Genomic DNA, 110492 nt, shown 5'->3' with positions numbered 1-110492 from the left:
CGGGCGCGATCTGCAGGGCGGCCGAGACGACATAGACAGTCTTCGGCGACATGCCGCGCTGTGTCATCGCGCTCATCAGCGCGCCGGGTTGCGTGGTGAGGAGAAGCAGGAAGAATCCCCCCATGAGCGCCAGGAGACGCAGTGCGGTCTGCGTGGCAAAAACCAGGCCCTCATATTTCAATTCCAGGGGGCCGATTTCAGCCACCACTCGGTGAGTGTCCGGATAAAAAAAGCCCTGAATCAGGTAAACCGTGAGCGCGACGGGCACCCACAGGGCAAGAAGCATGGGCACGAATTTACGAAGGGTTCCTGAAATTATCACCATGGGAAGTACCGTGGCGCAGAAGAGCAGCAGCGGCCACCAGGTCATGGTGAGGGCGAATGCGGATACGGTGACGGTGACCGCGAAGGTCAGCTTGGTGAGCGGATTCAGCCGGTGCACGGGGGAGTCGTCGGTTGCGTGCGGGGATATGTCCATGCGGGTCACGTCCTTCTCGGCATCAGGCGGTGAACCGCCAGTACCCGATGCTGCTGCACAAAGGGGAAACGGTGCACATAGCCGGAGGGCAGGCCTGCCAACAGGGTCAGGGCCAGTGCGACGGTCAGCGCTTTGTCCAGGGGGTCCGCGACCAGCCCTTGCAGGCTGGCGGCCTTCAGCATGCTGTTTCCGTAGGCCTGGAACGTCGCGATGACGGCAGACTGCCCCACCGTGCCGCCGGCGTTGCCGAAGACGAAGGCGGTGATGGGGGCGGAGACGATGCCGGCGGCCACGCCGATCACGCCCCCCGCGAGCAGGGCGGTCGGCAGGCGCCGGAACCAGCCGGCCCGCGCCAGGGTTCCCGCGATGAAGCCGATCAGGGCGGCGGTCACCGCGTAGGGCAGAGCCCCGGGAGTGATGGTCATCCCGACGACGATGCTGGCCAGAGCCCCGGTGGCGGCGCCCGCTGCCGGTCCGGCCAGGACGCCGACGAGCACGGTGCCGATCGAGTCGAGCTGGAGCGGCAGGCCGCTGAAGTAGACGATCTTTCCCATCACGATGTTGATGGTGATCGCCACCGGCAGCAGGGCCACGGTCGTCGTCGGCAGCCCTGCCACCGCGCCGGAGACGATCAGCATCGCCCCGAGGGTGTAACCGCACAGGGCGAGGAGGGCGGCCGGACCGCCCACGCCGCCGTGCACGGAATCGGGTTTGGCTGAAATCAACTCCCCGTAAGTGATGGCGACGATTACCGCGCCGATCCCGATGCGCCAGCGTGGAGAGAGGCGCCAAGGGTTTAACGAAATCCGGCCTGTCACTTGATCTGCCACCCCCGTGTGTGGGCAGGCCCCATTGGCCGCCGGTCATCATGCAGAGATCGAGTCGTCGGTGTCAACACCGACTCGCCGCCGCCCGACTGGGATGTATTTCCCTTCGTCAGGGAATTGAAAACGTCATTGACAAACGAAGATCTCCAACGTTCTACTCGATTGAAACCCAGCTCGCCACGGATGTCGCTTTGTCCGGTTTGAAGGCAGGTGGCGAGTTTTTCGTCTATCACCAGAAACGGGGAAGATGTCATGGCCAACTACCAGTCGTTTGCGGATTCCTACACGGCCGGGCTGCGCGACGTACTTGCGGACGGCAATGACGTGGACTCGGTGCGCGATCCGCTCTCCAAAGCCTCGGGTTTCGGCCAGAACGACCGCCCGTACCGCGAACTCCTGGCCTATCAGACCCGTATCGCCGACCCGACTTCCTGTCTCGCGGTCACCCCGCACCTTCCGGTCAATCTCTCCTACTGCTTCGGTCTGCTCGCCTGGTCCCTGGACGGCCGCAACGACGTCGACACCCCGGCGTACTACCGCCGCGGCGCCCATGAGTACTCGGACGACCAGCACACGCTGAGTGGTGCTTTCGGCCATCGGCTGCTGACCTCCAGGGGGAACCAGTTGGAGGAAGTGGTCGGCCGAATCGAGCGCGACCCCGCCCACCGGCGTGCCTTCGCCCTGGTGTTGCAGCCCGAGGACAATTTCCGCCAGTCGCGGGAGTACCCGTGCGCCGTGGGCGTCCACCTCTTCCTCCGGGACGGCGCGCTCACCTGGATCACCGTCATGCGAGCCCAGCAGGCGCTGACGGTCCTGCCGTACGACGCCTTCCTCTTCATGGGGATGCAGCAGTACGCGGCTTCGCTGCTGAACGTCCCGAGCGGCCCGTACATACACCAGTCGGGCACCTTCCACTTCTACGAGAACGAGGTGGAGCTGGCCCGGAAGGTCACCGAAGCGCCGGTGGAGGCCGTGGCGCTGCCCGCGTTCCCGGGCACCCCGGACGGCGGCCGGGAGGCCGCGCGCGAACTCATCGACTTCGAGCGGCGGCTTCGGCTCGCGGCACAGTCGGGAGATGTCTCCCTCGTGGACGAGATCGCCACGCACAAGGCGAACACCGAGTTCGCCGACGTGGCCCGGGCCTGCCTGGCCACCCACGCCTACCGCAAGCTGGGCGACACCACCTCGCTCGTGACCAGCCCGGCGTCGAACGGCGGCGTCGCGAACCTCATCGCCGCGATCTGATCGCGCCGGGGAATCACACGTGAGGACAACGATTCGTACCCCGCTGAAGCCCCACCGTCCGGACGCGGCGGCATCAGACGGGAAAGTGACGGAACTCGTCGTCCGGCGGCGCCGGTTGTTCACGGCGCACCCGGGCGAGGCCCGGTTCACCTATCCGGTCATGGCGGCACTGGTCCCGGTGGCGACCAGCAGGGGCGGGGAGGTCGCCTATCCAGGCGATCCGATGTGCCTGTACTCGGCACTGACCCTCACCATCCAACGCTCGGTCGCCCGCCTGAGTGCGGGGCTGCCCGAGGAGCCGTCCCTCGACGACGTCTGCCCCGACTGGGGGCACCGCCCGGACGACGACTACCGTCGCACGGCGAACGGGCCGCGGACCACGCTGATCGCCGACAGCCGGACCACCGACGGCCACGTCTTCGACCCCCGCATCTGGGACGAGGTGGCCCAGGAGCGGTTCATCGCCGAGCTCCGCGCGCTCCAGCCCAAGGTCCTCCTGCTCAGCGCGGTGTCGGCGGCGCACCGGTACGCCCTGGAGATGGCCGAGCTGGCCAAGGTCCACGCGCCCCACTGCGTCGTCGTCCTCGGCGGCCGGCACGCCGACGAAACGATGAAGTACCGCGACGCCGACGGCACGGCGGACTTCTCCTGGAGCAGCACCGTGGAGGTCGTCCGCGACGGCCGCGCGGCTCAGGTCGTCGACTTCGTGGTCGCCGGTGACGGCGCACCCCTGCTCGACCTGCTGCTGCGCGCCCTCTCGCTGACGGTCACGCCCGGCTTCGGTCCGACCGACAACGCGGCGGTGCTCGACGCCCTTGCGCTGGTCGCCGACGCGGAGCAGACGCTCCGCGGTTCGGGCACGATCGTGGGCTTATGCCCCGGTGAGGCGGTCGTGGTGCCGGTGCGGGGCGAGCGACTCGGCTCGGCCGAACTCCCGTCGCCGTACGAGGCGTTCTCCATCCGCGCGCGCTTCGGCGTCTTCACCGAGGCGGGCAGCCACCCCCTCGGCAGCCGTACGGCGCACATGATGACGCTGGACTCCTGCCCGTTCAAATGCACCTTCTGCTCGGAGAGCATCCAGGTCTCCCAGCGGCCCACCCGCTTCGCGGTGAGCGAGACCGAGCACGTGGCACAGCGCGTCCGCCGGCTCATGGACTGGGGCGCGGAAGCCGTGTTCTTCGACGACCCGGTGTTCTGGGGCGGGAACTGGAAGGCGATCACCGAGTTCTGCCAGGACCTGCTGCGCCAGGGCACGGACCTGCCCGGGGGCACCCGCCTGGAGTGGGGCGGACAGCTCACCGTCGACGTGGTGCTCAACCGTGCCAAGGCCGACGAGGTGCACGCCGCGCTCGAACTGATGCGCCGCAGTGGCTGCACCTACATCTACATCGGCATCGAGAGCATGGCCGAGAGCGTGATGGCCCACGTGGGCAAGAACCTGCTGCGCCGCAACCCCGAGGCCTGGGTGGGCAAGGTGCGCGAGGCACTCGCGATCATCCGGGGCCACGGCATCCGGGTCGGCAGCTCGGTCCTCTTCGGTCTGGACGGCGAGAGCCGGGAGACCATCGAGGAGACGATCGAGCAGATCGGCCGGCTGATCGACGACGAACTGCTCGTCATGGCCAGCCCCAACATCCTCACCTACCATCCGGGTACGGCGATCACCGCCGCACACGGCCAGGACCGACTGGACTATCACTCGCGCAAGGACAACAGGCCCCCGTACACGTACTTCGAGGAGGCCTATCCGGAAGTCGTCTCCCAACTGCTCACCGAGGACGACATCTGGTACATCCACAAGTCCGCGGCCGAGCGCTGGGGCACCGTCCGCAACAGCGCGGCCGAGCCACTGACCGAGGCGGCCAGATGACCACCAGCACCGACAACAGCCTTGGGAGGGCGCGTGCTTGACGTCGATCGCAAGAGTTACTGGGGCGACTACTACTCCTACTTCCCCGCCCTGGCCCGCTACATCCCGCTCGGCGAATACGCCCGGCGCGTCCAGCCGCGCGCCTGCGTCCTGGGCGTCTCCGACGGCAAGTTCGCCCTGCCGCTGCTGCGTGCGGGCTGGCAGGTCGTCGGCGTGGAGAGCGACGACCTCTTCCTCAACGGCGGTGAACTGGACCTCGTCGACGGCCACCACGACGTCGTGGGCCTGCGCCAACGGCTTGCCGCCGAGGGCCTGGAGGACCGGTGCACCGTGGTGGAGCAGGACTACATGACCCTGCCTGCCGAGGGCGACTTCCAACTGGTGCTGGGCAGCGGCCTGTGGTCGATGCCGCCCAACCGGGCCCACACGATGGAAGCCCTCGTCCACCACGCGATGGACATGGTCGCTCCGAGCGGACTCTTCTTCGGCGAGTACCTGATCGGGCTCAACGACGACGAGCGGAGTTGCGGCTACTACCCGACCGCCACGGAGATGGAGCGGATCGTCACCCGGCCCGGCTGGGAGCTGTTCGAGAACGCCGACCTGGGCATCCGCGGCGAGAGCCACCTGGGCTACGAACAGTGGCACTACCACCGGTACGCGGCCGCCATCGCCCACCGCATGCCGCCGCCCCGTGAGCCCGCTCGGGAGAAGTGACCTTCGTGACCGGAACACATCTCAGCGGCTGTCCCCGCATCCGGGGGGACAGCCGCCCGGCTGTCGTGGTCACCGATCTCGACGGCACACTGCTGCTGTCCGACGGCCGTGTGAGCGAGCGCGCGGTGGCGGCGCTGCGCGCGGTCGCCGCACACGGGACCCGCGTCGTCTTCGCGACGGCCCGCCCGGCCTGGTCCGCCCGCGGGCTGCTGTCCGCCGCGTCCGGTCTGGGCGCCTTCCTGGTGTCGTCGAACGGCGCCGTCGTCAGCGACCTGGACGGCGGGGGCGTACGACGGATCCGGGCGATGACACCCGCCACCGTCCGCGCCGAGATCGCGACGCTGGGGGAGCGCCCCTGGGCCGTGGACCGGGAGCACGACCGACTGCTCGGCCCCGGCTGGCCCGACATCCTGGCGAGCGGTGCCGGGACGGCCCTGCGCGTCGGTGACGTCCCGGACGGCTCGCCGGTGCTGTGCCTGATGGTGCACATCGATTCCGCCGCCCCGCCTGCGGCACTCGGGGTGCGGGGGGCGGTGCGGTGGACCTCCTCGGGGCCGGGCCTGCTGGAGGTGTCGGCCCCGGAGGCGGACAAGGTGTCCGCGGTCGCCTCGGTCCTCGCCGGCCTCGGCATCGGCTGGGAGCGGGTCGTCGCCTTCGGTGACGCGCCCAACGACGCGGGGCTGCTCGCCGCCGCGGGCCTCGGCGTGGCCGTCGCGAACGCGAGCGCGGACGTGCGCGAGGCCGCCGACGCCCTCACCGCGCGCAATGACGACGACGGCGTGGCCGCCTGGTTGGAGGGAATGTGTCTGTGCCACGTGTGAAGACCCTTGCGGAGGCCCGCCGGGTGTGGATCGTGGGAGGTCCCGGCTGCGGCAAGTCGACCCTCGCCCGCGCCCTCGCCGAACGGCGTGGCATCCCGCCCGTCACACTCGACGCCCTCTTCTGGGGACCGGCCTGGACACCGGTGCCCACGGAGGTCTTCCTCGCCGGTGTCGAACGGGAACTGACGGCCGACACCTGGGTCGTCGACGGTCAGTTCGCCGCGAGCGTCGAGGCGTTCGCCCACCGCGCCGACTGCGTGGTGTGGACGGATCCGCCGCTGCGTGTCACCTGGCCGCGCCTGCTGCGCCGTACCGTACGGCGCTGGATTCGCCGTGAGGAACTCTGGGGCGGTGTCCGGGAAACGTTCTGGACCGTCGTCGGTCCCCGGTCCATCCTCTGGTACGCCGTGCAGGTCCGTAACTCCCAACGGCTCGCCAACCAGAGGCTGTTCGACGAGCTCGGCGACACCGGCATCCTGCTCCTGCACACGCGCGACAGCGATGTGCGATCTCTGCTGGAATGAACCCCGGCACCGTTTCCCCCTACACTCATCCGATCCACCTTTTCTGGAGTTTCCCCCATGCACGTCTCCTCGTACGACTCCGTTGACCAGCTGCCGGCGGCGGAATGGGATGCTCTGGAGATCGGCGGAACGATCTACTCCAGCAGCGGCTTCGCCGGCGTACGCGCGGAGGAGTTGCCGCCCGGCGCCGCCGCCCGCTATCTGCTGGCGCGCGACGCGCAGGGAACGCCGGTCGCGGCAGCCGAGGCGTACGCGTTCACCCGTCCGCCGCACCTGCTCTACACCCCCGCCGATCTGCTCGCCGGTCTGATCGACGACGAGCGGCATGCCCAACTCGCCGCCCGGCCCATGGTGTTCGGTGCGGGATGGTCGGAGTTCCGCGGCCAACTGCCGGGCCGCGAGGGAGTGACGGCACAGGAGCGCGCGCAGGCGGTGCGGGCGCTCACCGAGCGGACCCTCGACTTCGCCCGAACCACCGAAGCGGACGTCCTCGGGTACTACTACCTGCCCCGGGCGGAGGCGCTGGAGGTCGCCGAGGCCCATGCCGAGGACGGGGCGGTGGTCCTCTACCACGACGTGGAGACGGTCCTTCCCGTCGGCCTGTGGCAGACCCTGGACGACTACTTCGCCTGGCTGCCCTCCGGCCGACGGCCCCGGGCCCGGCGGGAGAGAAGGGACTTCGGCCGCAGCGGGCGGACCATCCGCGAGGTCTCCCTCCCCGAGGTCGTCAAGGAGATCGCCCCGCTCAACAGCGCGCTGATGCGCAAGCACGGACACGCATACGGCGAGGAGCGCGCGGCAGCGGTGTACGACCGCCAGGGCCGCCACCTCGGCGACCGCAGCACGCTCCTCCTGGACGAGGACGCCGGGCAGCCCATCGGATTCGCGCTGCGATACCGGCACGGCGACACGCTGTACGCGCGCGTGGCTGGTTTCGACTACTCGGTGCCCAACGTGGCCGACTATTTCAACCTGGTCTTCTACCACCCCATCGAGTCGGGCGCCGGTCGCACCGTGCGGGCGATCCACCTCGGTCTTGGCACCTTCCAGGCAAAGCTGGCGCGCGGCGCCCAGCCGCATCCCCTGTACAGCGTGTTCGTGGGAGTGGACCGGCCGTTGGCGGCGGACCGGACGAAGGTCCGTGAACGCAACCGGGCCGAGGCGGAGGCGTTCGGCGCCGAGTACGGCCAGTACGTGGTGGGTGGGTTGAACACCGACGACTGGCTGCTGTGAGCAAGGGGAGGAAGACACATGCCTGATGTGAGGCACTTCGAGACGATCGACGACATCGACCGGGAGGCCTGGGACGCGCTCGCGCCGGGCAGTTGCTTCTACCAGAGCCATGCCTGGCTGCGGGGGCAGGAGCGGCCCGAGTTCGCCACCCCGGGTTACCTCACGGTCGAGGCCGACGGCCAACTCCTCGCCGGGACGCCGTACTACGACTTCCCGGCAGAGAACGCACCGCCCCTGCCGGACGTGTCCGAAGGCCACGCCGTGCTCAGACTCGGTACCCGTACCGGCTACCACAACGAGTTTCTGCTGCCGAAGGACCCCGGAGCGGCAGGGGAGGCACTTGACGCCCTGGTCGCCGGTGCCGCCGAGAGGGCCGCGGCGCTCGGCTGCGACGCGCTGCTCTTCGACTTCCTCACCACCGACAGTCTGCGGCTGCTCGCGGGCCGGTTCGGGGTGCGGGCGCAGCTGCGCGCCGCCGAGGCCGTGGTGCACAACGACGGCGGCACCTTCGAGTCCTACCGTGAGCTGCTCGGCCGCAACGTCCGCAAGCGCGAGTACGAGATCCGGCGCTTCACGGACTCCGGGCTGCACGTGGAGACGGCCCCGCTGTCCGCGTGCGTCGACGAGTTCGCGCCACTGGTCGGCCAGACCATGGACCGGTACAACGCCTCCCTCGACCTGGCGGAGATCCACACGTTCCTCACCGTCCAGGCACACTGCCTGGACGACCTGAGCACCGTGTTCCGCTGCGTCGACGAGAAGGGGGAACTGGTCGGCGCCAGCCTGTGCTTCGCCTGGCGGGACACCTTCTACGCCCGGGTGGCCGGCTTCGACTACGAGCAGACGCGCAACGCCTACGAATACTTCAATGCCGTGTACTACGAACCGCTCCGCCACATGGAACGCAACGCGATGACCACGCTCCACCTCGGGCCCTCCGCCCTGAAGGCGAAGGTTCACCGGGGAGCCTCGCTGCACCCCCTGTGGGCGGCCGTCGTTCCCCTGCCGGCCACCGCGCCCGCCGGACTGCGACGGGACACGGTGGCGGACCAGGCTCTCGCCGACGCGGTCCGTGCGGAGGCGGGCGCCGGCATGAGCGAGCAGGAGTGGGACCTGACCCGGGTCACTTCCCTGTGAGGGAGGCCTCCGGGCCGTCGGGCTCGCGGACGGGCCACAGCACCGGGCAGAACTCCGGGTCGGAGTAGTCCGGTTGACCGGCGGGCGTCCTGCGGACCAGGAAGTCGTGTTTGTAGGGCTCCTGCCGGCCGTCGGACAGGGTGTGATCGCGGTAGGCGTTCGTCCCGTCCTGGAGATGGAACGAGATGGCCCGGCGTGGCCGCGGACTGCGGTTGGCGCCGCTGCCGTGGTAGAGAAGGCAGTGATGGAAGGTCATGTGTCCCTTGGGAATGTGCACCGGAACCTTCTCGACCACGGCGCCGTTTCGCTCCGCGTCTCCGTTCAGGAGATAGTCGCGCCCCACGTCCCGCGGATCACCGACCGGCCGGGCGGCGCCGTGCCGCTGCCGCCAGCGGTGGCTTCCGTTCACCATGGTGATCGTGCCCGACTCCTCGGTGCAGTCGTGGAACGGAATGAAGGCGGTGAGCATTTCGTCCGACGAGCAGGTGGGCCAGAAATACTTGTCGAAGTGCCAGGAGACAATGTTCGACTTCTCCTCGGCGATGGGCGGCTTGTAGATCAGCGTGGCCTGGAAGACGCGTATTCCAGGCGTCTGCGCCAAGCGGGCGGCCACCGCCCCGACGATGGGTTTCCTCAGGATTTTCCTCATCGTTTCGTCTTGGTAGTGGATGTAGTCGTTGTTGCGTTGGACATCTCCGTCGGCGGGGGTCCAGTCGGCCAGCCGGTCCGGCCGTGTCGGAAGTTCACGATCGCGCTGACCAGCGTAGTAGCGCTCGCTCGCGTCGGTCAGGGTGTCCACTTCGGCGTCGGTGAGCAGCTTCTCGGACAAATACCAGCCACGCTCCGAATAAAGCCGGACATCTTCCTCGGACGGGAGCAGTTCGACTTCCTCGGCGGTAAGTCCTGAATGGTCGTACATTCCGCGACTCCTGTTACCGTGAATGGGGTGCAACAGCGACATCCACTCGCACGCTAGCGGACCACGGTGCGCCATGCTAGCGTTGCCGTGATTTTTTTCATGAAGACTTGACCGGGGGTTGCGGTGGCCATATTCGACAAGGATATTCGAATCCTGATCGCGGACAACAAAGACTTCCGCAACATCTGGCTCGGAGAAACCTCGGCGCATTTCGGCGGACAGCTGACCAGTTTTCTCCTACCCTTGATCGCGGTCACCTACCTCCATGCCGACGGCACGGGCGTGGGACTCGTCTCGGCGGTGCAGTTCGTCCCCGTCGTGGTGCTCTCGCTGATCGCCGGTGTCATGGTCGACCGGTATCCGCCGCGCCGCACCCTCGTCACCGCGAGTGTCGCCCAGGGCGCCGCGCTTGCGGTGCTCGCCGCGTTCCAGGCGGCCGACGGGCTGAACTTCGGCCAACTTGTTGTCGCCGCCGCCGTGATCGGTGTCGCCACCGTCTTCTATGAAGTCGCCTACCAGTCCACGCTGCCCAGGCTCCTGCCGCTGAACTCCATCGCCGCGGCCAACGGCCTGCACCAGGCGACGTATTCGGTCAGCACCCTCGCCGGTCCCGCCGCGGCTGGCTTCCTCGTCGGCCAGTTGGGGGTGTCACCGACCCTGACGGTGGCCGCCGCGTGCGCCGCCGGTGCCGCCGTGAGCGGTCTGCTGCTGCGGGGTGTCAAGGCCCCCGAACAGCCACGTGAGTCGGCGCTGAAGGCGATCGGCTCCGGGCTCCGCTACACGTGGTCCCTGCGGCCGATCAGGGACCTGTGTGTTCAGGCCGGCCTGTCGAACCTGCACGAGAAGGCCTTCCTGACCGTCTTCCTGGTGTTCGCCGTCCGTGATCTCGACATGAGCGGCACCGTCGTGGGCGTGATCACCGGCATCGGCAGTGTGGGGGCCCTGATCGGCTCGCTCTGCGCCACCCGGCTCACCAGGCGGTGGGCCGTCGGCGGTGTGCTGGCCCTGGGTGCGGTGCTGGCCGCGGTCGGTCTGCTGCTCGTACCCGCCGTCAGCCGGGCCGGCGGGTACGTCGCCGTGCTCGCGTCGGTCGCCATGATGGTGAACGGCTTCGGTGTCGCACTGTTCAACGTGTTCGCCGTCAGCCTGCGACAGGCCATTCCGCCGGAGCACCAGATCGGCGCGGTGACCGCGAGCTACCGCCTTGTCGCCCTGGGAACGCTGCCCCTGGGAGCCCTCGTCGGGGGTGCCCTGGCCGACGCCCTGTCACCCGGCACGGCCCTGTGGGCCGTCGGGATCTCCTACCTCGTCGTCTCCTTCTGGCTCACGTTCTCCCCTCTCCGCGGGGCTCGCACGCTGGAGGAGGCACAGAAGCTCGGTCGTACGACGGACACGCCCGAGTCCCAGGACGCGGACCGGTCCCCTTCGGTCTGAGAGCGGGGCCGGGGAGCGAACTCACCTGGGTTCCGCCCCCGCTGACCCGCTGTTCACTCGGGATCGGCCACCTGGTGCGAGAGGAAGATCACGCCAGGTGGCGCGGTCTTGGCCCCGCACCCGACACGCGGTACGGTCGGTGCGATATCGATGACGGCAAGACGGAAGCCGGTGGGAAACCGGCACGGTCGCGCCACTGTGAACGAGAGGCTCCAGCCCGCTGGGACCCCTCGTGAGTCAGACCCGTAGCCGTCGTCCAGTGCACCACCGAGATGGGACGCGAACTCCCGAGGAGGTCCTGCCATGGCGCAGACCGTCGCCCAGCCGACAACCACCACCCCCGTCGTTCCCGCGAAGCTGCCGCTCAAGGTGATTGCTCCGTGGGCGGTCTTCTTCGGCATCCTGATGCTCGTCCTGCTGTACTTCGTCGGTGCCGAACAGGGCGCCACCTCCGTCGTCTCCGGCTCGGACGTCCACGAGTGGGTGCACGACGCCCGCCACCTTCTCGGCTTCCCCTGCCACTGACCGAGGGGACCCGCAGCACTGCCATGAACTCCGCAACGGTAAGAAATCTGCTCGTGCGGGGCATGCTGGCCGGCCTCGGTGCCGGCCTGCTCGCCCTGATTGCCGCCTACTTCCTCGGTGAGCCGAACGTCGACAGCGCGATCAGCTTCGAGGAAGCCCACTCCCACGAGCACGAGATGGAGATCGTCTCCCGCTCCCTGCAGTCCACCGCCGGTCTCGCCACCGGCGTCCTGGTCTACGGCGTCGCCTTCGGCGGTATCGCCGCGCTCGCCTTCGCCTTCGCGCTCGGCCGCGTCGGCCGCTTCAGCCCGCGGGCGACCGCACTGCTGCTGTCCGGCTGCGCGTTGCTGGCCGTGTACGTCGTGCCGTTCCTGAAGTATCCGGCCAACCCGCCGTCGGTCGGCAACCCCGACACCATCGGCAAGCGGACCACCCTGTACTTCCTGATGATGGTGCTCAGCGTGCTCCTCGCGATCGCCGCCACCATCCTGGGCAAGCGGCTGGCACCCAGGATCGGCACCTGGTACGCCACCGTTGGCGCGGTGGCCGCTTTCGCCGTCGTGATCGGTCTGGCGTACGCGTTCCTGCCGGTCATCAACGAGGTGCCGAAGGACTTCCCGGCCACCCTGCTGTGGCGGTTCCGTCTCTCCGCACTGGCCATCCAGACCGTCCTGTGGGGCGGATTCGGCCTGGTCTTCGGCGAGTTGGCCGAGCGGTTGCTGAATCCCGAGCCGGTGAAGGCCGCCGCGAGCGGACGGGTCGTTGTTCCCAGCTGACACGACCCACCACACGAGTGAGGCCCCCGGAACCATCCGGGGGCCTCTCGCGTTTTCCGGGGTCTCGTAAGTCCCCTGCCGTCGGGGTGTGTTCCGTGGAGGAAGTGGTCAACCAGTGGAGAATTGACGGGAGTTGTTAAAGGTTGGAAGAATCCAGCTCGCTTCGCCGCGTCTGCAGTAGGCGAAGCGACACGAGTGGCTTGGGCGGCATGCCTGCCGCCGGTTCTTGCGTCGGATCATCCGGTTCCGCCGTCCGCGTCGGTCACTCGCGCGTCATCACCTCCCACACTTTCGATTTCACCGAGGCTCATCTTGTCGCGTTCGCAACACTCCAGAACTCTGGCTGTGCTCGCCGCAACCGCATTCGCCACCTCCGCCGTGCCCCTGCTCGGCGCGGGGGTGGCCAGTGCCACGACCGCCGGGGCGTGCGAGTCCGCCACGGTCCAGTACCGCATCGTCGGCGCCGACGGAAACGTCGTGGGCGCCGACTGGACCTCGCAGGGCGGCTTCCACCAATGGGACACCGTTCCCGGGAGCGTCCAGGTCCGGCTGGCTCCCGGCCAGACCGTCGGGGAGGGCTGCAAGTACCCCGTGTCCCTCGCCGAATACACCACCGAGGGGCCGAACTGGTACGTCTCCGGACACCAGAGCCTCGTCGACAAGGCCACGGTCTACCTCACCGCCGACGACGTCGCGGGTACGAACGACGCGAAGCGGACCTGGCAGAAGCTCACCGTGAAGACGCCGGACTGCTACGGCCAGATCGACCTGTACGGCGATGACATCACCTACGACGGGAAGACGGGGGAGGGACACGGCCCCGTGCCCTACGAGCCCGACAACGTCGTCACCCCCTACCACCTCATAGCGGCGTGGAACGGGGGCGAACAGCCGTGCACCCCGGGCCCGTCGGGCTCGCCCACCCCGACGCCGTCGGAGTCGACCCCGGCCACTCCCGCCACCCCGGCCACCCCCACGACCCCCGCGGGCGGACAGCCTCCCGCCGAGGAGACGACCCCGCCTCCGACCAGCCCCAAGCCCTCCACCACGCCTCCCACGACGCCGGACGTGCCCCCGCTGGCGTCGACGCCGCCCGCCACCCCCGAGCCGTCGCCCAGCGACAGCGGGCCGCCGCTGGCGGAGACGGGTGCGAGCGTGCCGGTCGGCACCCTCGCTGGCGGCGCGGCCCTGGTGGTCGCCCTCGGTGCCGGGGCGGTGTACGCGTCTCGCCGCGCACGCCGCTCATGACCACGGCGCGAGGGGTCACCTGCGTGGCGTAACCCAGCCCGACAGCCCCGCCTCGGCGCCGTCAGGAAGCGAACTTCCTGACGGCGTCAGGGCTGACCGGGGTGAAGAAGTTGACGAGGTTGCCGTCGGGGTCGCGGAACAGCAGCGAACGGTTGCCCCAAGGCATGGTGGTGGGCTTGTTGACGAAGTCCTCCACGAAGCCGGTCAGGTTCTCGTACACGCCGTCCACGTCGTCGACGAGGAACTCGATGATCACGGAACGGTTGTCGGACGGACGGGCGGCGTCAGGCGCGAACAGCGGCACGGTGCGGATGCCGGCGATCGCGAGAGTGGCCGACGCCGTCCTGAGCTCGGCGAAGTCCTGGTGGGACCAGCTCGCCCGGGTGCCGGTCGCGCGCTCGTAGAAGTCGACGAGGCGTGCGACATCGCCCGTGATGACGCGGATCGAGACGAGGTTCACGATGATCTCCCGGTGGGTTCGGTGGGATGCGTAGGCACGTAGGCTAGGAGGGATAGCGGACACATTCCGCCCGGTATTGCTGGGACACTTCTGAACATGCCCAGGCCCACAGCTCGCGTGCTGACCCTGCTGGAGCTCCTGCAGTCGGGCGGCACCAGGACAGCCGCCGAACTCGCCGAGCGGCTGGACGTCGACGAACGCACCGTGCGCCGGTATGTGGACCACCTGGTCGACCTCGACGTGCCCGTCGAATCGGTGCGTGGCCGCTACGGCGGGTACCGGCTCGCCCCCGGCCACCGCATGCCTCCGCTCATGCTCGGCGACGACGAAGCGCTGGCCGTGCTGCTCGGCCTGATCGCCGGTCGCCGAGCCGGGCTGCCGACGAGCACGGGCACCGCCCAGGAGACGGCCACGGCCAAGATCCGGCGGGTCCTGCCCAAGCGCCTCGCCCGAAGACTCGACGCCGTGCTCGACTCCCTCGCCTTCACCGCTTCGCCCGACGAGACAGCCGCACCGCAGAGCGCGGTCCTGCTCTCGATCGCCGACGCGATCCGCCATCGCCGGCCGATCTCGATCCGGTACACCGCCGGAGACGGCCGGCACAGCGCCCGCACGGTGCACCCGTACGGGCTCGTCGTCCACTCGGGCCGGTGGTACGTAACCGGTGCGGAGCCCGAGAGCGGCGAGGACCGCACGTTCCGGCTCGACCGCATCGCCGACGCGAGGTCGCTGCCCGGCTCCTTCGAGCCGCCCGCGGGACTCGATCCGGCGCGGCGCGTTCTGTCGGGGTTCGCCGAGGCCCCGTACCGGCACGAAGTGATCCTGAGGATCCGGGGGACGGCCGAGCAGATCCGCGTCCGGCTTCCGGCGAGCGTCGCGATCGTCGAGGAGCAGCGGGCAGCGGGCCGTGCGGACGGTGATGGCGAGCTCTGGTCGCGTGTCCGGTTGCGTGTGGAACGGCTCGACTGGTTGCCTCCGGTGCTCGCGTCGCTCGATCTGCCCTTCGTCATCGAGCGACCTGACGAGCTCCGCGGTCTCGTCGTCGCGCTCGCCGACCGGCTGGTGAACTCCGCCCGGCGGCGCCCGCCCGACGTACGACCGGTGCCGTGAGCCCACCACCACGGCCGGCGCCGGTGGCGGTGCGGGGTCGTGCTGGTGTCACGCGGGCAGTGGCTGTTCGGCCCAGATGGTCTTGCCGGTGGGGGTCTGGCGACTGCCCCAGCGCTCGGCGACCTGGGCAACCAGCAGCAGCCCGCGCCCGCCCTCGTCGAAGATCCGGGCTCGGCGCAGGTGCGGGGCGGTGCTGCTGCCGTCGGAGACCTCGCAGATGAGCGTGGCGTCGCGGATGAGGCGTAGCCGGATCGGCGCCTCGCCGTAGCGGATGGCGTTGGTGACCAGTTCGCTGACGATCAGTTCGGTGGCGAACGCCGTTTCGTCCAGCCCCCACGCGGCCACCTGTTCGACCGCCACCTTGCGGGCCCCGGCGACGGCCGCGGGATCCCGCGGCAGGTGCCAGGTCCGCATCTGCCGGGCGTCGAGCGCGGAGGTACGGGCCAGGAACAGGACGATGTCGTCGGCGGGACGGCGGGTCAGCACGGTGCTCAGCACCTGGTCACAGGTCTCCTCCAGCGTGTCGGCCGGACTGCTGAGCGCCCGGCGCAGCAGTTCGAGCCCGACGCCGATGTCCCGGTCGGCGGCCTCGACCAGGCCGTCGGTGTAGAGAGCGAGCAGGCTTCCCTCGCCGAGCTCCACCTCGGTGGACTCGTACGGCAGGCCGCCGAGGCCGAGCGGCGGCCCGGCGGGCAGGTCCAGAAACCGCACGGTGCCGTCCGCGGTGACCAGGGCGGGCGGCGGGTGCCCGGCGCGGGCCAGGGTGCAGCGGCGGGACGCCGGGTCGTACACGGCGTACAGACAGGTGGCCCCGACCTCACCCGAGGTCTCCTCCACCCGTCCGCGCGCCTCCGGACCCTCTTCCCGGTCGAGCCTGATGACGAGGTCGTCGAGTTGGGTGAGCAACTCGTCGGGGGCGAGATCGATGTCCGCGAGAGTCCGTACGGCGGTCCGCAGGCGGCCCATCGTGGCCGAGGCCTGAATGCCATGGCCCACCACGTCGCCCACGACCAGGGCGACCCGCGCGCCGGACAGCTGGATCACGTCGAGCCAGTCCCCTCCGATGTCGGCCCCGGAACCTGCCGGGAGGTAACGGTAGGCGACCTCCACCGCCGTGAGAGCCGGTGGCCGCTCGGGCAGCAGACTGCGTTGGAGTGCCAGCGCCGTGCGGCGTTCATGGGTGTAGCGGCGAGCGTTGTCCACGCTCACCGCCGCCCTGGCGACGATCTCCTCCGCGAGCAGTAGGTCGTCCTCGCCGAAGGACTCCGGCGTCCGGTGCCGCAGGAAGTGCACCAGGCCCAGGGTCACGCCCCGGGCCCGCAGCGGGACCATCATCACCGAGTGGATCATGTACTTGCCCACGGTCTCGGCACGGGCCGGGGATGATTCGACCCACGCCCGCAGCGCCGGATCGTCCGACCGGTGCAGGGTGCCCCGGCCGCTGACCAGCGCCAGCACCGGCAGCGAATCCGCCGGGTAGAGACTCGTGCCGCCCGAGGCGACCACCGACTCCGGGCATCCCCTCAGCACCGATCGCTGCGCGGTGCGGCGGACCGTGACCGACTCGCCGGGCGGCACCGACCGCGGCTCCTCGCCCTGTGCCACGGATTCCAGCAGGTCCACGGTGACGAAGTCCGCGAACCCGGTCACAGCCACCTCGGCCAGCTCTTCGGCCGTTCGGGTCACATCCAGGGTGCTGCCGATGCGCAGGCTCGCGTCGTTGAGCACGGCCAGGCGCTGTCGGGCCCAGTACTGCTCGGTGGTGTCGAACACCGCCGCCGACAGCCCGTGCACCGTGCCGTTCTCGTCCTTCAACGGCGACAAGAACATCGACCACGCATGCTCCCGCGTCTCGCCGGGAGCCTGGCCGTGCTGCTCATGGAAGATCATCTCACCGGTGCGCAGCACCTCCCGCTGGAGGCGGTCGTACTCGTCGAAGGGCCAGCTCGGCTCGATCTCCCACAGCGTCAGGCCCCGCATCTCCTCCTCGGTCCTGCCCATCACCCGCGTCATGACCTCGTTGGCGGCCACGAGCCGCGCATCGAGGTCGTAGACCGCCACCGGCAGCGGGAGCTGCGCCAGCGTGCGGCCCCACATCGCGGCCGCGTTCGGGTCGGACGGTCCGGCAGGGTTCGTCAGCGCCGCGCCGGTCACGAGCCAGAGCCTGTGGCGCGCCGCGTCCACCAGCGGCGCTCCCCGCAGCCGCACCACGACACGACCACCCTCCCGGTGCCGAAGCGCCACCTCGGTGGCCCACTGGCGCCCGTCGGCGATGTGACGCCGCGCGGAGGCGGGCAGGTCGGCGGCGAGCAGGTCGGTGGCATGGCGGCCCACGATCTCTTCGGGTTCGTAGCCGAGCAGCTGCGTGGCTCCGGCACTCCACACCATGACCGACCCCCGGGCGTCGACCACGACCGCGGAGTCCTCCGGTACGGGCGTCGGCACCGTGCCTCCGGACGCGCCGTGCTCGCTATCCATGGGTCCTTACCCTCGTCCTCGCCTCGGCGGAGCCCTGAGGAGCGCCCGGGGGAAACCGGGCGCACATCGCGGGCGTCGTCTCCAGCCTCCCGCGGCGCCGTTCCGCCCTCAAGCCAGGGCATCGGCCGTACGTCGGATCCGTGCGCGGGGTCGGCGGGGCGGTGCCGCCTTGCTCGTGTGGCGTGTCCGGCGCAGGCTGGTCGTATGGGTGTTCGTGACGGCCCCACGCTGATCACGTCCGTGCAGCGGGCGTTTCGTCTGCTGGAGGCGGTGGGCGCGCACGAGAACGGTGTGCCGGCGAAGCAGCTCGCGCGGGAGACGGGGCTGCCCCTGGCCACGGCGTATCACCTGCTCCGGACGATGGTGCACGACGGCTATGTGCGCAAGCTGGACGACGGCGGGTTCGTGCTGGGGGACAAGGTGCAGTCGCTGCACAGCTCGGGGCGTGGGCAGGCGTTGCTGGGGCGGGTGCGTCCCGCACTGGCCGCGTTGCGTGACGAGATCGCGGCTGCCGCGTATCTCACGTTCTACGAGGAGGGTGAGATCCGGGTCGCGGAGATCGTCGACGGTCCCCGGACACCGCGGGTGGATCTGTGGGTGGGGATGGAGGACGCGGGGCACGCGACCGCGCTGGGCAAGTGTGTGCTGCGGGAACTGGACGACGAGTCGCGCGAGGACTACCTCTCGCGGCATTCCCTGGCGGATCTCACGCCGCGGACGATCACGAGTCCGTCGGAGTTGTTGCGGCGGCTGGATTCCTCGCCGATGGCTCCGGCCGTCACGGATCTGGAGGAGTACGCGCTCGGGACGGTGTGTGTCGCGGTGCCGGTGTACAGCGGGGAGACGCTCGGTTCGCTCGGCGTCTCGCTGCCGGTGAACCGGCTCTCCCGGCTCGAGGAGGTTCTGGAGCGGTTGACGCCGACCGCGAACCGCGTGACCAGGAGCCTCTCGCTCACTATCTGAAATCCCTGTCCTTGTCGCGTCCGACCCGAAGTCGTTTCCTGGATGAAACAGACATTTCCGGAGTGCGGGTGGCGCACGGTGAGGACTGCGGACGAAACATGAGTCAGGCCCGAGACCGTGGTGGTGCCCCCTGGCCCATGGGGCTGTTCAGGAACCGCGTGGCCGGTCCCGGGGCGTCGGCCCGGACACGCGCCGCCGCACACCTGGCTTCGGGTACGCCGGTCCTGCCCGTGCTGATCGTTCTCGGTGTCGTGCTCGTCGGCTTCGTCGGCGGAGCAGGCGTGATCTGGCTTTCCCTGCTCGTGGCCGGGCCCGCGCTGGCCGCCACCACCAGTGGGCCGCGCGGGGTCTTGTGTGTCGGTCTCCTCGCCGCGGTGCTGGGTGCCGCGCTCGGGATCCGGGACGGTGTGCCGGGCCGCGAACTGGTGGCCGTGCTGTCCGCGCTGGCGGCCGTCACTCTCGCGAGTGGCCTGTCCGGCGCGCTGCGGGGGCGTCGTGAGCGGGTGCTCGCGGCCGTGCGCTCGGTCGCGGAGGCCGCCCAGCACGCGCTGCTCAAGCCGGTACCGGCGACGGTCGGGCCGTTTCAGGTGGCGGTCCGCTACAGCGCGGCGGCGGCGGAGGCCCGTATCGGCGGCGATCTCTACGCGCTGCTGCCCACTCCGTACGGCGTCAGGCTGATCGTCGGGGATGTGCGCGGCAAGGGGCTGCCGGCCGTGAGCACCGCCGCACTCGTCCTGGGTGTCTTCCAGGAGGCCGCCTACGACGAGCCCGACCTCCTCGCCGTCGTCGCCAGGATCGAGCGGAGCCTGGCGCGCAACCTCGGTACCGACGACTTCGTCACCGCCGTCGTGGCCGGATACCCGCAGACAGGGCATCTGGAGGTGGTGAACTGCGGACACGCGCCGCCGCTGCTGGTGCGTGCGTCCGGAGACGTTGCGCCGGTGGATCCCACCCATCCCGCCCCGCCGCTGGGGCTGAGCGCTCTCACGGGCGAGACTCCCAGCCTCCAGGTGCTGCCCTTCGCCGACGGGGATCAGCTGCTGCTCTACACCGACGGGGTCACCGAGGCCCGCAACCACCACCGTGAGTTCTACCCGCTGGCCGAGGGACTGGCGCGCCACCTGTGCGACGAGCCGGCGCGCACGCTCACCGCGCTGCATGACGAACTGCTGGCGCATGTGGGCGGCCGACTGCACGACGATGCGGCGCTGCTCCTGCTCCACAAGCCGACGGTTGCCGTCCCGACGGTTGCCGTCCCGGCGGTGCAGGACCCGACGGTTGCCGTTCCGGCGGTGCAGGACCCGACGGTTGCCGTTCCGGCGGTGCAGGACCCGACGGTTGCCGTTCCGGCGGTGCAGGACCCGTCAGTTGCCGTTCCGGCGGTGCAGGACCCGTCAGTTGCCGACTTGGCGGAGCGCGACCCGTCAGTTGCCGACTTGGCGGATGATGACCCGGCGGTCCAAGAGCTGGCAGTTCGCGACCCGGCGGTTGCCGACCCGGCCCTTCCTTGCCCGGGCGTTCCCTACTCGGCCGTTCGCGAACCGGTGGCGGAGGTCGGTCGCGACGGCTGCCCCGGCTCCGTCCCGCCCCGAGGCAGCCGGGTCCGGTTCGCCGAGCGGGCCGGCGGACCGGTGGACCCGGGTGCTGCGCTCGGCTCCTTCACGCCGTGCGGCCGCAACGGAGGAGGCTGACGAAGGCCGCCGCGAGGCGTAGGTCAACGGGCCGTGCCGAAGTCCTGCGTCCAGTAGCTGCCGGGCTGTGAGAGACCTACGCCGATCTCCTTGAAGCCGCAGTCCAGGATGTTGCGCTTGTGGCCGGGACTGGACATCCAGCCCGCCATGACCTCCTCGGGCGTGGAGTATCCGAACGCGACGTTCTCGCCGTACGCACTCCAGGTGTAGCCGGCGGTCGTGATGCGTTGACCGGGATCCGAACCGTCGGAGCCCGTGTGCGACATGTTCTGGTGGCTCGCCATGTCCGCGCTGTGATCCTGGGCGGCCTTCGAGAGCTTCGCGTTGAGGGTCAGCGGGGAGCAGCCGACCTTGCCGCGCTCACTGTTGACCAGGGCCACCACACGAGTCACGGCGGCGGACGCCGGGGCCGTCGTGCCCGCGGTGCTCGGGGACGCGCTGGCCGTGGCCTCGGGCGCGGAGGGTGCCGTGGAGGCGGGCGCCTCGGGTGTGGCGGGCGCCGTGGAGGCGGGTGCCTCCGGTGCCGCGGGAGTCGTGGAGGCGGGTGCCTCGGGCGCGGCGGGCTGCGTCGTCGCGACCGGCGCTTCAGGCGCGGCAGGCGCGGCGGGCGCGGAGGGCGCGGTGGTGGCGTGTGAGGTCGGCTTCTGGGTCCGCGCGGTCCACCCGCCGCCCTTCCGCCGCTCCTGCTGGGACGCGTTCTGCCAGTTCTGCCAGTGCTTCGAGCCCTGCCACTGACGGGAGGACCCGGCGTCCGGGGCGCTCTGGTCGTTCATGCACGCCATGGCGGCGGTCGGTACTGCCAGCGCGCTCAGCACGACGGCAGCGATGGTGATCTGCCGGTGGCGCGTCTTCCTGCGGTGCTTGCTCATGCGGGCCTCGCTCGGTCGTCGCGGGGGCGCCACCGGTGGGCCGGCTCCGCACGGACACTGTGCCTGAGCTGTGGTGACGCCGTTTTGGGCCGCCATTGTTAAAACCTGCGTGAGTAAGCGGCAACGAGCGCCACTACTACCCGGCCTCGTAGACCCCGAACGGCCTTGAATCGGGCGTATCGGTGTGCAGACCCGGCTGACCGGAGCGCGGCATGGTCTGACGATCCGTCAGAAGGCTTCACGCGCCCGACGGGCGGCATGACACGACCGCGCTTGGCGTATGCCGGAGGAGCATACGTACGTATGTCGGATTGCGGGTGGCAAGTCTGGCCATATCGCCCAGGCGCCATGTACTACCGCACCACGTTGATACGGGAACTCGGCGTGACGGATGTCACGCCGAGTTGCCGCAACCATTCCCGACGATGGTGATGGCGATGGTCGTGGACGACCGCGTCAGCTGTCGTAGTCGACGGCGAGCGTCTCCGTGACCGGGAACGACTGGCAGGTAAGGACATACCCCGCGTCGACCTCGGCGGGTTCGAGGGCGAAGTTGCGGCGCATGTCGGCCTTGCCGTCGGTGACCAGGGCCCGGCAGGTGCCGCACACGCCGCCCTTGCAGGCGAAGGGCAGGTCGGGGCGGGTCTTCTGGGCGCCGTCGAGGATGCTGCGACCGCGGGGCAGGGCGGCGGTCGTGGAGCGGCCGTCGAGCGTGATGGTGACCTCGCTGACCGGGCCCACGGTGGCCGTGTCCTGGTGGTGCACCTCCCGCACGGGCTCGTCGTCGGCGTAGAACAGCTCCTGGTGGATCCGGGCGGCCGGCACGTCGAGCCCGGCCAGCACCCGCTGGGCGTCGCGGACCATGCCGTGCGGGCCGCACAGCCACCAGTGGTCCGCGCCCGCCACGTCGACCAGCGAGCCGACGAGTGCCGACAGCCGCTCGGCGTCCAGCCGGCCGGAGAGCACCTCGGCCTCGCGGGGCTCGCGGGACAGGACGTGGGCGAGCTGGAACCGGGCCGGGTAGAGGTCCTTCAGGTCGGCCAGCTCGTCGGCGAACATCACGGTGTCGGTGCGCCGGTTGCCGTAGAAGAGGGTGACCGTCGAGCGGGAGTCCGCGGCCAGCACCGACTCGGCGATGGACAGCATGGGGGTGATGCCGGAGCCCGCGGCGATCAGCACATGATGGCCGGGGGTGGCGAGGTCGGGCGTGAAGGCGCCGGTCGGGGCCATGACCTCGACCATGTCTCCGGGGCGCACCTCCCGCACCAGCCATGCGGAGAACAGGCCACCCGGCACCACCCGCACCCCGATGCGCGGCACCGATCCGGCCGGCGAGCAGATGGAGTACGAGCGGCGCTCGTCACGGCCGTCGACCTCGCGCCGCAGGGTGAGTGACTGCCCGGGGGCGAAGGCGAACTCCTCGGCCAGCTCCGCCGGGATGTCGAAGCTGACCGCGGCCGCGTCCTCGCACAGGGGCTGCACGGCGGCGACCCGCAGGGAGTGGAAGGCCGGCCGACGGCGGTTACGCGGGCGTACCGCCGGGGCGGAGGCGGCCGACTCCATCAGGTCGTCCATCAGATCTCCTTGACGTACTCGAACGGTTCCAGGCAGGCGCGGCAGCGCCAGAGCGCCTTGCAGGACGTGGCGGCGAAGCGAGAGGTCTCCTCCGTGTCCGCCGAGCCGCAGCGCGGGCAGGGCACGGCGGCCCGCCGAGTGGTGGTCAGCACGAGCGGCACCGGACCGGCCGGGCGCCGAGGCGCGGCGCCGGGCGGGGCGATCCCGTGTTCGGTGAGCTTGCGGCGGCCCGCCGGGGTGATCCAGTCGCTGGTCCACGGCGGGTCGAGGACGGTACGGATCTCGACGCGCTCGTACCCGGCGGCGGCCAGCCGCGCGGCCACGTCGGCGCGCATCTCCGCCATCGCCGGGCAGCCCGAGTAGGTCGGCGTGAGGCTCGCGACGACCGTGCCGTCGGGGGCGAGCGACACCTCGCGCAGTACGCCCAGGTCGGCGAGGGTGAGCATGGGCAGCTCGGGGTCGGGCACCTGTTCGGCGATGTGCCGGGCCCGTCGCACCTCGGTCAGTACGCTCACCATGTCGCCTCCGGGTGGGCGCGGGCCACGCTCTGCAACTCGGCCAGCAGCGGCGCCAGATGCTCGGTGTGCTCGCCCGCGCGTCCGGAGCCGGGCAGCGGCCGGTACACGGGCATGGGCAGTCCACCCGCCTCGGTCACCTGGCGGAGCACGGCGACGACCTCGTCCCGTACGTCGTAGGCCGTGAACAACTCGCCCAGGTACGGGGCGACCCGCTCCAGCGCCGTACGCATCCTGCGGTGGGACTCCGCCGTACCGTCGCCCAGGCGCACGGCCCACTCGGCCGCGTACTGGCGGTGGTAGGCCAGTTCCTTGACGCCCTTCGCGGCGATGGCGGAGAGCACCGGGTCGGGGTGCGCGGCGAGGCGCTCGAAGTGTGCGAGCCGCCAGCTGGACAGTGCCAGGAGCCGCACGACGGAGAACGCGAAGTCCCCGTTGGGGAGTTCGGCCAGGCGTACGTTGCGGAAGTCGTCGGCGTCGCGGAAGTAGGCGTAGGCGTCCTCGTCGCGGCCCGTGCCGTCCACCTGGCCGGCGCGCGCGTAGAGCAGGCGGGCCTGGCCGAGCAGGTCGAGGCCGATGTTGGCGAGCGCCACCTCCTCCTCCAGCTCGGGGGCACGGGTGGTCCACTCGGCCAGTCGCTGGGCGCACACGAGCGCGTCGTCGGCGAGCGCGACGCAGGAGGCCGCCAGCTCCGCGGCGTCCAAGCCGTCCGGCACGGTGGTGTCGACCCCGTGCAGGGGGTCCTCGAAGCCGGTGCCGTACGCCCAGCGGGTGTCGTCCTCGTGTCCCTCGGCGAGGGTCAGGTAGACGTGGTCGTCACTCATGCCCTGCTCCTCAGATGTGCGGGACGTCGTCGGGGATGTCGTAGAAGGTCGGATGGCGGTAGACCTTGTCGGCGCTCGGCGCGAAGAAAGGGTCCTTCTCGTCGCGGGTGGAGGCGGCGATGTACTCCGAGCGCACCACCCAGATGCTGACGCCCTCGTTGCGACGTGTGTACAGGTCACGGGCGTGGGTGAGGGCCATCGTGTCGTCGGCGGCGTGCAGCGAGCCGACGTGTACGTGGTTCAGTCCGCGCTTGCCACGTACGAACACCTCGTACAGCGGCCAGCCGTCCTTCTTGCCGTCGATGTCGTTCATGCCGCCGCTTCCTTCCGGGCTCGCTCGCTCTGCTTGGCCGCGTGGGCGGTGGCCGCCTCACGGACCCAGGTGCCCTCCTCGTGGGCCGTTTGCCGCCGGGAGATCCGCTCGGCGTTGCACGGTCCGTCGCCCTTGATGACCCGCATCAGCTCGTCCCAGTCCGGGGTGCCGAAGTCATGGCGTCCGCGCTCCTCGTTCCAGCGCAGCTCGGGGTCGGGCAGGACGACGCCCAGCTTCTCGGCCTGCGGCACGGTCATGTCCACGAAGCGTTGGCGCAGTTCGTCGTTGCTGTGGCGCTTGATCTTCCAGGCCATGGACTGGGCCGAGTTGGGGGAGTTGTCGTCGGGCGGCCCGAACATCATCAGCGACGGCCACCACCAGCGGTCCACCGCGTCCTGCACCATCGCCCGCTGGGCGTCGGTGCCGCGCATCATGGTCAGCAGCAACTCGTACCCCTGGCGCTGGTGGAACGACTCCTCCTTGCAGATCCGCACCATGGCGCGCGCGTAGGGGCCGTAGGAACTCCTGCACAGCGGCACCTGGTTGCAGATCGCGGCGCCGTCGACGAACCAGCCGATCACGCCGACGTCGGCGAAGCTCAGGGTGGGGTAGTTGAAGATCGACGAGTACTTCTGGCGGCCCTCGATGAGTCGCTCGGTGAGGTCGGCGCGGTCCGCGCCCAGGGTCTCGGCCGCCGAGTACAGATACAGCCCGTGCCCGGCCTCGTCCTGGACCTTCGCGAACAGGATGGCCTTGCGGCGCAGCGAGGGCGCGCGGGTGATCCACTCGCCCTCCGGCTGCATGCCGATGATCTCCGAGTGCGCGTGCTGCGCGATCTGCCGGATCAGCGTCTTGCGGTAGCCGTCGGGCATCCAGTCGCGCGGCTCGACCCGCTGGTCACGCGCGACGGTCGCGTCGAAGTGCTCCTGGAGCCGCTCGTCGGCCGCCGGCCCGACGCCGTCGGCGCCGGTGGCGGCGGAGTGTGTCGTGGTCATCGATACCAGCTTCCCTACCGACCATTCGTTCGGTTCCAGTGTGACGGGTTTCTTCCGGCCGGGCAAGACTTTCGTGCGGCCGGGCAGGACCTTCGTCCGACCAGGCACGGCGTGCGGTTCGCGGATCATCGGCCCGCTGATGGTGTCGCGGGCCTCGGGGCGAACAGCGGGGGACTCGTCCGCGGCGCTCAGACGCGCTCCACGAGCATCGCGACGCCCTGGCCGACACCCACGCACAGGGTGGCCAGGCCCCGGCGGGCGTCCGCGCGCTCCAGTCGGCCGATCAGCGTGAGCAGGATGCGGGCGCCGGAGCAGCCGAGGGGATGGCCGAGCGCGATGGCACCGCCGTCGGCGTTGACCTTCTCCTCGCCGAGCTTCAACCGCCGCATCACCGCGAGTGCCTGCGCGGCGAAGGCCTCGTTCAGCTCGACCGCGTCCAGGTCGCCGCTCTCCAGACCGGCCCGGGCAAGGGCCTTCTCGGTGGCGGGGACGGGGCCGAGTCCCATCAGGTTGGGCTGTACGCCGGCCGAGGCGGCGGTGATGATCCGGGCGCGCGGGGTGAGCCCGTACCGCTCGACGGCCGCCGCGCTCGCCAGCCTCAGCGCGGCGGCGCCGTCGGACAGCGGCGAGGAGGAACCGGCCGTGACGATGCCGTCCGGCCGGAAGATGGTCCGCAGGGTGCCGAGCTTCTCCAGGGTCGTGCCGGGGCGCGGGCCCTCGTCGCGTGTGACCTCGCCGTCCTTCACCCGCACCGGCACGATCTCGCGGTCGAAGCGGCCGGCCTCCTGCGCGGCCACCGCCCGCTGGTGGCTGCGCAGCGCGAAGGCGTCGGAGTCGGCGCGGGTGATGCCGTCGAGCGCGGCGACCTCTTCGGCGGTCTCCCCCATCGACAGGGTCACCTTGGCCGACTCCGGCCCCGCGCCCGCCGGCACGGCCCGGTCGGCGGCCGTGAAGCGCGGGTTGGTGAAGCGCCAGCCCAGCGAGGTGTCGTGCACCTCGCCCGGCTTGGCCCACGGGGTGCCGGGCTTGGCCATCACCCAGGGCGCGCGGGTCATCGACTCCACGCCGCCGGCGACGACGAGGTCGGCCTCCCCGGACCGGATCGCCTGGGCCGCGTTCGCGACCGCCGTCAGCCCGGACGCGCACAGCCGGTTGACGGTGTAACCGGGCACGGTGTGCGGGAGGCCGGCGAGCAGCACGGCCATGCGGGCCACGTCCCGGTTGTCCTCACCGGCCTGGTTGGCCGCGCCGAGGATCACCTCGTCCACGGCCTCGCCGGGGATCCCACTGCGCCGCACCGCCTCGCCGACGACCAGGGCCGCCAGGTCGTCCGGCCGTACGGAGGCCAGCGCGCCCCCGTACCGGCCCTGCGGGGTGCGGGCGCCGTCGATCAGAAAGACCTCGTCAGGCATCTGCGGACTCCTCGGTGTGTTGCTCGGCGGTGGCGGGCCGACGCGACTGGAGCGTGGCGAAGCGGCCGGTGACGATGGCGGGGTCGGAGAGGGGGGCGCCGCCCGCCGGGTTGGCGGCGCTGCCGTGGAAGTCGCTGAAGGCGGCGGACTGGTTCACGAAGACGCCGCCGGTGAGGTTCTCCGACAGGTGCACTCCCGCGTCGAGCGTCCGCCCGCCTGGAACGCCCTCACGAGGCCTGGCCGGTGGTGTGCTGCACGGCGTGCACGATCGAAACTCGCGGCGTTCGGCCGGGCCAGGATCTCCGCCGCCGCACCGGCCCGGGCGTCGGGGCCCGCGGCGCGCCGGGGGCCGCTCGCCGGGTGGCCGGGCAGCTCGAAGGGAGCGCCCAGCCGCTCATGGAAGGCCGCCTCCCCCGCCTTCGCCGCGTCCTCCCCGTACGCCGACGTGCTGGGCGACTCCGGATACGGGGTCCAGTGGCCGCGGCTCGCGGTGGCGGCGACCGCCTGCTCCAGCAGGGCGCGGTGACGGGCGAAGAAGTCCGGACGCTCGGAGAGGTTCTGGGGCATGCGTTCCACCTCTTGACAGGCAGTGGTGATGCTGGATTACTAAGCCGTGCCGCACGCTAACCGAATGTTCGGTCGGGATACAAGGTGGTGAAAAAAGTGACGCAGGCCACAGGAGTGACACCGGCCGGAGCGACGCCCGCCGAGGCGATGTTCGCCGCGGACGAGGCGTCCCGGGCACTGGGCATCGAGCTTCTCGAGCAAGGTGAAGGGACCGCCGTGCTCCGGATGACCCTGACGCCGGGGATGGTGAACGGACACGGGATCGCCCATGGCGGCTATCTGTTCCTGCTCGCCGACACCGCCTTCGCCTGCGCCTGCAACAGCCACGGACCCGTGACCGTCGCGGCCGGGGCCGACATCGACTTCGTCGCCCCGGCGTACGAGGGTGATGTCCTGGTGGCCACGGCACGGGAGCGCACCCGGTTCGGCCGCAGCGGCATCTACGACGTGAGCGTGCTGCGCGGCGACGAGGTGATCGCGGAGTTCCGCGGACGCAGCCGCAGTATCAGAGGCACGACGACGAAGGAGTCGCGATGAACACCGCAGCGACTGCCGGCGCGGCCACGGGACCCCGCCCGGCCCGCCGGGGAGAGCCGCTTCCCCAGGATCTGCTGGACGAGGGCGAGCGCCTCACCCGCGAGCAGCTGAGGGAGCTCCAACTCGACCGGCTGCGGGCGACGTTGCGGCACGCGTACGACAACGTGGCGCTGTACCGGAGGAAGTTCGACGAGGCCGGGATCAAGCCCGACGACTGCCGCTCCCTGGAGGACCTGTCGCGGTTCCCCTTCACCACCAAGGCGGATCTGCGGGAGACGTACCCCTTCGGCATGTTCGCCGTCCCGATGGCGGACGTGCGGCGCATCCACGCCTCCAGCGGCACCACGGGCCGCCCCACGGTCGTCGGATACACCGAGAACGACCTCTCCATGTGGGCCGACATGATCGCCCGCTCCATCCGTGCGGCCGGCGGCCGGCGCGGACACAAGGTGCACATCTCCTACGGCTACGGCCTGTTCACCGGCGGCCTGGGCGCGCACTACGGCGCCGAGCGCGCCGGCTGTACGGTGATCCCCGCCTCCGGCGGCATGACGGCCCGTCAGGTGCAGATCATCCAGGACTTCGAACCCGAGATCATCATGGTCACCCCGTCCTACATGCTCACCCTGCTCGACGAGTTCGAGAGGCAGGGTGTCGACCCGCGCACGACCTCCCTCCAGGTGGGCATCTTCGGGGCCGAGCCGTGGACGGAGGCGATGCGCCGTGAGATCGAGGAGCGCATGGACATCCACGCGGTCGACATCTACGGCCTGTCCGAGGTGATCGGTCCGGGGGTGGCGCAGGAGTGCGTCGAGACCAAGGACGGGCTGCACGTGTGGGAGGACCACTTCTACCCCGAGGTGGTCGATCCGTTCACCGGTGCCGTGCTGCCCGAGGGCGAGGAGGGCGAGGTGGTCTTCACCTCCCTCACCAAGGAGGCCCTGCCGATCATCCGTTACCGGACCCGCGACCTGTCCCGGCTGCTGCCCGGCACCGCCCGCCCCGCCTTCCGCCGCATCGAGAAGATCACCGGCCGCTCCGACGACATGATCATCCTGCGCGGTGTGAACGTCTTCCCCAGCCAGATCGAGGAGATCGTGCTGCGCACACCCGGAGTCGCCCCGCACTTCCAGGTGCAGCTGACCCGGCGCGGCCGGATGGATCACATGACCGTTCGCGTCGAGGCGCGTCCCGGGGCCGGGGCCGAGCAGCGGGAGGCGGCCGCGAAGACGATCGCCCAGGGTGTCAAGGACGGCGTGGGGGTCACCGTCGAGGTGGCGATCGTCGACCCGGAGACCCTGGAGCGCTCACTGGGCAAGCTTCGCCGGGTGAAGGATCTCCGTCAGCAGTGACCTGCGGGTGACCGCGGGAGCGTTTCTCCCCGACCGCGGGCCGAGCGGGGAACGCTCGGCCCGCGGCGCGCGGCCTGTGGCGGTCAGGCGGTGACGAGGGTGAGTCCGTACGTACTGAGGATCTCGTTCACGGGCTGGAACCAGGTCTGGCCGCCGCTCGTGCAGTTGCCCCAGCCGCCTGAGGTCACGCCCTGGGCCTGGTCGCCGGTGATGAACGAGCCGCCGGAGTCGCCGGGTTCGGCGCAGACGCTGGTGCCGGTCAGGCCGTAGACGGATCCCTGGCTGTAGTTGACGGTCTCGTTCTGGGTCAGCACGGTGCCGCAGTGCCAGTGGGTGGTGGAGCCGGAGCGGCAGATGGACGAGCCGACGGGGGCCACGGCCGAGCCGCGGACCAGCACGTCGCTGACGGTGCCCCAGCCGAGCACCACCGGTACGGTCCACCAGCCGTTGCCGATCCGGATGTACGAGTAGTCGTTGCCCGGGAACGACGATCCGGCGAAGGTGCCCATCGCCGAGCCGTCCCAGCCGGCCACCGAGCTCCCGGCCGAGCCGCAGTGTCCGGCGCTCACGAAGCCGCCCACCACGGAGAAGCCTATGGAGCAGCGGGTGTTGCCGTTGATGTAGTACGGGTCGCCGCCGACGGTGCCCGCGGAGAACGTGCGCGGCGTCTGCGCGGTCGCGGAGGTGTGGACCGTGAGCAGACCTGCCTCGCGCGCGGGCGCCAGGAACGCCGTCACCGCGGCGCTGTGTTCCGCGCCCTTGCGGACCTCGGCCACCAGGCTGCTGGTCCGGGGGTCGACATGCCAACTGCGGACGGCTGTGGGGGCGCCGTCCGACGTGGCGGTGTCGTCGAGGGCGGCCTTGGCCGCGTCCAGCGTCCGGGCGCTGTGCGTGACCCGTACGACCGTGGCGCCGGTGGCTCGTACGGCGTCGGCCGCCGCGGTGCCCGTGTCGGTGACTCCGACGACGAGGGTGCCGCGCGCCGGGTCGTACCAGGAACCGCCGAACGTCCGCCCCGCCGCCCGTTCGGCCCGCGGCGCGAGCTCGGCGGCGGCGGTTTCACGCTCGTCCCTGATGCGGGCCTGCGACGCGGTGAGGCCGAGGTCCCGCTGCATGGCGGTGACCAGGCCGGGGGAGAGGGGGCGGGGCCTGGACGGTTGTGCCGTCGCCGTGTCGACGGGCAACAGCCCCAGAGTGCACGTGCCGAGGGCTAACAGGACGGACAGGCCCCAGCGAAGACGCGTAACACGTCGCATGGGTGAACCCCTTCCATTCACAACTGCGGAGAAGGTATGGACCTTTGGGGTTAAGTGTTGGAAGCATGTTGCGTGCATGTCAATAGATGTCGGTGAGGAGCGGCCCGTCGCATCTCTCGTGCTCGCATCGCTCGGAAGTTAAAGTGTCAATATCGCCTTATTGCGATGTTCGTCCACTTTGGTGCGGGGGTGAGGGGCAGGGCGCCTGCACCGGTGCCCCGGACGCGATCCAGGTCGCCGACCGTTTCCACCTCTGGCAGAACTTCGGCACCGCCGCCGAACGCAACGTGCGCCGCCACAGCAACTGCCTGAAGGCGGCTGCCATCAGTGCTGAGGGCCTTGTGAACGACACCGTTGCCGACCATGCGGACGCCGGGAAGGAAATGTCGCCCATCGAGACCCGTATCCGCGAACGCCATGCGACCGTCCACGCCCTGTTGGCCCAGGGACACGGCATCCGCGAGATCGCCCGGGAACTGCACATGGGCGGCAACACCGTGCGTCGCACCGCCCGCGCCGAGACTCCCGAAGAATTACTGACCGGACGGCATCAGCCCCGGCCCAGCCAACTCGACCCCTACAAAGCTCACCTGGACAAACGCTGGGCAGAAGGATCAACCAACGCAATCGATCTGCACACCGAGCTTCAGGACCTCGGCTACTGCGGCAGCTACCAGACGATCAGCGACTATCTGCGACCGCGGCGACGTCCACGCATCCGCGTTGTCGCCCCAGCGCCTCCGGGCGTCCGTCAGGTCACCGGCTGGATAATGCGGCACCCCGAGCACCTGGGCGACGAAGAACGCCGACAGTTCACCGCCGTTCTCGCCCAGTGCCCGGAACTGATCGCCCTCCATGGCCACGTCCGCACCTTCGCCGAGATCCTCACCACACGCTCCGGCCAGCACCTCAACGACTGGACCGCCGCCACCCGCACCGAGGATCTACCTGGCCTGCACACGTTCACCCATGGTCTGGAGAAGGACTGGGACGCTGTCGTTCAGGGCCTGACCACCTGCTGGAACTCCGGTCCGGTGGAAGGCCGTGTCAATCACATCAAGATGATCAAGCGCCAGATGTTCGGACGAGCCAAGCTCCCTTTGCTCCGCAAGCGAGTTCTCCTGACGGCAGCAGGAAACAGCGGGACACGGCAGCCGTAGCGTCAGACCGGTGCGTCATGCTCACCGGCATGAACGAAGACGCCTTCTGGCAGCTCATCGAAGAGTGCAGGCCCACGGAACCGGACCCTGACGCCGAACGGCTTGCAGCTGAATTGACCGACCGCCTTGCCGCGTCACCGCTGTTCGTGGTCACCGGCTTCGCCGAACAGCTGTCATGGACGCTCTACCGTCTGGACCGCAAGGAACACGGACAGGGCCTGTCCGGCGACGCCTTCCTCTCTACACGCTGCGCGGTCGTCGCCGCCGGCCGCACCGCGTTCGAAGGCGTCATCCGAGACCCGGCGGGCTTTGTCCCGTACGTCACCGAACACATCTGGGCCGAGAGCCTGCTCTACACACGGGACCATGCATACGAACGCATCACCGGCGAGAAATGGAACCGCAGCACCCGCTACTCCTATGAGTCGCACTCGAACACCGCGGGCTGGGCTGACTGACCGCCGTCGCTCACCTCAGGTGACGAAGTCGAACCATCTTGATCGTCCTCACGAAATATGTGCCTGATCCGAGAGAGGGCTCTGGTCCACTTTCTGTGGAGGGCTCACCGACAGTGATGTCAGAGGCATGTGGTGAGATGGTCGCTCTCTATCGGCTGTCTGTGGGAGATCGTTCCGATGCCTGTGTACCCGTCGCTGACCCGCGCTCTGGCGGAGGCTTTGGTCGATGTCCTCTGGTTCGTTGAGGGGTGCACGGACGAGCAGATGGATCCGGATGACGCGGTGAAGGTCCTGGAGGGTGTCGCCCATCTGGTGACACAGCTGTCGAGTGATCAGCGAAGCGAGTTCATCGACCTACTCGGTTCTATGGCTGCAGAGGAGTCCGATCCTTCGCGCCGCGAGTTCTTGGAGGGCTTCCCTAATGGTTTTGGACTCGTTGAGGACGACTCCTGACCTGGGATCTATGCGTAGAGCAGGACGCGCTTGCGGAGGAGTTCGAATCCTGCGCGGCCAAACATCTGACGCTTGAGCATCTTGATCCTGTTGACATGGCCCTCCACCACGCCGGAGTTCCAGGGCAAGGTGAGGCCGGCGGTGACAGCGTCGAGATCGCGCAGGAGGTGCTGAGCGAAGTGGCGGAGGCTGGGCAGTTCGGTGGTGGCGCTGGCCGCTTCGATCCATTCGGGGAGCTGGTCGCCGTGCAGGTGCGTGAGCATGTGGGCGAAGGAGCGCACGTGTTCGGCGAGTGCCGTCAGTTCGGGGCAGTTGGCCAGGGCGGCTTTGAGCTGGATCCGGTCGCTTTCAGGTAGGGCGTCGGGATGGGTGAGGATCCAGCGGGTGACGGCGCGGGCGGATGGTGGCCGGGGGCCGACCGGTTGGGGCTTGCCGCGAAGGGTCCTGCTGACGTAGTCGCGGACGCTTGCGTATCCGCGTGGATAGCCCTGTTCCTTGATCTCCTCCCACAGTTTCCAGGCGTTGGTGCAGCCTTCCTGCCAGCGCTGATCGAGGTAAGGCTTGTAGTCGTCGAGCCTGGTCGCACGGCTTTGCCACTGACCGGTGAACATCTCCTCCGGAGTCGTGGCGCGGGAGAAGCGCAAGATCGTGTTGAGGGTCATGCCGAGCTGCCGGGCGACGGACCGCTTGCTGTGACCGGCGGCGAGGAGAGCGTGGATGGTGGCGTGCTTGGCGCGGGTGCGTTCGGCGAACCGGTGCCCTGTCGGCCAGGGCGACGACGCGGTCGGCTCCGCCTCTTCCTGCGGTTGCTCCGGCTGAGCCGGCGTGGGGCGCAAGCAGCCGCGGTGCCGGTAGACACACTTCTCGGCGGCTTCTCCCAGGTTGTGCCAGAGATGCCATCGGTCGGCGACCTGGAGGGCCTGTGGGGCGCCGCGGGTGGCTCCTTCGGCGAAGAATGTGGCCCGGTCACGGCAGATGATCTCGATGCCAGGCCGCTCGGCGAGCCAGGCCGCGAGCGTGTCCGCCTCGCGGTCGGGAAGGAGGTCGACCGGCCGACGTGTCTCGACGTCGACGAGCACGGTTCCGTAGATACGGCCCTTGCGCTGGGCGTACTCGTCCACGCCGACCACGCGGGGTGCTGCGACGGCGGGGTCCGGGAGCGAGGCGATCAGCCTCAACAGGGTGTTCCGACTGACCGGAACCTTGAAGGCGCCCGTCATCCGGGCACCGGCCCGGCCCGCGAGCGCAAGACCGACCGCCACCAGCGTCGACCGCAGCCGCTCGGTTCGTCGCCCGAACCTGCGGGTGAGTCCGGGTACTTGCTCGGCGAAAGTCTTGCGCGGGCAGCAGTCGTCCGCGCAGACGAACCGCCGCACACGTAACGACACCACGACGAGCTTGCCCGCTGTCGGCAGGTCATGCGGAAATCGCAGGTAAGAGCCATGTATTCGGCCCGACCAGCACCCGCACCCCGGGCAGGCCGCCCGCCCTGCGGTCGTACGAGCCTCGATCCGGACGACCGTGTCGGTCACCTCGACCGAATCCACCAACACGCCCTCGACCGAGGAGAACAACAGCTCATCCAGCTGTGGCAGCACTTCGTTCACGGCGAAGGACTGTCGACCACACCACCGTCCAGCCGGGCGATTTTCGGGCGAACTCAACCGGCATCACGCGAAGATCAACGGTCACCCTGCGTACGCGCCCACAAGAAGTGGACCAGAGCCCGAAGTCACGTACATCAACTCTTCGCGTGAGCGTGCGACTCCCCATCTCACGTCGAAACGACGTCACTACTCAGGTTCTGGCACAGCTTTTGTGAGGCGTCAGCAGTGGCAGTGCACTCGTACCAGGATCGTGTCGTGGGGCAGCTGCGACAGGTATGCCTCGCTGCCCGGCCAGACGCTGGGCCCGGGGGGTTCGTGAGGACACGAATCTGGGTCGCAGTATGCGTGAAGGGCGCTTCCGTCGCTCTCTCGCCACCAGCCATCCACGGTGAGCACGTCCGTGTCCTGCGGAACCCAGGAGAACTCACGGATGTAGTCGGCACGGCTGCCGCGGAAGCCGATGACGGGATGCTCCGCATAGACCGGGGGGCCTGGATAGCCCAGGCCCAGGCTCCAGGGGTGATCGATGTAGGCCTTGATCAGCGGCTGGGCCTGGTAGGCGGCCACCATGCCGTCGGACCAGGGGCCGCCAGGGAACGCGTGCGGATCATTTTCCCAACGGTCCACGAAAACCGAGAGGGGCAGTGCCGGCGGGTGTACGGCGGACACACGCTGCCACAGGTCCCAGGACGCGGCTGTCACTCGTTCGGAAGCGGCTTGCGGCCGTGAGAAGTCGAGCAGGGCACGCGGTCCTCCAGCACAGACTCCTGGAGCGTTGGGAGCGGGGATGCCGTCATATCGGGGCTCGTCGTGAACCAGCCTGGGATCGTCCTCGTATCCGCGGACGACCGCGAACCCCCGACCGTTGCTTCCACCATGGATGCGGCGTGAATCCCACATGCCGCGGTCCACGGGGTTGTCACTGTCCTGGTCGAACGGCGCGAGGGCCGCAGTGAGGGCCCCGTCAATGTCGTCCGCGGCTCCGGGCGGCAGACACACCGTCACTGTCAGGCCGGCCATACGCTCTCCCCGCTCTGTCGGCGGACAGCATGATCGCATCAAGTGGCTACGTTCGGCATGCCGAATGGGCACCGAGCAGGCGCCCGATCCGTTCTGAGTCACAGCCCCGGCCCCAGCAGCCACCCGCTTGACGTCCGCGATGAGGCCGTCGACCGGCTTTCCCCCCCGGCCCGTCACAGAAGTTGAGCCAGACCCACTACTCACGTACATAGCCGGCATCTGCACAGCCACCGGCCACATCCTGACCATGCCTCGACACACCATCAGACACCCACACATCCAACAACGCGACAGCGCCCGACTAACCCGTCCAAGGGTGCTCATCGGTCGCTGTGGTGAGCAGGGAAGCGGTCGTGCTGCTCGCGGCGGTGCTGGTCGCGGTGGTCATGGCTGGCCCGTGGGTGGCGGGGTATCGGGACGGGGGAGGGATCGTGGCAGGTGCAGTGGCCCCAGCATGTGGTCCGCCAGATGAGGCGATCGACCCGATGATGCTGCACAGGCCCCCTGCACGTGCCCGGAACTGTGGCTTCCACCACGGCGAATGTGATCTTGTCGTGGTGAGATCGTCGGATGCTCGGTTTCCTCCTCCGCCTCCTGCCGTTCTGGGTCCGCGAGCCCCTGCTCATTGTGGTCGGGGCCGTTCTCGGCGTACGCATCATGTATCTCGCCGTCCGCGATCACGATCGGGTCGCGGCCGGTCTCGGCGCGGTGTTCCTCGTGTTCACCGCAATACGCGTCTACGCGGTGGTCCGGGCCCTGCGCGCACGCCGGAGCCCGAGTCCGGCGGCCTCCGCAGACGGGGCGGCGGTCGATGCCGCCGCCCAGGCCGGAGTTGAGCCGCGTCCCCAGGCCGGAGCTGAGCCGCGTCGTGGCCCGGACACTCCGAAGAAGGAGCACAACGCGTGGGGTCAGGCCGTCGCGGCCGTGGCCGTGTTCGGGGCACTCGCGGCCGCGCTGTGGGTGGCCCCACGCGTGATGCCGTCCGACGACAGCACCCCGCAGCCCGCCTCGTGTTCGGGCGCAGAACACGAGGAGCTGCCGAAGGCCTACAAGGAGACGCCCCAGCCTGTCACCGGTGAAGAGCTGTGCAAGGCGCTCAACCGGCCAGATCTGGCCAAGCTCCTTGGAACGCCTGGAGAGACCGCGACCACTGTTTCCGGCACCAGCAACACCGCTCCCCTGACTGAGGGGAAGGTCGCCCAGCCGGAGGCCGAGGTCAGGTTCGACACGTACACCGTGAATGTCTCGGCCACTTACAACGAGCTGTCGACTGACCAGTACGTGAAGCTGATGAAGTTCGGGGATGAGAAGGACATCAAGACCCTTACGGTTCTCGGTCGGCCCGCGGTCTTCTCCTCGGATCACACCATGGCGTTCCAGATCAGTGTCGGGAGCGGTGGATCCGGCGGACCGGTCGAACAAGGCCCCCTGGCCAGGACGCTGTCCGTGGCCCTCGACCGTAATGACCGGGGCGGCTACTACGAGATCACGGTGTGGAGCACGTCCGGAGCCCTCCCGGACGACAGCGTTCTCCTCGGCATCGCTGAGAAGGTTCTTCCGACGATCCGGGAACGGGCTGTTCGATGAGATGCCCAGAACATTTCGGCCGCGCACAGAGGGGTCCGGGTCCACGGCCGGCGTGGTGCGGTCATCGGCGGCCGCCGTCAACGACGCGACCCTGGACGGGCCTTCGGTCCTTTTGCCAGGCGAGGCTGCGGCAGGGGCGTGGGGCTGGAGGCCAGGGGGAGCGTGGGAGGACCTGTGCCGGCACCCATTCCAGGCACTGCAGATCGTGATCGAACAGGTCCATCTACTCAGCCAAGGCGGCCTTCGAGTAGGCCACGGCTCGGCATCCGTCAGCTTCAGCTTGGACGGGAAGGGAGCCGGGAGGGTGCAAGGCCTGCCCGGCGCTCCGTGTAGACCCTGTCCCGCGTGGTGAGGAACGGGGCCTTGTGCTGTCCGGAGCAGGAGCCACCGGTCGGGGCGCGGGGAATTGACCCCATCGTTGGCCTGCCCTTTCTGGTTGCCACCAGTCAGCAGGCGAGCAGTGGGGGAGCTGGGTGGGGCGGGCCGGCTGTCGGCGGGCCAGCCTCACCGTCCTGCCCACCCTCCCGCGCCCCGTAGCGCACGCCAGGCGCGCGCCGCCCACGGCCCAGATCGTGGCTCACCCCAGCTGCCGTGGCAGCGGCGTGTACACGCTTTCGGCGCCGTTTCCCTCTTCCTGGTAACTGCACTACCGAGTCCCCAGGAGGCCAACACCGTGACAGCGCTGTGGGGTTGGTTGATGGCGAGCACAACGGCGGGTGCAGCCGCGGGAGTTCTGGTGCGGACTTCCGGGTATCTGCTCAGGGAGCACATCCGATCCCGGGCGATGGCTGCCATGGTGCGTGAACTCTCCGTGCGAGGGGGTCAAGCCGAGGTGAGTGACCAGGACGGCACCACCTGGACTGTGCGCCTGGATGTCCAGGAGTCTCAATGACGTCGCCGCCTGACGAGGCAGACTTCGACGCCCTGTTCCGGCATTGGTACCGGCCGCTGCTGGCACAGGCCATGTTCATCTCAGGAGGGCGCCGCGCCGTGGCCGACGACGCCGTCCAGGAAGCCTTCCTCCAGTGCTGGCAGCGCTGGCACGCCACGCATCTCGAGCCGGTGCGGGCCTGGCCAGGTTGGCTGCGCACCACCGTCGTCCGTGAAGCGCTGCGCCTTCAGAAGGAAGCCGGCTCGGTCGGCTTCGACACCGATGCCCACGATCACGCCGGTCCGGAGATCGATTTAGCGTCCTTGATGGATGCCCGCGGCGCCTACCGCCTGGTCTTGGAACGCATCGTCCTGCTCAGCGACAAACAGCGTGAAGTAGTGGGCCGTTGCGCGATTGCCGGACAGTCGCTGGGGGATGCCGCCAAAGAGATGCACATCCAAGTAGCTACGGCGCGCGTACACCTCTACCGCGCACGACAGGCGCTCGAAGAGGTACGCGAGCAACTGCAGGAACTGGGCGTTATCGACCCGAGCGAGGGGAGGCAGTGATGGACCGTCGAGAGGACGGCAGCGCTGCCGCACGCAACGAGATCGCGACAGCAGCAATGCCAAATGGCCGCCCGGACGAAGAGCATGCTGCCGCACTGGCCGAGACCCTGATCGCGACCGAGCAAGAACTGGGTTCGGCGCTGGCCACGGCCCAGGACGTCGAATCCGCGCTCGCCAGGCTCAAGCAACGCGTCAAGGCGCAGCCTGCCATCCGGCACGGGCTGAGCACTCAGTGGAGCCGGCGCGTTCAGCACGACCGGCAGGACCGCAGCGGCGCGCGGGCGATGTTCATCGAGCTGCGCAAGCTGCAGGACGGCAGCGCGGAGTACGCGGAGTTGCGCAATCAGCTGGTCCGCATGCACCTCCCGCTCGTCGAGCACCTGGCGCGCCGCTTCCGCAACCGCGGTGAGCCGCTGGACGACCTCACCCAGGTCGCGACCATCGGCCTGATCAAGTCGGTCGACCGCTTCGACCCGGAGCGCGGCGTCGAGTTCTCGACGTACGCGACCCCGACGGTCGTCGGCGAGATCAAGCGGCACTTCCGCGACAAGGGCTGGGCGGTGCGGGTGCCGCGCCGCCTGCAGGAACTGCGCCTGGCCCTGACCACGGCGACGGCCGAGCTGTCGCAACAGCACGGCCGCTCCCCCACGGTGCATGAGCTGGCCGAGAAGCTGGCCATCTCGGAGGAGGAGGTCCTGGAGGGCCTGGAGTCCGCCAACGCGTACTCCATGGTGTCCCTGGACGTTCCCGACACGGACGACGAGCCGCCGGCGGTCGCGGACACCCTGGGCGCCGAGGACGAGGCGCTGGAGGGCGTCGAGTACCGGGAGTCGCTGAAGCCGCTGCTCGAGGATCTGCCGCCGCGGGAGAAGCGGATCGTGCTCCTTCGCTTCTTCGGCAACATGACCCAGTCGCAGATCGCACAGGAGGTCGGCATCTCCCAGATGCATGTCTCGCGACTGTTGGCCCGCACCATGGCCCGGCTGCGAGAGGAACTCCGCGTCGAGGAGTAGGCCACCCGAGACTGGCTACGCCGTGCGGACACGTGCCGGATCGAATCCGGCTTCCTTGAGGATCTCCCAGACGGTGGAGGCTGCCACCCTGAGTGCCAGAACGACGGGGGTTCGCTGTGGATGCGGCGATATCCCCAGTTGGAGTTCTCGCGGGCGAGCCGCAGCACCAGCAGCCGGACGGAGCGTACGGTCCGGGGCCTGCCCGGGCGCTTGGGCCGGGAGCGCGCGGCGTGGCGGCGCGCGACCAGATCGCGGTGCCGGCGCAGCACCGTGTCCGGACGCACCACCAGCCGAATCCTGTGCAGCACCTCGGCGGGCAGGCGGTGCGGCAACGCTGCCAGGAACGCGCGATCGCTTGGAGAGAACCGAATCCCCTCGCCACCGAGGTGGCGCTCCAGCACCGTGACCTGATGGCGCAGGGCGAGGATCTCTGTGTGCTTGTCCCGATCGCTCATGGGCAGCAGGCGCAGCACGGCGAACGCGGTCGCCACGGTCAGGTAGGCCAGTCGCAGCAGCACGACCGGTCATCATGCCGGGGGTGATCGCCGGCCGCGCGGGAGTACCGATCCGGGCATCCGCGCTCGAGACCCCGCGCATCCCGCACACCGACTTCCACCGGGGCGGATGAGGTTTTCGGCAAGGGCAGGTCCCCCGGATGCAGGAGCCCTGGTTGTTACAGATGCGGATGGGCCAGTCGGGGGAGTTGGGGCGTTGAGCGGGTCATGGGTGTGGGTGTGCCGTGGGCTGTTTGTGTGCTGGTCAGTGCGGTGCGGAGCCGGGGGTGGGCCTGTGGCCGGGGCTTCTCCCGGCTTCGATGGACTCTACAAGTGAGAGTTACGGATATGTCAGTGTTTTGTAACGCGAATTGGATTGTTGATCTCGTGGTGGCGAGGGGGGCCACAGTGTCGGGTCTCGGCATCGAGCCGGGAATTTCGGATGGCACGCCGGCCCCGGCCCGGGGTGGGTGTGCACGAACGTGAGGGGACAGCCTTGATGTCTGTTTCTCGTACCGCCTTCCGCCTGATCGCCCCGTGTGTGGTGTCGGGCGCTCTCGTCGGGGCGGCCGCGATGCCGGCCCTCGCCGATGGGGGCGGCCACGATCGCGACCGCGCAGGAAGCTATTCCCGCAGCTACCGATCAGACGCCGTCCGGGGCGACCACGACCATGGCGGGGAGCGGCATGGGGACCACGGCTGGTACGGCGACCGGCACCACGACCGTGATCGCTTCGGCGACTGGGACCGTGACCGGGGTCGGCACCACGACCGTGATCGCTTCGGCGACTGGGACCGTGACCGGGGTCGGCACCACGACCGTGACCGCTTCGGCGACTGGGACCGTGACCGGGGCCAGCGCCACGACCGTGACCGGCACCACGACCACTACCTCGGCCGCCGCTAGCCGGCCAGGACGGGCCGTGCCGGTGATGCGGCGGCCCGCCCGCACTCTGTGTCACCCGTCGTCATAGCCGGCACGGTCGTCGGTCGTGACATCCCGCCGGGGGGGGGGGGGGCGGGGGGGGGGGGGGGGGGCCCCCCCCCCCCCGGGGGGGGGGGGGGGGGGGGCGGGCCCCCCCCGCCTTGTTTTCGCCCCCCCGCCCCCCCCCCCGGGCGGGGGGGGGGGGGGCCCCCCCCGGGGGGGGGCCCGCGGGGGGGGGGGGGGCGCCGCCCCCCCCCGGCCACTGGTGGGTCGCCTCGGGTCTACGGCGCCAGCTCGACGAGTGGAGTCCGTTGTTCCTATTGAGTGATTTCTTGTGCTCGAGCTGAGCTTCAGGGGATGAGGCCGGCTGTGCTGCCCGGGGCCTGAAGAGTGGGCTGGCGAGCACGTGTGGGGGAGCTGCCAGGGGACTTCGGTGTCTGGACGGAGGAGCCCACCCAGCAGCCAGTCGGGCGCTGCCTCCAAGCCCGGTCCTTCAGGGCCCCCGCACCCGCACCCGCAGTCACCGCGGGCCGGGTCACGCGCCCACCGCACACACGGTCAATGCCCCGAGCTTCTGGGCGGCGAGGCGGATACTGCTCCGGTCGTGGCCGGACCAGCGCCCGCGGCGGCGGTGCGGGCGGCGAGGAGGGCGGCGGTGGGGTCGGCCGTGGCGGGGGCGCAGGGCCACCATGCGGTGCCGGCGCCGCGGCCTTCGCGGAGGTAGGGGTGCCAGCGGTTGTCGGGGCCGAGGCGGATCTGGACGCCTTCGGCGTCGGCGGTGAGGCGGTTGCGCCAGGCACGCAGCCGCGGAGAGCCGCCGCTGTCGTCCGGGTTGTCCGTTTCACTCGTGTTGTCGGGCTCGGTGAGGGCAGTGCGGGCGGCGGCCATGGCGGCTGGGTCGGGGGTGAGGGGGGTGCGGGCGGTGGTGATGCCGGCGGGGCCGCCGTGGCGCAGGGCGCGGACCAGGTGGGCGAAGTCGAGCGGGGGCAAGCCGGTGGCCCGCACGAGCCGGTGGAACCAGTCCTCGCTGATGCCGCTCGCGGCGAGGCGTACGGCGTCGTCGAGCGGGGTGGCAGTGAGTGTGGCGGTGTGCCCGGCGGCGAGGCGGCGGGCCCGCTGAGCGGTGTCGCGGGTGAGCGCTTCGAGGTCGTCGAGGGTGAAGGGGGCGCCGGGCGGAGGCATGGTGGTGAGCGGGGCGGGGGCCGTGTCGCCTTCGCCGGGCACGCTCTCGGCCGTGTGGGGGGCAGGTGGAGTGAAAGCCCCGTTCCACGAGGTGAACGCGTCGTGGGCGGGCACGCCCTGATCGCGCGGCGCGTCGTCGTCGGTGCTGGACGTGGTGTGGGTGTGGGCCTGGCGGCGTGTGCGCAGCGCGGTGAGGAGGGCGTCCTTGGTGCGGCCGCGGAGGGTGAAGAGCCAGAAGGGGTCGTCGTCGAGATGGACGGCGGTGGCGTAGCACAGGGCGGCGGCGTGCTTGCAGGGGTAGCCCCAGTCGGGGCAGGAGCACTCGGGATCGAGTTCGGCCGACTCGGGCAGCAGGGGCACGCCGGCGGCCCGGGCGTCGTCGACGAGGTCGGCGGGCATCTCGCCGTCGAGGAGCGCGGCGGTGCGGCCGGCCCGGGCGGCGATGGCGTCGAGGAGGGTGTCCCACTGGGCGTCGGTGAGGAGCCGCAGGTGCACCGCGGCGTCGTACGGCCAGGGGTTGCTGCCCTCGACCTCGGCGCGCAGCACGCCGGGGGCGGCGGTGACCGGGCCGACCATGCCCTTGCGGGCGTAGGTGCGGCCGCGGGAGAGGCGGCCGGCGTCGAGGGTGGAGGCCTCCAGGGCGTCCACCCAGGCCTGCCCCCACCAGGTGGCGGCGAAGGCGCGGCTGCCGGTGCGGGGTGCCTTGCGGGAGGGAGCCCTGCGTGCGGGGGTCATGACTCGAACTCCTTGGAGAGTGCGACGAGTTCGGCGAGGTCGGCGTCGGAGAGCTCGGTCAGGGCGGCCTCGCCGGAGACGATGACCTGGTCGGCGAGGGCGCGCTTGGCGCCGAGCAGGCGGGCGACCTTGTCCTCGACGGTGCCCTGGGTGGTGAGCCGGTGGACCTGGACGGGCCGGTCCTGGCCGATGCGGTAGGCGCGGTCGGTGGCCTGGTCCTCGACGGCGGGGTTCCACCACCGGTCGTAGTGGATGACATGGGTGGCCCGGGTGAGGTTGAGGCCGGTGCCGGCGGCCTTCAGGGAGAGCAGGAAGACGGGGAACTCGCCCCGCTGGAAAGCGGCGACCATCTCCTCGCGCCGCGGCACGGGCGTGGCGCCGTGCAGGTAGCGGGCGCGGACGCCGCGAGCGGCGAAGTGCCGCTCCAGCAGCCGGCCCATCTGCGTGTACTGGGTGAAGACCAGGGCGCCCTCGTCTTCGGCGATTACCGTGTCGAGCAGTTCGTCGAGGAGTTCCAGCTTGCCGGAGCGGCCGGGCAATGGGCCGGTCTCGCGCAGGTAGTGCGCGGGGTGGTTGCAGACCTGCTTGAGCGCGGTGAGGAGTTTGAGGACCAGTCCGCGGCGCGCGATGCCGTCCGCTTTCTCGATGCGGGCCATGGTCTCGCGTACCTGCGCCTGGTAGAGGGCGGCCTGCTCGGGAGTGAGGGCGACCGGGTGATCGGTCTCGGTCTTGGCCGGCAGTTCGGGGGCGATGCCGGGGTCGGACTTGCGGCGGCGCAGCAGGAACGGGCGGGTGAGACGGGCGAGTTGCCCGGCGGCCTGCCGCGCCCGGTCGGCGGCCTCCTCGTCGCCGTCGGCGCCGAGGGCACCGCGCTCGATGGGTTTCGCGAAGCGGTCGCGGAAGACGGACAGCGGTCCGAGCAGGCCGGGGGTGGTCCAGTCGAGCAGCGCCCACAGCTCGGAGAGGTTGTTCTCCACCGGGGTGCCGGTGAGGGCGACGCGGGCACGGGCGGGCAGGGCGCGCAGCTCGCGGGCGGTCGTGCCGTAGGGGTTCTTGACGTGCTGGGCCTCGTCGGCGGCCACCAGCGACCACTTGACGCCGGCGAGCTGCTCCCGGTCGCGGCGCAACACCCCGTAGGTGACCAGGACGAGTTCGTGTCCGGCGAGATGGCTGAGGGTGCGCTCGCCGCCGTGGTAGCGGCGCACCGGTACGGCCGGGGTGAAGCGGGCCGCCTCGCGCTGCCAGTTGCCGAGCAGCGAGGCCGGGCACACCACGAGGGTGGGTCCCGCGGTGTCGGGCTGTTCCTGGCGGTGCAGGTGGAGGGCGAGCAGGGTGATCGTCTTGCCGAGGCCCATGTCGTCGGCGAGGATCCCGCCGAGCGTGAGGCGGGTCATGTCCGCCAGCCAGGCCAGGCCGCGCTGCTGGTAGCCGCGCAGGGTCGCCGTCAGTCCCTCCGGTACGCCTACGGGGGCGCGGCCTTCGGGGTCGCGCAGCCGGGCGACAAGGTCGCCGAAGGCGCCGGCCGCGTCCACGGCGACGCGCTCGCCGGCCTCCGCCCCTTCCATCTCGCCGGTCAGCACCGCCTGGAGCGCCTCCAACGGGGCGAGCGCGCCGGTGCGCCGCCGCCTGAGGCGGGCCACCAGCTTCGGGTCGGCGACGACCCACTGCTCGCGCAGCCGGACCAACGGGCGGCGGGACTCGGCGAGCAGATCGAGTTCGGCCTCGGTGAGCTTCTCGCCGCCGAGCGCGACATGCCAGGAGAAGTCCAGCAGGGCGTCGCGGCCCAGCAGGGTGTCCACGGTCGCGCCGGGCGCGGTGGCCGCCCCGACCTCCGCCCGCGCCTGAAGGTCCTTGACCAGCTCCCGCGGCCAGTGCACGCGCACACCTGCCGTGCGCAGCGCGTCGGTGGCGTCCCCCAGCAGCTCCATGGCCTCCTCGTCGTCGAGCCCGAGCGCGCTGGGGGCGGCCTCGGCGAGCAGCCGGGTCAGCGGCTGCCAGGCGCGGGCGGCGCGGCGCAGCGCGAGCAGCGCCTCGGCCTCGGCGTGCGGGCCGAGCAGGCGCTGCGCGCGAACCGGGTCGGCCCACAACTCGGCCGCGTCCAGGACCAGCGACGGATCGGCCGCGGTACGCAGCTGCAGCACGGCCCGGAAGTCGCGGCGCCGCCCGGCCGGGGACTCCACCCTCAGTTCCACGCTCACCTGCGCGGCCCGCTCGGCGGCGGCCTCGGCCGCCCACTGGGCGAGCTTCGGGTGCAGGGCGCTGGCGCGGTCGGCGTACGGGTTGCCGGGCACCGTATGCCCGGCCGCCGGGGTGCGCGGCAGGGTGTCGGCGAGCGCGTCGCAGAACTCCCCCACCAGGGCGGCCGGTTCGACGATGCGCGGTGTCCTGTCACCGCTCGGGGGCGCGGGCAGGTTGTGGGCGTACGGCGGCAGGGCGGCGGCCAGCGCGTCCAGGTCCCGCTTGCCGCGCGCGCCGGGCGGCCCGAACCGCCAGGTGGTGTACGTGTCGGAGGTCAGCGCCGGATACAGGCGCCCCTCACCGAGCAGTTCCAGCACGCGGCGGGCGACGGCAGCCCACGCGGCGAGCGACGGATGGACGCCCGAGGCGGGCAGATCGAGCAGGAGGGCGAGCGCGCTGCCGGGGCTGAGTGCCCACCCCTCCACGGTGCGGGTGCGCACCCCGCGGCCGTGCGGCAGGACCAGCGCGAGCCGGACCCGTTCCACCGCCCCAGGCGCGGCGGCCTGTGCGGGCACGCGGCCGACGGTCGCGGAGGGCCGGTAGAGCACCAGGCGGCCGAGCCGGGCCGGCTGCCCCGGCTCGGCCGGGGCGAACACGGCGGCCCAGCCGCCGTCGGCGAGGTGCTCGCGCGCCCAGGCGGCGCCAGCGGGATCCGCGAGCGGCGCGGCCTCGTCGGTGATCTCCCTCACGAGCAGGCTCACTTGGCGCTCCCCGCCTTGAACGCGGCCTTCCGCAGCCGCTTGGCCAGGGCCTTGTCGACCGGCTTGACGGCGTCGGCCAGCGCGCCGAGCACCTCGCCGGCGTGCGGGTGGCCGGCCCGCCACAGGTCGTCGGCCCGCTCCGTCACCTGGCCGAGTGGGCGCGGCCCGTCCTCGGGGCCCGTCAACAACCTTTCACGCAACGCCTGTTCGCCCCGACGGGCGAACGGCAGCGCGCCGTCCACCAGCATCCACTCCAGGCCCCACGCCGCCTCGCCCTCAGCGGGCTCCCCGATCCGGCGCAGCATCGAGGCCGCCGCGTGCGAGCAACCGGCGACCGTGGAGACGGCCGCCTTGTGCAGTACCTGCTTCGCCCGCCCGGCAGTGTCCGTCTCCAGTACGGCGGCCAGCACCCGCGGCGCCTCCAGGCGGCGCAGCGCGTCGGCCGGCTCCGTACCGGCGCAGGCGTCCACCACCTGCACGGCGGCGTCCGCCGCGGAGCGTGCCGCGAGCCAGTCCACCACCTCCTGAGCGGCGTCCGCCTCGGAGCCGTAGGAGGGGAGCGAGGCCAGCAGCTCGCGCGCGTCGGCCTCGGCGAGCGAGCCGATCACGGGCGCCGGGATGCCCACGCGCACCAGCAGCGTGTGCAGGCCGGAGCGGCCCAGTGGGGTGAGCCGGAAGCGGCCGGCCGGCAGCGGGTCAGGCCCGCCGCCGTCGGGGAGCAGGGTGAGGGCGCTGCCCTCCCCGGTCTCGCCGCCTTCCCGCTCGGCGGCGCCGAACAGCTCCAGTACCCCCGCGGTCTCTTCGTACTGCTCGGCCAAGAGCGCCGACACGAGCACGCGGGCCGGACCCTCGGGCAGCCCCTCCAGGCCGTCGGTGAGGTAGCCGGCGACGTCCAGCCACTCTCCCTCCGGCAGCCCGTACGCCGTGAGCAGCATCAGCAACACCAGCGGCGGCGCCTCGTCGGCCAGTGCCCGCAGCTGCGGCAGCCCGTCCAGCGGCCCGGCCGGCAGGGAGAGAGCGACGGAGAGTTCGGCCGCCGCGCCCGCCACGGCGCCCTGCCACGCGGTCAGCAGCGCCGCGTCGTCGTCCTCGTCGGGCAGGTCGGCGCCGGCGTGTGCGCGAGCACCGTCCACCTCGACGAAGCCGCAGTTCAATGCCCATTCCCAGGGCAGGTCCAACACCTCCATGTCGCCCGCGCTGCGGATCTTCGCCAGCCGCGCGGCCCGCGCCTCGGCATCGCCCCACTCCTCGGGGCCGATGCGCCACAGCTCGGCCTCCTCCACGGCCTGCCGGGCGAGCTTCGGCCGCAGCAGCCCCTTCGGGGTCAGCTCCCGCCCGCCCGTCTCCCGCGACCGCCCTTCCGCGAAAGCCGTCCGGGCCACTCTCCCCCCGCCGCACCAGTACCCGAGCCGCACCGCCGCCATGAAGGCGGGCACCTCGCGCACCGCGCGGGCCAGCTCCGCCTCGCCGGGCAGCCGGACGGCGGGCAACCGGACGTCCGCGACGCCGAGGAGGCCGGACAGCGCCCCCTCCTCATCCTCCCGGCCGACCTCGTCCCCCCGTCCGGCGTCGGCGAGCGGACCCGCGCCGCCGGGCAGAGGATGCAGCTCGCCGCACTCGCAGCGGTACATGCCCGCTGGCACGCCGCGCCGGCCGCGCCGCGTGCCCGCCACCCGCCGCAGCCGGACCCCGGCCAGCGCCCGGGTGACCTCGGCGGGGTCGAAGGCGGCCGGGTCGAAGCCCTCCTCGTACAGGCCGGCCAGCACCTCGTCGTGCAGGCCGTCGTACTCGACCCACTCCTCGCCCCCGTCCCGGACGACCACGGGGCGCGGGCGCTTTCCGTCCTCATAACGCTGGAGCAGCTCGGCCAGTCCCCACACGCCGCCGAGATCCTCGGCGGCGGGCATGGCCCGGCGCCCACCCGTGCACACCGCGCGCTTCCCCTCGCCCTCCTGGACGGGGCGCACCTCCTCCACCGCGATCCGGTGCAGCCAGTCGTCGCCGAAGTCGTAGGTGTAGTCCATGCGGTCGCCGGCGTGCGGCAGGATGTCCGCGAGGGCGGCCTCGTCCTCGTCGAAGGCCGGGACGCCGAAGTCTCCCGGCGGGGCGTACCGGCCGCCCGAACGGTCCTCGAAGGCGTGCAGGTGCGCGTCGTCCCAGCCGAACGTCACCTGGATCACGTCGTGCAGGGAGCCCAGCGCGATGTCCGAGGGCACCACGAGCCGCCGCCACACCGACGGCTTCATCCCCTCCAGCTGTACCTTGAGCAGGTGGACGGAAGGCGCGCTCCGGGCGGAGCTGTGCTGGGCGGTCATGAGCAGGGGGCTTCCCACACGTCGGATGCGTATGCGACGGAATGCCCTGAGCGCCCCCGCCGTACGCCGAACGGCTGACCCGACCATTCTTGCAGCGGCACACCGCCGTTCCGGCCGCCTGACGGAAACTCACTCGGCCCGGCCGTGGTCGTTCGGCAGACACGAGTTCGACGTTCCCCTCCCTGAAGGGAGGGGCTTCTTACGACTCGCGCCGTGAGACTTCCACTTCCGACCCCGCCGCCATCTCATGACCGCACCTGACTACCGAGCCGGGATGACCGGCCGCTTCACCATCTGGGACCAGATCACCGGCGCCACCGGCCGGCCCGTCGCGGCCTGAGCACCGGTCCGCAACCCGCCCCACCACGCCCCGACACACCGTCAGACACCCACGCACCCAGCAACGTGACAACGCCTGCGTGGAGGCTCCCCGCCCAGGTAGTGTGACGGCCGTAGGTGAAGTTCGGCACCGACTCCGGATCGAGCTTGAGTACCAAGGCGGCCACGACTGGGACTTCGCGCCCGTCGGCGAGACTGACCAAACCCTCGCCCACGTATCGGATCTGCCCGTCTTCCCACGGCATCGCGACCCCCTCCTTTGGCTATGCGGTGGATGCGGACTCAGATCGTTGCGCACCACAACTGCTGGAGTATGAGGCGGTCACCAAGTCTTTGAGGTTGCGGCGCGGGCTGAGGCCCGGTGTGCGTTCGGGGTGGCCGATGCGGAAGGACACCAGGCCGGTCGAGGCGGTGCGGCCGAGCAGGGCGGCCCACCGTGCGGAGAAGACGTCCGGGTTACCGGCCGCGCGGTCGCGGTCGATGCGCTCGGTTATCTGGTTCATGTGGTGCAGGGCGAGACCGAGGGAGGTCGCGGTGAGGTGCGTTCGGGCCAGCAGCCGCCCGCCGGCGACCTGGGCGGTCCGGTTCGTGACGTCGTCGACGATGATGACGCCGTATGCGGCGGCGGTCGCGGTGTGCACGTCACGGGTGGCCTTGGTCCAGAAGTCGTCGCCATCGGTGCGTGATTGCGCCGGCAGGAGTTTCGCGGCGAACCGGGTCAGGCGGCCGAGGCCCTGACCGTCGAGGCTGAGCCCGTCGCAGTGCTTGTCGATGTCGCAGCGTGCGCTGCGGAACCAGGTGAAGGCTTCGGTCGATTGGGCGGTGTCCGCGGTGATGGCCTCGGTGGCCTCGACGTAGAGCCTGCCCAACTGCTCGCGTGCCGCCTTGTCGGCTATCCACAGCACGCTCGCTCCGTCGACGCGGGAACCTTGGTCGGTGAAGCCGCTGAGGTCGACGGGCGTGGCGTTGTACGGGCCGCGGTTGGTGTGCCGGTGCGGGATCGCGGCGGCGAGTTTGCGGTCCTGCCCGGTGCCGCCCTTGCCCAACACGATGCGCGCGACGTGGTCCGACTCGGTGCCCTCCGGAAACAGGACGACCTTCGCGGTGAAGCCGTCCGACCTGGCGGCGATCACCATGTTCTCGACGGCGCAGCCGAGCCCGGCGAAGTGCTCGCGGCCGCTCGCGTCGTTGAGCGGCATCCGCCGCCTGGGGTCCGAGTGGACGTTGATGACCTCGTCGTTGACGGTGAACCGCCACGCTTGGGTGTTGTGCGGGTTACAGGCCAGGACGCCGGCGGCGACCACCCGGTCGATCCCCGGCATCGTGGCCCACTCGTGCCAGAGGTCGTACGGATCGCCGGATCCCGCGTTGAATACGCCGTTGGTGGCGGCCCGCACGCCGCCGACACCTAGGCCCGCGGCGGCTACGGAACCGATGCCGATGCCGGCGAACTTCAGTGCCGACCGGCGGCTCACGCCTGCCCCTTCGGGAGCCTTGGTGGCTTCGGGCATGCCGAGTGATGGCCGGGTGGTGGTCATGGCAGGTTGCCTTTCACAGTGGTGAAGTGCGTGGATTCACCGGTAGTTGAGCTCGGCGAGCTCCGTGGCGAGCTTCTTGGGCATGGCCGTGTGGCCGAGCAGGGGGAGCACGATGTTGCGGACGCCGCGGGCCATGGGGTTGCGGGTGGTGGCCATGCGGGTCATGCGGTCGGTGAAGGCGACCACCCGCTGGGCGACGGGGCGGCGCTGAGCCTCGTATCCGTCGAGCCGGCCGGTGGCGAACGCCTGGCCGAGGGCGTAGCCGTCCTGGATGCCGGTGTTCATGCCCTGACCGCCGGCGGGGCTGTGCACGTGTGCGGCGTCGCCGGCCAGGAACAGGCGGTCGGCCCGGTAGTGGTCGGCGACCCGGTGGTGCACCCGGAACCGTGAGGACCAGGCACGACCGGTGACCTTGGCCTGGCCGGGGGCGCGCTCGTCCAGCAGTCGCTGGATGAAGGCGAGGTCGGGAGTGGCCGGAGCGTCGTCCACGGTGGCGACGACCCGGTAGTGGCCGCCGGGGAGCGGGGCGACGACGGTGAGGCCGGCGGTGGCGAAGGTGAGCGACACCTCCCTGGGACCCGGAGTCCAGTCCATGACGACGTCGGCGAGTACGAAGGACTCGCCGTAGGCGCTGCCGGAGAACCCGATGCCCGCCGCTTCGCGCACGGTGCTGTGCATACCGTCGGCACCGACGGCATAGGCGGCGCGCAGGGTCTGTCCGGTGCTCATGGTGAGTGTCACGCCGTCCTCGTCCTGGACGACGGAAGCAACCTCGTAGGGGCGGTGCACGTCCCCGCCGAGCGTCCGCAGCCGGTCTAGCAACACGCCCTCGGTCTCGTACTGGGGAACCATCAGCGTGTACGGGTAGGCCGTGGGCAGCTTGTCGAATGGCACGGTCAGCAGTCGGCGGGAGCCGTCGCGAGCCGCGAACCGGGTGAGCTGGATGCCACGCGAGATCAGCTCCTCGGAGGCGCCCAGCTCCTCCAGGACCTCCAGCGTGCGGGCGTGCACGACGGCGGCACGTGAGGTGTTCGCGCCCTCCGCCAGCTTGTCCAGGACGACGAAGTCGATGCCGGCGGAGGCGAGCGTGACGGCGAGCGCGAGACCGGTCGGGCCGCCGCCGACGACGGCGACTTGGGTGCGGTCGGGAAGCGGGGTGGTGTTCATGACGGAGTCTTCCGTTCTGGCTTGAGAGGCAGATCAACAAGTGTTTGCCAACAAATGTTGGCCAACGCGTGTTGGCATTGTGCGCAGATCCACACCGAGAAGTCAACGCGTGTTGGCCTACGCTCGTTGGCGTGAGACAGGAAACTGAGATCCCCAACGCGGACAAACGTTCGGAACGAACCAAGGCCGCCATCCTGCGCGCAGCGCGTGAGCGATTCGGGGCTCACGGCTACGAACGCACCACGATTCGCGCAGTGGCGTCCGACGCCGGCATCGACCCGTCGATGGTCATGCGCTACTTCGGCAACAAGGCACAGCTATTCGACGCGGCACTGGCCATCGACCTGCTGCTGCCGGACCTCACCTCCGTCCCGGCCGACGAAATCGCGCGGACGCTGGTGCGCCACTTCCTCGAGCGTTGGGAGGGCGACCTGGCCGGCGACGCACTGCTGGTCCTGCTGCGCTCGGCGGTCACCAATGAACACGCAGGGGCGCGGATGCACGAGATCTTCGCGGCCCAGGTCGCGCCGGCACTGGCCGCCGTCCTGGGCCCGGAGCTCGCCGCACGCCGGGCCGGCCTGGTCTCTGCCCAGCTCCTCGGCTTGGGGTTGACTCGCTACCTGCTGCGTCTTCCGGCGGTGACCGCCTTGACGCCAGACGAGATCGAAGACGGCCTCGCCCCGGCCATCAGGGCTGTTCTCGAGCCGAAGTAGAGGCGGCGGCCTCCCTGCCGGACAGCGGACGCCGCGCATGCCGCCGTTGGGTGCGATGAGCCGCAGTGCCGCCCGGCTGTCACTTACCTATCCAAGGGCTTGCAGATGGGGCGAGCTCAAGCGGTCAGTGCATCACCGCTGTTCAGGAGGTCAGCGTAGACCTCTGCCGGAGTGCGGTAGCCGTGGGTCTTGCGTGGACGGTAGCTGCGCTCGTGGGCAATGGCGTCCAGGTCGCCCTGGCTGAACGTCCGAAGATCCGTACCCTTGGGAAGGTCCCAGGTGAGCGTCCGCCGCAGCTGGGGCGGGATGCCGAGGAGGCTTCGGGTGAGGTGCGGGGCGACCTGCTCAGCCTTGGTGCGGTCGGGCAGCGTGATGATGGTGGTGTAGCGGCTGGTTCGCTCGACAAGCGTCGCGACTGTTGAGGGCCGTGTGCCCATCACGCGGTCGCCCTCCCAATGGCCGGGACCTTACGGTCCTCGACCTCGACAGGACGGGCGGTGATGGAAACCATGCCGCGGATGGTGCCCCGACCGCTGGGCCGACGGGCGAGCTTCGGCCGGCGCATGGGCCGCGCAGACCGCAGCTTCTGGGTGAGGCTGCGGTCGATTGCCTGGCGGCGGCGCGGGTCGTAGAGCGAGAGGTAGATCGCCTCGTGCGAGATCTGCATCGAGGCGTCGCCGGGGAACTGACGGCGAAGCCAGCCCGCGATCTGCTCGGGCGACCAGTACAGGGCCGGCTCCGCCTTTACCAGCGCGCGAAGCGCGGGTCGTTGGGCAAGCTTGGATTGCTTGGGCCGACGCCCGCGCGTAAGGGCGGCCTCGTCTGCGGACGTGGCACGGTAGCGGTCCCGACCTCCATTGCGGGCAATCTCGCGGGAGACGGTCGACGCCGATCTGCCCAGCCGCCGGGCCAGTTGCCGGGCGGACTCACCGCCGCGATACCGCGGGATATCTCCTCGCGTTCACCGCCGGCCAGATGCCGCGCTGACCGCTGCTGTGGGGCCTGGCGGACGCCACCGCTGTGGTACAGAAATCGGCGGACGTGGTGCATCGGTGCCCCGAGCGCTCGCCCCATCAAGCTGAACGACTGTCCCTCACGCCAGCATCTCCAGATCTCATCCTGCTGAGTCGGCGAAAACCCGTAGTCACGCACCTGTGCCTCCACGACAACATGATCATTCGTGGGTGGCGCGTTGATCACTCGAGGGCGCCGATCTGGCGGTTTCTGCCGGCGAACCACCCGGCTACGAGCTGAGGCAACATGAGCAGGGTCATCAGGACCAGCGGTGCCCGCCAGCTCCCGCTGTGTTGGTAGAGCACTCCGACCAGAATGGGGCCAGGGACCGACAGCAGGTATCCGGCACTCTGGGCGAAGGCTGACAGGCGAACCACTGTAGTGCTGTCGCGTCCGCGCATCCCGATCACTGTGAGTGCCAGCGGGAAGGAGCAGTTGGCGACACCGAGGAGAACAGCCCACAGCAACGGCGCGGCAGCCGGTGCGGCCCACAGACTGGCGTAGCCAGCGATCCCGACCAGTCCGATCCCGACTGCGACCCCACTTTGGCTGTGCAGACGCCCAGCGACGACAGCCAGCACGAACGACAGCGGAACGCCGAGCACCGAGGTCACGGCGAACAGCAGCCCTGCGGTCTCGGCGGACAGACCGGCGTCGCGGAAGATTTGTGGCAGCCAGCCGATGACGACGTACGCGGCGGTGGCCTGGAGGCCGAAGTAGACGGCGAGTGCCCAGGCGGTCGGGCTGCGGGTGATGCGTATGTCGGGACCAGGTGCCAACCCCGGCGTGGCGGAGTCCGTGTCCGACCTGCGCGCGGCGGGATGGCGAGCGAGGGCCAGCCAAGGAGGTATGGCCACCACGGCGACGGCGGCCCATGCCCCCAGGCCGCCCCGCCAATTACCGCCGAAAGTCTTGGCCAGCGGGACAGTGACGGCGGCAGCGCTCGACGCACCCAGGTTGAGAGCCATGGAGTACAGGCCCGTCATCATGCCGACCCGGTCCGCGAAGCGTTGCTTGACGACGACGGGCAGGAGGACGTTGGCCACCGCGATCCCGGCGAGCGCGAGGGCGCTCAGGGTGACGAACAGGGCGGTGCCTTTGACGAGCGGACGCACAGCGAGTCCGGCCGCAATCGCGGCCATGCCGGCGACGATGACACGGTCGGGCCCGTACCGACGGGCGAGACGGGGCGCGGCGGAGCCGACCAGCGCGAAGCACACGGCCGGCACGGAGGTGAGCACACCCGCTGCGGTGGCGCTCATCCCGAGGCTTGCACGGACTTCTTCCAGAACCGGACCGAGGCTGGTGACCGCGGGCCGGAGGTTGACTGCGGCGATCAGCAAGGCAACGACGGCGACGCGCCGCGCCCGGAGCGTGGACCGGGCTGTGTCCGGCTGCGCCCTCGCACACCGGGGAGCCGCCGGTTCCTCGTTCGACATGATCAGATCCTGTGATCAGCGGCAATGGCGGGAGATCGCCGTCTAGCCTTGGCATTCATGTGTCAACGCTGTCTCCTGCGTCGGCACATCGAAATGTGACCGCGCGTCGATGGTGCGGTCCCCGCACGTCGAGTGCCGCCCTGACCGCGGCGCCTGCTACGCGGACATTCACCACCGCGGACGGATTACCTCCGCCACTCCGCCGCTTTATGAGGGCGCTCGACAATAGGTCTCTCCATGGCCTTAGTCCCGCATCACCCTCCACCGCCGCCCGGGTCCATGTTCCGACCGAGACTGAAAAAATGCGCGGTGAGCAGGGATTTGCCCCCGGCGTCAGGATCTATGTCTCTGCTGAGGCGCGACTTCGCCGCCTCAGCAGAGCTGCGGTGCGCGTCCGTCGTAGTGCCCAAGGGGTCGGCCTGCGCCAGAGAGGGCACAGCCACCGCGGCACCTACCAGCGCCGCCACGGCGATGGCTCCTTTTCTTCGATTCATTTCCACCGTTCCTGGGAGATGCCGAGAGGCACGGCATGTCGAGCGGGTGAGACGGGTGCGCCTCGTGATCTCATCCTGCAGGCCACAGCAAGAGGGCACTTGAGTAATCGGTGCTTACCCGTGGCGGGAACGCCCTAGAGATCTGTAACGGTTGGGGTTACGAAGGCGGCAGGCTGTGTGACCATTGCCCACGACGTCTACGATGTGGTGGCCGCACCGAGTGGCTCCAGACGGTCGTCCACGCGGGCGCCAGCCTGACGAGCAGCCTCGCCGGCGCGGGCTACCGAGCCGGGATCGCCGCGAAGGTCGGCACGTACGCCGCGCCAGTCGGGACCGTGAGCGCCATCGTCGTGGGCAGTGTCGTCGGTGAGGGGATCGAGGTCTGTTGCAGATGAGGATCTGGCCTGGATGAGGAGAGGACTGAAGGGACTGTTCAAAAGGAAACAACCTCACACCGCGAATGCGTCCACACCGGGTGCTCCGGTGTGGGCCGAGCCGGAGATCCCCGATGACGAACGGGCTGTCCTGCTTGTCGGCATCCTTGACGACCCCGCGGCGCGCGAGGACGAAAAGTACGACGCGGCGAGCGATCTGGAGTTCCTCTCCAATCCGTTCGTCGAATCGAGTCTGGCCCGGATCATTCGCGCTGAGGACTTCCGGAGCGTGCTGGCCCAACTGTGTGCGGAGTCCCTCGGCGGGATCTGGGCCAGGGCCGGCCGGGTGGACCCCGCCTTCATGGCGGAGCTGCGGGGTCCGGCGAAGGACGAGGTCTTCGGCATCCTCGGCAACCGCGCCCCGCACCTGTTGCCCCCTGGCGCCCTCTAGATCAGAAGATCTTCGATGGCTGAGGTTACGGCGGTCGGAAGTCGAGGCCGGTCTTGGCGATGAGGCCGTCGATGAGGCTGGGGCGGTACTGCATTCGTTTGAGCCGGGTCTTCACGAGCGCGGTGAGCTGGTCGAGGCTGTGTTTGGTGAGGTTGGCCAGCGACCGTTTCAGATGCGACCAGACGCCCTCGACCGGGTTGAACTCGGGTGCGTACGGCGGCAGTTGGTAGACGGTCAGCCATAATCGCGCCTCGATCAGCTGCCGCATTCTGCGGCTGACGTGCGTGTTCAAGTTGTCCCAGACCAGGATGATCGGTCCGCCGAGCTGCTGGTGTGCGGCATCCAGCAGGCGGGCGTAGTCGGTCTCGGTGAAGCCCTTGCTCCGGCCCTGGCCCGGCCGCGGTCGAGGTGGATGCGGTAGATCAGCCGGGACCGATGGCCGGACTTGATGCAGATCAGCGCCGCCATGGAGACGCGTTTGGTGCCCGCGGCGGTGACTCGCACGACAGGCGTGTGGCCTCGTCGGCCCCAGGTGCGGCCTTTGGGCGGCCTCAGCCCCTGGCCGGCTTCGTCCTCGAAGCAGAGCCAGGCGCCCAGGTCCGCCGCTGTCTTTTTATGACGGGCCACCGCTCGTCCTTCCAAGCGACGATCTTCTCCTCGTCGCGCTCGGCCGCCTTGCGGGAGGGAACCTGCACGCTCCAGCCGATGCGGTGCAGCAGCAGGTCCATCCCTGCCAGGGTGTACGCGACGCCGAAGCGGCGGCGTACGACCTCGGCGATCCTCGCCGGAGTCCAGCACTGGTCGCTCCAGCCCGCAGCAGCAGGGCCGGCATCCAACACCGCCTCCAGCAATCGCAGTTGACCCGCCTCGAGCTTGCAGCGGGCACCGCCGGGCCCCTTGGAGACCAGGGCCTGCCGACCGCCCGCAGCCAACGCCCGGCGCCAACGGTTCGCCGACATCCGGGTCACTCTGAAGCGCCGGGCCACCTCCCGGTCACTGACTCCCGCCTCGATCAGATCGGCGGCGGCCAGCCGCACCCGCTCACGCCGATCCCGCTCCTCAGCCGTCAGCCCTCCGCCATCGGGATACCTCATCCCTCCGGCATAGCGCGGCTCACGACAGTCGTCACGACCCCACGTAACCCGCACCCTTAAAGATCTCTAGTTGTCACATAGGCAGGCTTGTTGTCACCGGAGATGCTGATCGCTTGGGCGGTTGGCTGAGCCCGGACACGGTAGTTGGAACCTGGTCGTGCATATTGGAACTGGGGTGGTTCGTGACGCTCCTGGCCGGGCCTGACTGTCACGGGTATCGGCTTGGATGAGCACGTGACTGTCTATGACGTAGCCCGCCAGCTTCCTGCCATCGCCGACCTGCGAGACCTGTGCCGTTCACTGGCGATGCTCGATGCGATCCTCAGCCCGGACTGGGAGGATCGGTACTACTCCATGAACGCCGGTTGGGCAGACGGCGAGGAGATGGCCTCGATGCGCAACGGGTCGGGAGACGAGTACTCCATCCTGTTCTCGACTGCCGGGGTTTATGTGCGTGGATTCGACCACGAGTCGCCGATGAGCCCGTATGGCAACGACGGCGAGCCTTGGCCGGGAGTGATCGACGAGGTCCCCGATCTCTTCAAGCCCTTCGCCGAGGAGCCGGCGTTCACCGACGAGGACGGCGTCCCTGTCGTGACGGCCTGCTTGTGGCGGGGAGCGACGGACGATCGGTGGCACCACGGGACGATCGATTTCCCCGATCGCGCTGTCGATCCTGACGGAGCGACGGGCCTGTTCGAGCTCCTGGTCGACCGTTCGCCGGAAGCGTTCCAGCGCTTCGCCGAGGACTATTACGAGGTCCCCGTGGACCTGGAGGCCGTGAGCCAGGTGTATGCCCTGCGGCCGCTGAGTCAGGAGCTCGTGTCGTTGCTGAACCCTGAGGTCAGCTTGGCCGACCTGGCCCAGGACTTCTCCGAGGTCGGCTATCCGCACCTGGAGCAGGAGTCGACCTGAACGCCGGCTTGCGGGAAGTGAGACGAGGGCCGGTGAACTGCCATGATGCCGGCGTGGCTGCCGATATAGCGTTCTTCCTCGCCCCTGATGACCAGACTGCTGCTGTGACGCGTCTGAGAGGCCCTGGCCGAGCCTTTGAGTCTGTGACCTGCCACTTCATCGAGCCTGACAGTGCTGTCGTCGAGTGGGACATGTACTTCGAGGCGCCGTCTGCTGAGCTCCCACCGCTCGAACAGCTTCATACGTGGGAGTGGCCGAGCTGGGTCACGCCCGCCTTGAACGATGGCATCGAGGTGTTCGTTCTGCCGGGACGGTTGACCCGGGCGTTGGCCAACGCCAGCTCCAGCGAGCTGCTTGAGCTTGCCGCTCGCTGGACCACGAGGCTCAAGCGCGCCGATGGAGACGACATGACCGGCGACGATCCGCTGGCGATCCTGCAGGGGGTTGCCCGACTCGCGGCGTCCGCCGTGAGCTCAGGCAGCGGCCTGTACTGCTGGAGCTATTGACACGCTTGTAGTGCGGGCGTCGCGAGCTCGGGATGTACGGAACTGGGTCCGACATAAGTGACCATTCACCGCAGGTTGCAGGAAGCGTGACCCAACGGTTCCAACAAGCGTGTCCCGCAGGGGCAAGGACGCCAGGTCACGACGCTGTGCTGGTTCCAACTACCGTGGCCAGGCTCATGGGTCTTTCGGCGTCCTACGCCCTCGAGCGGCAGGTTGCCTCGCATGACACGCCGTAGCCGTCTGCCGGCCTGGCGGGCAGACTGCGGCCATGCAGCTCCCCGCACAAGCCGTTGCAGCCACCGTGCTGATCGAAGTCGTAAGGATCTCCGCTCTCCCGGCCGAGCGGGGCGCCCCATACCCCGGCGAGGTGGTCACCCACTGGGCCGGGAGCGAGGCCGCCGACGCCCTGACCTTGATCGAGACCCTGCCCGGCAGCGAACAGCACCGCTGCGGCTTCTCGCCCGGCTGGAGTATCCGGGCATTCGAGGACACCCTCAACCTGGTGCTGTTCGAGGCGGCGTTCTGCTTCAGGTGCCATGAGGTCCGCATGCATGGAACGGCTGTGCCGTCCGCGCTGGCCACGCAGTTCTTCGACGCGGACGCCCTGCCGGCCCAGACCCTCCTGGCTCTCTTCCGCGAGGCGGCCCGGTAGCCAGCAGCTTCCGGATTTAGCGCGCCAGCTGGCCAGGCGGGCCAACTGCTGTGCTCAGTCGCATGCTTCCCCCTCGGCTATCCGTTCCCAGTGGAAGTGTTGAGTCCCAATCAATGGATGGAGAACTGAGCAGGGTCCACTGTCTCTCTGGTCGGTCGCCGTGACGCGTCCTCCCTGGGGCAGCGGAGGAGACAGCATCAGCCCCACTTACAGGGGGAGGAGTCCGGTGAGTAGCTGGGCGAGTGCGGCAGTCGGGGTCGCGGCGGGGCTGCGGACGGCGACGAAGGGCTCCTCTCACTTCCTAAGGCACTGGCTGGAGTGCGGTTCTGGAGGGAGGCACGGCCCGGCCGGCCGGGGAGTCCACGTCTGCGGCAGGAGGTGTTCAACTCTGATCACAACTGGCTGGCTCTTCGCTGCGGGCATCGCGGCAGCCGTGCTCGTGGCCATGATCAGCCTCTTGCTGACAGCCCTGCGTAACGCTTCCGTATCCCCGTCCCACGGGGACGGAGCCATGACCCAGGAGGTGGCTGCCGCCAGGGCCAGCTGGCGGCAAGCGCTTCGCGGGCGGGGCCTCGAACCGTTCCTGCGCGACGTACGCAAGGCCGTGGACGGGGGCCTTGACCATGACCGGGCTCCGTAGCGCACCGGGCAGGCCACGGACGCCTCCGTCCTGAAGACGGAGCGACTGACGGCGTCGGAGGCGCCATCGTGGTACTCCAGGCATGAGCCGAAACGGCAGAGAGGTACTGGCGGCAGAGCACGTATCTTGTCGTGCTCCCCTCTTCGGGTCTCGCGCCTGTGATGCGGAAAGCCCTCAGGTTGATTTCTGGGCCACGGCATGCTCCCGGCTGCCGGCTTTCGTCCATGGGACCGGATGATGCAGTGTGCCCTCCCGCCAGGCACAGATGCTTGGCGGGAGGGCACACAGATGGTGAATGACCTGCCCAGCCCCCGAGGCGGTGCAGATCCAGCTCTACGGGCGGGCCCCCGTGCCGTCCGTACAGCTGCATGCGGTGTTGCTGAACGTGCCCGGCAGCCGTGCAGAGGTGAACAGCACCGTGAGCGAGGTGCTGGCTGTTCGGCTTGGCTGTGGGCTGACGCGTGTGCCGGGAAGCCTCATCGACGGCCGCCCGTCACCAGACGATCGAGCCGGTGCGCAGTCCGGTCTCGTTCCGTGTCGCCGATTCGTCCCCGCTGACGCCTGCTTCGGCCTGGTCTGCGGCATCCGACAGCGCGCGATAGACCACGTCCCAGCCGGGTGCCCCGTGTGGAGCGTCCTCGACGAGCCGCTCTCCCTCCCGCAAGTAGGCCAGCATCCTCTCGTGAGGAGAGGAGCGCTTCTCGTGCTCCATTTGCATCCCCTTTTCCGTGTCCCGTTTCTTCGTCTGTGGGAAGCAGCTCGCTCCCTTCGTGTCGGGAGCGGTAGGTCCCGAGTCGGGACCACGGGTTTCGCCTCTCGCGACCACCGTGGCCCCGAGAGGCGAGCTACTGCTCTGCGTGCGGTTCGGATATGCGCTTGGCCTTGGTTTCTGCCTTGTCCAAATCCCTGGACACGGTCGCGGATGAGACCTTCAGCAACGCTGCGATCTCGATGCCCTTCAGGCCCCAGACGTGGGTCAGTTCCCAGACTGTCGCCTGCCGCTCGTCACGGATCGCGGCCTTCACCGCAGCCAGCAGTTCGAGGTATTCCAAGCCCGCGGTGATGTCGTACGGGGCTGTGGTGTCCGGCCACGGCCTGCCGCCCTCCGGGAGCTCGTCCGAGGGCCGTTCCAGCTGTGCCCGCATCCGTCCCAGTTCCGAGAGGAACTTGTTGCGGGCCACCACGGTGGCGTACACGATGACCGGCTTCCTGAACACGGTGCCGCTGCGGAATTCCTGGATCACCGCGAGGCAGGCTTCCTGGGTGACGTCGTGGGCCAGGTGGTAGTCACGCGTCATCCGCATCACCACCGTCAGAAGCCGCGGATGGACCTCTTTCAGTACCTCGCTCAGCTTCGCCTCCTGTTCACGGGACAGCCGGTCTCGTGGCCGCGCGGGACCCGCTCCTCCTGAGTTGGTTGCCATGGGCCGTCCTTCCACCGGACTCAGGCGGGGATGGACCCCGCAGAGGTTGGTTGGTAGTAGGACGCGCAAGGGGCCAACTTCTTTCATCCGCCGCGACGTTGGCGGCGCAAATTTTCTGCAGCACGGCCGTCCTGACGGGCATGGACACTCGAACCGCGCTTGCGCTGGCGCTCGGCGCGCTGGCCGTCTACGCCGCATACCGCAATCCTGAACTCGGCACGGCAATCGGCATCGGCGTCATCGTCGCGACCCTGCTCCTGGCGTTCTTGAAGTAGTACGACGGGCCCGCCCAAGGCCCGCTTTGCTGAGATGGCGTGGACGGCCGTTGCTGATGCCAGATGGGAGCAGGCGGTGCGGCGAGCGCGCCCACTACATCGTGATCGTCAAGGGCAACCAGAGGAAGCTGCGCAGACAGCTCAAGTCCCTTCCGTGGCAGGACATCCCGCTTCAGGGCCGGACCAAGGGCCTCGGCCACGGCCGCTCGGGGATCCGCCGGATCAAGGTCGCCACCGTGAACAACCTCCTCTTCCCCGGAGCCCGCCAGGCCGTCCAGATGAAGCGTCGCCGCACCGACCGAAAGTCCGGATTGACCACCATCAAGACCGTCTACGCCGTCACCAGCCTTATCGCCGAGCAGGCCGCCATGGCCAGGCCTCGGCTCTGCCAGTCGTTGCGGACCATGTACGGGATCTTGAGGCCACGAGCAGCCCATGGCAGGCTCATGCCGCATGATCGATGAATTCGCGAAAGACAACCTGCACGGGAGACTGCGGCGGGACCGCAAGGCGCTGCTCTGGAAACTCGACGGCTTGTCCGAATACGACGCCCGCCGACCGTTGACAGCGACCGGGACCAACCTCCTCGGCCTGGTCAAACACGTGGCCACTGTCGAGGCCAGGTACTTCGGTGAGGTCTTCGACCGCCCTTCCCCGGAACCGCTGCCCCGGTGGCAGGACTCCAACGGCAGCGATCTGTGGGCGACCGAGGACGAGACCCGCGATCAGATCATCGGGTTCTACCGGCGCACGTGGGAACACTCGGACGCGACGATCAACGGGCTTCCCCTCGACGCCCCCGGCCACGTGCCGTGGTGGCCGCAGCCTTATGCCGACACGAACCTGTTCGCCGTCATGGTCCATGTCCTCGGCGAGTCCATCCGGCATGCCGGGCACGCCGATATCCTGCGCGAGGGCCTCGACGGCCGGACCGGGCTGCGCGCCGAACACGAGAAGCAGATCGACGAGGAAGCCCGTGCAGCCTACTGCGCGAAGATCGAGCAGGCCGCCAGGACGGCCGCACCAATCAAGGCTTAGAGGTTGTCTCACGTGACCTGATGTTCGTGCGGCATGATGCCGGTCGTGGGTGCTGATCTATCGAAGCGTCTGGTTCCTGATGAACTCTGGGAGCTGGCCGCCCCGTTGCTGCCGTCGTTCGCTGCGCCTCCGCAAGGTGGTGGGACCGCTCCGTGTGACGAGCGGGCCGTGTTCACGGCAGTGGTGTACGTGCTGACCAGCGGCTGTGCCGGGCGGCATCTGCCCGCTCGCCGTCGCCGTGTCCGGCGCGAACATGCCCGACAGCCTCGCCCTCAAGCCGCTCATCCGCGGCATACCCGCCGCCCGGTCCCGCTGGGGACCACGGCGGCGCCGACCCGTCAAACTCCGCGCGGACAAGGCGTACTTCTCACGTGCATCTTCTTGCGCACGTGACCGAGTTCGGTGCGCCGAGCGCTTTTGCGATTCGGTCCGCGGCCACGCTGCCCCCGATCGGCTCGCGGGGGTTGAGACCCGGATGACGTCCGCGTTCATCACGTCCACCGGCTCTTCCGACCCAATGTCGAGTTCGACGGACCAAGTCGGGCGGCTCCAGCGCGGATGAACACCGGTGTGCCGTGCCTACGCTCAGTTGCGTTGTTACCGAATGCGGACAGATCCGGGTGAACGACGCCCGCTCGGACGTCATCTCATGGGGTGCAACGAAATAGCCGATGCGGCCGGTCGCTCTGCGGGAGCAGGGGGAGGTGCCGCGTCCTGACAGACCATGGGGGAGCTTTCATCATGACCACGCACCGTGCCCGCCGTAGCGCCCGTTCCGCCGCCCTGGCCGCCGTCACCGCCGCGCTGGCGCTGGGCCTGACCGCCTGCGGCGGCGCCGACGGCTCGAAGGCGGCGGGCGGCGACCACGCCGCTGGTACCGCGCAGAGCCGGTCCGCGTCCAACGGGGACGGCAAGGGCAGCGCGGAGCAGGCCAACAGCGGTGGTGACGCCAAGGAGAGGGCGCGCCCGACGACCCTCTCGGGCGGCACCGACAAGGTCGCGAGCAAGGGCACAACGGCCGGCGCCCAGCAGTGCCGCGGAGACGAGATGCTGGTCACCGCGGTGCACCGGTTTGCCGGTCAGCAGGGCGACCACCTGCTGGTCACCGCGTCGAACGAGGGCACCAAGCCATGCTGGGTCACCTCGTACCCGGCCGTGAAGCTCGGCGGGGACGTCGACGGCGCCGCACTGCCGCACTCGAAGAAGGACAACCCGGGCGGCGACAAGCACATCACGCTGCGGCCCGGAGGCAAGGCATACAGCGCGGTGAACCTCTTCGACTACGGCTCGAAGAACCACACGGCGCAGTCGTTCGCCATCGCGCTGCGCGGCGCGGACGGTCACAACGGCCCCTTCTACTCCGTCGACACCAAGGGCCAGAAGCCGCAGTTCAGCTGGAACGAGGCCGACGTGCTGAACTGGAGCACCAAGAAGCCGTACGACTTCTGACGGCCCATCGGCCAGGTCGTCGCCCGCCTGCAGAAGAGCGGCAGGGAGCCGATCCTGGTCCGCACCAGCGGACTGCCCGAGATCGACGGCGCTCCCGGCGGCCTGTTCACTGTGCCGCTCCGGGACGGTGACCCCGGCAGCTTCGGTCTGGCGGGCCTCCTCATGCGTTTTCTCCGCAACACCGTGGACGAGGGCGTCATCCGCACGTCCTGCCGGACACCGGCGAACTCGACGCCTTCCTGTGCGCCGGCCGCAACGAAGACACACCACCATGACCGAAGAACTCGGCGCGTGGATCGTGAACGAGACTGTCGCCACCGGGTGATGACCTCCCCACGGGGGTGGGCGGGCCGAACCAACGCGAGCCCGCCCGCCCGGGGCCCCGCAAGGGTTCGCGGTCAGTTGCGACCGAGCATTCCTAGTGCCGCATCAGGCAAGGTTTGCCCTCTGTGAAACCTGAGTCGCCCGCATCCGGGCGGATGAGCGGACCTACGTGGCTCAACCCACGTAGGGTGCTCAGGTGTTCAATCGGCTTGAGGTCAGCGTGTTGCCGCCGGGACTCCGATGGGCTGCCCGGCTGCAGTTCTGGGTCGACGGCGAGGAAGTGGTCGCGGGGGCGGTCGGTGAGGAAGGCCGCGGCCCGCTTGCGGAGGAGGCGTTGCCTGCCGACGGTCACAGTCCCTTCTTGGCGACCGACGAGGGGCGACGGGTAGTGCTGGGGGAGCCTGAGTGCACGGGCGGATGCTGCGGCTACCTGTCGGTGTTCGTGCAGCGGCACGGTGGCGTTGTCGAGTGGTCCGATTGGCAGGTGCCCGTTGATCAGGTGCGCCCGCCGACGTTTCACTTCGATGCCGATCAGTACGACGGGGAAGTGACCCGAGCACTGGCAGATCGGTGGTGGCAGGTTCAGGCGATGTGACGCGCCGCTCGGGTCCTGTCCCGGGCGGTGTGTGGCCGTCAGGCTGTGCTAGTGGCAGATCGAGTACGCGTCCGTGAGATCGATGACGACGAGGGCACCAGCTCCGGCGACCACTCCGAAGGAGAGTTTCACCAAGTCGAAGAGGGTCTTCGCGTCGAGCTTCGCGGTGGTGTCGATCTCCTGGAAGTCCAGCAGGATGACCAAGCCGTAGAAGACGCCGCTGGCGGCCAGGACCGCAGCGACGAAGGTGACCGTTAAGGCACGGCCGACCTTCCACAGTCGCAGCTCCCGATCCTTCGGGGTTGATCGCGGTCGTTGGTTGGCTGTCATGAGGGGGCCGGAGAGACCGTTTAGCCCCCCGAGAGGATCGGATAGCGTCACTGGCAGGCGTCACACGGTGACGCCTGCTGAACGCGAACGCTTGCGCCAGGCCCTCGTGCGGCAGGGTGGCGAGCAGTACGGGGTGTGCACGGCGCTGAGGGCGCCCCCTGTGGCAGGGGGCGCCCTCAGCGTGTCATCCGCGTCAGCCGACGCTGCCGTGCTCCACGGGGAAGTCCGGGGGACAGGGCTGGGCGAAGTCGAACAGGGACGGGTCCTCGAACTTGCGGTCCGCCTCGCGCCACGAGGGTTTGGCGGAGACGACGAAGCTGTCCCCGTTCGGTTCGAGCATCCAGGTGAAGTCCGCATCCCCCGCGGGGAGGTCATGACGCTCTTTCAGCACCGCGAACTCCGCCTCCGACGCCGGGCGGACGTGGATCCCCTTCTGGTAGATGGGTTTGAGCAGCATGAGCTCCACATGCCCGAAGTACACCTCGACGCGGGTGTCCGTTCCGTCGACGGCGGTGGCGTCGCTGCGCAGCAGCAGCTGCCGGTGCGACGCCGCGAAGCTGACCACCCGGAACAGACGTCCCTCTCGTACGAAATCCGCCATTCGCTGTGTTCTTCCTGTCCTTGGGGTCTTCGGGTCACTGGGCCCAGTCCGGCTTCGGCATGTCTTTGACGAGGCTCGGCACCTTGTCGCCCGGCTTGGTGAAGTACCAGTCGACGGCGTCGAAGTTCCGGTGTCCAAGGATCACCTTGAGACGCAGCGTCGCGACTTCCCATGCGGTGCCGTTGTTGCTTCCTACTTTGGCCACCGTCTGCCAGTTGCCGCCCACCAACGGCTTCCCGCGTTCGATGAGCTTGTTCAGGGCTTCTGCCGCGGTCTTCGCGTCCGGAACACCGTCCAGTGAAATGCTCAACTTCACCGACTTATTGTCCAGCGCCTTCTCGACGCCGGCCATCCAGATCGGACGCCCGTCATCGCCAGGGGCCGGTTCGCCGAGAAGCTTGTGGTTGAACGTCCGTGCCCCGGCGCCGCTCAGGCCGCGGGTACCGCCCAGGGTTTCTCTGGCCAGCGTATCGGAGTACGGGTTGATCCCCAGAACGATGTGGTCGCCGTCCTTGACGAGCTCGTCGAGGATCCCCTGCGGACACCGAATGGACCCAGCACCGCGCGTACCGACTGCTCCGCAACAGCAACAACCGCGTGGTGCTGCTGCTGAGCCAGTTGGTGAAGGGAGACGGCTGGCTGGATGCCCACGCCTACCGGGAGAAGTGGGGGGACAACGCGCTCCGTGGCCCGTCGGCCGCCTTGACGAAGGGGATCACACGCGGCGCGAAGGCCGGTTGGTGGTCGCCGGACATCCCGAGCCCGCTGCGCCCGACGACCCCGGATCCGTCCAAGGGCTGGTCGAAGACAGGTGGCTACTACCTTGACGATGAGCGCCTGCCAGCGTTTCGGGCCGCGATGGAACGCTACGGGCAGGAGAACCGCGGCGGTTTCCCTGACATCGAGTAGCCACCGGGCTGTGTCTGAAGCGGTGCGACGGGCAGATGAGTAGCGCGGACACCCAAGGCCGGTTTTGCTGAAGGATCTGCCGCTGACGGACCGCGCTCAGCATGAACCCGCGACGTGGAGCAGCCGCATCTGCGGCGCGCGGGCACCTGGGGGCTGTTCGTGTCAGCGACGGGCACCGGCAAGGTGTCATGGGCTTTGAGGGCCCCTCGCTGTCGGCGTACGGCTCAATATGCACGGCCAGTTACAGATGAACGTGCGCAGCTACCCAAGGCCACCAAGCCGGGTGCGGGGCTGTTTCAGCGCTGTCAGTGGGACAGGGCATGATCCGGTGGATGCGCTGCACAACGTGGACTTCAGATCGCATGTTCGTCTCCTATCGGCAGTACTACCTGCAAGGCGACGACTTCCTCAGCAAGTACGACGACACCGACACGGTCGAGCGGATCTTCGCGGGAAACAGCCTGGCAGCCGGGGGCCCAGAACACCTCACGGTGCTCGCGGGCACGCACACCGGCTGGATACGCCTGACCACCCAGCACTGCGCGGATGAACCACTCCTGCCAGGACAGGAGTGGGAGACCGTGGTGGACGTGAGCATCTGCAGCACGAGCGGCATCCTGCGGCTATTCCGGTGGGGCGGGGATGTCGAGGAGGATGCCGGGAACTTCGCCACGGCCGGGGCGGGCTGGTATCGCGTCCGCGTCCAAGCACGCGGACGCGATGAAGGCGATGCGCATGAAGGCGACACCCCTGTGGAGGAGCACTTTCTGAGCATCTGGTCGGCACCGCCCCAACCTGACACAGTCCACCGCGCAAACGACGCATTCGCCCGCACGCACTACGACCCCACCCGGCCTCCCGGCCAACCCATTCACCCCTGAGCACGTTCACCTGTACTCCATGGAGCAACCCAAGGGGCGTTGTCACGTTAGTGCGATGTTGATCGATTGAGGGCGCGTCAGGGCGTGTAGGGGTCGGGCGGGGCCTGGGTCACGCTGCGACAGGCAGGCCGGCGGCGGTGGTGACCTGATCCCAGATGGCGAAGCGGATGGTTATCTCGGTGCGGTATTCAGTGGCGGTCATCAGGTGGCGGCGGGGCCTGAAGTGGGGTGAGATACCGCTGAACGCGGACAGGAACTGCTGGGCTCCGCCGACGCTGCGGAAGCCTTTCATGGCGTGTTCACGGTGCCGGGTGGGCTGGTGGGAGTTTTCGGCCCGGTTGTTGAGGCCCTTGTGGGAGCGGTGTTCCACGGAGGGCATGACCTCGCGGTGGGCCGCGCCGTAGGAGCGGAGCTTGTCGGTGACCATCACCCGCGGCACCGGGCAGGTCTTCTTCGGCAGCCTGCGGAAGAACCGCCTGGCCGCACGGTGTCCCACCGGTTCTGTACGAGGATGTCCAGGACGGTGCCGACGGCGTCCACAGCCGGCCACAGGTACTTCTGCTCTCCGTTGATCTTGATGAAGGCCTCGTCCAGGTGCCGCTTGTCCCCGGGCCGGGGTTGCCGACGGCGCAGCGCACCGGCGTAGACCTGCCCGAACTTGGCGCACCAGCGGCGGACCGTCTCATAGGAGACGACGACACCGCGCTCGAGCATCAGTTCCTCGACTTCACGGAACGGCAGCGGGAAGCGGTGGTACAGCCACACGCGGTGGGCAATGACGTCGACCGGGTACCGGTGTCCCTTGTATGACGGCGGCGCGCTGCCCACGGACGACCCCTCCCAGCACGACCTACCAGAAGATCATTAAACCCGGTCAGTCAACGTGACAGTGCCCGTATTCCTCCCGGCGCAACCGCCGCTACCTGCGACGTCGCCAGATCAAGCACACCATTCCCGAGCCCCGAGATCAGCGGGCCCACCGCAAAAGACGCGGCAGCAGGGGCGGACGGCCCGCCGGCTTCGACAAGACGATCTACAAACGCAGGAACGAAGTGGAGCGGACGATCAACGCGTTGAAGAACTTCCGGGCCGTGGCCACACGCTTCGACAAACGCGCCTACGTCTTCCACGGGACCGTCACCCTCGCCTCGATCCGGCTCTGGCTCCGCCCATGATCAGCCGGACAGGCCCTAGGCCTGCCCGGCGAGGGGATGTCTTCACGTCTCGGCGCGGCGGAACTTACGGTTTGTGGGTTACCCAGAGCAGTTCCGCCGGCCAGCGGTGTGCCCAGTCGGGTGGGTCGGTTTCGTTGTAGCCGTTGGGTGTTCCGAGTTCGGGCCGCGGCTCGATGAGGTCGTCGATGATGAGACCCGCGCCGCGCAGGACCTTGACCCAGTCGCCGTAGGTGAGCTGATAGCTGGTCGCGCCGTCGTCTTCGGCGATGGTGTTCAGCCCGAAGTAGTCCTGCTGCAGCGTCGTGGTCACGCGGCTGGCGGCTTCGTCGTAGCAAGCTTCGAACCATGGGCTGGCGACGTTGAACACCAGGCGCCCGCCTCGGCCCAAGACGCGTGCGGCCTGCGGGACGGCCAGGTGCGGGGGCGCCCAGCTGAGCCCACCGAAGTCGCAGAACACCAGGTCGAAGCTGTCGGCGGCGAAGGGGAGTTGTTCGGCGGCGCCTTGCACCAGCGGGTAGCGGGCCGCTCCCATCGCGCGGGCCGCTGCGGCGAGTTGGGCTTCGGACAGGTCGAGCCCGACCACGGTGGCGCCCTCGGCGGCGAGCGCCCTGGACCACTGGCCGGCGCCGCAGCCGAGTTCGAGGACGCGCTTGCCGGTGACGTCGCCCAGGGCGTGCAGGTGCGCGTCGGGGATGGAGTACATGCCCCACAGCCGGGGTGTGGCACCGATTTGCGGGTCGTGCTCGTGCTGGTAGGCGCTGCTGATCTGGTTCCAGAGCCGCCGGTTGGCGGGGATGCTGTCCACGTGCCGACTTCAGCACTGCCTGCCGGGGGCGGTCAACACGATTAGGGCACTGGCCGGCCCTCGCCTCGGTTCGGCCCTGGCTCGGCCCATGATCCGCCGGACGAGCCCTAGCGGACCGGGGGCTTGGCGGGCTTGTCGGTGGGGTTAAGGATGCGTTTGTCCTCGTCGGTAACGACCTTGGGGGCAATTGCGGTCGGGGCGTGGTGGCCTGGCGGTTCGGCTGGTGGGCGATCAGCAGGCTGTCGTGCGGACGAGAACGAGTTCGGCACTCGTTGTGCGGCGGGTCGCCCGGCGGGCGGATCGGTCGGAGACCAGGCCGGCGATGGCCCGGTGGGTCTCGTCGTAGTCCTCGCGCCGACCGGTGTAGCGCTGGAGCGGGTGCCATTGCTTGTACTCGGCATTGGTGTGTTCCACGACGATCCGTTGCGAGGACTGCCGTCGGCGCGTCTCGCGCCAGGCCCGCTTGTCGCCCTCGCACGCATCGTCCGCCGGCTTCTTTGGTGGGGCGCTGACCTGGTCGGGGAACTCCTTGGCCAGGCCCTGGTAGGCCGAGTCGACCTTCGCCTTCACCCTGGGGTGCAGGCGGAACTGCTCGGCGATGCCCTCGGTGCGCACGGCAGTCTGGTCGTGCATCCGTCCCGGCCGGGTCACGCCCGAGAACAGGGTGCGGCCCTGATGGTCGCTGAACGTGGTCGTCTTGATGGTGTTCTGTTTCTTCTTGCCGGAGACGAACGCCTTGCGTCCGGGGCGCCCTGTCTGGGGGGCGTCTGACCTGGACTTCTGTGCCGTCCATGCGGATCTCGACGCCCTCGGCCCCGGCGTAGGCGAACAAGTCCTCCAGGGTGCGGATCCGCAGGCCCGGACGGTCGGGGACGGCGAAGCCGCGGGCCGCGAGCAGGGTCCTGACCTCGCGGATCGCGGTGGAGATGGTCGAGCGGTCGACTTCGAACAGCTCGGCCACGGCGGCATGCGGCAGCCCGAGGCGCAGGCGGACCAGGGTGGCCAGCAGCCTGTCGGCGAAGACCAGCTGCTGCTTGCGCTCCGCGCCCACGGTGCGCCGCCGGGCGCCACCACGTCGCTCACGCAGCGCGGACTCGCGGGCCGCTTCCCATCGGGGTGCGAGTTCTTCGAGCAACTCGCCGAAGTGTGCGCGAGAGACCCCGGACAAGGCAGGATGGGAGCAAGCCGTGCGGGCCCAGGTCAGCTTCACAACTCACCCAACCCGTACGGCCTTTCTCATGTCACGGACCAAGCCGACCCGCATTGCTCCGAGGGCGTAACAACCTCGGGAGCGATCGCCTCCCGGTGCGGCTTCTGTCAGACCGTTGTGGGAGTCTCCGTCGATGGAATCTTCAAAGGTGATTGAGACACTGTGGGACCGGATCCAGGCTCGGGACTGGGCAGGCGTCGCCGAGTTGATCGCGGAGGATGTCGTTGTCGAGTGGCCGATCAGCCTCGAACGCATCATCGGCCGGGAAAACTTCGTCGCGGTGAACCGCGAGTATCCGGAGGGCTGGTCGATTCGGGTGCTCAAGCTGGTGGCCGAGGGCGACGAAGTCGTCTCCGAGGTCGAAGTGCCACACGACACTCTTGGCGTCTTCCGCGCGGCGTCGTTCTGGACTGTCCATGACGGGCAGGTCGTTCGTGGGACGGAGTACTGGACGAGCCTGGGAGCGGACCCGCGGCCTGAATGGCGGGCCGCCCTCGTCGAACCGATGTAGCGCGGCGGGCCCCTCTGAGCCCGGACCTCTATTGCTTCCAAGGTCGTAAGGATGTCGGCCCATTCGGGGGCGGCGAGCATGTCCTGGATCATGAGGGTGCTCACGAGGCCGAGGGCATATCGGCGTGAACGTACACTCACCCTCGGCGACGTCGTCGACCTCCTCGGCCTGCACGACGGAGAAGCCGGCCAGCCGCAGTATCCCGATCAATGCCGTCTGCATGAGTAGAACGACCTCGGCGTAGCGCTTCCATTCCGGCGCGGCCCGGGTCCTGCCGTTCTGCCACTGCCCGCATACCGGCCTCTCCCAGTTCTGGGGCGTTCCAGCGGACGTAGAGGCCTCCGGCGGGCGTTGTCACGTTGTCAGGAGTGTGGATGTCTGACGGTGCGTCGAGGCGTGGTGCAGCCAGGTTCCGACCCGTTACTCAGGCCGTGGTGGTCTGGCCGCGGCGCCGGTTATGTGCTCCCGGATCGTGAAGCGGACGGTCATTTCGGCGCGATGATCGGGGGCGGTCATCAGGTGGCGGCGGGGCCTGAAGTGGGGTGAGATACCGCTGAACGCGGACAGGAACCGCTGGGCCCCGCCGGTACTGCGGAAGCCCTTCATCGCGTGTTCACGCTGCCGCGTGGGCTGATGACTGTTCTCGGCCCGGTTGTTCAGTCCCTTGTGGGAGCGGTGCTCCACCGAGGGCATGACCTCTCGGTGGGCCGCGCCGTAGGAGCGCAGCTTGTCGGTGACGACCACCCGGGGCACCGTGCCGGTCTTCTTCATCAGCCTGCGGAAGAAGCGCCTGGCCGCGGCCTTGTCCCGCCGGTTCTGCACGAGGATGTCCAGGACGTTGCCGTCGGCGTCCACGGCCCGCCACAGGTACTTCCGCTCGCCGTTGATCTTGACGAAGACCTCGTCCAGGTGCCACTTGTCCCCGGGCCGGGACTGCCTGCGGCGTAGTGCGTTGGCGTAGGCCTGACCGAACTTGGCGCACCACCGCCGGACCGTCTCGTAAGAGACGATCACACCGCGCTCGAGCATCAGTTCCTCGACCTCGCGGTACGACAGCGGGAAGCGGTGGTACAGCCACACCCGGTGGGCAATGACGTCGACCGGGTACCGGTGTCCCTTGTACGACGGCGGCGCGCTGCACACGGACGACCCCTCCCAGCACGACCAACCAGAAGATCATCCCACCCGGTCAGTCAACGTGACAGTGCCCCCTGCTGGGAAGACGATCTCAGTGACGCGGTTGCCTCCTTCCTGCGCCGCGACATCGGCTGCCACCGCGTCGTCGTCAACCGAGAAGTCCAGATACGACGCGACGGCCTGCCCGGCCTGCGCACCGACATACAGATCGAAGCCTTGGCTGCCCCCGACACCGGACAGCACACCCTCAGAGTCATCATCGAAGCCAAAGGATGCTGGAACCCCGAACTGCCCACCACCGCCCGAACCCAACTCCGCGCCTACCTCAGCGAACCCGACACCGCGGGCCTCCTCCTGGTCGGCTACTTCGACTGCACCCACTGGAACACCAAGAAACGCAACTGCCCCGCGACCAGCCACGACATCGACGACGTCCGCCGTCAGCAACACGAACAGGTACGTCAACTGACCCGTGAGGACACGCTGCTGGCCGCAGCGCACATACTGGACTGCCGGCTGCCGAGTGAGGACAGCGACTGGCGCAAGACCGCCGACGAGCTGGCGTAAGGAGCCGCTGGCCGGCGGCGTCCGCCGTCTGTCTGCAACGACCGGACCTGCCCAACTGCCGCGTGGCGCGCGGTGGCCTTCACTCTCGGCCAGATCCGCACCGCGGAGGCATTGACTGCGCGGCAACCCACCGGCCCCCTTGATGCGGCCCAGCCCCTTCCCCTTATCGGCGCGGTAGTCCTGCTGGCAGTCACCAGAGGACGCTCTGAAGAAGATCAGCCGCAAGGTACGGTCCTGGCACCTGCGAACTCGGCGTCCGCGAACAACTCGCCCAGTTCGTCACGGACCCGCATCGCCAACGGGTACGGGCCACGTGCCGCCACCGCCCGCGCCACCTGCGCGGTCAGCTCAGGCACCGTCGGCCACGGCCTCGGCTGCATTGACATTCCACACCCCACCCGCGACCGGGAACGCCAAGGCGGCCGCTGCTGTCCTGACCAACGAGCCGCCAGCCCCACTGGGCACGTGTCCTGTTCTCTGCGATGTGTCGGCAGTCCCGCCGTTCTGGAGGCATGTACGGCTGGGGCCCGGTCATGTGTTGGCAAGCTCCGGTGCCAGATAGGTCGAGGCCCGCCCTCGTGAATCCGGCAGTCAGCGCAAGCTGATGCAGAATGGATGCCCAGCCGGATCGGTGAGGACCCGCGCCTTGTCGCCATGCGGCTGGTGATCCGGCTTGCCCGCGCCCAGCTCCAGCAGCCGGGCCTCGGCCACGGCCAAGTCCTCATCTACCTTGAAGCAGATGTGAAGCTGCTGGGGAACGACTTGGCCGGGCCAGCTCGGAGCCCGGTAGTCGTCGACCCGCTGAAAACCGATGAGGAGTCCGTGCTCACCGTTGAGGCCCGCGAAGTCGGCGTCCGACTTCGGGTGCAGTTCAAGGCCGGTGGCCTGCCGATAGAACGCCGCCAAGGCCAGCGGATCCGGGCAGTCGAGCGTTATCGCAACCAGCTTCATCTGCAGGGACATGGCACCTCCGGGCCCGACCAGTGAACTTCCGCCACGAACACCCTAGAGACAGTTACCTACGGTTGAGCGGGAAACCGACCGCCAATGTGTCCCACTCAACCGTAAGCGCCGCTGGTCACAGCCTTGCCATACCCACAGCTATCTGCGGAATAAGCCAGCAGGATCGTCAACAGCCTCAAACGGGCTCCGGCCGATGGTCGGCCGCAGCTGGTTGACCTTGGCATGCCCGTCTTCACCGACCGCGCACCACCACCCCAGCCAGGACCAAAAGAGCCCGGATACCGGCCCTGATTCTGTCAAGGAGAGAGTTCGGCTTCGCGAAGACTGCGGAGCACCGCGGGGGTCGTCCATCCGCGCAGCGTGGCGTGAATCGTCGAGCGGAATGCGGCCTCGGCCGTGGCGGCGTCGAGGGCCCCGGCCAGTTCGAGAGTCACAAGCCCGTGCAGGGCGGCCCAGATCGACAGGGCAATCGACGTTGCTTCGCCGGTGAGGACGGACGTCGTCAAAGCGCGGTCGATCGCTGCGAGGAGCGGACGGATCGGGTCACTGGCACCGGCCTCCCCCGACGGGTCGAAGGACTGCACACCACCGAACAGCACGGTGTACAGGTGGCTGTGTCCGCGCCCCCAACGACGGTAGGCGACGGCCAGGGCGCAGAGGTCGGCGAGAGGGTCCTCGGAGGTCTGCACCGCCGACAGGTCCTGGAACAGGCCGGCGACGGCTCTGTCGCGCACCGCACCGATCAGCCCGTCTTTACCACCGAACAAGGAGTACACCGCTGTTGCCGACGCCTCGGCAGCAGCGGCCACGGCGCGGACCGTGACCGACTCTCGCGGACGGGTGGCGAGCATCTCGGTCGCGCACTCCACAAGCCGCTCTCTGACGGCCTCGTCGTTTGTTCTCGGCCTGCCCACGGTCAGCAGCCTACCCTCTCTGATAACGTCGTTTTGAAACAGTGTTCTGAAACTGTTGGAGGTCCGCCGTGCCCACGTCCGCCATACGTCTCGTCCGCTTCACCGGACGCTTACTGCTGGCCCTGGCCGCCGTCGTGACGCTGGTCGTCGTCTTTCTCGCACTGATCGCCCTCACAGACGGGGCAGGCTCGGGGCTCGCCGCATGGTTGACGACCCTTGGAGTCGGGGCTGTCCTCGCGATGTGGCGGGGTCGGCGCCGCACTTGGCCGGCGCGGCTCGTGCCGTTCCTGCCGGTGATTGTCGCGGCAGCATTGACGGCGGCGGTCTGCATCCCGGCCGTGCCGACGGCCCGGCGGTACCCGCCCGCCCTGCCGTTCGTGGCCACGCAGCACTGGAGCCTGGCCACAGGCAGCCGGGTCGCGGTGTACCACTACCCGCCCGCGAACCCCGGCACCCGGCATCCCACCCGTTCGTGTACCTCAACGGCGGACCGGTCCGCGGCATCTCGGTGCTCGACCACCAGTTCCTGCAACTCCTGGCACGCCAGGGCTATGACGTCTACGCCTACGAACAGGCCGGTGGCGGGCGAAGCGATCTGCTCCCCACGGGCCAGTACACGATCTCCAGGTCGGTTCGCGACCTCGCCGCCTTCGTCGACCGCCTGGACAAGGGCAAGGTCGACATCCTCGGATTCTCCTCCGGCGGGGCCGTGCTCACCCGAGCCTTGGCCGACCCGAGCGTCGCCGCACGCTTGCACCGGGCGGTCATCGCCGAGCCCGGCCCCATGGACGGCCCCACCGCGCACATCACCGGGCACAAGGGCCGAAAATCCGCTCGTGGCCTCGCGCCGGCCATGACCGGGCCGCGATCGACGCACGTCCCCCGGTACGCCGTGGCATTCGGCCTCATGCGACTCGGACTCCTCACCCCCGACACCGGATTGATCGGACAGGCCGAAGGCGACAACGCCTTCACCGCCGCCGACCTCGGCAGCGACACCGCATCCGCCTACTGCGCCCGCGACGCGCACCGCATCCCCGCCGAGGACACCGCACAGAACTTCTCCTTCAGCCCCGCCGCCAGCCTCCGCATCCAGCAGACGGTCAAGGACTCGCCCTCCATCGCCCCGCAACTGAGGCGCTCCCGGACCCCCGCGATGCTGATGATCGCCGAGTGCTCCTCCCAAGTCCGTCAATGGGCGACCGCCATCCTTGCCAATGACCCCGCCATCCAGCGCACGCAGTACGTGCCCGGAGTCGGACACCACATGTGGAACGGCCTCGACGACAACAACGACCGGGCCGCCGCCGTCATCACTGCGTTCCTTCAGGACAAGCCAGCACCCCTGCCGAACTCCCCGACCCGCGACGACATCCCCACCTTCCTGCGCGACCACAAATGAAGACGTTCCAGCCCGTCACAGGCAACGGCGGGCGAAACCTCGAAGCCGCCCCGACCCTGCGTCAGGTACAGCCAAGGGCGATCTCTTATGAAGGGACGCAGACAACAGCACCACCGCACCGCGGATGACACCAAGATCCGAGAGGCCGCCCGATCAGCACCCCGCCGCAGCGCGAGGAGCGGCCCGGCGGACTGATCTCGGCGGTCCGCCGGTAGAGCGCCTCCTCTCGGTTCCCCACCGAGGACGTAAGCACCTGACCGGTGTCAGTTCTCATCGACATTTTCCGGCCCTGTGATCATCAAGTGCTGCCCGGACTCGGTGATAAACGGTGTCGCACGACAGTTACGAAGCCGTCACGCCGACAGCCTCGTGGTCGAGCGCGATCTGCTCTGCCGGGACGCAGACATCAACGGTGAGTTGCTGATGTGGAGCGCCAGGATCGGCGGGACTCTGGTCCTGGAGGGTGCCCGCATCGTCAATCCGGAGGGCGCGACTCTCAACGGAGACGGGATCGTGGTCGACGGCGGCCTGTTCGGCAGCGCCCGCCTGCCGGGCCACACACTCGTGTCTCAGGGGGTGCTGAGACTGCAGGATGCACGGATCTCCCGCTGCTGCGTGCTCAGCGGTGCACAGCTGAACAATCCCGCCGGCACAGCGGTGCGCGCCGAGCGGCTCCATGTGGACGGCCCACTGGCCCTCGATTCAGCCGCAGTCGAAGGCACAGTCCAAATATCAGGGAGCGCCATCCAGGGCCCCCTTCAACTCCAGAGCGCACGATTCGACGGTGCCGGCCAGTGCGCCTTCGACGCCTCACACGCAAGAATCAGCGGCGACCTGGTCCGCACCTCAGGCTTATCGGCGCGAGGACAAGTCACTCTGGACGGCACCCACATCGAGGGCTCGATGGACCTGACGGCGGGACGTCTGCACAACCCGGGACGCCAGACGCTGTCAGCCCGACGGCTGCACGTCGCGGGGCGCATCAACTGCCGCGGCCTGTCCTCCGACGGACACATCGTCCTCAACGACGCAGTCGTCGGCACCAGCATCGAGTTTCACGGCGCCCGGCTGTCGAATACGGCTGGGAACACCCTGACCGCCAAGGGACTGCGCGCGGGCGGCGCCTTCGAGTGCTGCGGCGGCTTCGTCTCCGATGGCGGCATGTCCTTCACCGGCAGCAGTGTTGCCGGCGTGCTGTGCCTCAAGCGGGCGACGATCGTAGGCCGACTGTCCTTAAGGAAGATCAGAGCGGGTTCAGTCAGAACGAAAGCCGACACCGACCTGAGCGGGCCCGTGGACTTCCGGCACTCACAGATCGATGTCCTCGCCGACGACCCGGCCCGCTGGCCTGACGACCTGCTGCTCGACGGGCTCACCTACCGCCATCTCGAAGCGAGCCTGCCCGTCCGGGACCGTCTCGCCTGGCTGGCGAAGGACAGCACCGGATACCTGCCACAGCCCTACGGGCAACTCGCCACCACCTATACCGCCCAGGGCCACGACGCCGCAGCGCGGCAGGTACTGCTCGCCAAGTGCCGTCGTCAGCGGGCAAGCCAACCGGCGACACTGCGCATCTGGGGCCATATCCAGGACTGGACGGTCGGGTACGGCTACCGGCCCATGCGCGCGGCAGCGTGGCTCGTGCTCCTGCTGCTCACCGCGACCCTTGCCTTCGCCTCACATCATCCACCCGCAGTGGGGTCGACCGAGGCGCCCACCTTCAACGCGTTCCTCTACACCCTGGACCTGCTGGTGCCCGTCGTGAGCTTCGGCCAGGAGCAGGCCTTCACCCCGCACGGTTGGCAGCAATGGCTCGCCGCAGCGCTGATCGCGGCAGGCTGGATCCTGGCCACCACGATCGCCGCAGGCCTGACGAGAAGCCTCTCCCGCCAATGACCTCAACTTTGTCCCTCCAGTGATTACGGCGTAATCACTCGTCCCGGCCTCGGCGCAGGACGGCCCGAGTTGAGGACCAGGGAACCGGAGCACTCAGGCAGTCACACATACGGCTACGGCCCGACCCAGACCTGCTGCCGCTGATCGAATAGGACTCCCGGGACATCGATGTATCAATCAGCATGAAGCGCCACTGGCGAGCCGGGTGCGATGTCACGGGCCGGGGGAGAGGGGGACAGGAATCACGCGGGCAACTCCCGGCCCGGGTACGCGTGCGCAAGCACTGCTCGGTCGAGGACCGCGAGGTCTCGAACGCGGAGATCGGCAAGGGCTATGAGGTCTCGAAGGACACGATCATCGCGGTCTCGGACGAGGGGCTCCGCGAGATGCCGCTGCCGACGGCGAAGGCGATCGAGATCGAGGCGTTCGTGCCGGCCGCGAGCATCGACCCGATCCGTCTCGGCGAGGGCTACTACCTCCAGCCCGCAGCCCATCGTGATCACCACGTCGGACGCCTGCACCGCGCTGGTGGTCAGCACCTTGGGAACTTCGGCGGCGATATCGATGCCCGCCTCGGTCATGGCCTCGGCGACAGCCCGGTTCACGCTGTCGGCGGGGGCTGGACCCGCCGAGCGGACCTCGACCTGGCCTTGGGGCAGGTGGGTGAGGAAGGCGGCGGCCATCTGGGAGCGTCCGGCGTTGTGAACGCAATCGAACAGCACCGACGGCTTCGAGGGCGCAGGTTCAGACACAGGCGGGGTCTTCCTCGGTGGCAGCCGCAGGGGCCGGCAGGAGCTGGGAGCTGGGAAAGTACCGTCGGGTGGTGAGAGCGACGTAGACCAGGCCGATCAGTACCGGGACCTCGATGAGGGGCCCGACAACTCCGGTGGTCATTTCTGCGAGTTACGCACCGTTACGGGAGCCGCGACCGGCTACATGCGCTGGTGCAATGATCGGCCCGTAGTCGTTTCCGTCGAAACGACTACGGGCCCGCATTCGACCCTCGCATCGCAGTTCGTCCAGATGTGCAGCGGCGCCGCAGGTGCGTGCGATCTCGCCGTGCGCTGGGCTGGACCCAGGGACAAGATCAATCTCCTCCCCAGCCGTGGGCTCCGCTGAGCCCGAGCGGTGCCGTCCTGCTCAAGCGTGTCAGGCGGAACGTCCAAGGGTGCTATGCCTAATGGTCGAGCATGTCGGTGAAGTAGGTGTCGTGCTGGATCTGGAAGGACTTGAGTTCTTCGAGGTTGCGTTCCGCGTACTCGGCGGCCTCCTCGAAGTACTCCTCGCGCGGTGCGCCCGGCGAGAAGATCATCAGCATGGACAGCGGCTCGTCAGCGTCGTTCTGGAAGGCGTGCAGGCCGCCGGCGGGTACGTAGAGGAAGTCTCCCTCGCCGCCCTTGGTCCAGCGTTCGCCGTTGTAGAACTGGACCTCGCCGGACAGGACGTAGAAGGACTCGGAGATCGCCCGGTGGAAGTGTTCCTTGGCTCCGACGGTCTTCGGTCCCATGTCGACCTTGTACAGGCCGTACTCGCCGCCGGTGGTTTCCTCGGTGGCTACGTAGCTGATGTTGGAAGCGCCGATGAAGGCGGTGTCGGGCTTCTCGGGTGCGCGGCGGTACTTCGCGCTGATCTCGCCCCTGTCGCTGAGGTAACGCGGGTCGGGATAGGACATGGCTTTTCCTTTCGCCGGGGCGGCTGATGCCGCGACATCATTTTTGAAGGAGCGGGTGGGCAGGGGCGCCCGACACACCCGTCTGGGGCGCCGTCGTAGGAAGGCGTGCTGGACCGAGGGGGGTACTGCCGCCTGGCACGTGGCGAGGCCGGACGCTAGGGGAGCACCAGCGTGGTTGCCAGGGCCGGGCCGAGGGCTCCGCCCATGAGGTAGGCGAGCTGGAACAGGCCGATGCCGGTGGGTCGTTGACGGTCGGGGACTGCGAAGGCGGCGGCCATGGACTGGGTGGCGTTGGCGCTGGTCGCGGTGAAGACGGCCAGGCCGATCGTGACGAACAGGACGACCGCGCTGTGGGCGAAGACGGCCGCAACCGCGGCGAGCGCCCCGACCGTGATCAGGAGGGCTCGCACCTTGGTCTGGCCCAAGCGGGCGGACACGCCGGCGAAGGCGAGGGTGAGCACGGATCCGGCGATCATGGCGATCATCTGGCCGACCGCGACCGAACTCGTCGGCCAGCCGGCCCGGTCGGTGATCAGCTGCGGGATCCCGAACAGCAGCGTGAAGTAGAGCACGGACAGGACGACGGCGATCAGGACCGAGCTGCGGAAGAGCCGGGAGCGCAGTGCGGCCCGGGGGACGTAGCCGTCCGGGCGGCGCCGGATGTGCAGGGCCAGGAGGGCGGCGGTGACGGCCGCTACGGCCAGGGCGGGCAGCGGGTTCGACGGCAGCAGGACGAGACCGCTGGACAGGAGCGCGAGCAGTACGGCGCCACGGGCGTCGAAGCGGCCCTCGGCGGGCGGCGACTTGGTGGAGTAGCGGCTGACGGCGGGCACGGCCAGCAGTGTGACCAGCAGGATGGACAGGGCCGCCCGCCAGGAGACCGCGTTGGTGAGGCGTTCGCCGAGCAGCGGCCCGACGCCTCCGAGGATGCCCGACCCGGCGCTGATCACGCCCATACGGCGGGCATTGCCGGCCAGGTTCATGGCGATGGCCATCATGCCCGCGCCGCCCGCGGCCTGTCCGGCCCGCCCGACGAGTGTGAGCGGCAGCCACGGAGAGATCGCCACCACCAAGCTGCCGACGGCGACGAAGGCGGCGCTGGTCCACAGGGCGGTGCGTGTACCGCGCCGTCGCACCAGCGTGGCGATCAGCGGGGTGGCGACGGCAAGCGACAGGGCGAAGACGGTGACCAGCCATGATGCCGTGGCCTTGGGGATGTTGAGGGAGCGGCTCATGTCGCCGAGGATCAGGACGGCGGCGTTGTTGGCGGCGGCGACCGGTGTGGCGAGCAGCGCCAGCCAGAGGACGGGGACCCGGCGAGTGGGCTCGTTCACGGGCTTGGGGGTGGGGTTGTGGGTGTGGGTGGCGGCCGGACCGGGTGTGGTGGACATGACTCTTCCTGTACCGGTGGACAGTGGGATGGAGAGGGGTGAGGAATGGGCCCTTGCCCGGCTCAGCCTGTGGCGGCGACCTGGCGCTGCCAGGGGGTGCCGTGGGGCGAACGGCCAGGCCGGGCGCGTCGGGCCCGTGGCCGGCCTGTTCACCTCGTACGTGGTCAGCTCGTGGACACGCTGTCGAGCATCCGGGGCGCGTCGCCGCTGAAGTCGATCCAGGGGTTGGTGCCCAGCACGTCGGAGCCTTCGACGCTCGGCTCCTCGTAGCGCATGACGAACTTCTCGGGGCCGTGGGCGTAGGCCACGATCAGGCCGTGCTCGGCGTCGAGGAACGCGCCGTGGGGCCGGATGCCGGGGTAGCTGATGCGCCAGGCCGGGGCGCCGATCTCCACCGCGCCGACCGACAGCTTCGCGACCACGCCGTCGGGAAGCCGGTAGAACCACGTCATCGGGCCGCCGGACACCACGGTCATGATCTCGTCGATGCCGACACCGTGATCGGAGCTGTTGACGTGGAGGCGGCCGAAGCGCGCCTGGACGAAGTGCCGGGCAGCGGCGTCCATCGTCTTCATGTCGTAGACCTTCGGGTACGGGGCGACCCCGTGCTCGGAGGTGTTCAGAAAGCCGCCGCGATGCGCCTCCGGCGTGCGGCCGGCCAGCTGGATGTGCGCCAGCAGGTCGCCCCGGTGCAGGCTGAACAGCGAGATCAGGTCCGCGTTCTCGTCCTCGGTCAGCGCCCTGACCCTGGACGCTTCCAGAATCGGGTGGGCCTGTGCGGGAACGGGCACCTGGCTGATGTGCACGCCCACGGCGCGCAGCACGTCGTTGACAGTCTCGACGCCGATCGTGGCCGGCCGTCCGTCGGTGTAGGAGAGCTTCAGAGTGCCAGGGTCTGCCTTCGTCATTTCCAGTCCTGATGTGAGTTGCGTTTGAAGGTCCGCGGGACCGCCGCCCCTGTGCCCATGCAGCCAGAAGCAGACCCGATCCCGCCGTCACCGATGCCGTCTCCACAGGGGCCGGTCGCAGCGACACTTCGACCCTGCGCCATCAAAGCAATTTATGGAAATGCTTCTTATGCACACCTATCATTCGCGCCATGGATGAGCTTCATCGGATCGACCTCAACCTGTTGCTGACGCTGCACGCCCTGCTGACCGAGAAGCACGTCACCCGGGCCGCGGCACAGTTGAACAGGAGCCAGCCGGCGGTCAGCCACTCGCTCGCACAGCTGCGCACCCACTTCGACGACCCCCTGCTGGTACGGCACGGCGGCCGAATGATCCTCACGGCACGCGCCCAGGCACTCGTGCACCCGCTCGAAGACGCTCTGAACAGCCTGAACGGGCTGCTGGCCGCACCCGGCTTCGACCCGGCAAGCACCCGCAGGCGCCTGCGCCTCTCCCTGTCGGACTACGCCTCGCGGATCGTTCTGCCCCCGTTGGTCCGCCACGTCCGCAGCGAGGCACCCGGCCTCGATCTCGCCATCAGCCAGGCCAGCCGGGACGCCATGCTGGTCCAGCTCGCGGACGGCGAACTCGACCTCGCGCTCGGCATCTTCCCCCAACCGCCCGAGGACATCGAGGTCCTGGATCTCTTTCAGGAGGACTTCGTCTGCCTGGCCGACAAGTCGGTCCTGCCCGCGAAAGGCGACCTACCGCTGGAGGAATGGCTGGAGCGCCCGCACATCATGATCGCCCTGCGCCCCGACGCACAGGACGAGATCGAGAGAGCGTTGTCGGCTCGTGGCCTGCGACGGCATCTTGCCGTCACCCTGCCCCACTGGAGTGCCGCGGTGGACCTGGTGCCGGGCACCGACCTCATCCTGACCGTCGCCAGCCGAGCCGTAGGACCACTCCACCAGCACAAGATGCTGAGGAGGTTCGCACCACCTCTCGAGATTCCCGGATTCGCCTATCAGCAGGCGTGGCACACACGGCGCACCAATGACCCGGCACACGTATGGCTGCGTCAGGCCCTGATGACGTGCAGTCAGCCAAGCGCCTCATGACGCCGCCGGGGACACGGGGTCAGGATGCCGACCCGGCCGCACCGTCCGCCGCCGTGCCGTTCGGACGCCCTCGCCCGCCCCACTGGGGGCTGTCCGTACATCCCCAGTGGCGGCGGGTCCGGCGCCACGGCCGGCACTCACCAGCTGGTCCCGGATCCGTCGCCGTGAGGGCCGGCCGCAGCCACGAGAGCAACGGAGGTGCCCCCGGTGCGGATCGCGGTCCGGCTGCGCGGTCATCGCCGTACCGGCCCGCGGAGCGCAGCGCGCACTGCGGTGAGCAGAGGCGGGCGTGCCCTACCAAGGCCCCTTCCGGACCCTGTAGTAGGGCGCCGCTAAAGCCCAAGGGAGCAAGTGCGCAGGCCGTGGAGCAACCAAAGGCTGAGAGGAGTGGTTGGGGGTGGGTGGGTCGCGGACGTATCCGTACGGCTCCACGAGCGCGGTGCGCGCACACGTGCTGGCCGCGCTCGGGGTGCTGAAGCTCGCGACGGCGGACCAGATGCACCGGCTGATGGCGCCGGGCCACAAGGACAACAAGGCGTTTAGGAACGCGGCCCTGGATCTGGCCCGGCACGGTCTCGCCGTCTCGGAGGGCAGCACCCGGGACGGCAACAAGCTCTGGAGCCTCACGCCGCTCGGGCTGGACGCCGCCGCGGAGGTCCTCGACAGACCGGTCGGGGAGATGGGCGGGACCGGGCGTGGGGCGGCCCGCTCGGGTGCTCCGCACGCGATGGCGGTCAACGAGACGGTCATCGCTATCACTCGCACGCCCGCCGCGGCGACCCGGCCCGTACCTCGCCAGCAGACCGCTCCGACGCCGACAGCCAAGGAGCAGCGCTGGCCTCGGGGCTCGTGCTGGGGGGAGCAGGGGATGGGCTGGATCGGTTCCTGGTCGACCGAGGTCCCGCTCAATCTCCCTACCAGCAGGGGCAACCGGGCCGGAGTCCGCGCGGACGCTGTCCTCCAGGCCCCGGAGGCCGGGTTGCCGGTGTTGTTCGTGGAGGTCGACAACTGCACCGAGTCCGCCGACATCCTCGCGACCAAGTTCGAGAAGTACCTGCGCTACTTCCGTCTGAAGACCAAGAACCCGCTCGGCAGCGAGAGTCCGGTGTGGCGCACCCAGTACCCCACGACCGGGCGGGAGGGACACCCGCCGGTCGTGGTCGTCTTCAACCCCGGCACGCGAACCGGCCCGCAGGCCCTGAAGAACCGCATGAACATCGTCATGGACCTCACGCGTCCCGTCTGGTCCGGCAGCTACCACGTCGCCGGCGGCGGGTACGGCGCCGAAGAACGGGACGGCTACTACGACTACGCCGACCCATCCTCCTCCTGTTCACCACCCTCGATCGCCTCCAGACCAGCGGCCCCGCGATGCGGTGTGGTGGCGGTGCGGACACGGCCAGTGGGAAACCCTCCCCGACGCCCTCGCCAACCCCGCCGACCACGACGCCTGGTACGCCCGCGACGAGCAACGCCGCCGCCGCGACGAAGGACGTGAGAGGCAACACCAGGAGTGGGCGGCGGAGAGGGAACGCTGGAGTCAGGAACCTGACCCGGATCCCGAGCCGGCCCCCGAGGCCGCGCCGTGTGAACGGTGCGGCGGTCTGATCACTGGCCTGCTCGGCTACGACCTCGTGGTCGCCCCGCCGGAGGACGGCCGGCACTGTCCCCACTGCCGCGCCGACCTGCGCCAGCAGTATCCGACGCTGCGCCAGGCGGTCTTCGGACGGCGCTCGCGCAGCAAGTAGCCCGGCCCCGCCAGAACGTTACGGGACCGGGCTAGCGCTGAGGGTAGGCCGGACCCTCAACGTTCGAGAAGAGAGGTGCAGCCGCTGCGGGCCTCCCCGAGGGTGCGGCGGCGTTGTCCGGCCGCCCCGGATGATGGTTCACGGATGAGCAGGCCGGTCATCGGAGTTCAGTGCACGGGCGCGGCATCCCGCGTCAAAGTCAGCTGGACCAAGTTGAAGGTAGGAGTAGCCCGGTCGGCACTGGCGCTTCCCCGGGCGGGACCAGGCCAGACGGTGCTGTACCGGTGGCGCGAGTGAGGTCGACCGTGCCGCCGTCGAACCGCGCTTCGTTGAAGTCGACCGCGCTGCCGGAGAACGTCGACCTGCCGAAGTAGACGCTGCCGCCGGAGAACGTCGCCCCGTCGAAGCCGACGCTGCCGCCGGAGAATGCTGACCCCAAGAAGGTGACCGTGCTCCCGGAGAACGTCGCCTTCGAGAAGGTGACCGTGCCGCCGGAGAACGTCGACGCGCGGCACGCTGCCGCCCCACGCAATCTCTTCAACCGCATGCTCGGACAGATGTTCCACTGCCTCCAGCGACGCGAACTGTTCGATGAGAACACCGCATTCCCAACTGCCTTGGCCGCTGCGGCTTGACGACTTGGGGTCGTGAGGTGTCCATGTGGTCACAGCACTAGCCAGGGACAACTTGTCCGCGGTTAGAACTACCCTTCATCCGGTTCCCGGTTCGCGTCAAGATTGTCCTGTCGAACAGGGGAGGTCGGACGATGGACCGGGCGTTGCTGGCGGATTTTCTCCGAGCGCGTCGTGAGGCGTTGCAGCCGGAGGATGTCGGGCTTCCCCGCGGGCAGCGGCGCCGCACCGGCGGGCTGCGGCGCGAGGAGGTGGCGGCGCTGGCCGGGATGTCGGCCGACTACTACAGCCGAATCGAGCAGCAGCGAGGTCCGGCGCCGTCGGTCCGGATGCTCGTCGCGCTCGCCCGGGCGCTGCGTCTCAACCAGAGCGAGCGTGACCACCTCTTCATCCTGGGCGGGAACCCGGCACCGCGGCGGATCCTGCGGGACGATTACGTCGGTCCCACGATGATGCGGATCGTCGCCGGCCTCTCGGACGTGCCCGCGATCGTGCTGTCACGGCTCGGCGAGGCGTTGCTGCAGACGCGCCCGGCGGTCGCTCTGCTCGGTGACTACACCCAGTACTCGGGCATGTCCCGTTACCTGGTCTACCGCTGGTTCACCGGTGATCCGCGGGTCCGTGGCCTGTACCCCGTCGAGGACCATCCGATACGGGGCAGGGTCTTTGCCGCGGAGATCCGGGAGGCGTACACGGCGGATCCCACAGGGAGGGCCGGCGAGATCGTCGCGGCGCTGCTGGAGGTCAGTTCCGAGTTCGCGAACATCTGGCGGTTGCACGAGGTGGGAGTGACCCATCATCACGACCTCAAGCGTTACCTGCACCCCGAGTTGGGGGAGCTGGAGCTGTACGCCGAGATGCTGTTGGATCCGGAGCAGTGTCAGACGTTGCTGGTGTTCACCGCCGTGCCCGGTTCCCCGAGCCACGGCAAGCTTCAGCTCCTGACCGCCGTCTAGCCGCTGTCGTCCCTCACACACCTGAAGGCACTGTCTCGAAGCCGAGGCGTGCCCGGGTCTCACGATGGTTCAAATTCGAAGCATCTTCTCTGTCATGAAAGGTGGCATTTGTCATGAAAGCAGTGCGTTTCCATGAGTACGGTACTCCGGACGTCTTGCGTTACGAGGACGTGGAGCAGCCGGTCCCCGCGGCCGGGGAGGTCCGGATCCGGGTGGCCGCGACGTCGTTCAACCCGGTAGACGGCAACATCCGCGCGGGCTTCATGCAGGGCCCCATCCCGGTGACCCTGCCGCACACCCCCGGCATCGACGTCGCGGGCACGGTCGACGCGCTGGGCGAGGGCGCGGACAGGGTCAGGGCGGGTGACCAGGTTGTCGGCTTCCTGCCGATGACCGGTGCCGGCGCGGCGGCGGAGTACGTGCTCGCACCGGCCGGCCTGCTGACGGCGGCGCCCGCGAGCATCCCGCTGGCCGATGCGGGCGGGCTGCCGCTGGTCGGGCTCACCGCCTGGCAGGCCCTCTTCGACCACGCCGAGCTGACTGCCGGCCAGCGCGTGCTGATCAACGGTGCGGGCGGCGCGGTCGGCGGCTACGCCGTCCAGCTGGCCAAGCACGCCGGCGCACACGTGATCGCCACGGCCGGGCCGCGCAGCAGCGAACGCGTCAGGACGGCGGGTGCCGATGAGGTGTTCGGCCACGGGGTCCCCGAGCTGCCCGCGCTGGTCGACGTCGTGCTCAATCTCGCGCCGGTCGATCCGATGCAATTGGCCGCGCTGACCTCAGTGGTCCGCGACGGCGGCATCGTGGTGAACACGACGGTGTGGATGCCCGCGCCTTCCGACGAGGAACGCGGCGTGCGCGGCGTCAACCTCTTCGTCAACAGCGACGCCGCGCAGCTGGCGAGGCTGGTGACGCTGGTCGACTCCGGAGCGCTGCACGTCGACGTCGCTCGACGGGTGCCGCTGGCCGAGCTGCCGGCGCTGCACGCGGAAGCCGCAGAAGGCGCGCTCTCCGGCAAGGTCCTCGTCCTTCCCTCCGCCGCCTTGCTCACCTAGGCGACCTTCTCCGGCACGGCGATCGCGTCGCGTCTCCCTACAAGCGGTCGAGCCATCGCGGGGAGCTGCGCTCTGCCAGACCTGGCAGAGCGCAGCCCCACCAAATTCATGCCGGCCACAGCCGAATCCTGGCCTGGGGCTCCACACTGGCCAACCCCGACCTGCCCCACCGCATCCGCACGGGTGCGCCCCTCAACGAGCCCGACCCGGCCGCCTTCTACGGCGGCGACCACCGCGGCTGCACCGACTACCCGGCCCTCACCACCACCACTGCGAGCTGAACCATGACCACTCTCCTCATCAAGCCCGACGACAAGACCGTCACCATCACCGTCCAGCAGCGAACCCTCAGGGCACCCCAGGACGCCTTCGGCATCCTGGCCCCCATCGACCTTCCCACCGTCTTCCGCGCGGTCTTCCCGTTTCCCGGGATCAGCGGTGTGAAGAACCAGACCGGGGCCTGGGACCACGCTGGCCCCCGAAGGAACCCGCAGTTCGACGACGGCTCCCAGGCCGACGAAGAACTCACCGAATACACGCCCGGATCCAGCTTCGCCTACCAGCTGACCAACTTCACCAACATCCTCTCCCGCCTCGCGGCCGGAGTTCGGGGCGAGTTCAACGTCAACCCCGACGGCGACGGCGCACTCATCCGCTGGACCTACGAGTTCAAGCCGCTGCCCGGTCGGCGCTGGATCCTCGCCGGCCCCTTCGCCCCGCTCTGGCGCCGCTACATGGCCGCCGCCCTCGACCGGTGCGTCCACGTCATCGAAACGGAGAAGAACAGCGAGCCGGTGCCACCCCGGGTCAGCTGACGGCCCGAAGCAGCACGACAATGCCGCCGGTGGGTCCGGTTCCGTTCGTCTCCAGGAAGCCACCGTTGTCGCCGTAGGTGTTCCACAGGTGGATCACGTCGCCGGGCCGGACATGCCGGTCACCGGGGCTGGACGCCTGGGCGAAGAGGCGCCGGGGGCCGGTTGCGGGGGAGCGGTCCGTGTCCTTGGACGTCAGGACGTAAACGCCAAGCTCAGGCTCCGGCGCACAGCGTCCGCGCCGCCCAGGCCGATCTCCTCGACGCGCTGCCCGGCGCCCGCCCCCCGACCTTGACGAGCTGCGGGGCCGGGGAGTGCTCGGAGCGCCGACGGAGGGGCCCCGGGGCCCGCGCCGTGTTCTTGGAGTCGGCGGCCGCCCGGTCGACGACCCGTCCACCTCGCTCGGCTGACGCATCCTCAGCGCCGGCCGCCGAAGGACCGAGAGGGTCAGTGCGGCGTCACAGTTATGCGGGCGCGGCAGGTGGAGTGCCCGCCATGTACCTCGGACCCGAACCGCGCTTGACCGGTCTGGCGCCGGGCCGCTACGCACCTGGTTGACGCCGGGGCTCACCTCGTCGGACTGCTCGACGACAACCGATGCCCACTCGGCAGGCCACCGAGTTTCCCGGTTCCAGAGTGCTCCTTGTCCGGTTCGGCGTTCAATCCGGCGCCGTCGGGCCGGTGGCGGGCTCCGAAGGCCAAGACCGCGGCCTTGACGGCATCTCCGACGATGTCGTCGGGGGCGGGGCTTCTTCTGACCGGTTCCGTCGACCAGTACGTCGTCGTCCTCGACGCGATGGTTGATCGTCCTGGCAGTTTGCGTGATCGTTTCCGGTCTTCCGATTGGGCAAGGTGGGGGATGACTGGGCGCTCGGCCCAGAACCAAAACGATGCTCAGTCGACTCGCGACCTGCGCCGACGGACGGCGCGGTCGAAGTGGAATGGGGAGCTGGCGCGGCCGAGCGCGCACCGGCCCGTCATCACCCTCCCTGTTGCCCTTCCTCCCGAGTGAGCCGCAGGGTTGTGGCCGCGGCTGCCGCTGACACCATCTGCTCGACGGACGCGCTTCCGTAGCGGCCGTATTTGGTGCGATACGCGGTATCGACGCCCGCGCGCAACTCGGCTGTGCCTTCGCCGATGTCCTCGACAGTGACGTTGACTTCCACGCCGGGGACACGGATACGGGCCCGGCGCGACTCCCGTACGTGACCGAACCAACCGCTTTCGTGTCTGTACCAGGTCCGCACGTACACCTGCTCACCGACGCACACGACCCAGATCGGCACCCAGTGCCGCAGGGTCTCGTCGGCACGCCTGCCGGCGATCTGCAGCTCGCCGGCCGTACCGATGTTGTCCAGCTCTTCCAGAGACCAACTGCCAGTCATGATCGGTAGTCCTCCTCGGCGGCTTCCTCGCGTGTAATTCGGCTGGCCGGCCGACGTGCTCAGCAGGACGCTGGAGGCGGGCTCGGCGCCGAGCCCGCCTCCAGCCCCGTAGCGGGCGATCATCCTGCACTGCGCGAACGGGTACTACCCGTACGAGTCCGAAGGGGAGGGCAACCAGCCGTACGAGTGGACCGGGGCGCTCGTTCCGTCGACTGTGGCGCTTATCACACATTGCGTATGTTTTGGGTACAGTGGCCTCATGTCCTCGACGCCTGTCCACCGCCGCCAACCGAGCCTGAGCAACCCTCGCGTCCAGCGCACCCGCACCCGCATCCTGACGATCGCGCGTGAGCTGCTGCCCGAGGTCGGGCCGACCGGACTGACCTACGCACTGCTGGCCGAGCGGGCAGACGTCACCCGTCAGACCCTCTACCGGCACTGGCCCAACCGCGCCGCCCTGCTCTTCGACCTGATCCTAGAAGGGCCCGACCTCGGCCCCTATCCCGAACCCGGCAGCGATGTGCGCGCCGTGGCCACCGCCTGGCTGAGGAGTCTGCGCAACGGCAGCAGCGACCCTGCTATCCGTACCGCCGTCCTCGCAGTCACCGCCCAGGCCGACCACGACCCTGACAGCGCCCAGGCGCTCGCCCGCATCATCGAGGACCGGCACGCGGACCTGAACAGACTGCTGGAACCATCCGGTATCCAGATCGGCGACGACGAATTCACGATGCTCTACGGACCCGTGCTCGCCCGGCTCTTCCTCGACCGCGGCCAGGTCACCGACACCTTCGTCGACGCCGTCGTCGCGCAGTGGCTTACCCCCCTCAAATACGCAGGCGCCCTGCCGCGGCCGCACATCCCGACCGGAACCGGATCATGACACGTGGCGCGGGCTGCGCCACCGCACCGCCCAGGGAGCCTGCTTACGGCGAGTAGGTCGCGGCGTGCCGCAGGGTGTGCCGAGTGCGGATCTTCAGTCGGATCGGCGTTGCGGGTCCTCCACGCGAGGTCGGCCTGTCGCGACCGTGGTCTTGACGGAGCAAGCAACTCCGCCGTGGTCGGGGAGTTCCTGATGGCCTATCACCCACCGCGTTGGTGGGTGCTATGCCGCGCCCCATTGATGGGCGAGCGCAGCTGCCTCTCCGCGGGAGCTGACGCCCAGTTTGTCGAAGATCTTGGCGAGGTGAAACTTCACCGTCGACTCGCTGATGTGCAGTTGCTGGGCGATGTCCCGGTTGCGACGCCCGCGGGCCAGCTGTGCCAGCACCTCCAACTCGCGAGCTCCCAGCTCGGTCAGCGGGTCCTGGCGGGGTGTGTCGGGCGGTGTGAGGGGGACTTCGATGGTCACCGTGGTGCCCCAGTCCGGCACCGCGTCCACCTCGAGCCTCCCGCCGAGCGGCGTCAGCCGTTCGATGACCCGGCGTGCGTCGAAGGAACGCCGGGACAGGGCTCCGGGCCCGTCGTCCCGGACGGTGGCGCGCAGGTCGGCGGCGTCTACCTTCCAGCCGACGTGGATCCGGCTGACCTGACGGCCGTGAGATCCGCCCTGATCCTCCAGTGAGGCGTGCACGGCGGCCCGGACCGCGGCGGATGCCGTGTTGACGACATCGCCGGGCAGTATCCGGTCCGCGCCTTCCTCTGCGCCGGGTATGCCGAGGTCCAGCCGTACTCCGCGGGGGCGCAGAATCCGGCGCAGCGAGTCGGTGAGCCGCTCGAAGGCGTCTGAGGCCCGCTCCTCCACCAGCACCTGATCGAGTTCGGCTCGCGAGCGGAGTTCGGACAGAGCGGTGACGGTGAGGTCGATGGCGCGTGTCCGGGCGTCGGTGTCGTCCAGGTCGCGGTCGCGGAGCGTCTGAAGAAGTCCGGTCAGGGCGGCTGCGTGTGTTTCGCCCAGCTCGGAGATGGCCATCGCACGCGCGGCTGCCGCGGCGCGCGACGTGGCCAGTCTCCCGGTGGGGACCACGTCGGTCTGCACGCCTACCCGGTGCGCGGTCAGCAGGTCCCACAGTGCCTGCACGGGCGCCAGCTGCTCCTCGGGTACAGGGGTGTCCTCGGTTCGTAGCAGGACCAGCAGGGCCCCCGGCTCGGAGCGGGCGCTGGTCAACGCCACTATCGGCACCTCGATGCCCGCCATGACGGCCAGGCCCTGCCAGGTTCCGCTCGCGGGCAGCAGCGGCCGCAGTGCGGCCACCTCGGCGATGGTGATGGCCGAGCCGCCGGCCCCGGGGGACTCCCCATGGACCTGGAACGGCGACAGCGGGCACGTGATCAGTTCGGCCAACCCTTTGTGGGGAATCGCGCCGGCCAGAGCACCGGACAGGCGCGGCAGGGTCTCGGGCTTGGGAGCCTCGAGCACCTCGGCTGCGGCGGCTAGATCCATTAGATCCATGTCCACAAGCGTAGCCAGCCCGTCCTGTTATGCCCCTGTCCTTTCGGCTGGCCACAACCGTTCAAAGGGACAGCGGGAGCCAAGCCGCCCCTGCGGAGGATTGGAGGTGTTCTTCACCGTCCGCTTTCGGGGCGGCTTACGCATGCAACGCATTGGGAGTGTCAGACATGAAGGCAGTGATTTACAAGGAGTACGGCGGCTCCGAGGTGCTGCGGGTTGCCGAGATCGAGGAGCCGCACGCGGGCCCGGGTCAGGTCCGGCTGAAGGTGATGGCCGTCGGCGTCAACCCCATCGACTACAAGATCCGCTACGGATGGCTGCATCAGATGTTCCCCATGACCTTCCCCACTGTGCCGGGCGGGGAAGTGGCCGGCATCGTGGACGAGGTCGGCGAAGGCGTGGCCGGCGTATTGGTCGGAGACGAGGTGATGGGCTTCACCGTCGCCGGCGCTGATGCCTCCTATGCCGGCGTCACCGGCGCATACGCCCAGTACGCCCTTGCCATGGCCGCAGACGTCGCGCCCAAGCCGGCCGGCCTCAGCTGGGAGCTGGCCGCGGCGCTGCCCGTCGCCGTCGAGACTTCCGACCGCGTGTTGGGCCTCCTCAAGGTGACGGCCGGCGAGACGCTGCTGCTGCACGGGGCCGCCGGCGTCGTGGGCTCTGTCGGCGTCCAGCTCGCGGTGAGCCGTGGTGCCACCGTCATCGGCACTGCGTCCGAGGCCAACCACGACTACCTGCGCTCCCTCGGAGCTGTCCCCGTCACCTACGGCGATGGTGTCGTCGAGCGGGTCCGCGCCGCCGCTCCGCAGGGCATCGACGCCGTGTACGACGCCGGTCACGATGCCCTGGACATTTCCATGGAACTGCGCGGTGGCACCACCGACCGCATTGTCACCATCCACGACATCCGGGCCTTGGAACTGGGGATCACCATGTCCACCGGTCCCAGGCAGCAGCAGTTCGCGCCGGAGCTCGCCGAGTACGCCCGCATGGCCGCTGACGGCCAGCTGAACGTGCGCATCGACCGGAGCCTCCCGCTCGCCGAGGCCGCCCGGGCCCTGGAGCTGAGCGAAGCCGGCCACCCGCGCGGCAAGCTGGTACTTCTCCCGTGAGGCACGGCCGCAACGTCTGACAGGCGCCACCGGGCTCGCGGAGCAAGCCCGGGTCCCGGACGGGCGGCTGCAAGGTCGCCCGCCTGTCGGACGTAGCGAGCCAGGTCGGCACAGCCTGCTCCGAGCGGGCCCGGCCGGAGCCGGTCTTCAGGACGGTGCTGGAGCATCGGGTGACTTAGGGCCGCTGCCCATGCTGAATCAGACCTCGTGCGGGCAGGGGGTTACAGGGGCCTCCGGTGGGGAATCAGCTCCCATCGCTCGTTGGGCTGCCGGGGAAGCCTCGGAGCTAGTAATCCCCGTGAGGGACGGCTCCCGTGCACCGCAGGGCGCCGAGCCACTGGGCAACGACGGAATCGATGAATTCGTCGGTGATCGGGCCGCGGTCGAGCAGGAGCCGGGCGAGCACGGGTCCGTAGAGCAGGGTGTACTCGTCGGCGTCGATCTGTACGCCGGAGGGCTTGATGACATCGTTCAGGGCCGCGCGGCGGTCCCCTCCGATGCGGGCGAGCGCCTGGGCGCTGTCGGGGTGGTGTTCGGCCTGGGCAAGGACGGCCAGCAGTGCGGTGCGCATCGCCGGGATGGTGGCGCCGGCGCGCAGGCTCCTCAGCCAAGCGGTGACGGCCGCCCGGACGTCGCTGCTCGGCTCGGGATAGTCGCCGATCTCGGGACCGTCGAGCATGAGGTCGAAGAGCAGGGCGGTGCGGTTGGGCCAGTGCCGGTAGAGGGTCTGACGGGTGACGTCTGCCCGCTCGGCCAGCAGTGCGTAGGTCAGTCCGGTCGGCCCGACCTCGGGCAGCAGCTCACGCGCGATCGTCAGGATGCGGGTGCGGGTGCGCTGGACGCGAGGGTTGCTCAGGCTCGGTTGGCGGCGGTGGGCAGGCGTCGAGGACACGGTTCAAGGCTAGCCGGTCTCATACGTGGTGTGTGAGGGGTGTCTCAGCCCTTTGTGAATCATACGTGCCGTGTGATAAACCGGAGTCAATCACACACCGCGAATGATTCGGGTGTGGGGATTGGATCCCCTTCGTTCCAGGAGCTTCTGTTGTCTGCTGCGATCACCTTCTCCGAGTACGGCGCGCCCGGCGTGCTGACCCTGTCCGACGTCCCCGTCCCGCAGCCGGGTCCGGGCCAGGTCCGTGTCCGGGTCCGAGCCACCGCCGTCAATCCCATCGACCTCAAGCTGCGTTCCGGCGAACTGGCCGGGATCATGCCGCTGGAGTTCCCGTTCACCCCCGGCCAGGACGTCGCCGGGGTGGTCGACGAGGCGGGCGAGGGCGCCGGCTTCGCGCCCGGTGACGAGGTCTTCGGCTCGGCGCACAGTGGCGGCTACAGCGAGTACGTCCTGCTGGACGAGGCGTTCGCCAAGCCCGCGCAACTGTCGTTCGAGACCGTGGCGGCCATGATCACGGTCGGTGAGACCGCCTACCGGGCGCTGGAGCACCTCCATGTCTCGCCCGGGCAGACCCTGCTGGTCCACGGTGCGGGCGGCGCCGTCGGCGCCGTCGCCGTGCAGCTGGCGGTGGCCCGCGGCCTCACCGTCATCGGCACCGCCGGCGAGCACGACTTCGACCGGGTCGGCAAGCTCGGGGCCACGCCGGTCCGCTACGGCGAGGGCTGGGCGCAGCGGGTCCGGGACGCCGAGCCGGGGAGGGTGGACCGTGTGCTCGACACTGCAGGCGCGGGTGTCCTGACAGAGTCCATCGCCCTGACCGGTATCCCCGAGCGGGTCATCACCATCGCCGACCTGACCTTCGCCGAGCACGGGGTGCGCTTCACCGGACTCGACCCCGCCGACCGGTTCCCGCAGGCTCTGCCCCTGCTGGCCGATCTCGTCGCCCGAGGCGAACTCGAGGTGCCGGTGTGGCGGACCTTCCCCCTCGCCCAGGCCGCGCAGGCGCACGCCGAGATCGAGGCCCGCCACAACAAGGGCAAGGTCGTCCTCCTGCCCTGACCCGGCAGTCCCCTCAGTCACCCCCCGAACCCCCCGGGGAGAGATCAATTTCTCCCGCAAGCACAGGAAAGTGAACCCGTCATGAGCACCAAGACCGCGATACCCGTCGCCGACCTTCTCCGGATCGTCCAGGAGTACTACGACTCCGTCGACTCCCGCGACGCTGTCCGTGTCGCCGACAACTACCTTGTCGCGCCGGACACGACGCTGCAGTTCAACGCCGACGACCCCATCGTGACCGTCGAGGCCATCAAGGACTTCTCGGCGCAGCTGTTCCAGATCGCCTCCGTCAAGCACACGATGATCGAGGTCTGGAACACCCCGCTGATGGGTGACGTCGTGCCGGTGGACTTGGCGCCTGCCCGGTCCGCCTCCACCGTGACCGTCGTCTCCACCGCCCTGCCGACCTTCTCCGTCGACACCGGCTCGGCGGTGACACACATCGCGGTCCCGGCGACCTCGATCTTCACCATCGACATCGCATCGCAGAAGTTCGTCTCCGTCCACAACATGTTCGACCTTGCCAAGGTCTACGCCGCCGTCGGCAACTGAACCGACACACACCGACACACCAAACGCGGGTGCCAGCGGACCGAACGGACACCGCTGACACCCGCTTCCCGCTCGTGCGACGAGGTGTGGCTCCGCGTGTCACGACAGAAGTGCGACGCATATACCCACCTCGACTGGCGCCGTGTGTTCACGATCGGCTCGGCCCTCGCCACGGTCTCTGCGAGATCCTCCGGGGCACGCGATCTGGCGCAGGTCGAACCGACGAGCCGCGCACCGCGGCCAGCATCCCCGGCATCGGCTCCCGCCATGCCCAGGTCCTGCGCGGCTACGGCGTGCACTGTGTCGGCCTGCTCGCCGCGATCCCGTCGGCCAGCGTGCAGCGCCTGTTGGGCGGCCGGGCCGGCCGCCAGGTGGCCGACCGGGCCCGCGGCATCGACCCCCGCCCCGTCACCCCGCGCGCCCTGCCCGCCTCCGCGAGCGTGAGCCGCACCTTCCCCCGCCACACCCTGGACGGCGTCGCCGTCCGCGCGGCCCTGCTCGACCTGGTCGTCACCCTCGCCCTCCAGCTCCGTGGTCGGGGCCAGGCGGCCCGCGGCGTGACCCTGGCCCGGCGCTTCGCCGGAGGCACCACGTGGGAGAAGACCCGCCGGCTCCGGGAGGCCTCCGCACATGACGACGACCTGCGCACGCCGGCCTACCGGCTGATCGATGCGGCAGGACTCCAGCGCGGCCGCCTCACCGGAATCACGCTGAAAGGCGGGGACCTGGTCGCCGCCGATCAGGTTGCCGAACAGATCAGCTTCGACGGTACGCGCGAGGCCCGGCTGGTCGCCGAAGAAGTCGGCGACCGCATCCGCGCCAAGTTCGGGCCCGGCGCGATCCGCCCCGCCACCACACTCCTGCGCGTCTCCTGACCCGTCCCCGATCGCCCGCTACGGCCGTGTCGATCTTTTATGCATCGATGAACTCGGCTACATGGAGCTTGACCGCAGGGGCGCTGAACTGCTGTTTCAGGTTCTGACGGAGCGCGAGGAGAAGAACAGCGTCGCCATCGCTTCGAACGAAAGTTTCAGCGGTGAAGTTCACCGATCCGCGGCTCTGCGCCGCCATCGTCGACCGGCTGACCTTCAACGGCGCCATCATCCAGACCGGCACCGAGTCCTTCCGCCTCGCCCACACCAAAGCCCAGGCCGAACGGGCTGACGCGAGCTGACGCAACGTTCAGAACACGTTGATCGCAGCTGGTGCCCGCTCCGCGCGAGTCAGGGCACGTAGCAGTGCCGCTTGGCCGTGGCGCCGAATGGCAAGCCCGGTCAGCAGCGCAACCACGGGATCGAGGGCCGCGCCGGGAAGCTCCGGCACGTTGAGGCCCACGCTGACCGCCAGGTCATCCATATGCACAGCGAGCTCGACCAGTCGGGTCACGAGGAAATCGTCCAGGCTCAGCGCCCACCCTGTTTGCGGCATGAACACCACCCAGTCGCCATGCACCTCCTCAAGGCCGGACCGCTGCTGGTCGAGCGCGGCATGGACCCGCTCGACCAGCAGCCGCACGCCTTCGGACGAGATGCCGTCGCCCTTCGCTCGAATCCCAGAGCTGACTTCGCCGTCGAGCGGCGCATCAATCCACACGGCTCGCGCATAGTGTTCCAGCACTGGGATGGGTTCCTGCTCAGAGGCGGGTCCCTCCAGCGCCGGATCCACGCTGAAGATCTGATACGCGAGGTGGCCGGCCAGACCGCCGACGGTCCACTGCGCCAACGCGCTGGGTTTCTCCCACGAAGCGGCCACTTCCGGTGAGTTCAGCAACGCTGCGGCCTGCGCGGCGGTCTCCAAGTAGGCGTTCCTCAGACTCACAAGCCCCCCGTGATCCGTCCGGAAGCCCAACATTACGCAGTACCGCCGAGGGGGAAGCGAGATGCCACACGACCTCCACGCAGCGCACTCGCTTCGAGAGGGCATAACTGATCAAATACCCCGCATGGCGACACGCGGATGGGCCGAGCGACATCAAAAGTCGCTGACATTGATCAAGTCGACGTCTCCCTGGGTGACTCCCGAGGTCACCAACAAACGACTCCCGAAGAAGCCAGTCGTGCCAGAACCCGAGTACTGAAGTCAGTTGATCACAGGTCTGGGAGGCACCCAGATCTACGGCCTGGTCATGTTCACGAGTTTCAACGTCACTGGGGTACTTGCGCGGGCAGCAGTGGGGGCTCCCGCTGAAGGGGGCCCTGGCCGATGCCGGAGTACGCGTGCTGGTGTGCGTCCTCGGCGGGCTACGGCACCGAATCTGGCGGCCTCGGCGGCATGTATCAGGTGGTCGAGGCGATTGCTCGGGTGACGGCAGTGATCTCCGGGGTGGGGCGGCCGGGGAGCCGAGCCACGAGAACCCGGCGGATCTCGGGAGGTGCGCCTTCGACGTGCAGCAGGCTCACCCCGGGCGGCAGCACCGGCGAGAGCCGCGAGGGCACCGTTGTCACCCCGAAGCCACCGGCGACCAGTCGGAGCTTCGTCAGCCAGTCGCGCGCGGAGTGGATGATGCGTGGCCGTCCGGGCAGACCGGGCCAGACGCCGAGCAGTGGCTCGTCGTTCGACGCCGGGGTGACGATCCACGGGGCGTCGACCAGTTCGTCAACGTGGACCTCCGTACGGCCGGCGAACTCTCCGGTCGAAGGTACCGCCACGACCAGCTCGGTGTCCGCAACGGTCTCGACGTGCAGGCGCGGCGACTCGCCGTCCAAAGGCCGGTAGGGCGGGCGGGACGTCAGTACGGCGAGGTCGATCGAGCCCGCGCGCAGTGCCCGGATCAGGGAGGGCGTGGTGCCCTCGGTGGTCGTGACCGTGATCTGCGGGTCGGTCGCCGCGAGGCGGGTGAGTGAGGAAGGCAGGATGGCCGCGCCCGCGCTCAGGAACAGCCCGAGCCGCACCAGTTCGGTCTGCGGGACGGTGTCGTTGAGGTCGCGCTCGGCCGCCGTCAGGCAGTCCAGGATCGTGCGAGCGTGGCGCAGCAGAGTCAGACCCGCGGGGGTGAGCCGCACTCCGTCGGGGCGGCGTTCGAACAGGGCGATGCCCGCGCTTCGTTCGAGGGAGGCGGCCTGGCGTGAGACCGCCGACTGGGTGTAGCCGAGCCGGGTGGCTGCTGCGGTGAAGCTGCCGGACTCCGCGATCTGCCGCAGGACCCGCAGCCCTGTGCTGGAGATGTTCATGCGGCATACGCATACCACCGATGCTTGATCATCGCTTCCCGCATGTCCGCCGGGCTCCTAGTGTCGATCCCGTCGAACACGGACGAACACGGAGGTCATCACGTGCGAGCAGCAGTTCTGACGCAGTTCGGCGCCCCGCTCACGGTGCGGGAGGTGCCCGACCCCCAGGCCGGCGGCGGCGAGGTGGTGGTCGAGGTCCTCGCCGCCAGCGTGGCGCCCTACGCGGCCGAGGTCTTCGGCGGCAAGCGGAACTACCCCCTGGTCCCTCCCGTCGTGCCCGGCATCGGCGGCGTGGGACTGGTCGTCCACGTGGGCCCGGACGCCACCCGGCTGCGTCCCGGTGACCTGGTGTGGTGCGACTCGACGGTGCGCTCGCGGGACGACGCCCTGACGCCCGACATCACGCTCCAGGGCTGGAGCTCCCGCGGTGAGGGCGGCGCGCGCCTCGCCCGGCACCTGCACGACGGATCGTTCGCCGAGCTCATGCGGGTTCCGACGGAGAACGTCTTCCCGCTCCCCGCAGCGGCGGGGGACGACCCGGCCCGCTGGGCCGCGCTCGGCGTTCACGTCATCCCTTACGGCGGGCTGCTGGCCGGCGGGCTCGCAGCCGGTGAGACGCTGCTCGTCAACGGGGCCACCGGCAACCTCGGCAGCAGTGCGGTCGCGGTCGCGCTCGCCATGGGGGCGGGCCGCGTGGTCGCCCCAGGCCGCAACCAGGCCGCGCTCGACCTCCTCGCTGACCGGTTCGGTCCGCTCGTGCGCCCAGTCCCGCTCACCGGGGACGAGGCCGGCGACCGCGCGGCGATGTCCGCGGCGGCCGACGGCCCGATCGACATGGTGATCGACCTGCTACCGCCGAGCGCACCCAGCTCGGCAGCGCGCACGGCAGCCATGACCGTGCGCGAATACGGCCGAGTCGTCCTCATGGGCGGCGTCGGCATGCTCGGTGGCGACGACCTCGCACTCCCGTACCCATGGATCATGCGCAACTCGGTCACCGTGCGCGGCCAGTGGATGTACCCGCGTACAGCGAACGTCGGCATCATCCGGCTCCTTGCCTCCGGCCGCCTTGACCTCGCCCCCGAACGGGTCCGGTCGTTCGGCCTCAACGCCGTCAACGACGCCGTCACCTACGCCGCCTCACATGGTGGCCCGTTCGACCGCACCGCCCTCACCCCACCGGCTCACTGAGAAGACCGACTGATCCCCACATGTCAGCACCACGCCCCGCCATGCTGCTGCTATTTCTCGTGAACAACCACGAGTCTCAAGATCACCGACTGCTGCCCGAACGGACGAACAATCGCTGCTATGTGAAACGAACGAAGCCACTCCTGCGCACCAGCAACTGAGGTACGTCGACTTGAGCTGAAATTCGAACACGTGCGCTAATGGAGTGATGGAGTCCGCGCCCTTCCCTCACGACCTGGTCCAGCTCCAAAGAGCCTGGAACCGCACCTACGACGCTCTCGCCGCGCCTCGCCCCGTGGCGAACACGGTGCTCCGTCGCCGTCTGCTGATGCTGTCGGCTCGTCTTTGGTGGCATCCGTTCTGGTCGGGGTCCGGCCGGATGCGAGCAGCACGCATGGAACTGCGCAGCCAGGCCCGCGCCCTGGATGCGCAGCGGTGAACCGGCATCCTGCCCATCTGGCCGTGCGGGAGGAGCAGATCCTGGCCTGCATCCGGCGGTCGATCGAGGAACACGGCGAGGGCCTGACGGTCCGGGAGGTCGGCCGGTTGGTAGGGCTGCGCAGCCCTGATTCGGTTGTCTATCACCTGTGCAATCTGGAGGAGCGCGGTGCGCTGGCCGTGACGGGAGGGGATGGCGTACCTGCCGTCTGGCCGTCCGACCGGCGAGGTTTGCCCGTCAGCCTGCTCTGAGGCCCGGGCCCTCGACCGCCTCCAGACCGGCGGCCCCCGCGATGCGGTGTGGTGGCGGTGCGGACACGGCCAGTGGGAAACCCTCCCCGACGCCCTCGCCAACCCCGCCGACCACGACGCCTGGTACGCCCGCGACGAGCAACGCTGCCGCGACGAAGGACGTGAGAGGCAACACCAGGAGTGGACGCGGAGAGGGAACGCTGGAGTCAGGAACCTGACCCGGATCCCGAGCCGGCCCCCGAGGCCGCGCCGTGTGAACGGTGCGGCGGTCTGATCACTGGCCTGCTCGGCTACGACCTCGTGGTCGCCCCGCCGGAGGACGGCCGGCACTGTCCCCACTGCCGCGCCGACCTGCGCCAGCAGTATCCGACGCTGCGCCAGGCGGTCTTCGGACGGTGCTCGCGCAGCAAGTAGCCCGGCCCCGCCAGAGCGTCACGGGACCGGGCTAGCGCTGAGGGTAGGCCGGACAGCACAGCTCGAACACAGCGGGGAGAGGCGGTCTGCCGTCGTCTACGCCGTCCGGAGCGGGTCGGAGTTATGCGGCACCGCGTTGTCCGTGCGGCCGGCGCGGAGGGTTCGTCGCGGGCTTGGCGGCGCTGCGGGGTGGGCTCCGAGGACTCCGCGGGCTCGCAACTCGCCGAGGTCTGGCAGATGGAGGCCGGGCAGTGTGTCGAGAAGGTCGGCCTGGGCGGCGCGGATGCTTTGCGCGGGAGCCTCGGGGCCGGTGCCAAGAGTGCGGCGGGTGGTCACGGTGATCACCGTAAAGGCGGCCCTTGGCCGGAGGATAGCGGGAAGCCCGGCGCCGTACGGTGGGCACATCGCCAGGCTCACGTGAGCAACGAGCCCTCCGGCAGGCGGTTACGGCCCCTGCTACCGGGCTACCGACGGAATTCGCTGACCTGCTGAAACGCGGCCCACAGAGCGTGGGCATCCCGTGAATGGTTGTGGAGTCTCCCAGTGAACCGCGGTACGCCGATGTGTGGTCGGGGCACTTCAGCTGGCCGCTCTGAGCATCGCAGATGGCCGGAGATCGCTACGCGGTGGTGTGGCGCCTGGCCTCGGCAGTGATGATCTTCAGCGCCTCGGTGATGCGGTCGTGGTGGGTGCGGTGGGAGACCACGCAGACGCGCAGGGTGTAGCGGCCGTCGACCACCGTGCTGGAGAGCACGATGCGTTGGTGGCCGTTGATCCGCTCCAGCAGACGGCGGCTTGCTTCGTCCGCCGGCTCGGCGGCGGCCCGGCTGCCGTCGGCGGGACGGAAGCGGAATATCACGGTGGAGAGGTCCGGGCGCTGCGGGACCTCCAGTTCCGCGACGCCGGACAGTGTGTCGTGGACGTGTTCGGCCAGGTCGAGCTTCTCGTCCAGAGCCTCGCGGAAGGCGTCCACCCCGTGCAGGTGCAGGGGAAGCCAGGCCCGCAGACCGCGGATCTCGTGGGTCAGCTCGGGCCCGAGGTGACCGGAGTCCGGGACGCTCCCCGCCGCCCCCATGTCCTGGAGGTAGCTGCCGGTGCCGTTGTGCGCGGCGTGCAGGGCGGCGATGTCGCGGACGACCAGGGCGCCGGTGCCGAACGGCATGAACAGGGTCTTGTGCGGGTCCAGGGTGACCGAGTCGGCCTTCTCGATACCGGCGAGGCGCTCTGAGCCGCGTGCGGTGAGCCGGAAGAAGCCTCCGTAGGCCGCGTCGATGTGGAACCACACGTCCTCGCGGCGGGCCAGGTCGGCCAGCTGGGGCAGTGGGTCGACGGTGCCGGTGTCGGTGGTGCCGGCGGTGGCCACCAGCAGGAACGGCCGCAGCCCGGCGTCCCGGTCGGCGCGGATCATCGCGGCGGCGGCATGGGGGTCCATCCGCAGGTCCGGGGTGTGCGGCACGGTCCGTATGTGCGCGGCGCGGATCCCGGCGAGGCGGGCGGCCTTGGCGACGGAGTGGTGGGCGAAGGCGGTGGTGTAGACGGTGCCGCCGGTCAGATCCTCGCCGAGCCTGTGGTGGCGGGCAGCGACCGTCGCGGAGAAGGTGGCCATCGAGCCGCCGCTGGTCAGCAGCCCGCCGCTGCCCTCCGGTAGCCCGCACACATCGCGGGCCATCCAGCGGATCACACTCTCCTCCAGCGCGGCGAGGGCCGGGGCCACCGAGGCCAGGCCGCCGTAGCGGTTGACGGCACGGTTGTAGAACTCGGCGAGCGCGGCCGAGTACAGACCGCTGCCCGGGATGTACGCCAGGTGGCCCGGCCCGGCCGTCTCCAGAGCGCAGTCGGCGGCCTCGTCCAGGCGCGCGAGCAGAGCCTTCAGGGCACCGCCCCGGGCGGGCGGCGGCGCCAGGAAGGACTCCACGAGGTCGGCCTCGGCCCGCGGCGACAGGGGACTGGTCGCGGGGCGGGCCGCGAGGTTCTCGGTGCGATCGACGACGCGGTCCAGGACGAGACGGCCCATTTCGGTCATCGTGGCGTGGTCGGGTTCCAGGGGGAAGGGGTGCATGAGGCAGTCCGATGGCGGTGAGAGGGAGTACGGAGGCGGCAGCCGACCGGCTTGGCGGCCGCAGCGCGTGACCAGAATGCGCCGCCGAGCGCAGCATGCGATGGCGTAGTGAGTGCCGGTACGGCGCCGCAGCGCACGATTGTTCGCCGATACTGCCGGTACGCTGCATTTCATGCCACGCCCCCTGTACGACCGCATCGACCGGGCGATCCTGGACCACCTCCAGCGCCACGGACGCACCCCCAACGTCGACCTCGCCGAGGCCGTACGCCTGTCACCCTCGTCCTGCCTGCGCCGCACCAAAGCACTGGAGGAGGACGGAGTCCTGGCCGGCTACCGCGCCGACCTGGACCGCGAGCGCCTCGGCCTCGGGCTGACGGTGTTCCTCTCCCTCAAGGTCGAGCACTCCCGCACCACCTCCCAAGAGGTCGAAGAGGCGCTGAAGGCGATCGACCACGTGGTCGCCTGCCATGTGGTCTCCGGCGACGCCGACTTCTTCGTCGAGCTCGCCGTGCCGGACCTGCGCACCTTCGAAAAGGTGCTCACCGACCAGATCCTGGCCATCGGTCCCGTTCGCGACGCCCGCAGCACCTTCTGCATCCGCACCGTCATCGACCGCGGCCCGCTACCCCTCAACTCCTGGCCCGCCCCACGTATCTGACCGGACGACACGGCTTCACCTGCGCAGACGTGGGCCCGGGGATAGGCAAGGCCGAGGCCGGCATTGCGCCGGGGGTGATCGTTCGTGGGTCAGTGGGAGGCGTCGAACGCGTCTTGGATTTCCCTGGGGACGCGACCGCGGTCGTTCACCTCATAGCCGTTCTCGCGAGCCCACGCACGAACCTCTCCCGCACTGGGACCGTCCGCGGCGACCTCGCGTCCCCGACCCGCCCCCTTCGCGGTGCTCCCCAGGCTGTCCAGGTTGCCGACGGCTGGCATCTGTGGCGGAACCTCGCCGAGGCTGTGGAGAAGACCGTCGGCTCGCACCACACCTGCATCCGCTCCGCGTTCGCAACGAGTCGAGCCCGTGAGCCGGAGACGGCAAGCGGCACGATGCCGCACTTCGGCCCTCCGGACAGCTCGCGCGACTGCCTCGGCCGCCCGCGGCGTCTGGTGGCCCGCACCGAGGAACGCTACGCGGCGGTGCAGGAGCGACTGGCCGAGGGCAAGTCCCTGACGGCGATCGGCCGGGAACTGCGGCTTGACCACTCCACCGTCCGCCGCTTCGCCCGTGCCGCCAGCATCGACGAACTGCTGGTCAAGGCCGTTAACCGTCAGTCCATCCTCGACAAGTACAAGCCTTGCCTGCACCAAAGGTGGAACGAGGGTTGTCACGACATTCCCCGGCTCCACCGCGAAGTCCGGGAACTCGGCTTCCCTGGAGACGTCCAGACCGTCCGCCGCTACCTCCGTTCATCGAAGGAGAGCGGGCTTCCCGGGGTACCGAGGCCTGCGGCCCGGCCCCGCCGGGTGGTTCGCTGGATCATGACCGCCCTGGACCGTCTGACCATCGGCGACGCGCAGGAACTCAAGGAGATCCGAACCGCCTGCCCACACCTGGATGCCGCGGCCAGACACGTTCGCGACTTCGCCGCCATGCTTCACGACCGACGCGGCGACCTGCTGCCCGGTTGGATGGACTGCGTCCTCACCGATGACCTGCCGGCTCTGCACTCCCTGGTCGCCGGCCTTCGCCGGGACCAGGACGCAGTCGTGGCCGGCCTGTCCAGCTCCTGGAGCTCGGGCCAGGTCGAGGGGCAGGTCACGCGCATCAAGCTGATCAAGCGGAAGGGCTACGGCCGAGCCAACCTCGACCTGCTCCGCAAACGGATACTCGTCATGACCTGATCTGACCGGCCCCGGAGCACGGGATTTTCAGGAGAACCGGTCGCCCGAACGCGCTGAAGCTGACCTTCTTAACGTTCGAAGTCTCTCGCGGCGTCGTCCCAGCAGAGGCTGCGGAGACCGTGATCGGCGTCCTCGCCTGACGGGATGTCGGGAGTCGCCTGGAACCACACGACGGTCAGTGCAGAGTGGTGCAGCACCGACTCTCGTTCCGGATCGATCGGCTGAGAGGTGAACGACCCAACGCACGTCACTGCAGGCAACAGTTCGACCGGGCCGAAACCACCGGCAGGGAGGTCTGGCAGCTCCCGGACCGGCGCGACCAGGTGCACAGGAATTGAGGGACGATCCTTCTCGACGCTCCTGAGCAGGCGCTCCAGCTTGAGGTCGTTCCAGCGCCGGAACGGGTATCCCTCCAACATCCCGCCATACGTCGAGGACAGTCGCACGTCCGAGAGTTCGATCGAGCGGCCTGAAGTGAGAACTATGTGCGCCAGTGCCACAGTCCCCAACCTACTGGCACAACAGGACCCGACTGCTGGCCCCGGCTCCGAAGCCGTGACAGTTACTCCAAGACTCCGACATCAGCATCGCCGCGTGGATCACAAGATCTTCGCCAGAGCCGAATTACGTGACGCTGATCATGTAGATCGTGGGGAAAAGCGTGACCGCTGACATCAGTGTCCATGGGTGTCCACCTGTGTCCCACGGCGTCTCACTCCGGCCGCACGGAGTCGACCGGATTTCGCCCCCGTACGCAGGGCAGGCCGTGGCTTTTGTGGGTGATCCGCCGACAGGGGCACATGGCCGGCACCTGGACGGATCCAGCACGGCTGCGGCTGGCCCGTCAGCCACGCGCAGGCCGGCCGCCAGGTAGAGATCGGAACCGGACCACAGCCGCCGCCCGACCAGGACCATCCACAAAGGCCAGTCATCGCTCGTCACCCAGCGCGCCAGACGCACTGTGAGCGGAGTGAAAACAAGAGCCAGCAGTCCGCCGCACCGCACACTGTCAGGACAGCCAACCGCGTCCGCTTCCACCACATGCGACGTTTCTACTGGACGCAGTCCCAGGCGCGCACAACGCCTGGGCACTGGAAGCCCGGCCGCCGAGGCGGCCCGCACCGCGGACGAAGACCTGAGAAGAACCACGCTTTGGTTGGATGGACCAGAACCTGAACGGCAGTGCCGCCGACGCGAACGCCAGCAGGACGAACGCCGCCGCAGCACCTTCGGCCAGCGCGCACCGCGCAGCGCTTCTCAACGCAGCACAGTCTGCCGACCACGGCCACGGTGAGGGAGGCCTGGCTCACCGTCCTTGGCCACCTGCACCGCACCGCCGACGGAACGCGAGGCAAGAACCAGAGCACCGCACAGTCCTTCGCGACGCACTTGCCCTGGCGTCGTCCCTTGAACCTGTCATCTCCCCACCCGGCCTGCGAAGCGATGGCAGAACCGGGACATCACCGCTGATCCCCAGACGCCGGTGCGGTACAGCGTCTTCGAAACATCAGCCCAGCCCGGGCCTCGGTCTGCGCCGTCTCCGGGGCCGCGGGCCGCCTGGCACGCCGGCCGACGTGCTGTGGACCGGCCTGCACAGCACCTTCTTCACCTCGGCTCCGCTTCGCGCCCGGCATTGAGCTCCCCTGTCGGTTGCTGCAGCTCGTTGAGCTCTTCGGCGGTGAGGTCGTCGACCCACGCGGCCAGGCGCCGGTACTCCGCATCCTCCTCGTCGACCAAATGCCGCTCGTACCAGTCCAGTTCCCCGTCGTCCTCGTCGGCGAGCCAGGGGCGGGCGGCTGCATCCCGCAACCGCCGGTCCTCCGCCTCCTCGACGGCGTCGCACGGGTACGCCGGCAGCGGCCGTGGCCCGGCCAGGATCCGCCGACGAGCGGCGACCAACGCGTCGGCGGTCTCCTCGCCTGCGCTGCACGCGGCCGCGAAGGCAGTCAGCAACTGCTCACTGGGCAGCCGCCGCCCGGTCAGGGCCAGATGAAGCGTGCTGCGCCTCAGCAGGCCCTCGGCCTGAGGCGCGGTCACAAGCCGGCGCAGGCTCGGACTGCCCGCCGCCTCCCGCACCCGTCGCATGGCCCGGACCAGTCCGGCCCCGGTGGTGATCCGGCCCGGCACCTGGGGAAAGCGGGGCCGGTTTGGCTGTGCCCGCACGGCTGCCGCAGCCGCCGCCCACACCTGCCGGGCCGTGTCCTCATCGCTGCCCGCGCCGCGGGCGAACGCCACGACGGTGCGCTCGGTGGGCAGTCGGCCGTCCAGAGCCCGGCGCAGGGTGCACGCGGAGACAGCCATGCCCCGCTTGCCCGCCCGGCGGGCGAGGCTGTCGAAGGTCAGCTTCCCCTTGGCGGCCCGCAGCCAGCCGTGCAGGACGGCCAGCTCCACCGGCCCGGCCTGCGCGCGGCTCATCCGCGGCTGCCGGTGGCGAGCGCGGCGAGCATCCGGCCCGTGCGGCCAGGGAGCAGCATCAGACAGGCCGCTGCGGCAAGGGCGGTCAGGACGGCGGGGATCGGGCGCTCGAGGACGGCCAGGGCAGTTACCGCGGCGATGGCGGTGATGACGACGGCGGCCTCGCCGCCGCCGAGATGACCGGACGCGGGCGGGACCGGCGCGGCCTGCCGGGCGTCGGCGGGCTCGGCGGACGGGACGGTGGACATGACGACGCCTCCAGGCGGGTGTGGTCGGATACGGGCCGGTGGGGCGGGAGTTCGCCCGGCGCGATGCCTCAAGAGTGGCAGCGCCCGGCGCGCTCACGCGAGCCGGGCAGCAGCGGAGCCGCAACCGACGTCATTCGCATGCTCCACGTGAAAGAACAGGTCACAGCCCACAAGCGAGCAGGAAGTGTCCACGGTCGTGCGCCTCCTTCCCGGAGGTGAGGAGCCCGGCACCGCAGCACAGCCGGAGCGTGGCCGCAGCGCCCTTGACCGGGCATCGCGTTCCAGAACAGGGCTGTTGGCGATCCTCGCTGCCCGGCGGCATCACCGGCCATGGCGGATCGGGCAGGCCGGGTGTGGACCGCTGATCGGTGGTCCAGGCGGAGACCAGACGCTGGACGGGGTACGCCGGGGGGAGAGGTGTCTCACCGACGCAGTGCGGGGCGAGCAAGGTTGACGGCGGCAGCGGGATCCAGCGTTTGCTTCTGCCCCGACTGCCTCTGATATGAGGCTGCTTATCGGGAAAACCGCACGTAGCTACTGTCTCAGTGGTTACTGTCTGTGCTCATGCGGTTTCTGCACACTTCGGACTGGCACCTGGGCCGCCGGTTCCACACAGAAGACCTGATCCCCGCCCAGGAAGCCTTCCTCGACCACCTGGTCGACACCGCCCGAAACGAGGGCGTCGACGCGATCCTCGTCGCAGGCGACATCTACGACCGGGCCATCCCCAGCCTGGACGCCGTGCGCCTGTTCAATCGCGCCCTGCACCAGCTCGCCGACCTCGACGTGCCGATCATCATGATCAGCGGAAACCACGACTCGGCGCACCGCCTTGGCGTCGGATCCGGCCTCCTCGCCCGTGCCGGGATCCACTTGAGGACCGACCCCGGCACCTGCGACGTTCCCATCCTCCTCAAAGACGCCGACGGCCCCGTCGCCGTGTACGGCATCCCCTACCTCGAGCCGTCGATGGTTCGCGACCGCCTGGAAGCCGAAGCCGTCTCCCACCGCGCCGTGCTGACCGCGGCTCTGGACCGCATCCACGCCGACCTCACCAACAACCAGCAGGCCGGCACCCGGTCCGTGGTCCTCGCGCACGCCTTCGTCACCCCCGGCACCGGGCAGCCCGAGGAACGCGAGAAGAGCACGGAGGCCGACAGCGAACGTGAAATCGCCGTGGGCGGTGTCGCCCACGTGGGCGCCGACGTCTTCCACGGGATCGACTACGTGGCCCTGGGCCACCTCCACGGCCCCCAGCGCGTCACCGACCGCATCCACTACAGCGGCTCCCCGCTGGCCTACTCCTTCTCCGAAGCCCGCCACACCAAGTCGATCACCCTGGTCGACCTCACCCCCAACGCCGTTCCCGCCCTCACCCACCGGCTCTGCCCCGTGCCGCTGCGCCTGGAGTGCGTGACCGGCTTCATGGAAGACCTCCTGACCAACCCCGCCCACGAGCCGCTGGAGGACGCCTGGCTGGAGGTCACCCTCACCGACACCGCCCTGCCCTTCGAGGCCATGGCCCGCCTGCGCCGCCGCTTCCCCCACACCGCCAGCCTCAAGCACCGGCCCGCCCTGATCCCTGCCCAGGCCACGAACACCCCCACCTACAGCGAACGTATCCGCGGCCGCGGCGACCTCGACATCGCCAGCGATTTCATCAGCAGCATGCGCGGCACCGACCCCACCCCGGACGAACACGACCTGCTCCAGCAGGCCGTCGAAGCATCCCGCCTGAACGAGCAGCAGAGGGAAACCGTCTGACATGCGCCTGCACACCCTGCGCCTGCAGGCCTTTGGACCCTTCGCCGGCACCCACACCATCGACTTCGACGCCCTGTCCGCCGACGGCCTGTTCCTCCTGCACGGCGACACCGGAGCCGGCAAGAGCACCATCTTCGCTGCCATCTGCTTTGCCCTCTACGGCAAACCACCAGGCGACCGCGACCTGCTGCTGCGCAGCCACCACGCTCCCGCCGGCCTCCTGACCGAAGTCACCCTCGAAGTCACCCTCGCAGGACGCCGCCTGCTCATCGACCGGATCCCCGCCCAGATGCGCCCCAAGCGATCCGGTGAAGGCGAGACCTCCCAGAAGGCAGAAACCCGTCTCAGCGAATGGGCCGTCGACGCCGATGGCCAGGGCCACTGGGAACCTTCCAGCAAGTCCCACCAGGAAGCCGCCGTCGAGGTCACCGACCTGCTGGGCATGAGCCGGGACCAGTTCTGCCAGGTCGTCCTGCTGCCGCAGAACGAATTCACCAAGTTCCTCCACGCCGACGCCCACGGCCGACGAGAACTCCTCGGCAAACTCTTCCGCACCGGCCGCTTCTCCTTCATCGAGCGCTGGCTGAACGACCACAGCCGCACCACTGAGAAGAACCGCGACGCCGCCCGCGCCGACGTGCTGCGCCTGGCCGAACGCATCCACCAGGCCGCCGGACCCGATCTGACAACCCAGTACACGGCACCCACCCCCGACGACCCGCACACTCTGACCGAACCCGCCCGCGCCTGGGCCCAGGATCTCCTCAGCGTCAGCCACACCGACCACACCAAAACAGTCCAAGCAGCCACAACGGCCAAGGAGAACCTGACAGGACAGCAGACCACCGAAGCCGCAGCCCGCGAACTCCACCAGCAGCAAGCCACCTACACCAACGCTCGGCAGCAGTTCGACCTGCTCCAGGAACAGACACCGCACCAGGACGCACTCGTCCAGCGCCGCGACCAGGCCCGCCGTGCCCAACAGGCGGCACCGCTGCTGCACGCTGCGGACACCGCCGCAGACGACCGCACCCGTGCCCAGAAGGCCGAGCGCGCTGCCCGCGAGCACCTGCTGCCCGGACACAAGGACCTGGACGTCGGCCAGCTGGAAATTGCTGAGCAGCGTCTTCGCGCCGAAGCTGCCGTCCTGACCACCCTCATCCCCGAAGAAGACACCGTCCGCCGGCTGACCACCGAGCTGGAGCGCACCGACGCCGAAAGGCAGGACTTTGCCACCCAGCAACGCACCGCCCAGGACTGGCTCGAAGCAGAGTCCTCACGGC

Annotated in this window: 110 protein-coding genes, 11 pseudogenes and 1 riboswitch (2 of these 122 cut by a window edge); of the genes and pseudogenes, 63 read left to right on the top strand and 58 right to left on the bottom strand. The window is 69.4% G+C overall.

Translation table 11 applies throughout. The features are described 5' to 3' along the window. Together ACIRA5_RS38990 and ACIRA5_RS38985 are read right to left on the bottom strand one after the other, a co-directional pair. A protein-coding gene (locus ACIRA5_RS38990; RefSeq protein WP_403699155.1) for an energy-coupling factor transporter transmembrane component T family protein crosses the window boundary here: on the bottom strand, nt 1-478 show its 5' portion. It extends 299 nt beyond the left edge of the window; only the first 478 of its 777 coding nucleotides appear in the window; its start codon is at nt 476-478; its stop codon lies beyond the left edge, outside the window. A gap of 5 nt (nt 479-483) precedes the next feature. Continuing rightward, nucleotides 484-1308 carry a hypothetical protein gene (locus tag ACIRA5_RS38985; protein ID WP_403699153.1) on the bottom strand — a complete coding sequence of 275 codons (825 nt, stop codon included), beginning with the start codon at nt 1306-1308 and terminating at the stop codon, nt 484-486. A 249-nt stretch (nt 1309-1557) separates the two neighbouring features. On the opposite strand from ACIRA5_RS38985, the gene ACIRA5_RS38980 reads away from it, so the two are divergent. Genes ACIRA5_RS38980 through ACIRA5_RS38950 form a run of 7 tightly spaced genes read left to right on the top strand, consistent with a single transcriptional unit; the run spans nt 1558 to nt 8852 of the window. Continuing rightward, nucleotides 1558-2550, top strand: coding sequence for a thymidylate synthase (locus ACIRA5_RS38980; protein WP_403699151.1), 993 nt, complete (start codon nt 1558-1560; stop codon nt 2548-2550). Between the two features lie 19 nt (nt 2551-2569). Further along, complete coding sequence (locus ACIRA5_RS38975; RefSeq protein ID WP_403699149.1) at nt 2570-4420, top strand: B12-binding domain-containing radical SAM protein; 1851 nt, start codon at nt 2570-2572, stop codon at nt 4418-4420. Nucleotides 4421-4453: 33 nt separating this feature from the next. Then, nucleotides 4454-5137, top strand: coding sequence for a hypothetical protein (locus ACIRA5_RS38970; RefSeq protein WP_403699147.1), 684 nt, complete (start codon nt 4454-4456; stop codon nt 5135-5137). A 5-nt stretch (nt 5138-5142) separates the two neighbouring features. Continuing rightward, nucleotides 5143-5958 carry an HAD family hydrolase gene (locus ACIRA5_RS38965; RefSeq protein WP_403699146.1) on the top strand — a complete coding sequence of 272 codons (816 nt, stop codon included), beginning with the start codon at nt 5143-5145 and terminating at the stop codon, nt 5956-5958. Further along, nucleotides 5946-6482 (top strand): adenylate kinase, encoded by a 537-nt coding sequence (locus ACIRA5_RS38960; RefSeq protein ID WP_403699144.1) that lies wholly within the window; start codon nt 5946-5948, stop codon nt 6480-6482. Before ACIRA5_RS38965 ends, ACIRA5_RS38960 begins: the two co-directional genes overlap by 13 nt. A gap of 57 nt (nt 6483-6539) precedes the next feature. Continuing rightward, on the top strand, nt 6540-7715 hold the full coding sequence (locus ACIRA5_RS38955) for a GNAT family N-acetyltransferase (protein WP_403699142.1): 1176 nt from the start codon (nt 6540-6542) through the stop codon (nt 7713-7715). 18 nt (nt 7716-7733) lie between these two features. Beyond that, on the top strand, nt 7734-8852 hold the full coding sequence (locus tag ACIRA5_RS38950) for a hypothetical protein (protein WP_403699140.1): 1119 nt from the start codon (nt 7734-7736) through the stop codon (nt 8850-8852). Here the strand turns inward: ACIRA5_RS38950 and ACIRA5_RS38945 are convergent. Continuing rightward, entirely contained in the window at nt 8839-9771 is a 933-nt protein-coding gene (locus ACIRA5_RS38945; RefSeq protein WP_403699138.1) for a phytanoyl-CoA dioxygenase family protein, read from the bottom strand. The two genes, ACIRA5_RS38950 and ACIRA5_RS38945, sit on opposite strands and share 14 nt — an antisense overlap. A gap of 123 nt (nt 9772-9894) precedes the next feature. Here ACIRA5_RS38945 and ACIRA5_RS38940 point away from each other — a divergent pair, with 123 nt between their 5' ends. From ACIRA5_RS38940 to ACIRA5_RS38925, 4 genes are all read left to right on the top strand, one after another. Continuing rightward, on the top strand, nt 9895-11205 hold the full coding sequence (locus tag ACIRA5_RS38940) for an MFS transporter (protein WP_403699136.1): 1311 nt from the start codon (nt 9895-9897) through the stop codon (nt 11203-11205). A gap of 120 nt (nt 11206-11325) precedes the next feature. Further along, nucleotides 11326-11474: riboswitch (cobalamin riboswitch) on the top strand. Nucleotides 11475-11508: 34 nt separating this feature from the next. Next, a complete protein-coding gene (locus tag ACIRA5_RS38935) occupies nt 11509-11730 on the top strand; it encodes a CbtB-domain containing protein (protein WP_403699135.1) in 222 nt (73 codons plus the stop codon). 23 nt (nt 11731-11753) lie between these two features. Then, entirely contained in the window at nt 11754-12506 is a 753-nt protein-coding gene (locus tag ACIRA5_RS38930; RefSeq protein ID WP_403699133.1) for a CbtA family protein, read from the top strand. A gap of 345 nt (nt 12507-12851) precedes the next feature. Continuing rightward, nucleotides 12852-13754, top strand: coding sequence for a hypothetical protein (locus ACIRA5_RS38925; protein ID WP_403699131.1), 903 nt, complete (start codon nt 12852-12854; stop codon nt 13752-13754). 61 nt (nt 13755-13815) lie between these two features. On the opposite strand, the gene ACIRA5_RS38920 is transcribed toward ACIRA5_RS38925, so the two are convergent. Beyond that, entirely contained in the window at nt 13816-14214 is a 399-nt protein-coding gene (locus tag ACIRA5_RS38920; RefSeq protein ID WP_403699130.1) for a VOC family protein, read from the bottom strand. A gap of 96 nt (nt 14215-14310) precedes the next feature. Here ACIRA5_RS38920 and ACIRA5_RS38915 point away from each other — a divergent pair, with 96 nt between their 5' ends. Then, a complete protein-coding gene (locus tag ACIRA5_RS38915; protein WP_403699128.1) occupies nt 14311-15324 on the top strand; it encodes a helix-turn-helix transcriptional regulator in 1014 nt (337 codons plus the stop codon). Between the two features lie 48 nt (nt 15325-15372). Here ACIRA5_RS38915 and ACIRA5_RS38910 read toward each other — a convergent pair whose 3' ends face one another. Next, the gene (locus ACIRA5_RS38910; protein WP_403699126.1) at nt 15373-17802 is read right to left on the bottom strand and encodes a SpoIIE family protein phosphatase; all 2430 of its coding nucleotides are present in this window, start codon (nt 17800-17802) and stop codon (nt 15373-15375) included. Between the two features lie 204 nt (nt 17803-18006). Here ACIRA5_RS38910 and ACIRA5_RS38905 point away from each other — a divergent pair, with 204 nt between their 5' ends. Next, nucleotides 18007-18765 carry an IclR family transcriptional regulator gene (locus ACIRA5_RS38905; protein WP_403699124.1) on the top strand — a complete coding sequence of 253 codons (759 nt, stop codon included), beginning with the start codon at nt 18007-18009 and terminating at the stop codon, nt 18763-18765. A 98-nt stretch (nt 18766-18863) separates the two neighbouring features. Next, nucleotides 18864-20027 (top strand): annotated as a pseudogene (locus ACIRA5_RS38900) (PP2C family protein-serine/threonine phosphatase); the annotation flags it as partial. Between the two features lie 452 nt (nt 20028-20479). Here ACIRA5_RS38900 and ACIRA5_RS38895 read toward each other — a convergent pair. The 9 genes and pseudogenes from ACIRA5_RS38895 to ACIRA5_RS38855 all read right to left on the bottom strand — a co-directional run bounded on the left by ACIRA5_RS38895 (nt 20480) and on the right by ACIRA5_RS38855 (nt 27526). Continuing rightward, nucleotides 20480-21325, bottom strand: a complete 846-nt coding sequence (locus tag ACIRA5_RS38895; RefSeq protein WP_403699122.1) for a CAP domain-containing protein — start codon at nt 21323-21325, stop codon at nt 20480-20482. A gap of 456 nt (nt 21326-21781) precedes the next feature. Next, a complete protein-coding gene (gene paaE, locus ACIRA5_RS38890) occupies nt 21782-22900 on the bottom strand; it encodes a 1,2-phenylacetyl-CoA epoxidase subunit PaaE (RefSeq protein WP_403699120.1) in 1119 nt (372 codons plus the stop codon). Beyond that, nucleotides 22900-23418, bottom strand: a complete 519-nt coding sequence (gene paaD / locus ACIRA5_RS38885) for a 1,2-phenylacetyl-CoA epoxidase subunit PaaD (protein WP_403699118.1) — start codon at nt 23416-23418, stop codon at nt 22900-22902. The genes paaE and paaD overlap by 1 nt, the downstream gene beginning before the upstream one ends. Further along, nucleotides 23412-24239: a 1,2-phenylacetyl-CoA epoxidase subunit PaaC gene (gene paaC, locus ACIRA5_RS38880; protein ID WP_371643181.1), complete on the bottom strand. Its 828-nt coding sequence runs from the start codon at nt 24237-24239 to the stop codon at nt 23412-23414. The genes paaD and paaC overlap by 7 nt, the downstream gene beginning before the upstream one ends. A gap of 10 nt (nt 24240-24249) precedes the next feature. Next, nucleotides 24250-24552 carry a 1,2-phenylacetyl-CoA epoxidase subunit PaaB gene (gene paaB / locus ACIRA5_RS38875; protein WP_403699116.1) on the bottom strand — a complete coding sequence of 101 codons (303 nt, stop codon included), beginning with the start codon at nt 24550-24552 and terminating at the stop codon, nt 24250-24252. After that, on the bottom strand, nt 24549-25547 hold the full coding sequence (paaA, locus tag ACIRA5_RS38870) for a 1,2-phenylacetyl-CoA epoxidase subunit PaaA (RefSeq protein WP_403699114.1): 999 nt from the start codon (nt 25545-25547) through the stop codon (nt 24549-24551). The genes paaB and paaA overlap by 4 nt, the downstream gene beginning before the upstream one ends. A gap of 188 nt (nt 25548-25735) precedes the next feature. Continuing rightward, entirely contained in the window at nt 25736-26959 is a 1224-nt protein-coding gene (locus tag ACIRA5_RS38865) for a thiolase family protein (RefSeq protein ID WP_403699112.1), read from the bottom strand. Continuing rightward, a pseudogene (locus ACIRA5_RS38860) lies at nt 26952-27164 on the bottom strand (phenylacetic acid degradation protein PaaN); the annotation flags it as partial. The gene ACIRA5_RS38865 and the pseudogene ACIRA5_RS38860, both read right to left, overlap by 8 nt. Further along, entirely contained in the window at nt 27113-27526 is a 414-nt protein-coding gene (locus tag ACIRA5_RS38855) for a hypothetical protein (protein WP_403699110.1), read from the bottom strand. The gene ACIRA5_RS38855 and the pseudogene ACIRA5_RS38860, both read right to left, overlap by 52 nt. 96 nt (nt 27527-27622) lie before the next feature. On the opposite strand from ACIRA5_RS38855, the gene paaI reads away from it, so the two are divergent. Together paaI and paaK are read left to right on the top strand one after the other, a co-directional pair. Next, entirely contained in the window at nt 27623-28063 is a 441-nt protein-coding gene (paaI, locus tag ACIRA5_RS38850) for a hydroxyphenylacetyl-CoA thioesterase PaaI (RefSeq protein WP_403699109.1), read from the top strand. Further along, the gene (paaK, locus tag ACIRA5_RS38845; protein WP_403699107.1) at nt 28060-29415 is read left to right on the top strand and encodes a phenylacetate--CoA ligase PaaK; all 1356 of its coding nucleotides are present in this window, start codon (nt 28060-28062) and stop codon (nt 29413-29415) included. The genes paaI and paaK overlap by 4 nt, the downstream gene beginning before the upstream one ends. A gap of 83 nt (nt 29416-29498) precedes the next feature. Here paaK and ACIRA5_RS38840 read toward each other — a convergent pair whose 3' ends face one another. Continuing rightward, complete coding sequence (locus tag ACIRA5_RS38840; RefSeq protein ID WP_403699105.1) at nt 29499-30671, bottom strand: S1 family peptidase; 1173 nt, start codon at nt 30669-30671, stop codon at nt 29499-29501. An 86-nt stretch (nt 30672-30757) separates the two neighbouring features. Here ACIRA5_RS38840 and ACIRA5_RS38835 point away from each other — a divergent pair, with 86 nt between their 5' ends. The 3 genes from ACIRA5_RS38835 to ACIRA5_RS38825 all read left to right on the top strand — a co-directional run bounded on the left by ACIRA5_RS38835 (nt 30758) and on the right by ACIRA5_RS38825 (nt 32742). Then, entirely contained in the window at nt 30758-31831 is a 1074-nt protein-coding gene (locus ACIRA5_RS38835; protein WP_403699103.1) for a transposase, read from the top strand. A gap of 17 nt (nt 31832-31848) precedes the next feature. Further along, a complete protein-coding gene (locus ACIRA5_RS38830) occupies nt 31849-32289 on the top strand; it encodes a DUF4240 domain-containing protein (RefSeq protein WP_403699101.1) in 441 nt (146 codons plus the stop codon). A gap of 177 nt (nt 32290-32466) precedes the next feature. Further along, a complete protein-coding gene (locus tag ACIRA5_RS38825) occupies nt 32467-32742 on the top strand; it encodes a hypothetical protein (protein WP_403699099.1) in 276 nt (91 codons plus the stop codon). Nucleotides 32743-32750: 8 nt separating this feature from the next. Here ACIRA5_RS38825 and ACIRA5_RS38820 read toward each other — a convergent pair whose 3' ends face one another. Next, entirely contained in the window at nt 32751-34349 is a 1599-nt protein-coding gene (locus ACIRA5_RS38820) for an ISL3 family transposase (protein WP_403699098.1), read from the bottom strand. Nucleotides 34350-34568: 219 nt separating this feature from the next. Next, a complete protein-coding gene (locus ACIRA5_RS38815; RefSeq protein WP_403699096.1) occupies nt 34569-35369 on the bottom strand; it encodes a hypothetical protein in 801 nt (266 codons plus the stop codon). Nucleotides 35370-35939: 570 nt separating this feature from the next. Between ACIRA5_RS38815 and ACIRA5_RS38810 the strand changes: the two genes are divergently transcribed. The 4 genes from ACIRA5_RS38810 (at nt 35940) to ACIRA5_RS38795 (ending at nt 39951) form a co-directional block, all read left to right on the top strand. Beyond that, nucleotides 35940-36956 (top strand): DUF6215 domain-containing protein, encoded by a 1017-nt coding sequence (locus tag ACIRA5_RS38810; RefSeq protein ID WP_403699094.1) that lies wholly within the window; start codon nt 35940-35942, stop codon nt 36954-36956. 888 nt (nt 36957-37844) lie between these two features. Then, a complete protein-coding gene (locus ACIRA5_RS38805; RefSeq protein ID WP_352053382.1) occupies nt 37845-38396 on the top strand; it encodes an RNA polymerase sigma factor in 552 nt (183 codons plus the stop codon). Next, entirely contained in the window at nt 38396-39409 is a 1014-nt protein-coding gene (locus ACIRA5_RS38800) for a SigB/SigF/SigG family RNA polymerase sigma factor (protein WP_403699092.1), read from the top strand. The genes ACIRA5_RS38805 and ACIRA5_RS38800 overlap by 1 nt, the downstream gene beginning before the upstream one ends. A gap of 230 nt (nt 39410-39639) precedes the next feature. Then, nucleotides 39640-39951: a hypothetical protein gene (locus ACIRA5_RS38795; protein WP_403699090.1), complete on the top strand. Its 312-nt coding sequence runs from the start codon at nt 39640-39642 to the stop codon at nt 39949-39951. 595 nt (nt 39952-40546) lie between these two features. Here ACIRA5_RS38795 and ACIRA5_RS38790 read toward each other — a convergent pair. From ACIRA5_RS38790 to ACIRA5_RS38775, 4 genes are all read right to left on the bottom strand, one after another. Next, nucleotides 40547-40786: a hypothetical protein gene (locus ACIRA5_RS38790; protein ID WP_403699088.1), complete on the bottom strand. Its 240-nt coding sequence runs from the start codon at nt 40784-40786 to the stop codon at nt 40547-40549. Nucleotides 40787-41386: 600 nt separating this feature from the next. Further along, nucleotides 41387-42745: an SWIM zinc finger family protein gene (locus tag ACIRA5_RS38785; RefSeq protein WP_403699086.1), complete on the bottom strand. Its 1359-nt coding sequence runs from the start codon at nt 42743-42745 to the stop codon at nt 41387-41389. After that, the gene (locus ACIRA5_RS38780; protein ID WP_403699084.1) at nt 42742-45684 is read right to left on the bottom strand and encodes a DEAD/DEAH box helicase; all 2943 of its coding nucleotides are present in this window, start codon (nt 45682-45684) and stop codon (nt 42742-42744) included. Before ACIRA5_RS38780 ends, ACIRA5_RS38785 begins: the two co-directional genes overlap by 4 nt. Continuing rightward, nucleotides 45681-47999, bottom strand: coding sequence for a plasmid pRiA4b ORF-3 family protein (locus tag ACIRA5_RS38775; protein ID WP_403699082.1), 2319 nt, complete (start codon nt 47997-47999; stop codon nt 45681-45683). The genes ACIRA5_RS38780 and ACIRA5_RS38775 overlap by 4 nt, the downstream gene beginning before the upstream one ends. A gap of 223 nt (nt 48000-48222) precedes the next feature. Between ACIRA5_RS38775 and ACIRA5_RS38770 the strand changes: the two are divergent. Then, nucleotides 48223-48339, top strand: a pseudogene (locus ACIRA5_RS38770) (IS6 family transposase); the annotation flags it as partial. Nucleotides 48340-48601: 262 nt separating this feature from the next. Here the strand turns inward: ACIRA5_RS38770 and ACIRA5_RS38765 are convergent. Together ACIRA5_RS38765 and ACIRA5_RS38760 are read right to left on the bottom strand one after the other, a co-directional pair. Continuing rightward, nucleotides 48602-49876, bottom strand: a complete 1275-nt coding sequence (locus ACIRA5_RS38765; RefSeq protein WP_403699080.1) for an Acg family FMN-binding oxidoreductase — start codon at nt 49874-49876, stop codon at nt 48602-48604. Nucleotides 49877-49912: 36 nt separating this feature from the next. Then, nucleotides 49913-51043, bottom strand: a complete 1131-nt coding sequence (locus tag ACIRA5_RS38760; protein ID WP_403699078.1) for an FAD-dependent oxidoreductase — start codon at nt 51041-51043, stop codon at nt 49913-49915. Between the two features lie 131 nt (nt 51044-51174). Here ACIRA5_RS38760 and ACIRA5_RS38755 point away from each other — a divergent pair, with 131 nt between their 5' ends. Then, the gene (locus ACIRA5_RS38755) at nt 51175-51756 is read left to right on the top strand and encodes a TetR family transcriptional regulator (protein ID WP_403699076.1); all 582 of its coding nucleotides are present in this window, start codon (nt 51175-51177) and stop codon (nt 51754-51756) included. 116 nt (nt 51757-51872) lie between these two features. On the opposite strand, the gene ACIRA5_RS38750 is transcribed toward ACIRA5_RS38755, so the two are convergent. The 3 genes from ACIRA5_RS38750 to ACIRA5_RS38740 all read right to left on the bottom strand — a co-directional run bounded on the left by ACIRA5_RS38750 (nt 51873) and on the right by ACIRA5_RS38740 (nt 54032). Then, complete coding sequence (locus ACIRA5_RS38750) at nt 51873-52193, bottom strand: transposase (protein ID WP_403699075.1); 321 nt, start codon at nt 52191-52193, stop codon at nt 51873-51875. Beyond that, the gene (locus ACIRA5_RS38745; protein ID WP_403699074.1) at nt 52193-52423 is read right to left on the bottom strand and encodes a hypothetical protein; all 231 of its coding nucleotides are present in this window, start codon (nt 52421-52423) and stop codon (nt 52193-52195) included. The genes ACIRA5_RS38750 and ACIRA5_RS38745 overlap by 1 nt, the downstream gene beginning before the upstream one ends. A gap of 529 nt (nt 52424-52952) precedes the next feature. After that, on the bottom strand, nt 52953-54032 hold the full coding sequence (locus tag ACIRA5_RS38740) for an MFS transporter (RefSeq protein WP_403699072.1): 1080 nt from the start codon (nt 54030-54032) through the stop codon (nt 52953-52955). Between the two features lie 1154 nt (nt 54033-55186). Between ACIRA5_RS38740 and ACIRA5_RS38735 the strand changes: the two genes are divergently transcribed. After that, entirely contained in the window at nt 55187-55528 is a 342-nt protein-coding gene (locus ACIRA5_RS38735) for a hypothetical protein (RefSeq protein ID WP_403699071.1), read from the top strand. 25 nt (nt 55529-55553) lie between these two features. Here the strand turns inward: ACIRA5_RS38735 and ACIRA5_RS38730 are convergent. Further along, nucleotides 55554-55996, bottom strand: a pseudogene (locus ACIRA5_RS38730) (transposase). Nucleotides 55997-56079: 83 nt separating this feature from the next. Further along, nucleotides 56080-56622 carry a winged helix-turn-helix domain-containing protein gene (locus tag ACIRA5_RS38725; RefSeq protein WP_403699069.1) on the bottom strand — a complete coding sequence of 181 codons (543 nt, stop codon included), beginning with the start codon at nt 56620-56622 and terminating at the stop codon, nt 56080-56082. A 216-nt stretch (nt 56623-56838) separates the two neighbouring features. On the opposite strand from ACIRA5_RS38725, the gene ACIRA5_RS38720 reads away from it, so the two are divergent. The 3 genes from ACIRA5_RS38720 to ACIRA5_RS38710 all read left to right on the top strand — a co-directional run bounded on the left by ACIRA5_RS38720 (nt 56839) and on the right by ACIRA5_RS38710 (nt 58695). Further along, nucleotides 56839-57537, top strand: a complete 699-nt coding sequence (locus ACIRA5_RS38720; protein ID WP_403699285.1) for a hypothetical protein — start codon at nt 56839-56841, stop codon at nt 57535-57537. 53 nt (nt 57538-57590) lie between these two features. Continuing rightward, nucleotides 57591-58043 (top strand): hypothetical protein, encoded by a 453-nt coding sequence (locus tag ACIRA5_RS38715; RefSeq protein ID WP_403699068.1) that lies wholly within the window; start codon nt 57591-57593, stop codon nt 58041-58043. A 268-nt stretch (nt 58044-58311) separates the two neighbouring features. Then, entirely contained in the window at nt 58312-58695 is a 384-nt protein-coding gene (locus ACIRA5_RS38710; RefSeq protein ID WP_403699067.1) for a hypothetical protein, read from the top strand. 1133 nt (nt 58696-59828) lie between these two features. On the opposite strand, the gene ACIRA5_RS38705 is transcribed toward ACIRA5_RS38710, so the two are convergent. Together ACIRA5_RS38705 and ACIRA5_RS38700 are read right to left on the bottom strand one after the other, a co-directional pair. Then, entirely contained in the window at nt 59829-60047 is a 219-nt protein-coding gene (locus tag ACIRA5_RS38705; protein WP_403699066.1) for a hypothetical protein, read from the bottom strand. 133 nt (nt 60048-60180) lie between these two features. Next, nucleotides 60181-60759 carry an RNA polymerase sigma factor gene (locus ACIRA5_RS38700; protein WP_403699064.1) on the bottom strand — a complete coding sequence of 193 codons (579 nt, stop codon included), beginning with the start codon at nt 60757-60759 and terminating at the stop codon, nt 60181-60183. A 140-nt stretch (nt 60760-60899) separates the two neighbouring features. On the opposite strand from ACIRA5_RS38700, the gene ACIRA5_RS38695 reads away from it, so the two are divergent. The 6 genes from ACIRA5_RS38695 (at nt 60900) to ACIRA5_RS38670 (ending at nt 64440) form a co-directional block, all read left to right on the top strand. Next, entirely contained in the window at nt 60900-61034 is a 135-nt protein-coding gene (locus ACIRA5_RS38695; protein WP_403699062.1) for a hypothetical protein, read from the top strand. A 56-nt stretch (nt 61035-61090) separates the two neighbouring features. Next, nucleotides 61091-61498, top strand: coding sequence for a hypothetical protein (locus tag ACIRA5_RS38690; protein WP_403699060.1), 408 nt, complete (start codon nt 61091-61093; stop codon nt 61496-61498). After that, a complete protein-coding gene (locus ACIRA5_RS38685) occupies nt 61488-62072 on the top strand; it encodes a DinB family protein (protein WP_403699058.1) in 585 nt (194 codons plus the stop codon). Before ACIRA5_RS38690 ends, ACIRA5_RS38685 begins: the two co-directional genes overlap by 11 nt. Nucleotides 62073-62105: 33 nt before the next feature. Then, nucleotides 62106-62465: a transposase gene (locus ACIRA5_RS38680; protein WP_403699056.1), complete on the top strand. Its 360-nt coding sequence runs from the start codon at nt 62106-62108 to the stop codon at nt 62463-62465. Between the two features lie 348 nt (nt 62466-62813). Then, nucleotides 62814-63521 (top strand): DUF4232 domain-containing protein, encoded by a 708-nt coding sequence (locus ACIRA5_RS38675; protein WP_403699055.1) that lies wholly within the window; start codon nt 62814-62816, stop codon nt 63519-63521. A gap of 520 nt (nt 63522-64041) precedes the next feature. Next, nucleotides 64042-64440: a hypothetical protein gene (locus tag ACIRA5_RS38670; protein ID WP_403699053.1), complete on the top strand. Its 399-nt coding sequence runs from the start codon at nt 64042-64044 to the stop codon at nt 64438-64440. Nucleotides 64441-64488: 48 nt separating this feature from the next. Here ACIRA5_RS38670 and ACIRA5_RS38665 read toward each other — a convergent pair whose 3' ends face one another. The 3 genes from ACIRA5_RS38665 to ACIRA5_RS38655 all read right to left on the bottom strand — a co-directional run bounded on the left by ACIRA5_RS38665 (nt 64489) and on the right by ACIRA5_RS38655 (nt 65858). Beyond that, on the bottom strand, nt 64489-64770 hold the full coding sequence (locus ACIRA5_RS38665; RefSeq protein ID WP_403699051.1) for a hypothetical protein: 282 nt from the start codon (nt 64768-64770) through the stop codon (nt 64489-64491). Nucleotides 64771-64963: 193 nt separating this feature from the next. Then, nucleotides 64964-65371, bottom strand: a complete 408-nt coding sequence (locus ACIRA5_RS38660) for a hypothetical protein (protein ID WP_403699050.1) — start codon at nt 65369-65371, stop codon at nt 64964-64966. A gap of 34 nt (nt 65372-65405) precedes the next feature. Further along, nucleotides 65406-65858, bottom strand: coding sequence for a polymorphic toxin type 27 domain-containing protein (locus ACIRA5_RS38655; RefSeq protein ID WP_403699283.1), 453 nt, complete (start codon nt 65856-65858; stop codon nt 65406-65408). Between the two features lie 110 nt (nt 65859-65968). Between ACIRA5_RS38655 and ACIRA5_RS38650 the strand changes: the two genes are divergently transcribed. Both ACIRA5_RS38650 and ACIRA5_RS38645 read left to right on the top strand, forming a co-directional pair. Next, the gene (locus ACIRA5_RS38650) at nt 65969-66280 is read left to right on the top strand and encodes a hypothetical protein (protein WP_403699048.1); all 312 of its coding nucleotides are present in this window, start codon (nt 65969-65971) and stop codon (nt 66278-66280) included. 362 nt (nt 66281-66642) lie between these two features. Further along, the gene (locus tag ACIRA5_RS38645) at nt 66643-67161 is read left to right on the top strand and encodes a hypothetical protein (protein WP_403699046.1); all 519 of its coding nucleotides are present in this window, start codon (nt 66643-66645) and stop codon (nt 67159-67161) included. Nucleotides 67162-67270: 109 nt separating this feature from the next. Here the strand turns inward: ACIRA5_RS38645 and ACIRA5_RS38640 are convergent. Further along, nucleotides 67271-67989: pseudogene (locus tag ACIRA5_RS38640) on the bottom strand (IS6 family transposase). A gap of 68 nt (nt 67990-68057) precedes the next feature. Between ACIRA5_RS38640 and ACIRA5_RS38635 the strand changes: the two are divergent. Next, nucleotides 68058-68336: pseudogene (locus ACIRA5_RS38635) on the top strand (IS5/IS1182 family transposase); the annotation flags it as partial. A gap of 64 nt (nt 68337-68400) precedes the next feature. On the opposite strand, the gene ACIRA5_RS38630 reads toward ACIRA5_RS38635, so the two are convergent. The 3 genes and pseudogenes from ACIRA5_RS38630 to ACIRA5_RS38620 form a co-directional block, all read right to left on the bottom strand. Continuing rightward, on the bottom strand, nt 68401-69141 hold the full coding sequence (locus ACIRA5_RS38630; protein WP_175430315.1) for a class I SAM-dependent methyltransferase: 741 nt from the start codon (nt 69139-69141) through the stop codon (nt 68401-68403). Between the two features lie 231 nt (nt 69142-69372). Beyond that, nucleotides 69373-70110: a transposase family protein gene (locus ACIRA5_RS38625; protein WP_403699044.1), complete on the bottom strand. Its 738-nt coding sequence runs from the start codon at nt 70108-70110 to the stop codon at nt 69373-69375. Then, nucleotides 70082-70192 (bottom strand): annotated as a pseudogene (locus ACIRA5_RS38620) (transposase family protein); the annotation flags it as partial. The pseudogene ACIRA5_RS38620 and the gene ACIRA5_RS38625, both read right to left, overlap by 29 nt. Nucleotides 70193-70484: 292 nt before the next feature. On the opposite strand from ACIRA5_RS38620, the gene ACIRA5_RS38615 reads away from it, so the two are divergent. Beyond that, nucleotides 70485-70862 carry a nuclear transport factor 2 family protein gene (locus ACIRA5_RS38615; RefSeq protein WP_403699282.1) on the top strand — a complete coding sequence of 126 codons (378 nt, stop codon included), beginning with the start codon at nt 70485-70487 and terminating at the stop codon, nt 70860-70862. A gap of 420 nt (nt 70863-71282) precedes the next feature. On the opposite strand, the gene ACIRA5_RS38610 is transcribed toward ACIRA5_RS38615, so the two are convergent. After that, nucleotides 71283-72005, bottom strand: a complete 723-nt coding sequence (locus ACIRA5_RS38610) for an IS6 family transposase (protein WP_403699042.1) — start codon at nt 72003-72005, stop codon at nt 71283-71285. A 33-nt stretch (nt 72006-72038) separates the two neighbouring features. Further along, on the bottom strand, nt 72039-72242 hold the full coding sequence (locus tag ACIRA5_RS38605; RefSeq protein WP_403699041.1) for a hypothetical protein: 204 nt from the start codon (nt 72240-72242) through the stop codon (nt 72039-72041). On the opposite strand from ACIRA5_RS38605, the gene ACIRA5_RS38600 reads away from it, so the two are divergent. Then, nucleotides 72216-72566 carry a hypothetical protein gene (locus ACIRA5_RS38600; protein WP_403699039.1) on the top strand — a complete coding sequence of 117 codons (351 nt, stop codon included), beginning with the start codon at nt 72216-72218 and terminating at the stop codon, nt 72564-72566. The genes ACIRA5_RS38605 and ACIRA5_RS38600 overlap by 27 nt on opposite strands. Nucleotides 72567-73157: 591 nt before the next feature. On the opposite strand, the gene ACIRA5_RS38595 is transcribed toward ACIRA5_RS38600, so the two are convergent. Beyond that, nucleotides 73158-73529, bottom strand: coding sequence for a VOC family protein (locus ACIRA5_RS38595; RefSeq protein ID WP_403699037.1), 372 nt, complete (start codon nt 73527-73529; stop codon nt 73158-73160). Between the two features lie 296 nt (nt 73530-73825). Then, nucleotides 73826-74443 (bottom strand): TetR/AcrR family transcriptional regulator, encoded by a 618-nt coding sequence (locus ACIRA5_RS38590; protein WP_403699035.1) that lies wholly within the window; start codon nt 74441-74443, stop codon nt 73826-73828. Nucleotides 74444-74915: 472 nt separating this feature from the next. Here ACIRA5_RS38590 and ACIRA5_RS38585 point away from each other — a divergent pair, with 472 nt between their 5' ends. The 3 genes and pseudogenes from ACIRA5_RS38585 to ACIRA5_RS38575 form a co-directional block, all read left to right on the top strand. Then, complete coding sequence (locus ACIRA5_RS38585) at nt 74916-75845, top strand: alpha/beta hydrolase (RefSeq protein WP_403699034.1); 930 nt, start codon at nt 74916-74918, stop codon at nt 75843-75845. 513 nt (nt 75846-76358) lie between these two features. After that, nucleotides 76359-77741: an oxidoreductase gene (locus ACIRA5_RS38580; RefSeq protein WP_403699032.1), complete on the top strand. Its 1383-nt coding sequence runs from the start codon at nt 76359-76361 to the stop codon at nt 77739-77741. 182 nt (nt 77742-77923) lie between these two features. Further along, nucleotides 77924-78181 (top strand): annotated as a pseudogene (locus ACIRA5_RS38575) (Ku protein); the annotation flags it as partial. Here ACIRA5_RS38575 and ACIRA5_RS38570 read toward each other — a convergent pair. The 5 genes and pseudogenes from ACIRA5_RS38570 to ACIRA5_RS38550 form a co-directional block, all read right to left on the bottom strand. Beyond that, nucleotides 78164-78424, bottom strand: a pseudogene (locus tag ACIRA5_RS38570) (low molecular weight phosphatase family protein); the annotation flags it as partial. The pseudogenes ACIRA5_RS38575 and ACIRA5_RS38570 overlap by 18 nt on opposite strands. A gap of 61 nt (nt 78425-78485) precedes the next feature. After that, nucleotides 78486-78626, bottom strand: a pseudogene (locus ACIRA5_RS38565) (arsenical-resistance protein); the annotation flags it as partial. 292 nt (nt 78627-78918) lie between these two features. Beyond that, nucleotides 78919-79413 (bottom strand): cupin domain-containing protein, encoded by a 495-nt coding sequence (locus ACIRA5_RS38560; RefSeq protein ID WP_403699031.1) that lies wholly within the window; start codon nt 79411-79413, stop codon nt 78919-78921. Between the two features lie 155 nt (nt 79414-79568). Continuing rightward, nucleotides 79569-80804 carry an MFS transporter gene (locus ACIRA5_RS38555; protein ID WP_403699030.1) on the bottom strand — a complete coding sequence of 412 codons (1236 nt, stop codon included), beginning with the start codon at nt 80802-80804 and terminating at the stop codon, nt 79569-79571. Nucleotides 80805-80968: 164 nt separating this feature from the next. Next, nucleotides 80969-81712 carry a hypothetical protein gene (locus tag ACIRA5_RS38550; RefSeq protein ID WP_403699029.1) on the bottom strand — a complete coding sequence of 248 codons (744 nt, stop codon included), beginning with the start codon at nt 81710-81712 and terminating at the stop codon, nt 80969-80971. 191 nt (nt 81713-81903) lie between these two features. On the opposite strand from ACIRA5_RS38550, the gene ACIRA5_RS38545 reads away from it, so the two are divergent. Together ACIRA5_RS38545 and ACIRA5_RS38540 are read left to right on the top strand one after the other, a co-directional pair. Next, a complete protein-coding gene (locus tag ACIRA5_RS38545) occupies nt 81904-82815 on the top strand; it encodes a LysR family transcriptional regulator (protein ID WP_403699027.1) in 912 nt (303 codons plus the stop codon). Nucleotides 82816-83212: 397 nt separating this feature from the next. Then, nucleotides 83213-84313: a replication-relaxation family protein gene (locus ACIRA5_RS38540; protein WP_403699025.1), complete on the top strand. Its 1101-nt coding sequence runs from the start codon at nt 83213-83215 to the stop codon at nt 84311-84313. 449 nt (nt 84314-84762) lie between these two features. Here ACIRA5_RS38540 and ACIRA5_RS38535 read toward each other — a convergent pair whose 3' ends face one another. Then, entirely contained in the window at nt 84763-85002 is a 240-nt protein-coding gene (locus tag ACIRA5_RS38535; RefSeq protein WP_403699023.1) for a pentapeptide repeat-containing protein, read from the bottom strand. Between the two features lie 10 nt (nt 85003-85012). On the opposite strand from ACIRA5_RS38535, the gene ACIRA5_RS38530 reads away from it, so the two are divergent. From ACIRA5_RS38530 to ACIRA5_RS38515, 4 genes are all read left to right on the top strand, one after another. Continuing rightward, nucleotides 85013-85198 (top strand): hypothetical protein, encoded by a 186-nt coding sequence (locus tag ACIRA5_RS38530; RefSeq protein WP_403699021.1) that lies wholly within the window; start codon nt 85013-85015, stop codon nt 85196-85198. A 131-nt stretch (nt 85199-85329) separates the two neighbouring features. Continuing rightward, nucleotides 85330-86151, top strand: coding sequence for a helix-turn-helix transcriptional regulator (locus tag ACIRA5_RS38525; RefSeq protein ID WP_403699019.1), 822 nt, complete (start codon nt 85330-85332; stop codon nt 86149-86151). A 113-nt stretch (nt 86152-86264) separates the two neighbouring features. Then, nucleotides 86265-87206, top strand: coding sequence for an NADP-dependent oxidoreductase (locus ACIRA5_RS38520; RefSeq protein WP_403699017.1), 942 nt, complete (start codon nt 86265-86267; stop codon nt 87204-87206). A gap of 284 nt (nt 87207-87490) precedes the next feature. Then, nucleotides 87491-88021 carry an SRPBCC family protein gene (locus ACIRA5_RS38515; protein WP_403699015.1) on the top strand — a complete coding sequence of 177 codons (531 nt, stop codon included), beginning with the start codon at nt 87491-87493 and terminating at the stop codon, nt 88019-88021. A 977-nt stretch (nt 88022-88998) separates the two neighbouring features. On the opposite strand, the gene ACIRA5_RS38510 is transcribed toward ACIRA5_RS38515, so the two are convergent. Beyond that, nucleotides 88999-89526, bottom strand: a complete 528-nt coding sequence (locus tag ACIRA5_RS38510) for a DUF2255 family protein (RefSeq protein WP_403699013.1) — start codon at nt 89524-89526, stop codon at nt 88999-89001. 136 nt (nt 89527-89662) lie between these two features. Here ACIRA5_RS38510 and ACIRA5_RS38505 point away from each other — a divergent pair, with 136 nt between their 5' ends. After that, entirely contained in the window at nt 89663-90286 is a 624-nt protein-coding gene (locus tag ACIRA5_RS38505; protein WP_403699011.1) for a TetR/AcrR family transcriptional regulator, read from the top strand. A gap of 222 nt (nt 90287-90508) precedes the next feature. Here ACIRA5_RS38505 and ACIRA5_RS38500 read toward each other — a convergent pair whose 3' ends face one another. Next, on the bottom strand, nt 90509-91795 hold the full coding sequence (locus ACIRA5_RS38500) for a LuxR C-terminal-related transcriptional regulator (protein WP_403699009.1): 1287 nt from the start codon (nt 91793-91795) through the stop codon (nt 90509-90511). Between the two features lie 167 nt (nt 91796-91962). On the opposite strand from ACIRA5_RS38500, the gene ACIRA5_RS38495 reads away from it, so the two are divergent. Next, nucleotides 91963-92907, top strand: coding sequence for an NADP-dependent oxidoreductase (locus tag ACIRA5_RS38495; RefSeq protein ID WP_403699007.1), 945 nt, complete (start codon nt 91963-91965; stop codon nt 92905-92907). A 286-nt stretch (nt 92908-93193) separates the two neighbouring features. On the opposite strand, the gene ACIRA5_RS38490 is transcribed toward ACIRA5_RS38495, so the two are convergent. Next, nucleotides 93194-93799 carry a TetR/AcrR family transcriptional regulator gene (locus ACIRA5_RS38490; protein WP_403699005.1) on the bottom strand — a complete coding sequence of 202 codons (606 nt, stop codon included), beginning with the start codon at nt 93797-93799 and terminating at the stop codon, nt 93194-93196. 150 nt (nt 93800-93949) lie between these two features. Between ACIRA5_RS38490 and ACIRA5_RS38485 the strand changes: the two genes are divergently transcribed. The 4 genes and pseudogenes from ACIRA5_RS38485 to ACIRA5_RS38470 all read left to right on the top strand — a co-directional run. Then, complete coding sequence (locus tag ACIRA5_RS38485) at nt 93950-94858, top strand: NADP-dependent oxidoreductase (protein ID WP_403699003.1); 909 nt, start codon at nt 93950-93952, stop codon at nt 94856-94858. 81 nt (nt 94859-94939) lie between these two features. Next, on the top strand, nt 94940-95410 hold the full coding sequence (locus ACIRA5_RS38480; protein WP_403699001.1) for a hypothetical protein: 471 nt from the start codon (nt 94940-94942) through the stop codon (nt 95408-95410). A gap of 293 nt (nt 95411-95703) precedes the next feature. Further along, nucleotides 95704-96285: a hypothetical protein gene (locus ACIRA5_RS38475; protein ID WP_403699000.1), complete on the top strand. Its 582-nt coding sequence runs from the start codon at nt 95704-95706 to the stop codon at nt 96283-96285. A gap of 10 nt (nt 96286-96295) precedes the next feature. Then, a pseudogene (locus ACIRA5_RS38470) lies at nt 96296-96584 on the top strand (ATP-binding protein); the annotation flags it as partial. Between the two features lie 8 nt (nt 96585-96592). Here ACIRA5_RS38470 and ACIRA5_RS38465 read toward each other — a convergent pair. Both ACIRA5_RS38465 and ACIRA5_RS38460 read right to left on the bottom strand, forming a co-directional pair. Then, a complete protein-coding gene (locus ACIRA5_RS38465; RefSeq protein WP_403698999.1) occupies nt 96593-97207 on the bottom strand; it encodes a maleylpyruvate isomerase N-terminal domain-containing protein in 615 nt (204 codons plus the stop codon). 479 nt (nt 97208-97686) lie between these two features. Next, nucleotides 97687-98580, bottom strand: coding sequence for a LysR family transcriptional regulator (locus ACIRA5_RS38460; RefSeq protein WP_403698997.1), 894 nt, complete (start codon nt 98578-98580; stop codon nt 97687-97689). A gap of 102 nt (nt 98581-98682) precedes the next feature. Here ACIRA5_RS38460 and ACIRA5_RS38455 point away from each other — a divergent pair, with 102 nt between their 5' ends. From ACIRA5_RS38455 to ACIRA5_RS38445, 3 genes are all read left to right on the top strand, one after another. After that, nucleotides 98683-99771 (top strand): alcohol dehydrogenase catalytic domain-containing protein, encoded by a 1089-nt coding sequence (locus ACIRA5_RS38455; protein ID WP_403698995.1) that lies wholly within the window; start codon nt 98683-98685, stop codon nt 99769-99771. A 208-nt stretch (nt 99772-99979) separates the two neighbouring features. Further along, nucleotides 99980-100210, top strand: coding sequence for a hypothetical protein (locus ACIRA5_RS38450; RefSeq protein ID WP_403698993.1), 231 nt, complete (start codon nt 99980-99982; stop codon nt 100208-100210). Next, nucleotides 100207-100461 carry a hypothetical protein gene (locus tag ACIRA5_RS38445; RefSeq protein ID WP_403698991.1) on the top strand — a complete coding sequence of 85 codons (255 nt, stop codon included), beginning with the start codon at nt 100207-100209 and terminating at the stop codon, nt 100459-100461. Before ACIRA5_RS38450 ends, ACIRA5_RS38445 begins: the two co-directional genes overlap by 4 nt. Here the strand turns inward: ACIRA5_RS38445 and ACIRA5_RS38440 are convergent. Then, nucleotides 100448-100633 carry a hypothetical protein gene (locus ACIRA5_RS38440; protein ID WP_403698989.1) on the bottom strand — a complete coding sequence of 62 codons (186 nt, stop codon included), beginning with the start codon at nt 100631-100633 and terminating at the stop codon, nt 100448-100450. The two genes, ACIRA5_RS38445 and ACIRA5_RS38440, sit on opposite strands and share 14 nt — an antisense overlap. A gap of 8 nt (nt 100634-100641) precedes the next feature. On the opposite strand from ACIRA5_RS38440, the gene ACIRA5_RS38435 reads away from it, so the two are divergent. After that, nucleotides 100642-100875, top strand: a complete 234-nt coding sequence (locus ACIRA5_RS38435; protein WP_403698987.1) for a hypothetical protein — start codon at nt 100642-100644, stop codon at nt 100873-100875. 619 nt (nt 100876-101494) lie between these two features. On the opposite strand, the gene ACIRA5_RS38430 is transcribed toward ACIRA5_RS38435, so the two are convergent. After that, the gene (locus ACIRA5_RS38430; RefSeq protein WP_403698985.1) at nt 101495-102934 is read right to left on the bottom strand and encodes a pyridoxal phosphate-dependent decarboxylase family protein; all 1440 of its coding nucleotides are present in this window, start codon (nt 102932-102934) and stop codon (nt 101495-101497) included. Between the two features lie 172 nt (nt 102935-103106). On the opposite strand from ACIRA5_RS38430, the gene ACIRA5_RS38425 reads away from it, so the two are divergent. Next, nucleotides 103107-103595, top strand: coding sequence for an Lrp/AsnC family transcriptional regulator (locus ACIRA5_RS38425; protein WP_403698983.1), 489 nt, complete (start codon nt 103107-103109; stop codon nt 103593-103595). Nucleotides 103596-103684: 89 nt separating this feature from the next. On the opposite strand, the gene ACIRA5_RS38420 is transcribed toward ACIRA5_RS38425, so the two are convergent. After that, nucleotides 103685-103873, bottom strand: coding sequence for a histone-like nucleoid-structuring protein Lsr2 (locus tag ACIRA5_RS38420; RefSeq protein ID WP_403698982.1), 189 nt, complete (start codon nt 103871-103873; stop codon nt 103685-103687). 114 nt (nt 103874-103987) lie between these two features. Between ACIRA5_RS38420 and ACIRA5_RS38415 the strand changes: the two genes are divergently transcribed. Then, nucleotides 103988-104782 carry a transposase gene (locus tag ACIRA5_RS38415; protein WP_403699280.1) on the top strand — a complete coding sequence of 265 codons (795 nt, stop codon included), beginning with the start codon at nt 103988-103990 and terminating at the stop codon, nt 104780-104782. Between the two features lie 68 nt (nt 104783-104850). Here the strand turns inward: ACIRA5_RS38415 and ACIRA5_RS38410 are convergent, their stop codons facing one another. The 3 genes from ACIRA5_RS38410 to ACIRA5_RS38400 all read right to left on the bottom strand — a co-directional run bounded on the left by ACIRA5_RS38410 (nt 104851) and on the right by ACIRA5_RS38400 (nt 107445). Beyond that, a complete protein-coding gene (locus ACIRA5_RS38410) occupies nt 104851-105282 on the bottom strand; it encodes a hypothetical protein (protein WP_403698980.1) in 432 nt (143 codons plus the stop codon). 1105 nt (nt 105283-106387) lie between these two features. Further along, nucleotides 106388-107197 carry a hypothetical protein gene (locus ACIRA5_RS38405; protein ID WP_403698978.1) on the bottom strand — a complete coding sequence of 270 codons (810 nt, stop codon included), beginning with the start codon at nt 107195-107197 and terminating at the stop codon, nt 106388-106390. Then, a complete protein-coding gene (locus ACIRA5_RS38400; RefSeq protein ID WP_403698976.1) occupies nt 107194-107445 on the bottom strand; it encodes a hypothetical protein in 252 nt (83 codons plus the stop codon). The genes ACIRA5_RS38405 and ACIRA5_RS38400 overlap by 4 nt, the downstream gene beginning before the upstream one ends. 564 nt (nt 107446-108009) lie before the next feature. Here ACIRA5_RS38400 and ACIRA5_RS38395 point away from each other — a divergent pair. After that, nucleotides 108010-109209 (top strand): exonuclease SbcCD subunit D, encoded by a 1200-nt coding sequence (locus ACIRA5_RS38395; RefSeq protein ID WP_403698974.1) that lies wholly within the window; start codon nt 108010-108012, stop codon nt 109207-109209. A gap of 1 nt (nt 109210) precedes the next feature. Beyond that, nucleotides 109211-110492, top strand: the 5' portion of a protein-coding gene (locus ACIRA5_RS38390; RefSeq protein ID WP_403698973.1) for an AAA family ATPase. It continues 1727 nt past the right edge of the window; the window shows 1282 of its 3009 coding nt (coding positions 1-1282); its start codon is at nt 109211-109213; its stop codon lies off the right edge, out of view.

The sequence above is a fragment of the Streptomyces sp. NPDC096311 genome (genome assembly GCF_044763085.1).
In the GTDB taxonomy this organism is placed as follows: Bacteria; Actinomycetota; Actinomycetes; order Streptomycetales; family Streptomycetaceae; genus Streptomyces.
The sequence above is the reverse complement of the archived record's forward strand: the minus strand, read 5'-3'. Positions and strand labels throughout refer to the sequence as shown.

Coding starts and splice junctions, on each gene's coding strand:
- ACIRA5_RS38980 (WP_403699151.1), top strand. CDS start 1,558: ATGGCCAACTACCAGTCGTTTGCGGATTCCTACACGGCCGGGCTGCGC.
- ACIRA5_RS38955 (WP_403699142.1), top strand. CDS start 6,540: ATGCACGTCTCCTCGTACGACTCCGTTGACCAGCTGCCGGCGGCGGAA.
- ACIRA5_RS38950 (WP_403699140.1), top strand. CDS start 7,734: ATGCCTGATGTGAGGCACTTCGAGACGATCGACGACATCGACCGGGAG.
- ACIRA5_RS38945 (WP_403699138.1), bottom strand. CDS start 9,771: ATGTACGACCATTCAGGACTTACCGCCGAGGAAGTCGAACTGCTCCCG.
- ACIRA5_RS38935 (WP_403699135.1), top strand. CDS start 11,509: ATGGCGCAGACCGTCGCCCAGCCGACAACCACCACCCCCGTCGTTCCC.
- ACIRA5_RS38930 (WP_403699133.1), top strand. CDS start 11,754: ATGAACTCCGCAACGGTAAGAAATCTGCTCGTGCGGGGCATGCTGGCC.
- ACIRA5_RS38915 (WP_403699128.1), top strand. CDS start 14,311: ATGCCCAGGCCCACAGCTCGCGTGCTGACCCTGCTGGAGCTCCTGCAG.
- ACIRA5_RS38910 (WP_403699126.1), bottom strand. CDS start 17,802: ATGGATAGCGAGCACGGCGCGTCCGGAGGCACGGTGCCGACGCCCGTA.
- ACIRA5_RS38905 (WP_403699124.1), top strand. CDS start 18,007: ATGGGTGTTCGTGACGGCCCCACGCTGATCACGTCCGTGCAGCGGGCG.
- ACIRA5_RS38895 (WP_403699122.1), bottom strand. CDS start 21,325: ATGAGCAAGCACCGCAGGAAGACGCGCCACCGGCAGATCACCATCGCT.
- paaE (WP_403699120.1), bottom strand. CDS start 22,900: ATGGACGACCTGATGGAGTCGGCCGCCTCCGCCCCGGCGGTACGCCCG.
- paaD (WP_403699118.1), bottom strand. CDS start 23,418: ATGGTGAGCGTACTGACCGAGGTGCGACGGGCCCGGCACATCGCCGAA.
- paaC (WP_371643181.1), bottom strand. CDS start 24,239: ATGAGTGACGACCACGTCTACCTGACCCTCGCCGAGGGACACGAGGAC.
- paaB (WP_403699116.1), bottom strand. CDS start 24,552: ATGAACGACATCGACGGCAAGAAGGACGGCTGGCCGCTGTACGAGGTG.
- paaA (WP_403699114.1), bottom strand. CDS start 25,547: ATGACCACGACACACTCCGCCGCCACCGGCGCCGACGGCGTCGGGCCG.
- ACIRA5_RS38865 (WP_403699112.1), bottom strand. CDS start 26,959: ATGCCTGACGAGGTCTTTCTGATCGACGGCGCCCGCACCCCGCAGGGC.
- ACIRA5_RS38855 (WP_403699110.1), bottom strand. CDS start 27,526: ATGCCCCAGAACCTCTCCGAGCGTCCGGACTTCTTCGCCCGTCACCGC.
- paaK (WP_403699107.1), top strand. CDS start 28,060: ATGAACACCGCAGCGACTGCCGGCGCGGCCACGGGACCCCGCCCGGCC.
- ACIRA5_RS38840 (WP_403699105.1), bottom strand. CDS start 30,671: ATGCGACGTGTTACGCGTCTTCGCTGGGGCCTGTCCGTCCTGTTAGCC.
- ACIRA5_RS38835 (WP_403699103.1), top strand. CDS start 30,758: ATGTCGGTGAGGAGCGGCCCGTCGCATCTCTCGTGCTCGCATCGCTCG.
- ACIRA5_RS38830 (WP_403699101.1), top strand. CDS start 31,849: ATGCTCACCGGCATGAACGAAGACGCCTTCTGGCAGCTCATCGAAGAG.
- ACIRA5_RS38825 (WP_403699099.1), top strand. CDS start 32,467: ATGCCTGTGTACCCGTCGCTGACCCGCGCTCTGGCGGAGGCTTTGGTC.
- ACIRA5_RS38815 (WP_403699096.1), bottom strand. CDS start 35,369: ATGGCCGGCCTGACAGTGACGGTGTGTCTGCCGCCCGGAGCCGCGGAC.
- ACIRA5_RS38810 (WP_403699094.1), top strand. CDS start 35,940: ATGCTCGGTTTCCTCCTCCGCCTCCTGCCGTTCTGGGTCCGCGAGCCC.
- ACIRA5_RS38805 (WP_352053382.1), top strand. CDS start 37,845: ATGACGTCGCCGCCTGACGAGGCAGACTTCGACGCCCTGTTCCGGCAT.
- ACIRA5_RS38800 (WP_403699092.1), top strand. CDS start 38,396: ATGGACCGTCGAGAGGACGGCAGCGCTGCCGCACGCAACGAGATCGCG.
- ACIRA5_RS38785 (WP_403699086.1), bottom strand. CDS start 42,745: ATGACCCCCGCACGCAGGGCTCCCTCCCGCAAGGCACCCCGCACCGGC.
- ACIRA5_RS38775 (WP_403699082.1), bottom strand. CDS start 47,999: ATGACCGCCCAGCACAGCTCCGCCCGGAGCGCGCCTTCCGTCCACCTG.
- ACIRA5_RS38765 (WP_403699080.1), bottom strand. CDS start 49,876: ATGACCACCACCCGGCCATCACTCGGCATGCCCGAAGCCACCAAGGCT.
- ACIRA5_RS38760 (WP_403699078.1), bottom strand. CDS start 51,043: ATGAACACCACCCCGCTTCCCGACCGCACCCAAGTCGCCGTCGTCGGC.
- ACIRA5_RS38750 (WP_403699075.1), bottom strand. CDS start 52,193: ATGGGCACACGGCCCTCAACAGTCGCGACGCTTGTCGAGCGAACCAGC.
- ACIRA5_RS38745 (WP_403699074.1), bottom strand. CDS start 52,423: ATGCAGATCTCGCACGAGGCGATCTACCTCTCGCTCTACGACCCGCGC.
- ACIRA5_RS38740 (WP_403699072.1), bottom strand. CDS start 54,032: ATGAGCGCCACCGCAGCGGGTGTGCTCACCTCCGTGCCGGCCGTGTGC.
- ACIRA5_RS38725 (WP_403699069.1), bottom strand. CDS start 56,622: ATGAGGTATCCCGATGGCGGAGGGCTGACGGCTGAGGAGCGGGATCGG.
- ACIRA5_RS38710 (WP_403699067.1), top strand. CDS start 58,312: ATGCAGCTCCCCGCACAAGCCGTTGCAGCCACCGTGCTGATCGAAGTC.
- ACIRA5_RS38705 (WP_403699066.1), bottom strand. CDS start 60,047: ATGGAGCACGAGAAGCGCTCCTCTCCTCACGAGAGGATGCTGGCCTAC.
- ACIRA5_RS38700 (WP_403699064.1), bottom strand. CDS start 60,759: ATGGCAACCAACTCAGGAGGAGCGGGTCCCGCGCGGCCACGAGACCGG.
- ACIRA5_RS38695 (WP_403699062.1), top strand. CDS start 60,900: ATGGACACTCGAACCGCGCTTGCGCTGGCGCTCGGCGCGCTGGCCGTC.
- ACIRA5_RS38690 (WP_403699060.1), top strand. CDS start 61,091: ATGCCAGATGGGAGCAGGCGGTGCGGCGAGCGCGCCCACTACATCGTG.
- ACIRA5_RS38685 (WP_403699058.1), top strand. CDS start 61,488: ATGATCGATGAATTCGCGAAAGACAACCTGCACGGGAGACTGCGGCGG.
- ACIRA5_RS38680 (WP_403699056.1), top strand. CDS start 62,106: ATGATGCCGGTCGTGGGTGCTGATCTATCGAAGCGTCTGGTTCCTGAT.
- ACIRA5_RS38675 (WP_403699055.1), top strand. CDS start 62,814: ATGACCACGCACCGTGCCCGCCGTAGCGCCCGTTCCGCCGCCCTGGCC.
- ACIRA5_RS38665 (WP_403699051.1), bottom strand. CDS start 64,770: ATGACAGCCAACCAACGACCGCGATCAACCCCGAAGGATCGGGAGCTG.
- ACIRA5_RS38660 (WP_403699050.1), bottom strand. CDS start 65,371: ATGGCGGATTTCGTACGAGAGGGACGTCTGTTCCGGGTGGTCAGCTTC.
- ACIRA5_RS38645 (WP_403699046.1), top strand. CDS start 66,643: ATGTTCGTCTCCTATCGGCAGTACTACCTGCAAGGCGACGACTTCCTC.
- ACIRA5_RS38625 (WP_403699044.1), bottom strand. CDS start 70,110: ATGCCGCCGTGGCCGAGCTGTTCGAAGTCGACCGCTCGACCATCTCCA.
- ACIRA5_RS38615 (WP_403699282.1), top strand. CDS start 70,485: ATGGAATCTTCAAAGGTGATTGAGACACTGTGGGACCGGATCCAGGCT.
- ACIRA5_RS38595 (WP_403699037.1), bottom strand. CDS start 73,529: ATGTCCCTGCAGATGAAGCTGGTTGCGATAACGCTCGACTGCCCGGAT.
- ACIRA5_RS38560 (WP_403699031.1), bottom strand. CDS start 79,413: ATGTCCTATCCCGACCCGCGTTACCTCAGCGACAGGGGCGAGATCAGC.
- ACIRA5_RS38555 (WP_403699030.1), bottom strand. CDS start 80,804: ATGTCCACCACACCCGGTCCGGCCGCCACCCACACCCACAACCCCACC.
- ACIRA5_RS38550 (WP_403699029.1), bottom strand. CDS start 81,712: ATGACGAAGGCAGACCCTGGCACTCTGAAGCTCTCCTACACCGACGGA.
- ACIRA5_RS38545 (WP_403699027.1), top strand. CDS start 81,904: ATGGATGAGCTTCATCGGATCGACCTCAACCTGTTGCTGACGCTGCAC.
- ACIRA5_RS38525 (WP_403699019.1), top strand. CDS start 85,330: ATGGACCGGGCGTTGCTGGCGGATTTTCTCCGAGCGCGTCGTGAGGCG.
- ACIRA5_RS38520 (WP_403699017.1), top strand. CDS start 86,265: ATGAAAGCAGTGCGTTTCCATGAGTACGGTACTCCGGACGTCTTGCGT.
- ACIRA5_RS38515 (WP_403699015.1), top strand. CDS start 87,491: ATGACCACTCTCCTCATCAAGCCCGACGACAAGACCGTCACCATCACC.
- ACIRA5_RS38510 (WP_403699013.1), bottom strand. CDS start 89,526: ATGATCGCCCGCTACGGGGCTGGAGGCGGGCTCGGCGCCGAGCCCGCC.
- ACIRA5_RS38505 (WP_403699011.1), top strand. CDS start 89,663: ATGTCCTCGACGCCTGTCCACCGCCGCCAACCGAGCCTGAGCAACCCT.
- ACIRA5_RS38500 (WP_403699009.1), bottom strand. CDS start 91,795: ATGGATCTAATGGATCTAGCCGCCGCAGCCGAGGTGCTCGAGGCTCCC.
- ACIRA5_RS38495 (WP_403699007.1), top strand. CDS start 91,963: ATGAAGGCAGTGATTTACAAGGAGTACGGCGGCTCCGAGGTGCTGCGG.
- ACIRA5_RS38480 (WP_403699001.1), top strand. CDS start 94,940: ATGAGCACCAAGACCGCGATACCCGTCGCCGACCTTCTCCGGATCGTC.
- ACIRA5_RS38460 (WP_403698997.1), bottom strand. CDS start 98,580: ATGAACATCTCCAGCACAGGGCTGCGGGTCCTGCGGCAGATCGCGGAG.
- ACIRA5_RS38450 (WP_403698993.1), top strand. CDS start 99,980: ATGGAGTCCGCGCCCTTCCCTCACGACCTGGTCCAGCTCCAAAGAGCC.
- ACIRA5_RS38430 (WP_403698985.1), bottom strand. CDS start 102,934: ATGCACCCCTTCCCCCTGGAACCCGACCACGCCACGATGACCGAAATG.
- ACIRA5_RS38425 (WP_403698983.1), top strand. CDS start 103,107: ATGCCACGCCCCCTGTACGACCGCATCGACCGGGCGATCCTGGACCAC.
- ACIRA5_RS38420 (WP_403698982.1), bottom strand. CDS start 103,873: ATGCCAGCCGTCGGCAACCTGGACAGCCTGGGGAGCACCGCGAAGGGG.
- ACIRA5_RS38415 (WP_403699280.1), top strand. CDS start 103,988: ATGCCGCACTTCGGCCCTCCGGACAGCTCGCGCGACTGCCTCGGCCGC.
- ACIRA5_RS38405 (WP_403698978.1), bottom strand. CDS start 107,197: ATGAGCCGCGCGCAGGCCGGGCCGGTGGAGCTGGCCGTCCTGCACGGC.
- ACIRA5_RS38400 (WP_403698976.1), bottom strand. CDS start 107,445: ATGTCCACCGTCCCGTCCGCCGAGCCCGCCGACGCCCGGCAGGCCGCG.
- ACIRA5_RS38395 (WP_403698974.1), top strand. CDS start 108,010: ATGCGGTTTCTGCACACTTCGGACTGGCACCTGGGCCGCCGGTTCCAC.